The sequence below is a fragment of the Tunturiibacter gelidiferens genome, from assembly GCF_014201335.1.
Lineage (GTDB): Bacteria > Acidobacteriota > Terriglobia > Terriglobales > Acidobacteriaceae > Edaphobacter > Edaphobacter lichenicola_E.
Genome location: NZ_JACHEB010000009.1, coordinates 1 through 115343, shown reverse-complemented (window position 1 = coordinate 115343; position 115343 = coordinate 1). Strand labels below are relative to the sequence as shown.

The 115343-nt window shown below is 56.9% G+C and carries 94 protein-coding genes, 2 tRNA genes and 2 pseudogenes (1 of these 98 running past the window's edge); 41 read left to right on the top strand and 57 right to left on the bottom strand.

Annotation, left to right across the window (positions count from 1 at the left end):
* Positions 1-1233, top strand: the 3' portion of a protein-coding gene (locus tag HDF14_RS17960; RefSeq protein WP_183979356.1) for an ArnT family glycosyltransferase. 339 nt of this gene lie to the left of the window's left edge; only the last 1233 of its 1572 coding nucleotides appear in the window; the start codon falls outside the window, past its left edge; it ends in the stop codon at positions 1231-1233.
* A gap of 66 nt (positions 1234-1299) precedes the next feature.
* Here the strand turns inward: HDF14_RS17960 and HDF14_RS17955 are convergent, their stop codons facing one another.
* Positions 1300-2316, bottom strand: coding sequence for an MBL fold metallo-hydrolase (locus HDF14_RS17955; protein WP_221304757.1), 1017 nt, complete (start codon positions 2314-2316; stop codon positions 1300-1302).
* A 137-nt stretch (positions 2317-2453) separates the two neighbouring features.
* Here HDF14_RS17955 and HDF14_RS17950 point away from each other — a divergent pair, with 137 nt between their 5' ends.
* From HDF14_RS17950 to HDF14_RS17930, 5 genes are all read left to right on the top strand, one after another.
* Positions 2454-2834, top strand: a complete 381-nt coding sequence (locus HDF14_RS17950) for an HPF/RaiA family ribosome-associated protein (RefSeq protein ID WP_183979354.1) — start codon at positions 2454-2456, stop codon at positions 2832-2834.
* A 320-nt stretch (positions 2835-3154) separates the two neighbouring features.
* Entirely contained in the window at positions 3155-4438 is a 1284-nt protein-coding gene (locus HDF14_RS17945; protein WP_183979352.1) for an alginate lyase family protein, read from the top strand.
* Between the two features lie 62 nt (positions 4439-4500).
* The gene (locus HDF14_RS17940; protein ID WP_183979350.1) at positions 4501-4698 is read left to right on the top strand and encodes a DUF1771 domain-containing protein; all 198 of its coding nucleotides are present in this window, start codon (positions 4501-4503) and stop codon (positions 4696-4698) included.
* A 166-nt stretch (positions 4699-4864) separates the two neighbouring features.
* The gene (locus tag HDF14_RS17935; RefSeq protein WP_260698372.1) at positions 4865-6682 is read left to right on the top strand and encodes an ABC transporter ATP-binding protein; all 1818 of its coding nucleotides are present in this window, start codon (positions 4865-4867) and stop codon (positions 6680-6682) included.
* 83 nt (positions 6683-6765) lie between these two features.
* The gene (locus HDF14_RS17930) at positions 6766-11253 is read left to right on the top strand and encodes a glucoamylase family protein (protein WP_183979348.1); all 4488 of its coding nucleotides are present in this window, start codon (positions 6766-6768) and stop codon (positions 11251-11253) included.
* 68 nt (positions 11254-11321) lie between these two features.
* Here HDF14_RS17930 and HDF14_RS17925 read toward each other — a convergent pair whose 3' ends face one another.
* The 3 genes from HDF14_RS17925 to HDF14_RS17915 form a co-directional block, all read right to left on the bottom strand.
* Positions 11322-14105, bottom strand: coding sequence for a TonB-dependent receptor (locus HDF14_RS17925; RefSeq protein ID WP_183979346.1), 2784 nt, complete (start codon positions 14103-14105; stop codon positions 11322-11324).
* Positions 14106-14150: 45 nt separating this feature from the next.
* Positions 14151-14441 (bottom strand): hypothetical protein, encoded by a 291-nt coding sequence (locus tag HDF14_RS17920; protein WP_183979343.1) that lies wholly within the window; start codon positions 14439-14441, stop codon positions 14151-14153.
* A gap of 177 nt (positions 14442-14618) precedes the next feature.
* Entirely contained in the window at positions 14619-16313 is a 1695-nt protein-coding gene (locus tag HDF14_RS17915; RefSeq protein WP_183979341.1) for a 30S ribosomal protein S1, read from the bottom strand.
* A gap of 121 nt (positions 16314-16434) precedes the next feature.
* Between HDF14_RS17915 and HDF14_RS17910 the strand changes: the two genes are divergently transcribed.
* Positions 16435-17337, top strand: a complete 903-nt coding sequence (locus HDF14_RS17910; protein WP_183979339.1) for a M23 family metallopeptidase — start codon at positions 16435-16437, stop codon at positions 17335-17337.
* A 558-nt stretch (positions 17338-17895) separates the two neighbouring features.
* On the opposite strand, the gene HDF14_RS17905 is transcribed toward HDF14_RS17910, so the two are convergent.
* From HDF14_RS17905 to HDF14_RS27630, 7 genes are all read right to left on the bottom strand, one after another.
* A complete protein-coding gene (locus HDF14_RS17905) occupies positions 17896-18525 on the bottom strand; it encodes a DUF4126 domain-containing protein (protein ID WP_183979337.1) in 630 nt (209 codons plus the stop codon).
* Positions 18526-18585: 60 nt separating this feature from the next.
* Positions 18586-19728, bottom strand: a complete 1143-nt coding sequence (gene dgt / locus HDF14_RS17900) for a dGTP triphosphohydrolase (protein ID WP_183979335.1) — start codon at positions 19726-19728, stop codon at positions 18586-18588.
* A gap of 67 nt (positions 19729-19795) precedes the next feature.
* On the bottom strand, positions 19796-21889 hold the full coding sequence (locus tag HDF14_RS17895; RefSeq protein WP_183979333.1) for a tetratricopeptide repeat protein: 2094 nt from the start codon (positions 21887-21889) through the stop codon (positions 19796-19798).
* A gap of 155 nt (positions 21890-22044) precedes the next feature.
* On the bottom strand, positions 22045-23658 hold the full coding sequence (gene purH / locus HDF14_RS17890) for a bifunctional phosphoribosylaminoimidazolecarboxamide formyltransferase/IMP cyclohydrolase (RefSeq protein WP_183979331.1): 1614 nt from the start codon (positions 23656-23658) through the stop codon (positions 22045-22047).
* 39 nt (positions 23659-23697) lie between these two features.
* The gene (locus tag HDF14_RS17885; protein WP_221304768.1) at positions 23698-24603 is read right to left on the bottom strand and encodes a dihydroorotate dehydrogenase; all 906 of its coding nucleotides are present in this window, start codon (positions 24601-24603) and stop codon (positions 23698-23700) included.
* Between the two features lie 559 nt (positions 24604-25162).
* A complete protein-coding gene (locus tag HDF14_RS17880) occupies positions 25163-25480 on the bottom strand; it encodes an alkaline phosphatase family protein (protein WP_183979329.1) in 318 nt (105 codons plus the stop codon).
* A 580-nt stretch (positions 25481-26060) separates the two neighbouring features.
* Positions 26061-26282, bottom strand: a complete 222-nt coding sequence (locus HDF14_RS27630) for an alkaline phosphatase family protein (RefSeq protein WP_183979319.1) — start codon at positions 26280-26282, stop codon at positions 26061-26063.
* Between the two features lie 174 nt (positions 26283-26456).
* Between HDF14_RS27630 and serS the strand changes: the two genes are divergently transcribed.
* The 3 genes from serS to HDF14_RS17860 are packed head-to-tail and all read left to right on the top strand — an operon-like array spanning position 26457 to position 28915.
* On the top strand, positions 26457-27785 hold the full coding sequence (gene serS, locus HDF14_RS17870) for a serine--tRNA ligase (RefSeq protein ID WP_183979310.1): 1329 nt from the start codon (positions 26457-26459) through the stop codon (positions 27783-27785).
* A 3-nt stretch (positions 27786-27788) separates the two neighbouring features.
* The gene (locus HDF14_RS17865; protein WP_183979308.1) at positions 27789-28169 is read left to right on the top strand and encodes a hypothetical protein; all 381 of its coding nucleotides are present in this window, start codon (positions 27789-27791) and stop codon (positions 28167-28169) included.
* A 44-nt stretch (positions 28170-28213) separates the two neighbouring features.
* A complete protein-coding gene (locus HDF14_RS17860; protein WP_183979306.1) occupies positions 28214-28915 on the top strand; it encodes a LolA family protein in 702 nt (233 codons plus the stop codon).
* A gap of 44 nt (positions 28916-28959) precedes the next feature.
* Here HDF14_RS17860 and HDF14_RS17855 read toward each other — a convergent pair whose 3' ends face one another.
* Positions 28960-30018: an aminopeptidase gene (locus HDF14_RS17855; RefSeq protein WP_183979304.1), complete on the bottom strand. Its 1059-nt coding sequence runs from the start codon at positions 30016-30018 to the stop codon at positions 28960-28962.
* 490 nt (positions 30019-30508) lie between these two features.
* Between HDF14_RS17855 and solA the strand changes: the two genes are divergently transcribed.
* Positions 30509-31672 (top strand): N-methyl-L-tryptophan oxidase, encoded by a 1164-nt coding sequence (gene solA / locus HDF14_RS17850; protein WP_313899616.1) that lies wholly within the window; start codon positions 30509-30511, stop codon positions 31670-31672.
* A gap of 4 nt (positions 31673-31676) precedes the next feature.
* Here the strand turns inward: solA and HDF14_RS17845 are convergent, their stop codons facing one another.
* The 3 genes from HDF14_RS17845 to HDF14_RS17835 are packed head-to-tail and all read right to left on the bottom strand — an operon-like array spanning position 31677 to position 34608.
* Positions 31677-32780 (bottom strand): carboxylate-amine ligase, encoded by a 1104-nt coding sequence (locus HDF14_RS17845; protein WP_183979295.1) that lies wholly within the window; start codon positions 32778-32780, stop codon positions 31677-31679.
* Positions 32781-32840: 60 nt separating this feature from the next.
* A complete protein-coding gene (locus tag HDF14_RS17840) occupies positions 32841-33854 on the bottom strand; it encodes an ATP-grasp domain-containing protein (RefSeq protein ID WP_313899615.1) in 1014 nt (337 codons plus the stop codon).
* Between the two features lie 43 nt (positions 33855-33897).
* Positions 33898-34608 carry an esterase family protein gene (locus HDF14_RS17835; RefSeq protein ID WP_183979293.1) on the bottom strand — a complete coding sequence of 237 codons (711 nt, stop codon included), beginning with the start codon at positions 34606-34608 and terminating at the stop codon, positions 33898-33900.
* A gap of 57 nt (positions 34609-34665) precedes the next feature.
* Between HDF14_RS17835 and HDF14_RS17830 the strand changes: the two genes are divergently transcribed.
* The 4 genes from HDF14_RS17830 to rimM all read left to right on the top strand — a co-directional run bounded on the left by HDF14_RS17830 (position 34666) and on the right by rimM (position 37209).
* Positions 34666-35550 carry an alpha/beta hydrolase gene (locus tag HDF14_RS17830; RefSeq protein ID WP_260698370.1) on the top strand — a complete coding sequence of 295 codons (885 nt, stop codon included), beginning with the start codon at positions 34666-34668 and terminating at the stop codon, positions 35548-35550.
* Positions 35551-35700: 150 nt separating this feature from the next.
* Positions 35701-35949 carry a 30S ribosomal protein S16 gene (rpsP, locus tag HDF14_RS17825; RefSeq protein WP_183761839.1) on the top strand — a complete coding sequence of 83 codons (249 nt, stop codon included), beginning with the start codon at positions 35701-35703 and terminating at the stop codon, positions 35947-35949.
* Positions 35950-36246: 297 nt separating this feature from the next.
* On the top strand, positions 36247-36546 hold the full coding sequence (locus HDF14_RS17820; RefSeq protein ID WP_183979291.1) for a KH domain-containing protein: 300 nt from the start codon (positions 36247-36249) through the stop codon (positions 36544-36546).
* Between the two features lie 51 nt (positions 36547-36597).
* On the top strand, positions 36598-37209 hold the full coding sequence (rimM, locus tag HDF14_RS17815; protein WP_183979289.1) for a ribosome maturation factor RimM: 612 nt from the start codon (positions 36598-36600) through the stop codon (positions 37207-37209).
* Here rimM and HDF14_RS17810 read toward each other — a convergent pair.
* Complete coding sequence (locus HDF14_RS17810; protein WP_183979287.1) at positions 37206-38105, bottom strand: hypothetical protein; 900 nt, start codon at positions 38103-38105, stop codon at positions 37206-37208. The two genes, rimM and HDF14_RS17810, sit on opposite strands and share 4 nt — an antisense overlap.
* Before the next feature lie 164 nt (positions 38106-38269).
* Between HDF14_RS17810 and trmD the strand changes: the two genes are divergently transcribed.
* The 5 genes from trmD (at position 38270) to pdxH (ending at position 41796) form a co-directional block, all read left to right on the top strand.
* Positions 38270-39085, top strand: a complete 816-nt coding sequence (gene trmD / locus HDF14_RS17805; protein ID WP_183979286.1) for a tRNA (guanosine(37)-N1)-methyltransferase TrmD — start codon at positions 38270-38272, stop codon at positions 39083-39085.
* A gap of 104 nt (positions 39086-39189) precedes the next feature.
* Positions 39190-39549 carry a 50S ribosomal protein L19 gene (gene rplS, locus HDF14_RS17800; RefSeq protein ID WP_218884516.1) on the top strand — a complete coding sequence of 120 codons (360 nt, stop codon included), beginning with the start codon at positions 39190-39192 and terminating at the stop codon, positions 39547-39549.
* Between the two features lie 87 nt (positions 39550-39636).
* Positions 39637-40413, top strand: a complete 777-nt coding sequence (locus HDF14_RS17795) for a ribonuclease HII (protein WP_183979283.1) — start codon at positions 39637-39639, stop codon at positions 40411-40413.
* Complete coding sequence (locus HDF14_RS17790; protein WP_183979281.1) at positions 40404-41132, top strand: PIG-L deacetylase family protein; 729 nt, start codon at positions 40404-40406, stop codon at positions 41130-41132. The genes HDF14_RS17795 and HDF14_RS17790 overlap by 10 nt, the downstream gene beginning before the upstream one ends.
* A gap of 52 nt (positions 41133-41184) precedes the next feature.
* Positions 41185-41796, top strand: a complete 612-nt coding sequence (pdxH, locus tag HDF14_RS17785; RefSeq protein ID WP_183979279.1) for a pyridoxamine 5'-phosphate oxidase — start codon at positions 41185-41187, stop codon at positions 41794-41796.
* A 15-nt stretch (positions 41797-41811) separates the two neighbouring features.
* On the opposite strand, the gene HDF14_RS17780 is transcribed toward pdxH, so the two are convergent.
* Genes HDF14_RS17780 through HDF14_RS26755 form a run of 3 tightly spaced genes read right to left on the bottom strand, consistent with a single transcriptional unit; the run spans position 41812 to position 44525 of the window.
* Positions 41812-42393, bottom strand: a complete 582-nt coding sequence (locus tag HDF14_RS17780) for a cupin (RefSeq protein ID WP_260698369.1) — start codon at positions 42391-42393, stop codon at positions 41812-41814.
* A 30-nt stretch (positions 42394-42423) separates the two neighbouring features.
* Positions 42424-44415 (bottom strand): DUF1800 domain-containing protein, encoded by a 1992-nt coding sequence (locus HDF14_RS17775; RefSeq protein ID WP_313899625.1) that lies wholly within the window; start codon positions 44413-44415, stop codon positions 42424-42426.
* A complete protein-coding gene (locus HDF14_RS26755; RefSeq protein WP_260698368.1) occupies positions 44319-44525 on the bottom strand; it encodes a hypothetical protein in 207 nt (68 codons plus the stop codon). Before HDF14_RS26755 ends, HDF14_RS17775 begins: the two co-directional genes overlap by 97 nt.
* A 408-nt stretch (positions 44526-44933) precedes the next feature.
* Here HDF14_RS26755 and HDF14_RS17770 point away from each other — a divergent pair, with 408 nt between their 5' ends.
* Positions 44934-45467 (top strand): GNAT family N-acetyltransferase, encoded by a 534-nt coding sequence (locus tag HDF14_RS17770; RefSeq protein ID WP_183979275.1) that lies wholly within the window; start codon positions 44934-44936, stop codon positions 45465-45467.
* A 143-nt stretch (positions 45468-45610) separates the two neighbouring features.
* Here HDF14_RS17770 and lepB read toward each other — a convergent pair whose 3' ends face one another.
* Positions 45611-46408 carry a signal peptidase I gene (gene lepB, locus HDF14_RS17765; protein WP_183979273.1) on the bottom strand — a complete coding sequence of 266 codons (798 nt, stop codon included), beginning with the start codon at positions 46406-46408 and terminating at the stop codon, positions 45611-45613.
* 298 nt (positions 46409-46706) lie between these two features.
* Here lepB and HDF14_RS17760 point away from each other — a divergent pair, with 298 nt between their 5' ends.
* The gene (locus tag HDF14_RS17760) at positions 46707-46982 is read left to right on the top strand and encodes a hypothetical protein (protein ID WP_183979270.1); all 276 of its coding nucleotides are present in this window, start codon (positions 46707-46709) and stop codon (positions 46980-46982) included.
* A 544-nt stretch (positions 46983-47526) separates the two neighbouring features.
* Here the strand turns inward: HDF14_RS17760 and HDF14_RS17755 are convergent.
* Complete coding sequence (locus HDF14_RS17755; protein WP_183979268.1) at positions 47527-48234, bottom strand: sulfite oxidase heme-binding subunit YedZ; 708 nt, start codon at positions 48232-48234, stop codon at positions 47527-47529.
* 119 nt (positions 48235-48353) lie between these two features.
* Here HDF14_RS17755 and HDF14_RS17750 point away from each other — a divergent pair.
* The 4 genes and pseudogenes from HDF14_RS17750 to HDF14_RS17735 all read left to right on the top strand — a co-directional run.
* A pseudogene (locus tag HDF14_RS17750) lies at positions 48354-49085 on the top strand (YoaK family protein); the annotation flags it as partial.
* A 161-nt stretch (positions 49086-49246) separates the two neighbouring features.
* Positions 49247-52081 (top strand): PIG-L family deacetylase, encoded by a 2835-nt coding sequence (locus HDF14_RS17745; protein WP_183979264.1) that lies wholly within the window; start codon positions 49247-49249, stop codon positions 52079-52081.
* A 58-nt stretch (positions 52082-52139) separates the two neighbouring features.
* The gene (locus tag HDF14_RS17740) at positions 52140-52298 is read left to right on the top strand and encodes a hypothetical protein (protein ID WP_183979262.1); all 159 of its coding nucleotides are present in this window, start codon (positions 52140-52142) and stop codon (positions 52296-52298) included.
* A 15-nt stretch (positions 52299-52313) separates the two neighbouring features.
* Positions 52314-53081, top strand: coding sequence for a 2-keto-4-pentenoate hydratase (locus tag HDF14_RS17735; protein ID WP_260698367.1), 768 nt, complete (start codon positions 52314-52316; stop codon positions 53079-53081).
* A gap of 270 nt (positions 53082-53351) precedes the next feature.
* Here HDF14_RS17735 and HDF14_RS17730 read toward each other — a convergent pair whose 3' ends face one another.
* From HDF14_RS17730 to HDF14_RS17705, 6 genes are all read right to left on the bottom strand, one after another.
* Positions 53352-54248: a dimethylarginine dimethylaminohydrolase family protein gene (locus HDF14_RS17730; RefSeq protein ID WP_183979260.1), complete on the bottom strand. Its 897-nt coding sequence runs from the start codon at positions 54246-54248 to the stop codon at positions 53352-53354.
* Between the two features lie 284 nt (positions 54249-54532).
* Complete coding sequence (gene hppD / locus HDF14_RS17725; RefSeq protein ID WP_183979258.1) at positions 54533-55666, bottom strand: 4-hydroxyphenylpyruvate dioxygenase; 1134 nt, start codon at positions 55664-55666, stop codon at positions 54533-54535.
* Positions 55667-55883: 217 nt separating this feature from the next.
* On the bottom strand, positions 55884-57185 hold the full coding sequence (gene fahA, locus HDF14_RS17720; protein ID WP_183979256.1) for a fumarylacetoacetase: 1302 nt from the start codon (positions 57183-57185) through the stop codon (positions 55884-55886).
* 162 nt (positions 57186-57347) lie between these two features.
* Positions 57348-60602: an efflux RND transporter permease subunit gene (locus tag HDF14_RS17715; protein WP_183979255.1), complete on the bottom strand. Its 3255-nt coding sequence runs from the start codon at positions 60600-60602 to the stop codon at positions 57348-57350.
* Positions 60603-60695: 93 nt separating this feature from the next.
* Complete coding sequence (locus tag HDF14_RS17710; protein WP_313899614.1) at positions 60696-61787, bottom strand: efflux RND transporter periplasmic adaptor subunit; 1092 nt, start codon at positions 61785-61787, stop codon at positions 60696-60698.
* Between the two features lie 220 nt (positions 61788-62007).
* Positions 62008-62775 carry a queuosine precursor transporter gene (locus HDF14_RS17705; protein ID WP_183979253.1) on the bottom strand — a complete coding sequence of 256 codons (768 nt, stop codon included), beginning with the start codon at positions 62773-62775 and terminating at the stop codon, positions 62008-62010.
* Positions 62776-62886: 111 nt separating this feature from the next.
* Here HDF14_RS17705 and HDF14_RS17700 point away from each other — a divergent pair.
* The 5 genes from HDF14_RS17700 to HDF14_RS17680 all read left to right on the top strand — a co-directional run bounded on the left by HDF14_RS17700 (position 62887) and on the right by HDF14_RS17680 (position 68553).
* Positions 62887-62964 (top strand) — tRNA-Glu (locus HDF14_RS17700).
* 218 nt (positions 62965-63182) lie between these two features.
* On the top strand, positions 63183-64454 hold the full coding sequence (locus HDF14_RS17695) for a GDSL-type esterase/lipase family protein (protein WP_260698366.1): 1272 nt from the start codon (positions 63183-63185) through the stop codon (positions 64452-64454).
* A gap of 361 nt (positions 64455-64815) precedes the next feature.
* Positions 64816-65376, top strand: a complete 561-nt coding sequence (locus HDF14_RS17690; RefSeq protein ID WP_183979249.1) for a PEP-CTERM sorting domain-containing protein — start codon at positions 64816-64818, stop codon at positions 65374-65376.
* 144 nt (positions 65377-65520) lie between these two features.
* Positions 65521-66681, top strand: coding sequence for a glycosyl hydrolase family 28-related protein (locus HDF14_RS17685; protein ID WP_183979248.1), 1161 nt, complete (start codon positions 65521-65523; stop codon positions 66679-66681).
* A gap of 618 nt (positions 66682-67299) precedes the next feature.
* Positions 67300-68553: a hypothetical protein gene (locus HDF14_RS17680; RefSeq protein ID WP_183979246.1), complete on the top strand. Its 1254-nt coding sequence runs from the start codon at positions 67300-67302 to the stop codon at positions 68551-68553.
* 351 nt (positions 68554-68904) lie between these two features.
* Here HDF14_RS17680 and HDF14_RS17675 read toward each other — a convergent pair whose 3' ends face one another.
* The gene (locus HDF14_RS17675) at positions 68905-69252 is read right to left on the bottom strand and encodes an STAS domain-containing protein (protein WP_183979244.1); all 348 of its coding nucleotides are present in this window, start codon (positions 69250-69252) and stop codon (positions 68905-68907) included.
* Between the two features lie 170 nt (positions 69253-69422).
* Here HDF14_RS17675 and HDF14_RS17670 point away from each other — a divergent pair, with 170 nt between their 5' ends.
* Entirely contained in the window at positions 69423-70136 is a 714-nt protein-coding gene (locus HDF14_RS17670) for an SOS response-associated peptidase (protein WP_183979242.1), read from the top strand.
* Between the two features lie 32 nt (positions 70137-70168).
* Here HDF14_RS17670 and HDF14_RS17665 read toward each other — a convergent pair whose 3' ends face one another.
* The 4 genes from HDF14_RS17665 to HDF14_RS17650 are packed head-to-tail and all read right to left on the bottom strand — an operon-like array spanning position 70169 to position 75725.
* Positions 70169-71215: a UDP-glucose--hexose-1-phosphate uridylyltransferase gene (locus HDF14_RS17665; RefSeq protein ID WP_183979240.1), complete on the bottom strand. Its 1047-nt coding sequence runs from the start codon at positions 71213-71215 to the stop codon at positions 70169-70171.
* Positions 71212-72387, bottom strand: coding sequence for a galactokinase (gene galK / locus HDF14_RS17660; protein WP_183979238.1), 1176 nt, complete (start codon positions 72385-72387; stop codon positions 71212-71214). The genes HDF14_RS17665 and galK overlap by 4 nt, the downstream gene beginning before the upstream one ends.
* 33 nt (positions 72388-72420) lie before the next feature.
* Complete coding sequence (locus HDF14_RS17655) at positions 72421-75003, bottom strand: ABC transporter permease (protein ID WP_183979236.1); 2583 nt, start codon at positions 75001-75003, stop codon at positions 72421-72423.
* The gene (locus tag HDF14_RS17650) at positions 75003-75725 is read right to left on the bottom strand and encodes an ABC transporter ATP-binding protein (RefSeq protein ID WP_183979628.1); all 723 of its coding nucleotides are present in this window, start codon (positions 75723-75725) and stop codon (positions 75003-75005) included. The genes HDF14_RS17655 and HDF14_RS17650 overlap by 1 nt, the downstream gene beginning before the upstream one ends.
* Before the next feature lie 77 nt (positions 75726-75802).
* On the opposite strand from HDF14_RS17650, the gene HDF14_RS17645 reads away from it, so the two are divergent.
* On the top strand, positions 75803-76525 hold the full coding sequence (locus HDF14_RS17645) for an arylesterase (RefSeq protein WP_313899613.1): 723 nt from the start codon (positions 75803-75805) through the stop codon (positions 76523-76525).
* 15 nt (positions 76526-76540) lie between these two features.
* Here HDF14_RS17645 and truB read toward each other — a convergent pair whose 3' ends face one another.
* From truB to HDF14_RS17620, 5 genes are read right to left on the bottom strand one after another with little or no spacing between them, the layout of a single operon-like run.
* Entirely contained in the window at positions 76541-77413 is an 873-nt protein-coding gene (gene truB / locus HDF14_RS17640; RefSeq protein WP_183979232.1) for a tRNA pseudouridine(55) synthase TruB, read from the bottom strand.
* Positions 77414-77432: 19 nt separating this feature from the next.
* Positions 77433-78041 carry a GTP cyclohydrolase I FolE gene (folE, locus tag HDF14_RS17635; RefSeq protein ID WP_183979231.1) on the bottom strand — a complete coding sequence of 203 codons (609 nt, stop codon included), beginning with the start codon at positions 78039-78041 and terminating at the stop codon, positions 77433-77435.
* Positions 78042-78056: 15 nt separating this feature from the next.
* Positions 78057-78485, bottom strand: coding sequence for a 6-carboxytetrahydropterin synthase (locus HDF14_RS17630; RefSeq protein ID WP_183979229.1), 429 nt, complete (start codon positions 78483-78485; stop codon positions 78057-78059).
* Positions 78482-78892, bottom strand: a complete 411-nt coding sequence (locus HDF14_RS17625) for a 6-pyruvoyl trahydropterin synthase family protein (protein WP_183979227.1) — start codon at positions 78890-78892, stop codon at positions 78482-78484. Before HDF14_RS17625 ends, HDF14_RS17630 begins: the two co-directional genes overlap by 4 nt.
* A 56-nt stretch (positions 78893-78948) precedes the next feature.
* On the bottom strand, positions 78949-80040 hold the full coding sequence (locus HDF14_RS17620) for a glycosyltransferase (protein ID WP_183979224.1): 1092 nt from the start codon (positions 80038-80040) through the stop codon (positions 78949-78951).
* 30 nt (positions 80041-80070) lie between these two features.
* On the opposite strand from HDF14_RS17620, the gene HDF14_RS17615 reads away from it, so the two are divergent.
* From HDF14_RS17615 to HDF14_RS17605, 3 genes are all read left to right on the top strand, one after another.
* Positions 80071-80553: a TlpA family protein disulfide reductase gene (locus HDF14_RS17615; RefSeq protein ID WP_313899612.1), complete on the top strand. Its 483-nt coding sequence runs from the start codon at positions 80071-80073 to the stop codon at positions 80551-80553.
* A gap of 55 nt (positions 80554-80608) precedes the next feature.
* Positions 80609-80875: a hypothetical protein gene (locus tag HDF14_RS17610; protein WP_183979222.1), complete on the top strand. Its 267-nt coding sequence runs from the start codon at positions 80609-80611 to the stop codon at positions 80873-80875.
* Between the two features lie 63 nt (positions 80876-80938).
* Positions 80939-81015, top strand: a tRNA-Arg gene (locus HDF14_RS17605).
* Between the two features lie 279 nt (positions 81016-81294).
* Here HDF14_RS17605 and HDF14_RS17600 read toward each other — a convergent pair.
* On the bottom strand, positions 81295-82167 hold the full coding sequence (locus tag HDF14_RS17600) for a tyrosine-type recombinase/integrase (protein WP_183979219.1): 873 nt from the start codon (positions 82165-82167) through the stop codon (positions 81295-81297).
* Here HDF14_RS17600 and HDF14_RS17595 point away from each other — a divergent pair.
* Positions 82151-82990 carry a cation:proton antiporter gene (locus tag HDF14_RS17595; RefSeq protein WP_183979218.1) on the top strand — a complete coding sequence of 280 codons (840 nt, stop codon included), beginning with the start codon at positions 82151-82153 and terminating at the stop codon, positions 82988-82990. The two genes, HDF14_RS17600 and HDF14_RS17595, sit on opposite strands and share 17 nt — an antisense overlap.
* A gap of 73 nt (positions 82991-83063) precedes the next feature.
* Here HDF14_RS17595 and HDF14_RS17590 read toward each other — a convergent pair whose 3' ends face one another.
* From HDF14_RS17590 to HDF14_RS17545, 10 genes are all read right to left on the bottom strand, one after another.
* Positions 83064-83495, bottom strand: coding sequence for a cation:proton antiporter (locus HDF14_RS17590; protein ID WP_183979215.1), 432 nt, complete (start codon positions 83493-83495; stop codon positions 83064-83066).
* On the bottom strand, positions 83492-84001 hold the full coding sequence (locus HDF14_RS17585) for a hypothetical protein (protein WP_260698365.1): 510 nt from the start codon (positions 83999-84001) through the stop codon (positions 83492-83494). Before HDF14_RS17585 ends, HDF14_RS17590 begins: the two co-directional genes overlap by 4 nt.
* A gap of 135 nt (positions 84002-84136) precedes the next feature.
* Positions 84137-85006: an alpha/beta fold hydrolase gene (locus HDF14_RS17580; RefSeq protein ID WP_183979213.1), complete on the bottom strand. Its 870-nt coding sequence runs from the start codon at positions 85004-85006 to the stop codon at positions 84137-84139.
* The gene (locus HDF14_RS17575; RefSeq protein ID WP_183979211.1) at positions 84984-86360 is read right to left on the bottom strand and encodes an NAD(P)/FAD-dependent oxidoreductase; all 1377 of its coding nucleotides are present in this window, start codon (positions 86358-86360) and stop codon (positions 84984-84986) included. The genes HDF14_RS17580 and HDF14_RS17575 overlap by 23 nt, the downstream gene beginning before the upstream one ends.
* 154 nt (positions 86361-86514) lie before the next feature.
* Positions 86515-87585, bottom strand: a complete 1071-nt coding sequence (locus tag HDF14_RS17570; protein ID WP_183979210.1) for a sulfite exporter TauE/SafE family protein — start codon at positions 87583-87585, stop codon at positions 86515-86517.
* 80 nt (positions 87586-87665) lie between these two features.
* Entirely contained in the window at positions 87666-88949 is a 1284-nt protein-coding gene (locus tag HDF14_RS17565) for an MFS transporter (RefSeq protein WP_183979208.1), read from the bottom strand.
* A gap of 59 nt (positions 88950-89008) precedes the next feature.
* Positions 89009-89998, bottom strand: a complete 990-nt coding sequence (locus HDF14_RS27240) for a 4Fe-4S dicluster domain-containing protein (RefSeq protein WP_183979206.1) — start codon at positions 89996-89998, stop codon at positions 89009-89011.
* Between the two features lie 227 nt (positions 89999-90225).
* Complete coding sequence (locus tag HDF14_RS17555; RefSeq protein ID WP_183979204.1) at positions 90226-93543, bottom strand: TonB-dependent receptor; 3318 nt, start codon at positions 93541-93543, stop codon at positions 90226-90228.
* A gap of 648 nt (positions 93544-94191) precedes the next feature.
* Positions 94192-95355, bottom strand: a complete 1164-nt coding sequence (locus tag HDF14_RS17550) for an IS481 family transposase (protein ID WP_183979202.1) — start codon at positions 95353-95355, stop codon at positions 94192-94194.
* A gap of 102 nt (positions 95356-95457) precedes the next feature.
* The gene (locus HDF14_RS17545; protein ID WP_183979201.1) at positions 95458-96024 is read right to left on the bottom strand and encodes a PQQ-binding-like beta-propeller repeat protein; all 567 of its coding nucleotides are present in this window, start codon (positions 96022-96024) and stop codon (positions 95458-95460) included.
* A 169-nt stretch (positions 96025-96193) separates the two neighbouring features.
* Here HDF14_RS17545 and HDF14_RS17540 point away from each other — a divergent pair, with 169 nt between their 5' ends.
* A complete protein-coding gene (locus HDF14_RS17540) occupies positions 96194-98068 on the top strand; it encodes a glycoside hydrolase family 2 protein (RefSeq protein WP_183979199.1) in 1875 nt (624 codons plus the stop codon).
* Positions 98069-98211: 143 nt separating this feature from the next.
* Positions 98212-98577 (top strand): M1 family aminopeptidase, encoded by a 366-nt coding sequence (locus HDF14_RS17535; RefSeq protein ID WP_183979197.1) that lies wholly within the window; start codon positions 98212-98214, stop codon positions 98575-98577.
* 57 nt (positions 98578-98634) lie between these two features.
* On the opposite strand, the gene hsdR is transcribed toward HDF14_RS17535, so the two are convergent.
* The 5 genes and pseudogenes from hsdR to HDF14_RS26745 all read right to left on the bottom strand — a co-directional run bounded on the left by hsdR (position 98635) and on the right by HDF14_RS26745 (position 104454).
* Positions 98635-101049 carry an EcoAI/FtnUII family type I restriction enzme subunit R gene (gene hsdR, locus HDF14_RS17530; RefSeq protein ID WP_183979195.1) on the bottom strand — a complete coding sequence of 805 codons (2415 nt, stop codon included), beginning with the start codon at positions 101047-101049 and terminating at the stop codon, positions 98635-98637.
* Positions 101050-101053: 4 nt separating this feature from the next.
* Complete coding sequence (locus tag HDF14_RS17525) at positions 101054-101962, bottom strand: hypothetical protein (protein ID WP_183979194.1); 909 nt, start codon at positions 101960-101962, stop codon at positions 101054-101056.
* Between the two features lie 8 nt (positions 101963-101970).
* Positions 101971-103206, bottom strand: coding sequence for a restriction endonuclease subunit S (locus tag HDF14_RS17520; RefSeq protein ID WP_183979192.1), 1236 nt, complete (start codon positions 103204-103206; stop codon positions 101971-101973).
* Positions 103203-104155 (bottom strand): annotated as a pseudogene (locus HDF14_RS26115) (HsdM family class I SAM-dependent methyltransferase). The gene HDF14_RS17520 and the pseudogene HDF14_RS26115 overlap by 4 nt, the downstream one beginning before the upstream one ends.
* On the bottom strand, positions 104080-104454 hold the full coding sequence (locus HDF14_RS26745) for a hypothetical protein (protein ID WP_260698363.1): 375 nt from the start codon (positions 104452-104454) through the stop codon (positions 104080-104082). The pseudogene HDF14_RS26115 and the gene HDF14_RS26745 overlap by 76 nt, the downstream one beginning before the upstream one ends.
* 778 nt (positions 104455-105232) lie before the next feature.
* On the opposite strand from HDF14_RS26745, the gene HDF14_RS17510 reads away from it, so the two are divergent.
* Entirely contained in the window at positions 105233-105925 is a 693-nt protein-coding gene (locus HDF14_RS17510; protein ID WP_183979190.1) for a recombinase family protein, read from the top strand.
* A gap of 562 nt (positions 105926-106487) precedes the next feature.
* A complete protein-coding gene (locus tag HDF14_RS17505; RefSeq protein WP_183979188.1) occupies positions 106488-110057 on the top strand; it encodes a two-component regulator propeller domain-containing protein in 3570 nt (1189 codons plus the stop codon).
* 244 nt (positions 110058-110301) lie between these two features.
* Here the strand turns inward: HDF14_RS17505 and HDF14_RS17500 are convergent, their stop codons facing one another.
* From HDF14_RS17500 to HDF14_RS17485, 4 genes are all read right to left on the bottom strand, one after another.
* Complete coding sequence (locus HDF14_RS17500) at positions 110302-111078, bottom strand: DUF3050 domain-containing protein (protein WP_183979181.1); 777 nt, start codon at positions 111076-111078, stop codon at positions 110302-110304.
* A gap of 13 nt (positions 111079-111091) precedes the next feature.
* Positions 111092-112372: a serine/threonine-protein kinase gene (locus tag HDF14_RS17495; protein ID WP_183979179.1), complete on the bottom strand. Its 1281-nt coding sequence runs from the start codon at positions 112370-112372 to the stop codon at positions 111092-111094.
* Between the two features lie 238 nt (positions 112373-112610).
* Entirely contained in the window at positions 112611-114326 is a 1716-nt protein-coding gene (gene dhaL, locus HDF14_RS17490) for a dihydroxyacetone kinase subunit DhaL (RefSeq protein WP_183979177.1), read from the bottom strand.
* 48 nt (positions 114327-114374) lie between these two features.
* The coding region (locus HDF14_RS17485; RefSeq protein ID WP_260698362.1) for a glycosyl hydrolase family 18 protein at positions 114375-115343 on the bottom strand (969 nt) is incomplete at its 5' end.

Here is a 115343-nt window from a genome sequence, read left to right as displayed (position 1 = left end):
GGCCGCCGCTGGGCCATCTTCCTCGCCTCGCTCGCCGCACTGATGGCGCCCGTATCGCTCGCTCTCTCGCACCTCTTCACCATGAACGCCTTCGACCCGCTGCTCTGGGCCGTACTGGCGTGGCTAGTAATCCGCATCGCCAAAACGAACGAGCAACCCCTCTGGCTCGTCTTCGGAGCACTCGCCGGTCTCACCATACTCAACAAATACGCGATCCTCTTCTGGCTCTCAGGTCTCGTCCTCGGCATATGCGTAACGCCTCTCCGCCAAAGCCTTCGTCACCGCTGGTTCTGGTTTGGGTCAGTCCTCGCCGCGGCCATAGCGCTGCCCAACTTCCTCTGGCAGTGGCATCACCAGTTTCCCTTCCTGCAACTCATGCACAACGTTCGCGAGAGTGGCCGCGATATCGCGCTCTCCCCGCTTCCCTACCTTCAGGCGCAGGCGCAGATGCTCGGCTTCGTCGCCGCGCTCCTCGTGCCCTTCGCGCTCCTCTTCTTCTTTTCCAAACAGGGACGCCCGTTTCGCGCTCTAGGCTGGGCCTATCTCATCTTCCTCGCCGAGATGATGTTCCTTCACGGCAAGATGTACTACGTAGCGCCCGTCTATCCCATCATGTTCGCCGCTGGCGCCGTCTGGATCGAAGCCGCAACCCAACGCCGTCTCTGGATCTGGGTCAAGCCCACTCTCGCCGCCGCCATGACAGTGATCGCCGGTATCTATGTCCCCACCATTCTCCCCATCCTCAGCGTCCCGAACTTCCTCACCTACGAGCACAAGCTAGGCATCGAGCAGCAGCAGTTCGAGCACACCAAACCCGGCGTTCTTCCCCAGCTCTACGCCGACATGTTCGGCTGGGAGGAGATCGCGCAACGCGTAGCCGCCTTCTATCACACTCTCCCGCCGGAAGAGCAACGCAAGACCGCCATCTTCGCCAACAACTACGGAGACGCCGGTGCCATCGACTACTTCGGACCGAAGTACGGCATCCCCAAAGCCATCGGAGGCCATCAGAACTATTGGATCTGGGGCCCACGCGACTACACCGGCGAGAGCATGATCGTCCTCGGAGAGGGCAACGAGCGCAACATGCAGACCAAGTGCACCAGCTACTCCACCATCGGCAACACTGAGCATCCCCTCTCGCGTCTCGATTCATGGGGTCCCATCTACTACTGCCGCGGATTCAAATGGAATCTGCGAACGATCTGGCCGGATCTCAAGCGTTGGGGATAATCTCTGCCACCTTTCCGCATAAGCGTCTAACGTCGCAATCTGCCTTTCCACCAACTTCACCGCCACTCAAGCAAACTCCCACCCATAGCTACTTCCCTTCCGCGTAATCCGTCCAGCAGAGCTATCGCTAAAGTGACTGCTGAAATAAGTAGCCCCCGTCTCAGCCGCACGATCCAGCAAGATCAATCGCGAACCACGAGACTCCGTCGGAAACTCACAAAACATCGAAGCCACCTCCGGCTGATAGATCTCAACCGGATGATGCAGCACATCGCCGCCGAACAAAGCCTCTTCCCCCTTCGACCGAAGAACAATCGCAGCATGATCAATACTGTGTCCCGGCGTCGGAACAAACGAGATCCCCTCGAGCACTTCTCTCCCGTCTACCTTAATCAACTCATCCCGTCCAGCCTCGAGAATCGGCACCACGCTGTCGAGATAAGTTCCCCGCGTCGGAGTTCGCACCGGCGTTCCCATATTCACTGCTGATCGCACCGCTTCCGCACGACCGTCTTCATGGTGCAGCCCCGCGCCATATCTCTGCTCCACCGCCGAAAACATATACGTGGCATTTGGAAACGTAGGAACCCACACCCCGTCCTCATCCAATCGCGTGTTCCACCCAACATGATCCGCATGCAGATGCGTCAGCAGCACATAGTCCACCGCCTCTGGTTCCACACCCTCAGCGCCAAGCCGATCGAGAAACGGAGTATCAAGTTGATGGAACATCGACGCCGAACGACGGTTCTTCCCATTGCCAATTCCGGTATCAATCAAGATCGTATGTTCGGGCGTCTTCACAAGCCACGTATGCACGCTCAGAACAATATTCTCCATTCCTGATGACCCCGACCTCGGCGCAATTCCATCCGGACACTCGTTCAACGCGTCAGTGCGAAACCCGGGCAACAGAGTCGCAAGACTGAAGCTCGCAAGCTCCGCCTCCGGAATCTTCGTGACCGTCACATCTCCGATTCGATAGTGCCTCGCCTCGCTGGTCATGCGGTCGACCTCACTTGCTCTCCTCTCAAACGTCCATCCCGGCGACTGCAGAGATGCGAGGATCTTCAAGACCGTCAAGTCTAACGCTCGTTGCCACCAGAGTGCCACTGGAAGGAAATCGCTTCACCGGCGACTAAGCCTGTGCAAAAAAACCGGCCACTTAAAACCGATCTGCTGCGTCTAATCGTGAATGTAAGTGAGAAGGAGTTTAACGAATGCAGATTCAGATCAGCAGCGATAAAAACATCTCCATGCATAGCAAACTCTCCAACCTGATCGATTCCGACCTAAATCGGATCCTCGACCGATTCAAAGATGAAATCACCCGCGTTGAGGTCCATCTCAGCGACGAAAACGGAGACAAATCAGGAGCGCAAGACAAACGCTGCAGCCTCGAAGTTCGTCCTAAACGCCATCAGTCGCTGGCCGTCACCAATGACTCCTCCGACATCCCCACCGCGGTCACCGGCGCCGGCGCCAAAATGGTGCGGCTACTGGTCAGCACCTTCGGTCGCATCGAAGACAAAAACCGCTCCCTTACGACCAGAGCCAGCGGCGAGGGTCAAAATCTGGTTCTCAAACCCGACGCCATCTAAAATCTGTCAAGCCCCAAAACCGCAAATCCCCGCGCCAAACAAGAACATTCGTGTGGCGTATGAGTTCCCTTCCACCAGCTACAATAAAAACAGGAACAACAGAAGGCCCCGGCTCAAACCGGGGCTTTCTGCTGCCGCTAACTCACTGATTCAAAGTATTTTGTGCGCAACCCATTTATTTACAATATTTTGCAGACACACTTACTCTGCAAGCTATTGATAAAAATAAGGTTACGCGCAAGATACCCTCAAGGGCGGGAGGGGGGTACCCCCGACAAAACCAATTCCCCGAGCTTCGTGGTAACCTGCGCCGGAGAGGCTTGAACCCCTTGAATCTGATGCTCGTCTCCCGTCGCACCTTCTGCTCACACGCCGCCACCCTCCTCCTCACCCCTCGTCTCCTCGCCTCCCAAACCCAGCCTCAGACAAAAGCCCCAAGTCAACCCACCGCCCGCCCCGACGTAGCCGCCATCGACCACGACCGCATCCTCGCCCAGGCCAACCGCTACCTGACTCAGCCCCCGGTCCCCCTCACAACCCTTCCCGCTCCCCGCAGCCCCGGCACCCCCCACGATTTCTACTCCGAAGCCGAAGACTACTTCCCCGACCCCGCCAACCCCACCGCGCCCTGGGTCGAACACACCGACACCGCCCCCAACCCCGACGCCTACACCGCCCATCGCGACGCTCTTCTCAACCTCAGCCTCTACGTCCCCGCCCTCGCCGCCGCCTACATCCTCACCAGCGACACACGCTACGCCCAACACGCCGCCGCCCACCTCCGCGCCTGGTTCATCGACCCCGCCACCAGCATGACACCCAGCATCCTCTATGGCCAGACCATCCCCCCTGCAAATAACGGACGCCCCGAAGGCGTCGTCGAGGCCGTCCACCTCGCCGAAGTCGTCCAATCCCTCCCCTTCCTCATCAACTCCGAGGCTCTCACCCCCGAAGAACTCACCACCCTCACCAAGTGGTTCACCGACTACTTCGACTGGCTCAACACCTCACGCCTCGCCGGCCTCGCCCGAGATACCAAGAGCCACCTCGGAACCTCCTGGCTCCTCCAGGCCACCGCCATCGCCCACCTCACCGAGCCCAAAGACGACCGCCCCCTCACCACCCTCCGCCACCAGTACAAAAGCTCCACCCTCCGCGCCCAGATCCTCGCCGACGGCACCTTCCCCCACGAGCTCACTACCCCAAACCCCTACCGCAACACCCTCTTCAACCTGGACATGCTCGCCGCCATCTGCCTCCTCCTGTCCACCCGCTTCGAGAGTGTCTGGGACTACGAACTCCAGGACGGCCCCGGCATGCACACCGTCATCGCCCGCCTCTATCCATACTTCCTCAGCCGCGGCACCTGGCCCTACCGAGCCGACGCCACCTACTTCACCTCACTCCCCATCCGCCCACCCAGCCTCCTCTTCGCCGCCCGCGCCTACGACCGCCCCGAGTACGCGACACTCTGGAAGACCCTCCCCCCCGACCCACCCAACCTCGAACTCCAGCGCACCTTCCCCATCCGCCAGCCCCTGCTCTGGGTCACTCGCCCAAAGCCATGGCTCACGCCCGGCATCCCCACCCCTCCAAAAAACTAAACCCTCAACCGAAAAATCTCCCACAGTTCCCACCTGCATCCAACCAACGAAGGAGCACCACCATGCCACAAAGCCCGCACGACCGCGCCGCCGAATATCACAACAAAGCCGCCCACGCCCACAACGCTGCAGCCACTGCCCACGGTAAAGGCGATCATCTCACCGCTCACGAGCTCTCTCAACAAGCCCACGAGCACTCAAAAAAAGCATTCGAACTGTCGAAGGAGGCATCCTCGCAAGCAGCCTCCAACAAGCACTAGTTCTCTCTTCCGAATCTCCTTCGACGAACTCTCCGCACAAACAGTCGCCACGCAATCACTTACCCACGAAGTATCCAACACCTGATAGCTTTACTGCATCCACTTAACGCAGACATATCTTCTATGTGACTGATACTCACTCTTGCAGTCTCACTCTAGGAGCGATTTGAAAGACCGTGTGAATGCTGCGAATCCATGGCGTGATCGGATCAGTGCCCTCCGAAATATGCCTGCCGTTCTGCGTATCCTCTGGGAATCAGGACGCGCTGTCGTAACCTGGGGGCTATTTCTCCGCGTCATCGTCGCCACTCTGCCCTTCGGCATCGCAAAGATAGCCGCCTACATCTTGAATGACATCGCAGAAGTAATCCGCGGCCACGCGCTCGCGCCCAACTTCTGGAAGCTCGTCATCGCCGAAGTCGCCCTCAACGTCTCCCTCGGTCTCATCACCCGCGCCATCGACTACTCCGACTCGCTCCTCGCCAACCGCTACACCCAATACGTCAGTGTCCGCGTAATGGAGCAGGCCGCGCGTCTCGACCTGACCACCTACGAAGATCCCGTCTTCTACGATCGCCTCGAACGCGCACGCGTCCAGGCCACCGATCGCCTCGCGATGATTCAACAGCTGGGCCGCCTTCTCACGCAGATCATCACCACCCTCGCATTCTCAGCAGCGCTCGCCTTCGCTTCTCCGTGGCTCGTTCTCCTGTTAGCCCTCGGCGTCCTACCCTCATTCCTCGGCGAAACCCACTACGCCTTCCTCGGCTACGCCAAAAACTTCCGCCAGACTCCAGCCAAACGCCAAATGGACTACCTGCGCCAGGTAGCCGGAAGCCGCGAAGGCGCAAAAGAAGTAAAGCTCTTCGGCCTGAACAAGTTCTTTACAGACAGATTTCAAAAACTCGCCAATCAGATCTACCTGGAAGACGTCACCCTTTCACGGTCGAAGCTCATCGTCGGCGGCCTGCTCGGCGTCATTGGCACGTTGGGATACTACGGCGCCTACGTCTACGTCATTTGGCGCACCCTCCATGGCGCCTACAACATCGGCCAGTTCGGATTCCTCACCACAGCCATTCAACAAGCCAGTTCCAACCTGCAGCAGGTCTTCTCCACCGCCTCCGGCATCGCCGATCAGGCGCTCTTCCTTACCGACCTCATTGCCTTCTTCGACATGAAACCAACCGTCCTCTCCAAACCCGACGGCCTTCCCGCTCCAGTTCCAATCCAGCGCGGCTTCGAGTTCCGAAACGTCTCCTTCACCTATCCCGGCACCAACCGAACCGTCCTCAAAAATTTCAACCTCACCCTCTCCCCCGGAGAAAGAATCGCCCTCATCGGCGAAAACGGCCAAGGCAAAACCACCGTCGTCAAACTCATCACCCGCCTCTACGATCCAACCGAAGGCCAGATTCTGCTCGACGGCATCGACCTCCGCGAGTACGTCCTCGAAGACCTCCACCGACATATCGGAGTCATCTTCCAGGACTTCATGCGTTTCGAGATGACCGCACGCGAAAACATCGGTGTCGGCCGTGTCGATCAGCCCTATGAAGACAGCGACATCGAAGTCGCCGCACACAAAAGCCTCGCCGACACCGTCGTAGCGAAGCTAGCCGACGGCTACGATCAGATGCTCGGCCGCCGCTTCGAAGGTGGCGTCGAGCTATCCGGCGGAGAATGGCAAAAAATAGCGCTCGCCCGTGCCTACCTCCGCGATGCCCAGCTCCTCATCCTCGACGAACCCACCGCCGCCCTCGACGCACGCAGCGAACTCGAAGTCTTCGAGCGCTTCGCCGAACTGACTCAGGGAAAGATGGCTCTGCTCATCTCTCACCGCTTCTCCACCGTACGTATGGCCGACCGCATCGTCGTACTCTCCGGCGGTCGACTCATTGAAGAAGGCAATCACCAACAGCTCATAGACAAAAACGGGCTCTATGCGAGCATGTTTGAGATGCAGGCCGCAAGCTACAGGTAGGCTCAACACCGCATCTCAACCAGCATTGAGATATTCGAACAGCAGCACTCGCCTCAGCAGCAGAACGATACGAGAAAGGTTCCATGGCACCATCATCAGAGAATCCGCTCACTGCAGAACACTCATTACCACCCACTGCTCCCGCATTGGAGATGCCGACTGCAGGCCTCCCCGAAAGACCATCGGTCTCAGACGAGGAGCTGAGAGAGCGCGCCAACGCACTGAGTCATCAATGGGAGATGGTTCCGGCCAGCACAAAATCCATCGGACTCGCAACCCGCCTCACCAGACTCAAGCAACGACTCGCCGAGGTCCTGCGCACCTGTCGCAAAACCGCCTCCATCCACGAGCTCACCCCCGAGCTCGAACTCCTCGAGAGCACCCGCATGCTGGAGTCCGCGCTCATCGCCGGAGATAACACCGCCGAAACTTTCTCAACTCTCCCTCATGTCAGAGTCAACCAGGATGAGGACCTGCCACGAGCCATCAACCTTACTGAGGGCTATCTCGTCGCAGCAAAAGGCATCTGGTCCGACGAATCGCTCACCGTCTACGTCCAGCAGGCTCAGCAGCGCGATGCCCTCTTGCTCGAAGAGATCACGGTTCTCCCGCAGGCCCTCAAGCTCGCGCAGCTCGAGTACATCCTCGACCGCGCTGAAGAAGCCTTTGCTGCCGGCCCGCTCCCACCCATTGAGCAGTCTCCCTTCTCTGCCATCCTCCACAGCATGCGCCGCCTCAATCAGTTCGAGTGGCGCAACGTCCTCGAGCCTCTCATCGCCTTCGACTCGATCCTCCGCCAGGATCCAGCAGACGTCTTCGCTCACATGGAAGATGAAACACGCCACAACTACCACATGCGGGTAGCCGAACTCGCACACGACGCCGACGCCAGCGAAGTAGAAACCGCTCAAATTGCCCTCAAACTCGCACGCGAAGCCTTCGCAACCTCCGATCCCGATCCACGCCTCGCTATGCGCACAAGGCACATCGGCTACTACCTCTTCGCCGAAGGCCTCCCCGCGCTAAGCCGTCGCATCGGATACCACCCGCCCTTCATCGAACGCGCCCGCACCTTCATCCGCCGCTTCAACGAAGACTTCTACATCCTCGGTATCTTCACGCTCTCCTGCCTTCTCATCGTCGCCATCATCGCGCCGCTCGTGCCGCATCACGCATTCTGGCCAGTCATTGGGGCCCTCCTGCTCGCTCTCCTTCCCGCAACCCAGGGGGGCGTCGACCTCGTCAATAACACCGTCACCGCATTGATGAGCGCCCAGTCTCTCCCAAAAATCGATCTCTCGAAGGGCGTGCCGGACGATGCCATCACCCTCGTCGTCGTTCCCACACTCCTCCTCAGTGAGATCCAGGTTCGCGAACTCTTCGACGAACTCGAAGCCCGTTACCTCTCCAATCAAGACCCCAACATCCACTTCGGCCTACTTACAGACCTACCCGACACCAAAGCTCGCCCACTCGACGAAGACTCCAACCCGCTCGCTAAATTAGCGGTCGACTGTGTCGAACATCTCAACGCAAAGTATCCCCGCGCAAAAGGAGGAGCCTTTTTTCTCCTCCACCGCTACCGCGTCTTCAACTCCCGCCAGGGCGTCTGGATGGGATGGGAGCGCAAACGCGGCAAGCTCCTCGACCTCAACAAATTCTTGTTGAACGAATTCGACAGCTTCCCCCTCAAAGCCGGCCCACTCGAAGCCCTGCAGCACGTCCGCTACGTCATCACGCTCGACTCCGACACCCAACTCCCCCGCGGCACCGCAGCCCGCATGGTCGGCACCATGGCGCACCCCCTCAATCAGGCGATCGTCAACCCGCGCCTTCGCATCGTCACCCAGGGATACGGTATCCTCCAGCCACGCGTAGGCGTCAGCGTCTCCTCCGCATCACGCTCCCGCCTCGCGTCCCTCTACTCCGGCGAAACCGGCTTCGACATCTACACCCGCGCCGTCTCAGATGTCTATCAAGACCTCTTCGGCGAGGGCAGCTTCGCAGGCAAAGGCATCTACGAGGTCGCGATCCTTCACGAAGTCCTCGACCGCCGCTTCCCCCGCAATGCCCTTCTCTCCCACGATCTCATCGAGGGCTCCTACGCCCGTGCCGGCCTCGTCACCGACATCGAAATCATCGACGACTACCCCTCGCACTACTCCGCACACACCCGCCGCAAACACCGTTGGGTGCGCGGCGACTGGCAGATCGCCCGCTGGCTCTTCGCCAATGTCCCCGACGAATCCGGCAAATCCGTTCCCAATCCCATCAACACCATCTCGCGCTGGAAGATCTTCGACAACCTCCGCCGCAGCCTCGTCGAGCCCGTAACATTCCTTCTCTTCCTCCTCGGCTGGTTCATCCTCCCCGGCGGCGCGCTCTACTGGACCATCGCCGGCGTCGTCCTCCTCCTCCTCCCCGTGCTCGTACAACTAGCCTTTAACCTCGGCCGCGCTCTGGCCAAACTCAGCTTCGTCGGAGCACGCGAAGGCTTCATCACTTTCGGCGCGAACTTCGGCTTCACCATGCTGAATCTCACCTTCCTGCCTCACCACATGTTCCTCGCCCTCGATGCCATCGCGCGTTCTCTCAACCGCACATTGGTATCCGGCAAACACATGCTCGAGTGGGAGACCGCCGCACAAGCCGAATCCGGAAAATCACGAACGCCACTCGACATCTACCTCCAGCTCTCTCCCGTCGCCGCTCTCGTCATCGCCGTCATCCTGGCTTTCACGAACCTCCGGTCTCTCGTCGCTGCCGCGCCTGTCCTCATCCTCTGGGCCATCGCACCTCTCGTCGCCATCTGGCTCAACTCACCGGCTACCCGCGAAGAAGGCCCTCTTACTTCAGAAGACACTCACTTCCTCCAGCGGCAGGCGCTCCACATCTGGCGGTACTTCCACGACTTCGGCGACGAGAAAAATCACTGGCTCATCCCCGACAACGTCGAAGAACAAAACAATCTTCAGATCCGAAAGCTCTCCCCCACAAACCTCGGCATGCTCTTCAACGCCCGTCAAGCCGCCTACGAGTTCGGCTTTCTTACACTACCCGAGTTCGCCCAGGCCACACTGGGCACCCTCGAGACCTACGACCGCCTCGAAAAACAGCGCGGCCACATCTACAACTGGTACGACATCGAAACCCTCCGCCCCATCCCACCGCACATCGTCTCCGCAGTTGACAGCGGAAACCTCGCCGCCTCCCTCTACACGCTGCGCACTGGCGCGCTCGATCTCCTCAAGCGCCCTCTTCTCGACCCCGAGACCTTTGCAACCCTGAAACAAATGCAACACCCCTCCGTCAAAACAACAACGACGCCGACACTCGCGCCCCCGGAACCCGCGGCAACAGCGGTAAGATCTCATCTTCGATCCATCCCGCAAACCTCAACCCACCCCACCGACGACTGGTTCACCAACGAGGTCTCCAACCGTCTCGCCGCGCTATCGGTCTTCGCCGAGCAGTACACCCCTTGGCTGCTTCCCCAGTTCGACGGGCTCTTCACCCCACCCCAACTCGACGGCTCCGAGCACAAAGCAATCCCCACCCTCCTCGACGCAACCGACTACGTCACCGAGTTGGAATCGAAGCTCTCCGGTGCATCACGCGACATCCCCACCGGTTCCACGCTCGCCCCCGCCGCAGCCGAACTTCTCGCCCTGCTCTCGACCGCCAAAAGATGTCTCGCCCAACTAAAAGCCGACCTAACCAAAATCTCAGTCGAGGCAGAGCGCCACGCCGACGCCATGGAGTACGGCTTCCTCCTCGTCGAATCCCGCCAACTCCTCTCCATTGGCTACGACGGCATCACCCACGAGCTCCACTCAGCCTGTTACGACCTCCTCGCCTCCGAGGCTCGCATCGCATCTTTCATCGCGGTCGCAAAGGGCGACATCCCACAGCAGTCCTGGTTCCGCCTCGACCGCTCTCACGTCCTCGTCAACGGGCGCGCCGCTCTCCTCTCCTGGACCGGAACCATGTTCGAATACATGATGCCCTCCCTCTGGATGCGCACTTTCCCCGACACTCTCATCGCGCGCTCTCTCGAATCCGCCGTCCGCATCCAGAAGGACCATGTTCACAACATCCCCTGGGGCATCTCCGAATCAGGCTTCTCCAAAAAAGATCCTCAAGGTCGTTACGGCTACCAGGCATGGGGCATCCCAAAACTCGCACTGAAGTACGGAGCCGAAGACGGCCCTGTCATCTCACCCTACTCCAGCTTCCTCGCGCTACCTCTTCTTCGCAAAGACGCCATCACCAACCTCCGACGCATGGCATCCATGGACTGGACCGGAGCCTATGGCTTCTATGAAGCAGCCGACTACACCCAGGGCAATCAACCCGAACTCGTTCGTTCGTGGATGGCACACCATCAGGGCATGTGTCTTCTCGCCGTGACCAACTTGCTCAAAAACAACATCGTGCAGGAGTGGTTCCACGGCACACCTCGCGTCCGAGCTGCCGAACTCCTCCTGCACGAAAAAGCCTTGAGCAAAGAAACCCTCAAAGATCTTGAGAAGCAATCGAAGTTACAAGCTTCAGAAGAGCAACCCGCGTAAATCCTTCACACCAACAAAAATGGGCAGTGAAATCATCCCACTGCCCATCAAGCTTTTAATAGTTCCCTCTAAAAGTGGAACCCAAGCTCTGCCGTCAAAGCACGCGGTGTTACATAGTGCGTACCGCTGAAGGTTGAGAGGAAGTTGTAAAGGGCGTACTTGTTGGTGATGTTCACACCCGTCAGACGAAGACTCCACTTGTTCTTATCGCCGTTGAACAGATTATCCTGACCAACTGAGGCATCAAACAAACTGCGTTCCTGAATTCTAGGAGGATTCTTGTCGTCGTTTTCGGTTCCAGGTGCGGGAATCGATACCAGCGTCGAAGTGAGCTGCGAAGCCAGGCACTGATTACCAGGTATTCCGACAAACGGAGTAGCCTTCACACCGTTGCAAGTCAGCCCAGCCTGAAACTGCTGATCAGGCGTCAAACCACTCAGATCAATCCCCGGTTGTCCGTTGATCGTGATTGACGGTCCACCGTTCGCCGGATTGCACAAACTGTTCGGATCGGTCACGTTGTAGCAAGGCACAGAACCCGCAGTCAGACCGCTATCAAACCGCCAGTTGAACCCGACCCACGGGCTACGCTTGCCGGGGATCTGATACTGCAGATGCGTCGTCTGGTTATAGCGCTCATCATGGTCGATGCGGAAAGGAAACCCGCTGCCACCAACCGTAGCGCCTGCACCGGCAACCTGCGGCGGAAAGAATCGTGCCGCCACCGAAGACATCACAACAAACGCTGAAAAGTTGTGAAAGTTAGGGACATCTGCTCGCAAAGCAAAGCCCGGGATCTTCGAGTTATGCCAGTCAATCGGGAACGTAATCGGCGTGTTTCCAAGCACACTGAAATCGAAGGCATTGTGTGTGTACTTCCAGATGTAATCCCCGCTGATCACGAGATTCTTGCCGAATGCCTGTTGCAATCCGGCATGGAACTCATTTCGGTAGCCGGGAGCGAGATTGCCGTTTCCACCCTGACAAGCCAGCAGTGGATTAAGTACGTCGTTCAGACATCCTTGACTGGAAAGCACTAGGTTTTCATTGAACGGAGTCTCCAGCGTTCTCGCATACGACAAACGCAGAACCGTATTAGTCGGCTTCACGCTATAAGCTAAGCCCACGCGAGGCTCCGCCTGACGCGCAACCGTCAACCCGTTATAAAGATCGCCGCGAATACCAACATTGAAGAGCCAGTTACCCGCCTTGATCTGGTCCTCAACATACAAAGCGAGTTCCTTCACATCGGTCCGGCCGATGAAGTTGAACTGCCCACCGCCACGAGTCAAATCGAACGGCAGCAGAACCGGATTAAATGCAGGCGTTGAAGATCCCAGCGTCTTGGCCAGCATGCCATTGTTCGGAAACAACCCCGCCGCCGCGCACTGCGACGGATCGCTAAATCCATTCACAGGATTCGCCGCGCCATCCGTACACGGCGAGTTGAACGTATTTGCGACAACACCCAGCGTGTCGCTCTCACGCAGAAAAGTCTGCGAGTAGTTGGCGCCAATCTTGATGTTATTGATCCCCTTCGCATACGAAAAATCGGTATGCACCCCAGCGTTCGTCAGAGAGCGCGTTTGAGCGATCGTCTGGTTCTGCAGATTGGGTGGCCCGAGATCGGCCAGCGGGTTTCCGCTCGGATAGTAGTCATATTGATCCTTACGAATATAAGGACCAAAGTTGAAGACCGAGTTCGCTCCAATCGTGCGCGTATAAGTTGGTGCGATATCAAAGGTCCCGATCTTCGAACGCTGATCTGTATCGCCAACATTCCCGAAGACAGGATTCGCTCCTCCGCCACCACTAATTACATTCTGCACATTCAGATTGTCGAACGCGTTCGGCGTCTGAAACCAAGAGCGACTGTAGTTCAGGTTCAAATGAATCGAGTCAACAGTCGTGAGCTGCCGGTCGATACGATCGAACACGTTCATCTCATTGCCCTTATCGTGAAAGACCGTAAACTCCGGAGGATCGAGGAAGCGCCCAGTATTTAAGCCGTCGACCTCAATAAAATTCCCCCACTTCTCCCCCCCGTAACTCAGATCGACTCCCCCGCTCGCCGACCCAAATGTCCCGTACGACGTCGTTACACTACCGGTCGGCTTCCTAACTCCCATGCCGGACCGCGTCGTTACCTGGATCACAAGACTCGTCTTACCGCCAAACTCCGCCGGCGGCGCGCCTGAAATCACCTCAATCGACTGGATCGAGTTCGAAGGAATCTGATTCGAAAAGACCTTGCTCTGCTGATCCGTGATTGGCTGACCATCGATCGAAAAAGAGTTCGACGCATGGTCGCCAAGCCCATGGAACAGACCATTCGAGTCCGCCGCAACTCCAGGCGACGACAACGTCACCAGAGAACTCAGCGAAGATGACTGGCTCTCCAGCGGCAACTTATCGAACAAGCCACGATCCACGTCCGTATGAAACGTTGAATCGTTCTCAACCAGATCGCTACCCGTCACATTCACTACCGTCGAAGTCGCTCCAATTGTCAACGCGGTCTTCACGGTAATCGGTACAAAAGACCTGACCTGAACATCTTGAGTCGCCGAAGCAAACCCCGTCAGCGAAACCACTAAGTGATAAGGATTCAGTGGCAGATTCGTAAACTGATAATGCCCCGAGCTATCTGTGGTCGTGACCCGGCTGTATCCACTGACCGGATTCTCAATCGAGACAGTCGCCCCCGGCACAATAGCGCCCGTTGCGTCCGTGACTGTTCCAACAACAGTGCCGGCATTTCCAGCAGACTGCGACCACAGGCCCGTACTACCGAAAACAAAGAAAACAATTGCAAATAGTGCGAAGATGACCCGTCGTATTGACGTGTGCATACACAACCCCCTTGAGTTTCAACCTGATTTTTTTTGACAACCGTTCTAAGCGAGAACAGAGTCAACAGGCGGTGGTCGGGTGTAGAGTGCAAACGTAAAAAAAGTCTTCGCCCGCGTCGGCGGATCAAAGACCTCAATAGCAGATACGACGGAGGCGACAGCGAGTGTCACCGGTGGCTGAGCAACCTCAACAGCTACGTGCGCAGTTACGCAAAGCGCGCAGTCCGCATGAGAGATGTCGCCAACTGGATGGGAGTGAACAGCCTGAATCGTCCCAGTCGCCAAAACCAGCAAAACACAAAGCAGCGCGAAGAAGATTCTCCACGAGCTCTGCATATTCGATTTTGGTCCAAGACTGAACACAATAAATCTAATATAGCGCGGAATCCCCACCGTAAAACGCGCCCACAACCACCGCGCCCACCATCTCGCTTCAGCAATCCTATGCAGCCTATTGAAAACGAAGGATTAACCGCACATTACACTACTGCGAATTTATTCTTGATAATCTTTCTAGACCAGCTGCACTTCCACCTTCTTCGCTTCGCGATCCAGGAGCGTAATCCTGAAGCTCCGAATCTGTCCCACCCGAACCGGCTCCGCTTTCGCCTCCGCAGCGCTCGGCCCATTCTTCCATCGCGCTGCCAGCATCGAGCTGAACGAAGACAAATCCGGCGCCCCAGACTTTACCTCTTCCTTCGCAGCCTCCGCCACCAGCCCGGCACGCGCACGAATCCCCTCACCCAGCTCCACCGTCCCATGCTCGCCCGAGACCTCAATCAGCCGCCCCGTCACCAATTCCCCATCGTGATGTTCAGCGATGTACTCATCCAACCCCGTCGGCACCAGCTGCTTCATGCTCAGCTTTATCTGCCGCTTCTCCCTATCTACATCAAGCACCTTCGCCTTCACCACCTGCCCCACGCGCAGAACATCCTGTGGCCGTTCAATCCTCTTCTCCGCAGTGATCTCGCTGACATGAATCATCCCTTCAACGCCCTCAACCAGCTGCACAAACGCGCCGAACTTCGTAAAGCTCGTCACCGGCCCCTCCACCTGCGAGCCCACCGCAAACTTCTCCGCCACATCCACCCACGGATCGCCCAACGTCTGCTTCAGCCCCAGCGACATCCGCCGTTCCGCCACACTCACGCCGAGAATCATCACCTCCACCACATCCCCCGGCTTCACCAAATCCCCCGGCTTCCTCACCTTCTTCACCCACGACATCTCCGAGATATGCACCATCCCCTCAACACCCGGCTCCAACTCCACGAACGCGCCGAAGTCCGTAACCCGAGTCACCGCCCCACGCACCCGCTCCCCCGCAACATACTTCCCCGCCACTGCATCCCACGGATGCGCCAACAGCTGCTTCATCCCCAGCGAAATCCTCTTCCCCGCTGCCTCCACCTTCAACACCTTCGCATCAACCTGCTGACCCACCGTCAACACGTCCGACGGCTTCTCCACCCGCGCCCACGAAATATCGCTGATGTGCAACAACCCATCCACTCCTCCGATATCGACAAACGCGCCATAGTCCGTCACGCTGCGCACCGTTCCCGAAACCAAATCGCCCTCACGAATCTCCGCATACCGCCGTTCCTTCGTCGAGCGGTCATCCTCCTCCGCCACCGCACGCCGGTCAACGACAACATCCTCCTCCGTCGCATCCAGCTTGATAATCCGGCAGCGAATCTCCTGCCCCACGAGCTTCTCCATCTCCGCGGCATCCCGCGCCCCACTCCGCGAGCCAGGCATAAACGCCCTCACGCCCACGTCCACCGTCAGGCCACCCTTCACCACGCCCGTCACCGTCCCGACGATCACTGCCTTATCCGCAAACGCCTTCTCCAGCGCGCTCCAATCCTTCGGCTGCTCCACCCGCATCCGCGACAGCTCGTAGTATCCCTCTTCGTTCCGGCCTTTCACCGAAACCTGCAGCTTGCTCCCCACCTCAACCGTCTCACCCGCGCTCTGAAACAACGCAAGCGGCAACACGCCCTCCGTCTTATACCCAATATCGACGAACACTGAATCAACCGACACCGCGACCACAGTTCCCGTTATCTGCTTTCCACCTTCACCAGACAGTCGCGAATGCGTCTGCTCATACTGCGCAAGAATCGCGTCGAACGATTCGGTAGACTCTGTGTTATCGACGGGTTCGAACGATGTGGACTCTGGTGCACCGGGGTTTGACATGAAAACGAGGCCTCATTCCTACTGATTCTGGCTAGAATATCACTGCGACAACCTCTCCGGCCCGCACGCCCTTAGCAACAATTTGCCTCACCAATCCGTTTCTGCCATACACTCTCATCTCATGCTCCGCACGCTCGATCGAACACTTGCCCTCGCCGCCGCAATGCTCCTCTCCATTGCGCATTCAGCTCACTGCGCCACCAAGCTCGACGACAGCGCTCTCCATATCTCTCCATCTCCTCTGATGAACGGATCGCCCTTCCTCATCACACTCTCAATCCCAAGCGAAGCGCTCTCAGTAACGGGCGATTGGCAAACTCACCACGTCCTCTTCTTCTCCAACTCTGACCACCGCACCTGGTTCGCGCTCGCAGGAATCGACGTTGAACTTGCCCCCGGCAGCTACCCAGTCACCGTCGAAGCCAATCTCAAAGACGGAACCCACCAGACACTCCACCACCAACTAACCATCGAAACCGCACCCTATCTCCAGGTGCCCCTCACCGTCCCTGACAAATTCGTCGAGCCCGCCCCCAAAGCACTCAAACAAATCGCCGCAGACAAGATCGTCAAAGACAAAGCCTTCGCTACCTCAGCCCCCACGCGGCAATGGTCAGCCAGCTTCCTCCCTCCCCTGCCTCTCGCGCCCGAGTCAGACTCCTTCGGCAACCAGCGCCTCTTCAACGGAAAGGTAGCCAGCGTACATCACGGCCTCGACTACCACGCGAAGCTGCACACGCCGGTAGCCGCAATCAACTCAGGCCGCGTCGTCCTCGCCAATCCACTCTACTTCGAAGGCGGCTGCGTCGTCATCGACCACGGCCTCGGCCTCATGAGCGTCTACATGCACCTCTCGAAGATCGAAGTCACCGTCGGCCGCCGCATTCGTCGCGGCCAGATCATCGCACTCAGCGGAGCCTCAGGCCGCGCCACCGGTCCCCACCTTCACCTCGGCGTCCGCTGGCAAGGCACCTACATCGACCCCGCCAAACTCTTCGAACTCCAAATGCCCAACCCCCACTAACCGCGCTCCTCCACGCGCCTACGTTTTGCTGTTGCCTTTGCCTTCGTCTTTGCTGTTGCCTTCGTTCTTTGCTCTTGCCTTTGTTCTTCTGGTTGTCATCCCCGAAGGGGATCTGCTGTTGTCCGTGCCTCTGCTCTTGACGCCCTTTCTCCCCCAACACAAACATCGTCATCTCGACCGAAGCCGTTCACGGTCTCATCGTGAACGGCGCAGTGGAGAGACCCCCGCATTTCGTTTTCCCCCCTTCGCATCCGTCTAACGTAACCTGAACTGTCACAAAGATCTGTCAAGCCCCAAAACCGCATAAATAACTGACAAGAAAACCACTTACGCTTGGCGCATCAGTTATAACCAAACCGCTATACTAGAAACAGACGTAAAAGCCCCGGGACAACCGGGGCTTTTTCACGTCTACAGATCCATCAGCACCGCTAAACCCTTTGATAAGACGAATTTGGACGCAACCCTTTTGCAATGACGAATTTACAGGAGACGACAACGCGCAAACCACTGAAAAAAAATAGCTTACGCGCGGGCAAGGGGAGGGGGGGGTACCCCTCACGGAAGAGGCTTTGCTTGCGCCCCACCCTCTTCAAGATCTGTCCCGAACAACCGGCGCAGCGGCTTCTGTATTGCACGCAGCAGCGCCCTGGCAGCCAGAACCGCAGCAGCCAGACAGAGTAGAGCACCCGAAGCAGCAATCACCGGATGATGCGTCGCAAACCACGTCAGCCCAACTGCCACCACATCCTCCGACGTGCTCAGTGCAATATTCGACACCGGCTCCGGACTCGGCGTAACCGCCGCACGCAGCGCAGTCTTCGACCCATGCGCCGCCAGCGCAACCGCAGCACCAATGGCCGTCGCCAGTATCTGCATCTGCGGCGTAAGTTGTGAACTCGCGTGATACGCCACCAGCGCAGCGATGGGGATTCGCACCACCGTATGCAAGCCGTTCCAGATCATATCGAACGCCGGAATCTTATCGGCCACGAACTCGATGGCAAACATAATCCCGCACACCACCAGCACCCAGGTGTGCCCTAACGAATCAAGACCAGGAGGAAGCGCAACCCACTGTGTCCGCGCCAGCAAGCCAAGAGTCAGCACCGTGGCATAGATATTCAGTCCCGCCGCAAAGCTGGACGCAATCACCAGTGCCGTAATGTTCGCCGGACTGAAGCTCATGTGGCTGAAAGTGTACCCCGTCCCAAAAGAGGGCGCACTTTTATTATTCGCTGCGAAGCTCTATCGACGCACAGCCCGCTTGATCTGCGCATATTGCAACAGAATGAAGCTGTCCGTCATACCAGCGATATAGTCAGCTACCACGCGCGCCAGCCCCTGGTTCTCCACCGACTCGAAGTGGCTCACCGGCAGCTCCTCTGGATCGTTGATCCAGTAGTCAAACAATGCCGTAACCACCTCCTCCGCCTTGTCATGCTCATGTTCGAGCGCCGGACAGGTGTAGAGGGTGTCGTAAAGATACTGCTTCTCCTGGAGACGCTGCGCTTCAACCTCGGGCGAAAACAGAGCAAGCCGGCTGGCATGTTTGCGAATATCAGTCAGCGACTCCGCTCCAATCGCCAGCGTGTTGCGAGCCGTATTTTCGATCAAATCATCGGTAAGAACGTTCTGCATCAACTGCAACGCCTCGTTGAACAGGAACTTCTCATCAACCCCGGCATGCACTCGCTCGACGGTCTTATAGCAGCGCGCGACGATCCCCACATGCTCGCAGATATGGCCAATCTCGAGCAGCCCGGACTCGACGCCGTCATCAAGGTCGGCCGTCAGATAAGCGATCTCGTCGGCAAGATCGATCAACTGAGCCTCGAGCGGTGGCCTCTGATCCAGCAGAAAGCCTTCCAGATCAGGATGCTTCTCCACGCTGTAGTCGCGCGAATGCTTGATGATGCCTTCGCGAACGCCAAGCGTCAGGTTCAGCCCGCGATGCGCTGCATAGCGCAGCTCGAAGTGCTCGACGATCCGCAGAGCATGGATATTATGGTCAAAGCCGCTGCCATGCCTCTTCAAACAACGGTCGAGCGCCCGCTCCCCCGCATGTCCAAAGGGAGGATGTCCGATGTCATGAACCAGAGCCAGAGTCTCGGCCAGATCTTCCTGCAGGCCGAGCGCAGTCGCAACCGCACGAGCAATCTGGGCGACCTCAATGGTATGGGTCAATCGGCTACGAAAGTGATCCGACGCACGACTGGTAAATACCTGCGTCTTCCCCGCGAGCCTTCGAAAGGCGCGGGCCTGCACAATCCGCTCCCGGTCACGTTGAAACGGCGTCCGCGAAGGCCGAAAGGGTGCCGGGTACACGCGAGTAAGCAGCAGGTCGCCCGGATCGGCGACAACCGCGCATCGATGCAGATCGGTTGCCATAGTCAACTCTAGTGTAAACGGCAAAGGCCCCCGAAATGACTCGAGGGGCCCTACGCTTCCCCACTAACTACTTGACCGAAACATTCCCGACCTTCGCCAGCTTCACGCGAGCGTTCTCGAGCTTGTGCTCAACCTTCGCAACATCCGCAGGATCAGCATCCGCCGGCAGAGACCGAGAATACTCAGTCATCGACCGCTCCCACTGTGCCACAGCCCCTTTCAGGTTCCCGGTCTTCTCATAAACCTCGCCGAGATGATCGTGAACGGTGGGGTCGGTGTTGATCCGCTCATTCGCTTTGCGAAGATTTTCTTCCGCCAGCGCGTATTGACCCGACTTGAAATAAACCCAGCCAAGCGAGTCCAGAAACGCACCATTCTGCGGATCGAGTTCAACCGCCTTCCGAATCATCGTCAACGCCTCAGCAAGCCGAACGCCGCGATCAGCGAACATGTAACCAAGATAGTTGAGAACGGTAGCATTCTGCGGATCGATCACAAGCGCCTTACGAAACTCAGCTTCCGCAAGGTCATACTGTTTCTGCCGGTCATAAAGCGCACCGCGCAGAAACGCCACATAGAGCTTCTCATCGGGCTTCGTCGCCAACGCATCAGCGCTGGTCAGCTCAGCAGACGCCTCCTGATACCGTTTGAGACGTGTGTAAATCTGAGCTAAAGCCAGATGCGAATCGCGCTCGTCCGCAGTTCCCTTCGTCGCTGCCAACTGCGCATTTGCCAGCGCGATACCTTGATCTACCGAACCTGTATCAGCGAGCTGCCCCGCATACATCAGTTGAATCCCATGATCATTCGGCATCAGCTTTGCTACCTCAGCAGCAGACGCCGTAGCTTCCTTCCACTGGTGAGCATCGCGATACGCATCGATCTGCCCTTGATAACCACTCTTGACGTAATCACCGCCAAGCCCAGCCATCTGCTTGTAAGCCCCAACAGCCTCCGGAGTCTTGTTCTGCTCACGGTAGATAATCGCCAGTCGATCGAGGAAGATCGAGCGATTGGCCTTCTCTCCATCCGTGTACTTCCCATCCGGATGAGCAGTATCTGCTACTAGCTTAGTCAGCACTCCAGTCGCATCGTCATAGCGACCCAGCGAGTCATAGATAAGCGCCTCATTGTAGGTAAGCTCGAGCGAGTCCGGAGCCAATGGCTTTGCCTTATCGAGTGTCTTGAGCGCCTCATCGTAGTGGCCCTGTCTGCGTTCGATCTCCGAGATGTGGATCTGTGACTGCGCGTCCTGCGGTTCAGCTGAGACGACGACATTTAACACCTTCAACGCCTCGTCCAGTTGACCATCAGCTAGTAGTGCATTCGCAAGACCGCGCTCAGTATCCAGATTGTCTGGCTCAAGATCCAGAGCTCGATGGTAAGCTGCAATCGCGTCCTTATTTTTCTTCAGCTGCTCGTAACTCGCGCCCAAAGCGAACTCGACGCGAGGCGAACGATCGTCAACCGGCACCGCATTAAGCACATCTGCGGCGCGCTTCGGATCACCCTGCTCGCTATAGAGCCGCGCCATATTGAGCGCAACTTCTTCCGAATTTGCGTCGATGCTCTGCGCTGCTTTGAATTCCGTTTCCGCCTTCCCCGAATCATGATTCAGACCGTAGAGCTGGCCCAACAAAAGATGTGTCTCCACATCGCCCGGTTTCAATTGAGCGAGCTTTTCATACTCAGCAATCGCGAGTTGAAGCATTTGGCCTGATTGCGGACTTTGCATGTCACCTAAAGAACGCAGATAAACCTTCCCCAAGAGCGTATGAGCTTCGATGTCGTCAGGATTCTTGCTCACCTGATCCTGCGCAGCCGTCACCGCCTCACGGATGCGACCAATTTTGAAATAGAGATCGGCCAAACCATCTTGTAGAAGACGCGAATTCGGATCGGCATCCAGAGCTAACTTGTACTGCTCCACCGCTTGTGTAGCGTAGTCCGACCGGCCCGCGTTAACCGCCATATCTTCGTAAAGGCGGGCCAGGCTGTAGTGATAGTAGGAAGAAGCCCGATCAGGCTGAGCTGAAGTTGAGACCGTGATCTTCGACCCGCCTGGGGTTTGAGCGAACATGATGTGGGCCACAAAAAAGGCCGCGGCAGCGGGAATCAAACGAAAATCGCGAATAAAAGAGGCACGTAAAAAAGGCGTCATGAGTTAGTTTCCTGTGCCGACGGAATAGAAGTCGAAGCGATGCTGCTAAACACTGGTTAGACGATCCCGCGTCCGGATTGGATGCAGGCGGCGAGACCAGCCAATTGCGGCAACATGGCGGTGATTATATCCGTCATTAGCGGCTACTTGGAAGATTATCCGTGACGGAAGTGTCTGACCCCCGTAAATACCATCGCCACGCCCAGCCGATCTGCAGCCTCGATGACCTCGGCATCCCGCACTGAGCCCCCTGGCTGAATGACAGCTGTGGCACCAGCTCGTGCCACAACTTCGAGACCGTCAGCAAACGGGAAAAAGGCATCGGAAGCGGCAACCGTATCATTTAGCGGCAGTACAGCCTTCATTGCGCCGAATCGGGCTGCATCCACCCGACTCATCTGACCTGCCCCAATACCGACCGTCTGCCCGTGTCCGTCGCTGAATCGGGCATAGACAATCGCATTCGATTTGACATGCTTGCAGACTCGCCAGGCAAAGACCATGGCCCGCAACTCTTCCGCGGTAGGCTTTCTTTTCGAGACGATTTGGAGTTGTCCTTCGCTGATGCTTAGCTGGTCCGCATCCTGCACGAGTAGTCCTCCGGAGACCTGCTTCAACATTCGTGGGGTCTCAGTGGGCAAAATCTCGATAAGCCTGAGATTCTTTTTGGCTCCAAAACGTTCCAGCGCCTCACTGGTGAACGAAGGTGCTGCGATCGCCTCAACAAACAGCTTCGCGATTTGCTCCGCGGCCACAGCATCAACCTCGCGATTGATCCCAATCACTCCACCGAAAGCGGACACCGGATCGGCCCCAAGCGCCCGTAGGTAGGCCTCGGCAACTGTCGCTCCAGTTGAAGCTCCACAGGGATTTGTATGTTTGATGATGACCACCGCGGGTTCATCAAACTCGCTTACTAATTCCCAGCATGCATCCAGATCCACGATATTGTTGTAGCTAAGCTCCTTACCTTGCAATTGCTTCGCGTTTGCGACACCTTTTTCGCTGCCATCTGTATATAGCGCAGCTTTCTGATGCGGATTTTCGCCATACCGAAGCACCTTGAGGAGCTGTTCGTTGACGCGGATTGTTGCCGGTAACCGATCTTGTGAAAATATAGCGCTGCCGTTCGGAGTTTCGATGCTTTCCAGAGTTGTCGCTATGCCTGCATCGTAAGCCGCTGTGATCGCGAAGGCGGTCTTGGCTAGATTCCATCGCGTCGTGCGACTCAAGCTACCAGAGTACGCGACCATCTCATCTGCCAAACGGGCGTAGTCTGCCACGCAGGTCACAATCGCTACATCAGCGAAGTTCTTCGCTGCTGAACGAACCATCGACGGTCCGCCGATGTCGATATTTTCGATTACATCCGCGAACGAAACTCCGGGTCGGTTTGCTGACTTCTCGAACGCATAAAGATTTACCACTACCATATCGATCGGTTCGATCTGGTGTTCAGCGACTGAAGCCCTATGACCCTCGTTATCACGTATATGGAGGATTCCGCCATGAACCTTTGGATGGAGTGTCTTCACTCTACCGTCGAGCATCTCCGGAAATCCGGTCAGGTCGCTAATATCGCGCACCGGAAGGCCAGCTTCTCGTAGCGCACGTGCAGTTCCTCCTGTCGAAACTAGGTCGACCTGGAATGAAAGGAGGACTCGAGCGAAATCAATGAGTCCGGTCTTATCGGTAACAGAGAGTAGAGCGCGACGGATCTTACGAAAATCAGTAGGAGCGGCTAAAGAGTCAATGTCGTGTTCAATCATCACCTAACTATTCTAAGCCAGCACACCGACAACATGTCGTTAGAGCCGGGCCGAGCCGGTTAGTGAGCTTACCTGTGCTACATCATGCGCAATACACCAGCGCTTCAGTCCGTCGGCAATATTCTCGACCGCGCGTGGATCCGCGTAGCTAGCCGTCCCGACTTGTACCGCAGTGGCTCCAGCCATCATGAACTCCACCGCGTCCTCGGCCCGAACAATTCCTCCCATACCTACGATAGGAATCGTCACATTCTTTGAAACCTCGTGCACCATCCGCACGGCAATTGGCTTGATCGCAGGCCCGGAGAGCCCTCCGGTAATGTTGGCAATACGAGGTCGACGCGTCTCAACATCGATAGCCAAAGATACGAAGGTGTTGACGAGCGAAACAGCGTCGGCTCCCCCATCTGCAGCAACACGTGCCATTAATCCAATATCCGTGACATTTGGCGAAAGCTTGACCATCAAAGGCCTGCGAGCGGCCGCCTTACAGCGTGCTACCAGTTCCCAAAGCTGCGGAGGATCGGTCCCAAAGACCATGCCTCCATGGCTGGTATTGGGACAACTCGCATTCAGCTCATACATCGCTATGTCCGCGGCCTCGTTCAGCACCGTAATTACCTCAAGGCAATCTTCGATAGTGAACCCAAAGACATTCGCAACAATGACCGCCCCTTTGATTTTCCTCAACTTGGGTAGCTTTTCTGCGATAAAGGCCCGAACGCCCATATTCTGTAGTCCGATCGCATTCATCATCCCCGCGGCGGTTTCGATGATTCGGGGAGCTGGATTACCCGCCATGGGCTCGCGCGAAAGCCCCTTGGTGACGAAACCTCCTATCCGAGACATTGAGACAATGTCCTCAAATTCGACCCCATACCCAAAGGTTCCGCTCGCCGCAATTACCGGCGAACAAAACTCAATGCCGGCGACCTTCACCCGCATGTCAGGGCCTTTGATTCTTGCAGACGCGCTCACTGTCGTGATTCCGTTCTCATACTTAAACAGTGTAGCCGTACCTTGTCGCCCGTAATCATTGGCTGGTCGCAGTGCTTCAGTGAGAGCCCGACCAACATTAGCGAACGGCGCATTAACTCCCAAAACAGACGCAAATGTAGCTGCAATGTCCACCGGGGCGACTTGCTCCCGATACAACCCAGGCAAAACTCCTCCCAAAAGAAACCTAATGGCACATGTCGGTCATAGCTCCAAGGAGAAAAATGCGTCGTCTGTATTCCGGTCGAATATTCCATCTGGTACGCCATCGGGAAGGTCATCACATACCATCCACCGTGATCGGTGTAACTATGCGAAATGAGGCGCCCAAACTCTGTGTTAGGCACCTTTCCTGCCTCAAGATCAACCCGAGTGCGGCTGAAGTAAATCGAGGGATCGGCATCAACGCGGCTCTCTTGGTACATCCGAGTAGCCTCCGGCGTGAGCAGAGTATTTGGAGGCAATGCCGGAGCGCCTAGCTTCTTGACAGCCGCGGGAATCGCGTCGACTACAGCCTGCTCGGCATCCTTTCCGAAACAGTGCCAAAAGCATGGGGATCGAGCGCAAGATAAGGCAGCTCTTGAGTCGGCATAAAATATTGCACGCCTTTGTTCGGAGAGAACCGGGCATTCAAGCTCTCGTCAATCACCGCCGTGAAAGCATCCAAGTCCAGGCGCGCTGAAGCCGCTCCACGCTTAGCGGACTCCGTTGGAATCGGTGCGACTCCATGATCCGCGGTCAGCGCGACCGTCACATTCTGAAAACCAATCTTCTTGTCGAGGTAGCTGAAGAAACTGTCGGGGTCCTGATCCAGGCGGAGGACCATCTAACGTTGAGTGTCAGAATCCGGCCCAAACTGATGTCCTTGTATGTCGTTAGCTGACAGACTGACCGTGAGGACATCGGTCACGCCGTTCTGGCCTATAGACTCTCCCTCGATAAGCGCCCGGAGGAAATCCAGCTCATAACTGTTCGCAGCAGGAGTATGCCTACGAGTGAGTAGAATTGCGTCGTTCCGTCAGGACCTGCCTCTTTTACTGCCTGGGCTATCCTTGAACCTTTGTTGAACGTTGTCGCCCAGTCTGGCAATTTCTGAATGTAATAGGTTGAAGTAACGAAGCGGCCCGATGAGTTGTCGATCCAGAACGCCCCGTTAGCAGACTGTCCGGCCGGCAGAATCCCGCCCGATCTTTTAGCGACACGCCGTACAGCTTTGCCTGCCCCTGCGTCGCAAGTCGAACTTCATCCCCAATAGTCGTCGCAAGCAGATTTACCGGCGAAGACCCAATTCGAGGATCATTTGGAGCAGGCGCCGGAGGAGCTGGGACTGGTAGATCGTCAAAGTTTGCCCACCAAGCGATACCGCTAGTCTTCGACCGACCAAATCACCCGGTCCGTATTACGGCTTAAGTCCCACCACTCATTGCTGCCGATGCCGTGGCCGTCCGTATATCACCTGTCCCAATCGTTGCGTGTCCCGGAGCCGTTTTTGTGTTGGCGTAATCAAAGTAGCAAGAGTTAAAGTAGGCCCCACGCTTCAGAAAGCGATTAAACCCGTTCGTCGTCTTCAACGCATCTCGGTATCGATCGAGATAGTCGCCTCGAAATTGATCGATAACCAGAATCACAATGAGCTTCGGCCTTGCGCGATAGATCCGGCCGCGCCGAAGATAGAGCAATCAGCGAGAAAAACACGATAAAAGGGCAAGAACAGACTTTCGCATCATACGAGGGTAAACGGAAAGTATTGCGGAAAGATTGCAAGGCCTTATCGCCTCGGGAAGACGCTAAAATGAATGGTGATGATTGACCTTGCATTTGTTCGGGCTAACCTGGCCCTTGTAGAAGAGAAGTTGCGTAACCGGGGAATGGATCCTGCCGTCGTACTCGGTAGCTTCGTCGAAGTCGATCGCGCGAGGCGCGAGGCTATCACCCGAGTGGAGACGTTAAAGGCGCAGCGAAACAAGCTGACCGAAGAGATCGCAAAACTCAGACGTGAGGGCGTAGAAACACCTGCGCAAACCGAGCAGACGCGTGCCATGAAATCTGAGACGGAGTCCCTCGAATCCTCTGCCGCAGTTTTAGACGAGCGTTTGAAAGAGATGCTGCAAGCCCTTCCCAATCTGCCTCAAGACGGCGTTCCCATCGGAAAATCAGCCGACGACAATCGGCAAGAAAAGGTCTGGGGCGAGAAGACGATCTTCGACTTCCCCGCAAAGCCTCATTGGGACCTGGGCGAAGCGTTGGGCATCCTCGACTTTGGCCGCGCCGCCAAAATCTCAGGCTCCCGTTTTGTTATTCAATTCGGACAGGGAGCTCGTCTTGAGCGCGCCCTTGCCAACTATATGATCGACCTTCACACTGGCGAACACTGCTATACCGAAGTTCTGCCGCCTTACATGGTCAACTCCAGGTCCCTCTTCGGCACCGGTCAGCTGCCCAAATTCGCCGAAGATCTATTTCATTGCGACGACAAAGGCAGCTACCAGCCAGGCGTATATCAAGAGAGTGATCACTGGCTTATCCCTACAGCAGAGGTCCCCGTCACAAACATCTTCCGCGACGAGACGCTCGACGAATCGCAGCTTCCAATATCTTTTTGCGCCTACACTCCGTGTTTCCGCTCCGAAGCTGGCTCCTACGGCAAGGATGTCCGCGGCATGATCCGTCAGCACCAGTTCCAGAAGGTCGAGTTGGTTAAGTTTGCACGCCCAGAGGACTCTGACGCGGAACACGAACGCCTAACCCGCCATGCTGAGACGGTCCTCGAACGCCTGGGTCTCCCTTATCGACGAATGCTGCTCTGCACAGGGGATATGGGATTTTCCGCTGCTAAGACGTATGACCTCGAGGTGTGGTTACCTGGTCAGCAGCTCTATCGGGAGATCTCTTCCTGCTCTAATTTCGAGTCCTTCCAGGCCCGCCGGGCAAATATCCGCTATCGTCCCACTGGAGCGAAAAAGACCGAATTTCTTCACACCCTGAATGGAAGCGGCCTCGCTGTAGGTCGCACCTACCTCGCAATTCTGGAGACCTATCAGCAGTCTGACGGCACGATTAGAGTCCCAGACGTGTTAGTACCCTATATGAACGGCGACACGGTTATCGGCAAACAACAAGGCAGGAGTTAATTCATGTTCAAGCTGATTCGCAACTACATTTTCTGGGCCTATGAACGAGGAAGTTTCCATTATGACGTCATGGTGACAGCTATTCTGATCTTTATGTTCGTCTCACCTCACTTGATCGACTTCAAGGACAAACCGGTTGAGACCGTTGCTCTCCACGCGAGCGAGGTACTGGTTAGAGAAGCCGGAACGTCGGGGGGCAGCAGCCGTTTTATCTACCAAGTGCGCGCCGATGATATGAGCGGCGCCCGCACCGATCCTGAACGCCGCGCAGCGATCCTGCGCGTGATCGAACCAATATCAGGCGAAGTATCACTTGAGCGGTACGAGCCCGTTCGTGACATACAGGGCAAAATCATTGCGTACAACGCGTGGGTGCTCCGCTAAATTTCTGACGCTTATCGCATATCATTTTTGGGAGCACCTCACCTATGACCACTATCAGCCGTGTCGTTGCATCACTTCTCTTTTCGATAGTTGCTTTGGGTCCCACACCTTCCGCCGTTGCGCAGCCCAAGGCCGGCCACCTGGACGAAGTTCTTCGACAGATGGATGCGGCGACCCTGAGGTTCCAGTCCGCTGAAGCCAGCTTTCAGTGGGATCTCTACGAGAAGGTCGTGCAACAAACGACCACGCAAAAAGGGACAATCTACTTCAAAAAGGAAAACGGAAAAACTGTGATGGGGGCCAAAATTACTTCGCCCTCCACCAAGATTCTGGAATATCGCAATGGGACGCTAACTCTCTTCGATCCTGGCACCGACCATGAGACGATCATTACTCCGAAAGGAAACCAGGCGCAGATGGAGAGCTTTCTTACTCTTGGGTTTGGTGGGAGTGGCAAGGAGATGGCGAAAGCATGGACCATTTCTGATTTAGGGGACGAGATGTTGAATGGGGTGCAGACGGCCAAGTTGGACCTGGTCCCGAAAGACCCATCGGTCCGCAATAATTGCACGCATATGACAATCTGGGTGGACCCAACTCGCGGTATTACCTTAAAGCAAAGCTTCTATATGCCGTCGGAGGACTATCGAACCGCAGTTTACTCCGATGTCAAATATAACCAAGGCGTCGACACCAAGGCCTATCAATTCAAAGCCGATAGCAAGACCACAGTAGATTCGCACTAAAGATTTTGAATACCGAACGTACCACGGGGCTGGTCTGGGTTTGGCTAAGCGTCGAGGAGAAACTCGCCGTCGCGCATGATCTGCTCTTCGCCTTGGGCGTCACCTAGCCAGATGCTGAACTCGAGACCGACTACATCGATATGAGTGGAGGACTTCCAGGGCGCTCCCGTGTGGGCGCCGTAGGGATCTCCGAAGGCGATGTGAATGCCGGGGAACTTTTCGTCCTGGAGGATGTTGCCAATGACGCGGTCGACGCCGATGTTGGTACCAATAGCAAATTCACCGACTCGATCGGAGTTTTCGTCGGTGTGGGTGTAGGCCCAAAAGTCGCGCTCAAGCGCTTTGTTCTCGCTTGAGACGCGAGTGATGCGGTTGCCTTCGATGTTGATGGTGAGGGGGTGGGCGCGGAGGATGCCGTAGCGGGCGCAGAGAAAGTCGCCGACTACTCCGTCGACGACAAAGACACCGTTGACCTCGCCGGGAGCGGTAAAGCATTCGCCGCCGGGGAGGTTGCCCCACTTTTCAGTGCTGATGATGCCGGAGGTCTTGAACCAGCGGTATTCGGGGTTTAGTTGAGCGTGGATGTCGGTGCCTGCGGGGGTTGTGGCACGGACGTAGGTGGCGGCGCGAACCTTGTCGAGGACGGCCTGGGATAGGCGATCAATGGCGAGGAAGTCGGCGCGCATGCCCTGGGTCATGATCTCTGGGGTGATATTGACCATGTGGGCGTGACGCATGCGACGGCGGTTGACTACGTCGGTCATCTGCATGCGGCTGTGCAATTCGTTCGGCTGAACCTCGACCGCGAAGATGCTGACCTGGGACGATTCCATGTCTTCGAGGATCGCGGCTGGAAGGTCGACGAGGGGGCGCGGAGCCAGGGCTTCGAGTACGAAGGCGTTCCAGGTGCAACCGATGCGATCAAGTTCGGAGACGAGGGAGGCCGCGATGGTGAGGCAGCGCTCGTCCGTGATGAGAGTGACTTTTTCGTTGGGCTGAATACGGAGACAGGTGGTGACGGCGTTGCGGGCGCCGGGGATAAACTCGGCGGGAAATGCGGTAGTGCGGAGGTCTGGTGCTGCCTGCGTTGCTTGATCAACCATGAGTGCTGCCTTCCGGGTAAAACTTCTTTCTAAGATACTTGTTACTGAAACGTTACAGGAGAAAAAGGAGGCGATTGTGATCGCTGCGGTACCCCTCCCCTCGGTCATTTTGTGCTAAAGTCTTCGATCCTTGAGAGTTAGGTCTGGACTTCCCTTTTTCCCACAAGTGTAAAGTCCTAAAACTACAACTACTCTGGCATGGCTCTCGGTAGAGTCTTCCTCTTATTGAGGTTGTTGACCAAACAGAAAACCCCGACACTCACAGGTCGGGGTTTCTCTTGGGCCTGTTTTAATTATATCGGGTTTGGCGGGGTATTGTGCCATGCGAATCTGCTTGTCTGGCGCGGTGATTTGCGGTTTTGGGGCTTGACAGGTTTTGTCCCAAAGGAAACGCGCCTGCAAAAAGGCGGTCGATGAGACAAAAGATCCTTCTGACCAAATATCGTAGAGAAGGAGACCTTGGGTGCCTTAATCCTTAGTCTGTTGCACCGTGGAGGCGAGGCTGGAACGCACATTTGACGCTATCGTTGTCGGCCTCGGCGCTATGGGAAGCGCCACGGCATACCAGCTATCTAAGCGAGGCGCCAAGGTGTTGGGGCTGGAGGCCTTTACTCCGGCTCATGACAAGGGATCGTCACACGGGGAGTCGCGCATTATCCGGCAGGCGTACTTCGAAGACCCTGCCTATGTTCCGCTCGTCTTAAGGGCATATGAGCTTTGGGATCAGTTGCAAGAAGAAAGCAACGAAGACCTCTTGACCATCACTGGCGGCGTTGCTATTGGACCGACGAAAGGAGCGCTGGTGGCAGGCTGCTTGAGAAGCGCGAAACAGTACGGTCTCGGGCACGCCCTAATCGACGCCAAAGAGATGCAACGTCGCTTTCCGCAGTTTGCCCTGACAGAGGACGAAGTAGCTTTCTACGAAGAGAAGGCGGGGTACCTCAAGCCTGAGGAATGTATCCGGCAGCATCTGCGCGGTGCATCCAAGCGTGGTGCAGATCTACGTTTCGAAGAACCAGTGCTTTCGTGGACAGCTTCTCAAGAAGGTGACGGTGTAAGCGTTACAACGGAAAAGGAGACTTACAATGCCAAGTCCCTGGTGATTTCTGTTGGTCCGTGGTTCGCGGAGCTGGTGTCCGACGTTTCGATGCCGGTCGTCGTCTCACGCAGGGTGCTGTTCTGGCTTAAGCCTCTTTACGAATCTTCCAACTTTGATCGTGGAGTGTTCCCGATCTTCCTTTGGGAGCCTGAGGGATCTCCGTTGTTCTATGGCCTTCCACGAATAAGCGAAGATGGGAGTCCAAAGGTGGGGATTCATTCTGGTAACGAGACATGCACTCCATCGACAATCGATCGGCGCATAAATCCGCGTGATGAATCAGCAATCAGATCTGCTATCGGGACTAGAATTCCCTCGCTCAACGGAGAGGTTTCTCATGCAACGACTTGCATGTATACGATGACGCCTGACGAACACTTCATTGTCGATACGCACCCTGATCATCCGCAGGTGATCCTTGCTGCCGGATTCTCCGGTCATGGTTTCAAATTTTCTTCCGTAGTGGGAGAGATTCTTTGCGATCTCGCAATGGCACGAGAGACTTCAACGGATATCCGCATCTTCTCAGGTTCCCGATTTCGCAAGCGTGGATAGGTTCTTAGAGGCCGGCGCGGGTTTCGGCGGCCATGTAGTCGACGACGGATTTTAGGCTACCGGTTTCGCGGAAGACCTTGAGCTGGCGGTCGGCGCCGCTGCCCTGCGCGAGCATGGTGTGGATGTAGTTGATCTCGGTACGGCTGCCTAGTTCGTCGAGAACGTCGTCGATGAAGGCGAGGTACTCAAGGATGAGTTCGCGGACAGGGACCTCGGTTTGTTTGCCGAAGTCGATCATCTTGCCGTCGATGCCGTAGCGGACGGCGCGGAATTTGTTCTCCATCAAAAGGGCGCGGGAGTACTGGCGGTAGTCGACGTTGCGAGAGTGGAGGTGCCAGAGCTTGCAGGCGGTGGCCTGGATGAGCGCGGCGATGGCGATGGACTCCTGCGCGCGGAGGGGGATGTCGCAGATGCGAACTTCGACGGTGTCAAAGAAGGGATGGGGGCGAACGTCCCACCAGATTTTTTTGGCGTTGTCGATGGAGTTCGTCTTGATAAGGAGGTTTACGTAGCTCTCGAACTCGGAGTAGCTCGAGAAACTGTCGGGGAGGTTGGTGCGAGGAAAGTTTTCGAAAACCTTGGCGCGGTAACTTTTGTAGCCAGTCTCCATGCCCAGCCAGAAGGGGGAGTTCGTGGAGAGCGCCAGGATGTGGGGGAGGAAGTAGCGGAGCGAGTTCATGATGCGGATGGCGGCTTCGCGGTCTTCGATGCCGACGTGGACGTGGAGACCGAAGATAAGATTGGCGCGGGCGACGAGTTGAAGGTCTTCGACGACTTGCGCGTAGCGCGGATCAGGGTAGATCTCCTGCACGCGCCAGTCGGCGAAGGGGTGCGTGGCGCCGGCGATGAGGAGTAGGTCGTGCTCTTCGGCGAGGGCGATCATGTTGCGGCGCAGATCGAAGAGGTCTTCCTGGGCGACCTGGATGTTGCTGCAGACGCGCGTGCCGACCTCGATGACGGATTGATGCATCTCGGCTTTGACACGCTCCTCGAGGCGGAGCTTGCCTTTAGCGAGCATCTCGGTGGCGATGTGCGAGCGCAGATCCCGGGTCTCCGGATCGACTGTCTGGTACTCCTCTTCGATGCCTAGCGTGAAGGATGGCCGCATATACTCTCCCCTTACCGTTGTGAGTCAGAAGAGTACCACTGCTTTCAGGCGCGACGAAAACTAGGCTTCTTTTTTGGTCTTCTTTTTTTCGGTTTTTTTCGGTGCGGGCGTTGCTGGTGGTTTCAGCGTCATTTTTTTGGTTGAGGGCGCGAGGAAGGCGGACCAACTCAGCTCATGTTTGATTTTGTTGGAGGATTGCGCCTTCTTTACCGCTAGCTTTGATACTTTGTCGACGATCCACTCGAAGCTTTCCTTGCCTACGGAGTGGAGGTCGGCATCGGGCGCGGGATTCATGAAATCGATGGCGTAGGGGATGCCGTCTTCTACGGCGAACTCTACGGTGTTGAGGTCGTAGCCGAGGGCCTTGCAGAGAGTGAGAGCATCTTTTTCGACGCGCTTGAGGAGTTTCTTGTCGTACTCGGGCGGGTCGAGGACGTAGCGTTGCTCGTGCGGGCGGCGTGGATCGTAGGGCATGATGCGGACGTCCGATTGGCCGACGACGTAGCAGCGGAAGTACTCCTTGAAGTTGACTGCGGCCTGGAGAGTCATGCAGAGGTCGCGGGTCTGGTCGTAGGCGTGGAAGAACTCGTCGCGATTGTGGACGTGGAAGACGTCGCGCCAGCCGCCGCCATCGTGGGGTTTGAGAAAGGCGGGAAAGCCGACGTAGTCGAAGATGCTGTCCCAGTCGAGGGGAAACTGCAGGTTGCGGAGCGAGCGCTCGTTGATTTGCGGCGGAAATTTTTTGTGGGGGAGGAGGACGGTTTTGGGTACGGCTACGCCTAGTTTTGACGCGAGGGCGTAGTTGAAGAACTTGTCGTCGGCTGACCACCAGAAGGGATTGTTGATGATCTGAGTGCCGGTGAGGGCCGCGTTTTTAAGGAAGGCGCGGTAGAAGGGCATGTCGTGCGAGATGCGATCGACGATGACGGCATAGCCGGAGGGTGCGGCCATGTGTACGCCGCCGACGCAGACGAACTCAGCCTGAATGCCTTCGATCTCCATCGCGTTGATGCGATCAACGAGCGCGCCGGGAAAGGTATTTTCCATTCCGAACAGAACACCAATCTTCTTCACTGAATCCTCCATGCAGGGGTTTGGGAGAGGTTTGCCCGGTGACCTAGAGATAGGTTTGCAGCATTCTCTGCCACCAGGGCCAGTCGTGGCCTGTGTTGTCGCCCCATACATCGAGACGGCAAGGGATGCTTTTGTTGCGGAAGATCTGCGCCATGCGTTCGTTGTCGTTCCAACACTGGTCGTGAACGCCGGTGGCGAGGATGTAGTTGTTACGGCGGTAACGATCGAGATACCACGAGTCGCTGATGTTGGGGAGGTAATGCATGGGGATGTTGAAGTAACAATCGTCGTCGTAGTAACCGCGGAGAAAGTTGGAGGGGTCGAAGGATCCGCTCATGGAGAGCATCGCAGTGAAGATATCGGGATGCCGGAGCGCAGCGTTCAGGGCATGGTAGCCGCCAAAGCTAGTGCCGATGGCACCAAGGCCGGAGTATTGATTTTGCTGACGAACGAGAGGGACGACCTCGTTCATGATGTATTGCTCGTACTGCACCTGGCGGGCGATGCGCCAGCGGGGCGGCACGTCGCGGTTATACCAGCTTTCGCTGTCGACTGAGTCGACGCAATAGAACTGGAGGTGGCCGTGTTCGAGCTTGTCCTGAACGGTGCTGACCATATGACGGTCTTCAAATTCGTAGAAGCGGCCGCAGGAGGTGGGGAAGACGACGGCTGGATAGCCTGCGTGCCCGAAGATCAGCAGTTCCATGTCGCGACCGAGGGACGGTGAGAACCATTTGTGGTATTCGCGTTTCATCGGGCTCCCTCTGCTAGTCTGATGCAATCGTAGTTTATTGGAGCGAGTTCTTTCGCATTGAAACAATCATCGCAATCTCATTTCATTCCTGCGCTTACGACCGTTGAGCGCGAGCCTGTAGCCGCCTTCTTGCCCGAAGAGGCGATGACCGAGCATATCGCAGACGATCTGGATTCTAATCCGAGATATAGCGTACGTAAGTTTCATTCGGAGATTTTGCCGGATGATCGAGTCGTTTCGGTCTATCTGCCGCCGCAATACTTGGAGCAGGAGGACCGGCGCTTCCCTGTCTTCTATTTACATGATGGGCAGAATCTGTTCGACGGACGTACCTCGTACATTGCCGGACGAACTTGGAACGCGCATACGACGGCGGACGAGCTGAGTCTCAACGGCGAGATGGAACCAGTGATCCTCGTCGGCGTTGCAAATACGGGACTTCGCCGGACGGCGGAATATACGCCGACGCGGGACCTCAAGGTGGGCGGGGGCGAAGGGCGAAGCTATGGTCGGCTGCTGGTGGAGGAGTTGAAGCCGCTGATTGACCGCACTTATCGCACGATGAGCGATGCGAGGAACACAGGGTTGGGAGGGTCTTCACTTGGAGGGTTGGTCTCGCTGTATCTGGGATTTATCTATCCGGAGGTGTTTGGCAAACTGGCGGTGATGTCGCCTTCGCTCTGGTGGGATCAGCGCAGCGTCTTCAACGTGGTTGATCAGACACGGCCGAGGCCTATGCTGCGCATCTGGCTGGACATCGGCACGGCGGAGGGGGTGCGACATGTGCGGGATGCGGACCATTTGGAACGGCAGTTGATCAAGCGGGGTTGGCAGTCGGGTGTCGACCTTGCTTATATGAAGGCGGACGGGGCGGTTCACGATGAAAACGCGTGGTCGGAGCGATTTGGGGACGTTTTGCGATTTCTTTTCCCACCAGATTGAGGAAGTTTGCGCTTCTTCGTTGCGAAAAGGCGCGTTTTCGGCCATACTTAGATGTTGGGTAATGTATCTAAAGTCCCTGTCCAAAATAAGATCGACAGCGTGGCTATATCACCCAAACCAAAAATGTTCTGAAAGGCATTGCCCGTGTTGATGATTCGTTTGGCGCGCGTTGGAGCGCGTAAGCAGCCACATTACCGCATCGTTGTTATTGAGAAGGACCGCGCCCGTAATGGCCGTTCGGTCGAAGTGGTAGGTACCTATAATCCGCGCACCAACCCTGCAACGGTTGATTTGAAGCGCGACCGCATCGACTACTGGACCGGGAATGGAGCACAGTTGTCGGAACGCGTGGGCAAGTTGATGGCACAGAAGCCGGCAGAGGCAGTCGCTGCAGCGTAAGAGTTACCTGGTCGATGCTATCTTTGGGAATGCGGTAACGGTTCCCAAAGATAGCTGGCACAATAGGTTCCTAGGAGCGCGTCGCGAGCACCTTTCACGTAGACTCCTTGGTATTGCACAGTCGAAATGCAGTGGCCTTGCAAAGCAGCGGGCCCGGGGGATTATAACCCCGGACCTCTTGCGACCGGTGTATCGTTCGTTGCAGCATCTCCTGGAAGATCTCGCAGTAGCAGTAGACGAGACAAAGGGAAAGTGCTAGAACGCTACTTCGTGACTCCCAGACCCAGAAGGTGTGCGATGACCCAGGCAACTCAGTTTCCTGCAGGGAACAACCCTGTAAAAAACATGACCGACCTTGTAGCGGAGATAGCCCGTGCCTTGGTGGACGACCCAGACAGCGTATCGGTCGAGGCCGTAGAAGATGGTGAGTGCACCGCGATTCGCTTGCGGGTCGCTGCCAGCGATGTTGGTAAAGTAATCGGAAAACAAGGTCGAACAGCACGTTCCATGCGAACAATTCTCAGCGCAGCCAGCATGAAGGTGAAGCACCGATTCTCGCTCGACATCGTGGAAGAGGATTCACCCTCTGCCCCCTAGGGCTCAGTACAGCTTGCGGCGTCTGGGCTATCGCAACTCCGATTTTGCCCTATGACGCAAACCACTCCAACTTGGATTGTGTTGGCACATCTGCTTCGACCCCAGGGTCGTAAGGGTGAGGTGCTCGCGGAGTTGTTTACCGATTTCCCGGAACGCTTCGAGAAGCAGACGAGAGTCTTTCTTGCCCCTTCGGGCTTCTCGGGAGAGGAGTCGGCTGCACGTGCCGCGGAAGTTGTGGGCTTCTGGCTGCCCGTTGGCAAAAACGAGGGGCGAGTCGTACTGCAGTTGGCGGGCATCGAAACGATCTCGGACGCGGAGACGGTGGCCGGGTTGGATGTGCTTGTGCCACGCGAGGAGCGGCTTCCACTTGACGATGACTCGGTTTACATCAGCGAGTTGATTGGCTGTACGGTGTACGACGGAACAACGGCAGTGGGTGTGGTCGGAGATGTTCAGTTTGCTACGACCGCGGACGGGGCGCGCCGGCTCACCGACGCTGCGCCGCTGCTGGAGGTAGAGTCTGCTGCGGGGGATGAGATTCTTATTCCGTTTGTGAAGGCTTTCCTGGTCGCTGTGAATACAGAGTCGAAACGAATCGAGATGAAGCTGCCTGAAGGATTGGTGGAGATTAACCGAACAGCGACTGGCCACAGTAAGGACTAAAAGTGATAGGCGACACCTAACGAGAGGATCGGATAGACAGGGATTCTCTTCAGGTCTTCGTTTAAGGTATGGACCTCCTGCTTTAAACTTGCCTGAGATTCGCGGTCGTTGGCGAAGTTGCCGCAGCCTTGAGAATTACACGCCGTACCGGCGAGTCCGACGTTGATGGTCGCGGGGCCCGTGTATGCAACGCCAAATTCGACCGGCACCGAGAAGTGGCGACTATCGCGAGGCAAGACGTTACCGAATCCCAGCATCAGAAGAGGGCAAAGGTTGTGGGGATAGGCGTAGGACATTGAGCCACTGACCGGGTCGTTCACGCTGTTGACGTAAGTTTGGTCGCCCAGGCTGAAGCTTTGGCCCGCGGAAACCGACAGCAAAGCGGACGCAGTGTTTCTCATGTAAAGAATACCGGGGCTTACGTGGAAACTGCCGCCAGTTGGGAACCAGTCGAGTGTGGTCTGCGAGGACTTGAGGTGGAGGTGGGTATCATAGCTCACGCCGTCGACATTGAAAGGGTCTCCGAATGTCAGAAAGTTGACGCCGGAACGAAGATTGAACCTCTGGGCGAGGGGTGTTGCAAATTCGGCGCCCACTCCTAGGGTATTGGCCTTGATACCAAATGCAACGGTGCGAAAGGGTTTTTGGGACGGCGGTTGCCTAATGACTTTGGGAGCAGGGACTATACGGATGTATCCTTCCATGCTGGAAGATTCACCGGTTAGGTTTACAGATTCTGCGGAGAGAAAGCGGTTGCTGTCTGGAGGGGAAGAGAAATCGTTCTGTAAAGAAACTGTTTTGGCTGAGTCCCACGGGTGCTGCCTTTGGGCTTTCGCTATTAGGTTAAAAGATGTTGGCAGCAGGATCAGTACAACCGCTAATTTTCGGTTCAGCATTGTCGAGGCTCTTTCTGCTCAGCTTGAGGCCTGACGAACGGGATGAAAGATAATCATCCACACCATGAGTTTCGCCTAGAATTGCCGCGCGACTGTACAACTTCGAAGTGATATCGTGCAATCAAGAGAGTCAGACACAAGGAGTCACACCGCACTTATCGTCTATGCGCTTCGACATCATCACGATCTTTCCCGATTTTTTTGCCGGCCCGTTTGACTACGGAATTCTGAAGCGCGCTCGCACGACCGGCCTGGTGCAGACTGAGACACATGACCTGCGCAGCTTCACGCACGATCGCCATCGGACGGTGGACGATCGGCCGTTTGGTGGCGGTGAAGGAATGGTGTTGAAAGCGCAGCCGATCTATGAGGCGATGCAGTCGTTGAAGATCTCTCCAAAGATGGACCGGGACAGAAGCAAAGAGACGGTGATTCTGCTTTCGGCGCAGGGGCAGCCGTTCACCCAGTCGCTGGCTCACGAGCTTTCGGGGACGGAACGAGTCGTCATTTTGTGTGGGCGATATGAGGGTGTCGATGAGCGAGTGAACGAGTTGTTCTGCGACCGCGAGATTTCGATTGGGGATTACGTTCTGTCGGGCGGGGAGTTGGCGGCGGCGGTCATTGTCGACGCTGTGGTGCGGCTATTGCCGGGGGCGCTGGGAAATCCTGACTCGTCGCGATTTGAGAGCTTTGGGGCAGACGAGGTCGTGGATTCTGCCGACTCTACGGATGGACCGCCGCGGTCGACCTACGGTGCGGGAGGGTTGCTGGACTATCCGCACTACACTCGGCCGGCGGAGTTTATGGGGGTGAGCATCCCGGAGGCGCTGTCGGGGGGCAATCATGAGGCGATTCGGCGCTGGCGGCGAAGAATGGCGCTGAAGAAGACTCTGGAGAACCGCCCAGACTTGCTGGAGAGGATCGAGATCACTGATGAGGATCGCGAAATTCTGGCTGAACTGCGAGCATACAAAGAATGAGGCGCATACGGCGGTTGTGACCGCGTTTCTTGAGCAGTTTTCGACCCGGAAATTGTAGATTTCGTGTACACTAAAGGTCGAGTCCAACATAGGAAAGTTGTGTCATGTCCATTCATCCGATTATGCAGAAGCTGGCCGCCAAGTTCGAGCGGACCGATTTACCCGCGTTCGCCCCTGGCGATACAGTTCGAGTTCAAGTAAAGATTCGCGAAGGCGAAAAAGAGCGTCTGCAGGCGTTTGAGGGCATGGTGATTGCCTGCCGTAAGGGCGCACAGGGATCGTTCACGGTTCGCAAGATGAGCTTCGGCCAGGGCGTCGAGCGCATCTTCCCGTACAACTCGAAGGTCGTCGACAAGGTCGAGAAGGTTCGCTCCTACGAAGTTCGCCGTTCGAAGCTGTTCTACCTGCGCGGTCTGCGCGGCAAGGCTGCTCGTCTGCGCGAGGTTGAGCGCGCCGCCAAGTAAGTATTCAGTTCCCTGTTTTCCACTGAGCCACGACTTCGGTCGTGGCTTCGTCGTGCGTGATGAATATACACTCGAATCTTGAAGAGCATGGCTTCGAAACCCACCACACGTGTGTCGAAAACAGTGACGGCGGCTACTGCAAAACAGCGATTGCTGAAGCAACTGATTTGCAGCGATGCACCGGAACAGGCTCTGCGATACTACGGCTTTCAACGGATTGCCGGGGTGGATGAGGTGGGGCGTGGGGCGCTGTTTGGTCCGGTGGTAGCGGCAGCGGTGATCCTGCCGGAGAGCCTGGATGAGTTGGCGAACGCGGGGCTAAAAGATTCTAAACAGCTGACACGGGAAGAGCGCGAGTCGCTCGATCAGCAGATACGTGGGATGGCGCTGGCGGTCTGCGTGGCAGAGGTCGATGCAGAGACGATCGATCGGGTGAATATCTATCAGGCGACACGGATGGCGATGCTGGCCGCAGTGCAGGGATTGGCGCTGGTTCCAGATCATCTGCTGATCGATGCTATGCGCGTGGATCATCCGTGCCGGCAGACGAAGCTGATCTATGGAGATGCGCTGAGCCTCTCGATTGCGGCGGCTTCGGTGATCGCAAAGGTGCATCGGGATGCGTTGATGCGGGAGCTGGATGCTGTGCATCCGGGATACGGGCTGGCTTCGCATAAAGGATACGGGACGCCAGAGCATAGGCGGGCGTTGGCTGAGATTGGGCCTTGCGCGTTGCACAGGAGGAGCTTCGCGCCAGTACGCGGAGTTGATCCTGATGCTGCGCTCGAAGAAGAGGCGTCGGTAGAGCTTCTGTTTGAAGATGCTGATCTCGATGAAGGCCTGGGGGAAGCTGAGTGGGCTTGAGGCTGATGTGCGTGGTGGCGCATCCGGACGATGAGTGCTACGCCTTTGGTGGAGCGTTGGCATTGGCTGCGGATCGAGGGGTTGAGACTTACGTGATTTGCCTGACGGATGGTCAGGCAGCGACGAATCGAGGCGATGCTGCGAGTGGGGAAGCTCTCGGAAAGGTGCGGCGAAAGGAGTTTCGTGCTTCGTGCGATGTGCTGGGTGTGACGCGGCATGAGCTGATGGATTATCAGGACGGGCACTTGGAGTTTGTTCAGTTCTCACAAGCAGCCGAGAGGCTGGTAGAACGAATGCGGCGGTTCAAGCCGGACGTTGTGACTACCTTCGGTGGTGACGGAGGACAGAATACTCACGCAGATCACATGATGACTTCGATGCTTACGACGGCGGCGTTTCACTGGTCGGGGCAGCCGAAACGGTATCCGAATGCTGGAGAGGCGCATAAGGCAGCTAGGCTGTATTACGTGACTGCGAATTTTCTGATGCCTGACCGACAGCCCGCCATGGTGATGCCCTGGACGGTGACGCTGGATATCCGCTCGGTACGGGAACGGAAGACCGAGGCATTTCGGAAACACTTATCGCAGGCTCCGCTGATGGAAAAGACAAAGGGTATCTTTGAGCGATATGGAGCTGAGGAGTTCTATGCCCTGGCAGCGACCGCTGAGCCGCAGGCAGCTCGGTTAGGAACAGACTTGTTCGACGGGTTGAGCTAAGATTTGCATTTTACTTTGCTAGTGGAAGCGGGCAGGATCAGATTACCGGGTCATGGGTGAGGTTGTGATGGAGGCAAACGGACTCGAATCGGCGCGTGATCCGATTGCGTTGTTCCAACGGTGGCTGAAGGACGCTGAGGGTGGGGAGCTTAATGATCCGAGTGCGGTGGCTTTGGCTACTTCTACGCTCGATGGCATCCCCAGCGTGCGAATGGTGTTGATGAAGGGAGCGGACAACGACGGATTCCGCTTCTACACGAACGTTGACAGCCAAAAGGGAACGGAGTTGGGCGAGAATCCGCGGGCGGCGATGTGCTTTCACTGGAAGTCGCTAAGGCGGCAGGTACGAGTGTCAGGGACGGTGACGGAGTTGCCCGCTGGGGATGTGGATGAGTACTTTCATAGCCGTTCGCGCTTGAGTCAGCTAGGGGCAGCGGCTTCGCAGCAGAGTCGAGTGTTGGCTTCGCGAGAGGTACTGGAGTCTCGCGTGACGGAGTTGGAAGTGAAGTTTCCGGGCGAAATTCCACGGCCGGAGTATTGGCGAGGATATTTGTTGCGGCCCGAGCGAGTTGAGTTTTGGAAAGATGGCGCTGGGCGGTTGCACGACCGTTTTCTGTTTTCGCGCAATGGCGACGCGTGGCGTAAGGAGCGGCTGTTTCCTTAGGCTAAGCGATGAGGATCAGATCCAGAGTTTGGGAAGCGGGCCGGTGGGACCGGTGAGCGGATCGGATTGCGGGAAGCGAACTCTGCGCATGCTGGCAAGGGTCTCGGGACTTGCTGCACTGCGGCAAATGTCCCAGTGCTCGTTCTCTGGATAGGCGCCGATTACGAGGAAGTCGGCGGCGGCTGAGATGCGACAGTGGCCGGTGCCGGTAGGCAGGACGAGGACGTCGCCTGCGTGAACTGTGACGGTTTCTCCGTTCTCACCGCCCAACATCAGGTCTGCGTGGCCAGCAGCGAAGCCAAGAACCTCGTGCGCTGTGGAGTGGTAGTGGTGGAAGGAGTAGACGCCGTTGCGCCACTGTGGCGGCCATCTGTTGGTGGTAAAGATACGCTCCATTTCGGCGGCGAGATCGGCGATTGGTGGCAGAGCGCTTCGATACAGAAGGACGGGCAGAGGACTGTTCGGCATCCAGCCGTTGGGTTTGAGGTGAAGCTGTTGTGGAGTAGATGGAGAGTTGTTCTCGGGCTTCGAGGCAAGGGCTTGGCTGCTGCCCAGACTTGCCGCTACGAGTGAGGCAGCGAATTTTCTGCGATCCATTCGACTCATATTTATTTGATGACTCTTCTCTCAGCGAAGTTGGAATTCGGGGCTGCCCATAACCAGTGCGGTGAGCAGGTTTAGGGTGTCGGTGGAGTTGGTCGTGAAAAGCTGATCGATCTGTTTCCCGATAAGCTGATTGGTTTGTGCGGATACGTTGGCTCCGATGAGGGTCGACTCGAGAACGCGAAGGGCGCTGCTCTGGCCGGCTGAACCGGGGGGCGCTTGATCGGGCTGATTAGCCGTCGGCTCGGAGGTAAGGAGGGCCTCGGAGAAGTTCGCACGGTTGGATTTTTCTTTCGCAGATAATTCTGGGGTTTGCGAGGAGGGTGGTTGAGAGAGGAGGCCCAGTGCGAGAACGTGCGCGGCGTCGAACTTCTGGTTGGCTAGCTTGCCTTCGATGAGTGAGTAAGAAAAGTTTAGGCGGATGACCAGGGCGGAGGAGTTCATCCAGTGATCGGCGGTGATGTAGTAGCCGGTGGGTGGGAGGGCGTAGTAGAGGGGCATGCCCATCGCCTTGAGGGTTTCGACCAGCGCGCCCGGGTTGACGGGATTGGTGTCGGTGGTGCGGAAGGCTGAGGCTACGAACTCCATCGGGGTTTTGAGTTTGTTGCGGAAGTATTTTTTCGAGTTGAACTCGGGCGACTGGACGAGGGTGCGGAGGATGGCTTTGATGTCACAGTCGGTGGAGAGGTAGGTGGCGGCCATGCGATCTACAAGTTCGGTTGGCGGTTCGTCGGCCACGAATCGCTGGGCTAATTTGTAACTGATGAAGTGCGCGGTGCGCGGGTCGGCGGCGAGGATCGTCAGGGCTTGGATTCCCTCTTTCAAGCCTGCCTGCGTGTTGGCGGGAGAGCCTGGTTGCGCTGTTGTTTCAGAGGAGATGGTGTGGCCTCGCCATTGCTTGGGGCCGGGTTCGTGTTTTTTGTAGTCGTAGAGGAAGGCGCCGGCCTGGTTGGGGCGCTCGACGGTCCAGCCGGTGAGGATGGCGGCGAGGGTGGTGACGTCGGCCTGGGTGTAGCCGCCGTTGACGCCCAGGGTGTGGAGTTCCATGACTTCCCTGCCGTAGTTCTCGTTGAGGCCTTTGTTGCCCCTGTTGGATTTGGGATTGGCGGGATTGACGCCGTTGGCCAGGGAGTCGGGGCCTATGGATAGCCAGTTGTCGAGGTAGATCATCATGGCCGGGCTGGAGGAGGTCGCGAGGAGCAGGTCGCGGAACTTGCCGAGAGCGTGTTTGCGGATGGCGTCGCGCTCATAGCTGGTGGTGTACCAAGTATCGGAGTCTTTGCCGATGTAGATGTTGAAGTGATTGAACCAGAAGTCGGCCATGACCTCCTGGAGCTGGCGCTCGCTGAGGATGGCGCGGAGGACCTTGGCTTCGGAGAGCTCATTGATGATGTTTTTTGGGGTGCCGATGTTCGCGGCCATGCCGGTGAAGATCTCGCGTTCGCGAGGGCTGAAGTCGGCGAGGAGGAGATTTTTCTGGTCGCCTGCAACGTAGGTGGTGAAGGCGACGCGGTCGGGGACCGGTAGCTTGATGAGGGTGGACATTCGCTGATTTTTGGGGAGGGCGAAGAGTTCCCCGGCGATGCGGGAGGCGGTTTCCTGGTCGGTTTTCTTTTGGGCGGCGGCTTCGGCGTCGGTGGGTGGGGGGAGGTTAGGCTTGCCGTCTGCGTTGAGTTTGTGGAGGTCCTGATCTTTGTAGAATTTGGCGACCTGGACTTCGAACATGGAGATGAGGAGGGGGTCGTTGGGATAGGGGCGGCGGCCCTCGGCGATCTGTTCGATGGTGAAGCGGTCGGGGAAGAGTTGGAGGGCTTGCTCGGGCTGGAGGTTGAGGGTGGTGTAGTCGGCGAGGCGGTGGTCGAGTGCTGTGTCGGGGATGCTGGCGGGGTTGAGTTGCTGCTCGAACCACTTGTCAGGGCCTAGGGCGAGGACTTTTTCGAGGTCGCCGGGGCGGGGCCGAAGGTGAAGCGGTTGAGGAGTTGCTGGGCTCGTTCCTGCTGGGTGAGTAGGGCGGATTTTGCGGGGATTTGGGACTTGAGTTTTGCGGGCTTGGTGGTGGTTCTGGTCTGGGGATGCGCTGGGGCGGCGATCGATAGAGCCACGAGGATGGGCAAGAACCTTCGCATGAACGCCTCTGGCGGGTTAGACCTGTCCTGCGGTTTGAAGTTGCGTTTTGACCTGTGGAGGGTACCCCCCTCCCCCTCAAGGGCATTTTGGGCGTAAGGTGTTCTATTTCATTGGCTTACAGGCATAGGGCCCCTGTAAAATATTGGGAATAAATGGGTTACGCACAAAATACTTGTTATCAGTGGGTTAGCTTCTGCCTCTTGGTGGAGACCTATTGGGGCCTTTAGCACCTGTATTAAGTATAGCTAGCGAAGGGTAACTCATACGCCACGCGAATGTGCTGGATTGGCGCGGGTTTCGTGGGTTGGGGGCTTGACAGCTTTTTCGGCGCAAGGGAGACGTGATGGGAGTGCTGCTCTTTGAGCAAATCGGTTGATCGTCTGGTGGGTGGAGGTTATTGTGAGCGCATGAGTGAGATTCGAGTGGCGACGGTGCAGGATGCGGGCGCGATTGCGCGTGTGCATGTGGAGAGCTGGCAGACGACATATGCGGGCATCGTGCCTGAGGATTATCTGGCCAATCTGGATGTCGTGCAGCGCGAGGCTTCGTGGCGGGAGTGGCTGACTTTTGATGTGGATGTGTTCGTTGCGGAGGTGGATGGTGAGGTGGTGGGGTTTGTCGGCGGCGGGGCTATCCGTGAGCCTGTGGAGGGGTTCGATGCGGAGTTGTTTGCGATCTACCTGCTGCGCGAGGCGCAGCGGCGTGGGATTGGGATGGCTTTGTTGAAGAGGCTGGCTGGGTCGTTGGGGGAGAGAGGGTTCGGGAGCATGGTGGCCTGGGTGCTTGAAGACAACTCTTCTGGTGGATTTTACTCGCGGTCGGGTGGTGTACGGGTGGCCTCTAAGGAGATGGAGGTGGGTGGGGTGATGCTTCCGGTGGTGGCTTATGGATGGACAGATCTCGGGATGATAGGGGCGGGTGTTGCTCGTGGGTCAGTTTGAACTCCAGGGAAAACCAAAGTTTCTCATAACCCGTTTTTCGTGCACTGGGATTAGGCGTTGGTCATTCGAGCGCCTTGATCAGACCGATCTTGTGGCCGCGTCCCGGACTGTTACAACGATCGCATCCCCGAGTGAAAGGCAGTCTAGTTCACCCGGTGGAAGGTCCGGCTCCAGCGGGTCTCGTCAAAGAAGTGGAGCGCGGTGTGGAGTGTGGAACTGGCTCTTTCTGACGGGGAAGTTTTGTACAAATCGTCCTCGGGTGTTTCGAAAGACCAGTAGACGAAAAGTGGACGGCCGATCAGGTTGGCTCGGGGGACCAGACCCCAGTAGCGGCCATCGTAGCTATTGCTACGGTTGTCGCCCATGACGAAGTACATGCCGGATGGAACAACGAGGTCTTCACCCTGGATGTGGTCGAGGAGGTCAAGCGACCACTCGGCGGTGACTGCGCGTCCTTTTGCTGGTGAGATAGCGGGGAATTCGTCGTTGTAGGGATCGTAATTGGCCGGGGTGGGCTTGGATGCGTACGGCTCGTCCAGGGAGACGCCGTTGCGGTAAACGATGCCGCCGCGAAGGTGGATGCGATCGCCAGGGATACCAATGACGCGCTTAACCAGAATATCGTGCTGCCCCTTGGGATTAGGTGCCGGGCGGAAGAAAACGACGGGTTCGTCACGCCGCAGTTCGCGGTACGGGATGAGGTTCGTCCAAGAGGTAGCGGGCGCCAGGGTTGCGCGCTCTACGATTACGTGGTCGCCAACGAGTAGGGTGCTGGCCATGGAAGAGGACGGAATGACGAAGTTTTGAAGTACGAAGCCCATGACAAAGGACCAGATGATGAGCATGCTTGTGATGGAAGCCAGCCCTTCAAGATGAGTCTCTTCGCGAGGCTGGCGCTTATTGCCCTGTCGGGCGCTGGGTTGTTTCTTCTGTATCACCATGACGCTTTATTGTAGCCGTGAACTGGTTGTCCATTCACGATAGCGCCGAGAAACTGCGTTTCGCAGCTTAGGGACGTGCCTATGGGGTAGTGAGCGAAATGCCGAGGCGCGTGCAGAGTTTCGATACAGTCGGCGGACGGCTCTCCTTGATCGACACAGCTTTGGGTTTACCAAAAGACAAAGCATTGGTAGCCAAAGGGTCGCATCGCAGCCACGCCTACACCAATTGAGATTACTGATCGTTGCGTATTCTCCTCTCGGTTCCGACGCATCATAATGACAATAATCAGGAGGATTTATGCATACATTCTCTCTCCATTTGCGTCACGAATCTCCAGACGGTCCATGGATCGCCTCATGCCCCGTTCAAGCCGATCTGGAGGGCTTTAGCGGACTGACACGTAGCTTCGCCAGCGAAGGAGCAATGGCAATCGCTCTCGAGGCTGCCGGCGTAAAAATTGATCGGTCGAGAGAGGCTTTGGACGAAGTCCATAACGGCCAGGCTTCGTCCCTAGAAATTAGCCAGAATGAGGCACAGAAGCTCGGCATTCTTCACACCGATTCGCCGGAGTAGCCCGACCTCGTGGCTCTCTGTAGGATCACTTTTCCGTCTGAGCAGCAACCCCTATCGCCAAGGATAGTCAAGGTAGGAGACTGTTCATAAGAGACGAAGTGCCTCGAAAGTCGGGTTATCGGCAAATTCAGCCATTCACTGCAAACTGACCCACTACGCGCGTGTTTGATGGCAGGCTTCGTGGTGATTTGTGGTGAGTTGGTGGTTCTTTGCGGTCATGTGCGAGGTTTGGTCGAAGGCCAAACAGCAGTGACAAGGACAACAGCAGATGCCCTGCGGGGATGACAACCAGAAAGGCAACTGCAAAAGCAAAGGCGAATGCGGGGTCTCTGCGCTGCTCTGCTCACGGTGAGACTGTGAACAGCTTCGGTCGAGATGACTATTTCTTGTGTAGGACAAAGTACAACGGCACTGTGGAGACAAGGGCAACAGCAGTTGCGGCAACAGCAGGCCCGACAACAGCAGGCCCGACAACAGCAGATCTTCTTCGGGGATGACAACAAGAAAGACAAATGCAATTGCAAAAACAAACTCACGTCCGAGGCTAGACGGAGGTGGGGCGGGCGGGGATGGGGGTGGTTTTTTTGAGGCGCTTCATTGCGGTGTAGGCTACGCGGGCGAGAAGGAGGATGGTGAGGACGACGGTGACCCTCCACGGGGTGTTGCCTGCTTTGACTTGCCACCAGAAGTGGATGATGCCCGCGACGGCGGCGACATAGACGAGGCGGTGGAGGCGCTGCCAGTTTTTGCCGCCCATGGCTCGCATGATGAAGGCGGGTGAGGTGCAGGCGAGGGCGAGCAGGAGGAGCCATGCGAAGAGGCCTACCTGGATGAAGCGGCGCTTGAGGACATCTTCAACCATGCCGGGCCAGATGAGCTTCCATTGGGTGACAAGGACGCTGGGGTGGCCTGCGCGGATGCCGTCAAGAGCTGTGGTGAGGTCGTAGCCGGAGAAGAGGAAGATGTAGGTCGCGAGATGGAGCGTGGCGTAGAAGAACGAATAGAGGCCGATGAGGCGGCGGAAACGGACGAGGAAGCCGAGGCGGGTGGCGAAGCGGCGGATGGGAGTGATGGCCAGGGAGGCGAAGAGGATGTAGAGGGTCCAGTCGCCGGTGAAGTGGGTGATGAAGTTTACTGGGTCTGCGTTGAGGGCGAGCGCGCCTGAGGTGTAGAAGTGCCAGAGCCATGCGAGTGGGGCGAGGCAGAGGAGGTGGATCAGGACTTTGAGGAGGATGAGGGCGCGCTTCAACATTGTTGGGGTTAGTTTAGCTGGGGTTGTCGGATGGGATGCGCGTCGGAGATTTGAGTTAGAGCGATGGCGCTGAGTTTGTGGGTGAGGGAAACTTTGCGATGATAGAGGCGGATGGTGCAATGCCAGTTCTTTATCTTCGCAGATTGACGGGGAGTCAACGGAGCCAGAAGGCGAATCGTCAGCTGGCGCACTTTCTGGCGTTTATCGCGGGTGCGGCGAACGCTGGAGGATATGTCGCGGTGAAGCAGTACACGTCGCACATGTCCGGGATCGTGTCGGCGATGGCGGATGCGACGGCAACACAGGATGTGGGATGGCTGGCGGCGGGGATGAGTGCTCTGCTGGCGTTTCTGGCGGGCGCGGCGACCACGGCGATTCTGGTGAACTGGGGACGAAGACGGGATTTGAATAGCGAGTATGCGCTGCCGATGATGGTGGAGGCGGGACTGCTGTTGTGTTTTGGATTGATGGGCAGCCACCTGGCTCGGCATGAGTGGTTTGTGGTGCCGATGACGGTGGCGCTGCTGTGCTTCACGATGGGAGTTCAGAATGCGATTATCACGAAGATCTCTCAGGCTGAGATACGGACGACGCATGTGACGGGGATGGTGACCGATATTGGGATTGAGCTGGGGAAGGCGCTCTACTGGAATCGGCGGAGCGACGATGCGGAGAGCGCGGTGCGGGCAGACCTGAACAAGCTTTGGCTGTTGACTTCTCTGGTTGGGCTTTTCTTTGTCGGCGGGGTGGTGGGGGCGGTTGGATTTCGGCTGGCTGGATTCGTTGCGACGCTGCCGTTAGCCGTGGTGTTGATGATGCTCGCGATTGTTCCGGTGATTGATGATCTTAGGGATCTGCGATTGGGTGATGCTTAACCGCTGGTTACAGGTACGAGTGGGACGGGGGCAACAGCAGATCCCCTTCGGGGATGACAACAGAAAGACAAAGGCAAGTGCAAAGGCAGACTTTCGTGAGTGATTTGAGGCGGTTGGGTGTGAGAGATTAGAAAGTAATGACTTCTCAACGGGTTTTCGCGGGTCTGGCTGCGGTATCGGTGATGGGGCTGGTGGTGGCGGGTGGGGTTTTGTGCTGCCAGGAGTTGCGCGATGCAGCGCGGATGGATAAAGCGAATCTGGCCGCGGAGCAGGTGAAGGCGGCGGTTGGGGTTCGGGGGATCGCTGCGAATGACGGGTCGGCTGCGCTGTGGCAGAGCCTGGTAAAGCTGCGGACGCGGGCGAGCTTGATGATGATTGTGGCGCATCCGGATGATGAGGATGGCGGGATGCTGACGTATGAGGCGCGTGGGAAGGGTGCGCATGTGGCGATGCTGACGCTGACTCGGGGTGAGGGCGGCCAGAATTTGATGTCTGCGGATTTTGATGACGCGCTGGGGTTGGTGCGGACGCAGGAGCTGCTGGCGGCGGGCCGGTATATGGGGATCGACCAGATGTGGGGGACGGAGGTGGACTTCGGGTTTTCGAAGACGAAGGAAGAGGCGCTGGAGAACTGGGGGCATGATCGCGTGCTGTATGACGCGGTGAGGGCGGTGAGGCTGTATCGGCCGCTGGTGGTGACGGCGGTGTTTGTTGGCGGGATCACGGATGGACATGGGCAGCACCAGGTGTCGGGCGAGATGGCGCAGGAGGTCTTTGATGCGGCGGGTGATCCGAAGATGTTTCCGGATCAGATTGCGGCGGGGTTGATGCCTTGGAGTCCGCTGAAGGTTTATGCGCGGGAGCCGTTTTTTTCTGTGACGTCTAAGGGGATGTACGACTATGCAACGGGAAAGTATGCTCCGGCGCGGTTTTACAACTATGTGACGAAGGTGTGGACGACGGAGACTCCGAAGGCAAATGTGACGGTGCCGGAGGGCGAGTATAGCCCGGTGCTGGGGATGACTTATTTGCAGTTTGCGCGGATGGGGCTGGGGCTGCAGAAGTCTCAAAACGGCGGGATGGGGATACCGGCGGCGGGGAGATTCGATGTCGCGTATCACCGTTATGCTTCGCGGGTGACGACGGGCGAGGAGGAGAAGAGTTTTTTTGATGGTGTGGATGTTTCGCTTGTGGGGATGAGTTCGTTGGCTCCGGGTGAGACGACTTTTTTGAAGCAGGATCTGGCGAAGATTGATGGGTTGGTGGAGCAGGCGGCGGGAGTTTATAAAATTGCTGCGCCGGAGAAGACTGCGCCGTTTTTGCGGGATGGATTGAAGGCTACCGATGAGCTGATTGCGAAGGTGGAGGCGAGCGGGCTGACGGATCGGGAGAAGTACGATCTGCTGCATGAGTTGCGGGTGAAGCGGGTGCAGTTCAATGATGCGATTGTGCAGGCACTGGGGCTGAGTCTGCGGGCGCAGGTTGCGGGGAAGGCGGACGGTGGGCCGTTTACGCGATTTGGAGATGGCTCAGATACGTTTGTGACGGCGGTACCGGGGCAGAGTTTTGGCGTGCAGATACGCGTGGCTAATGGGAGCAAGGTGCCGGTGACGTTGAAGGATGCGGGGCTGGCTTCGAATGCGGGGGCGACGTTTGAGGACGCGGGGGCGAAAGCGGCGGGGAAGGCGGTGGTGAGTGGGGAGGCCTATGACGATTCGTTTCAGGTGAAGCTGCCGGAGGATGCGAAGGTGACGCGGCCTCCGTTTACGCGGCCGGGGATTGAGCAGTCTTACTACGACGTGGCTGATCCGGCGTTGCGGAATGCTTCGCTTCCCTTGCCTGCTCTAACGGCGTGGGTGACGTTGGACTACGACGGCGTAGAGGTGAAGCTGGGGCAGGAGGTACAGACGCTGCATCGGGTGACGGGGCAAGGGACGGTGTATGAGCCGCTGGTGGTGGCTCCGGCGATCTCGGTGGCGATGTCGCCTTCGGCGGGGGTGGTGCCGTTGACGGAGAAGACATTGATGGTATCGGCGAAGGTGAAGAGCAATGTGAAGGGCGCGGCGACGGGGGCGGTAAAGCTGGAGTTGCCGAAGGGGTGGACTGCGTCGCCGGAGAAGGCAGAGTTTTCGCTGGCGAAGGATGGGGATTCGATGGATGTGCCGTTTGTTGTGACGCCGGGGAAGATGGCCGAGAAGGCTTATACGATGACCGCGGTGGCGAGTTTCGGCGGGAAGGATTATCGCGAGGGGTATAAGACGGTTGGGTACGCGGGGTTGTTGCCGGCGAGTTTGTATCGTCCTGCGACGTATCGGGCGCGGGGGACGGATGTGAAGGTGGCTCCGGGGTTGACGGTGGGGTATCTGCCGGGGACTGGCGATGAGGTGCAGGCTTCGCTTGAGAATCTTGGGGTGCATGCGACGACTTTGACGATGAATGATGTTGCTGCTGGGAAGTTGAGTGGGTATGACGTTGTGGTGTTGGGGGTGAGGGCTTATGCGGCGCATCCTGGGCTGGCGGCGGCGAATGGGCAGTTGCTGCAGTACGCGAAGAATGGCGGCGTCGTGATTGTGCAGTACAACCTGGGGAACTTCGACTATGGGCCGTACTCGTATTCGCTGGGAGAAGCGGAGAAGGTGGTGGATGAGAAGGCGCCGGTGAAGTTGGTGGTGCCTGACAGCCCCGTGTTGAGCTGGCCGAACAAAATTACTGAGCGGGACTTTGATGGGTGGGTGGAGGAGCGTGGGCACGGGTTTATGGGGACGTGGGATGCGCAGTATGTGGCTCCGCTGGAGACGCATGATCCGGGGCAGGATCCGCAGAAAGGTGGGTTGCTGGTGGCTAAGACGGGTAAGGGTGCTTATGTCTACGTGGCGCTGGCGCTGTATCGGGAACTGCCGGAGGGAGTGCCGGGGGCTTATCGGTTGTTTGCGAATCTGTTGAGTTTGGGAAAGAACGGCGCCGCGAACTAGGTTCGTGGGTAGAGCGACGACAAAGGAAGAACAAGGACAACAGCAGATCCCTTCGGGGATGACAACAAGAAAAGCAAATGCAACTGCAAAGGCAAAGGGCGGAAGTCTTGGATACGCTGTCAACAAGAAAGGCAAAATGCAAATGAAGAAGCCAAATGCAGCTGCAAAAGGAAGTCAGATACAACTGCAAGAGACGAGACAGATGCGGGTTGGTTGAGAGACACTGGACGACATGATGACTGGCGAGAGAGAGAAACAATTGATGGAGGCTGCGGATCTGTTGCTTGATGCGCGGCGGACCGGGGCGCCGATTGAGGATCTTCCGGAGGCTTTGCAGCCGAAAGATCTGGATGAGGCTTATGCGCTGCAGGATCGTATTGCGGAAGCGTATGGAGAGATCGGCGGGTGGAAGATCGGGGCTGCGACTGCGGAGGCTACGCCGGTGTTTGCGCCGATGCCGTTGGCCTGGATGGCGGCGGATGGAGCAGTCGTTGGAGGGGTGAGGAGGTATCGCGGCCTGGAGTCGGAGATCGCGTTTTTGCTGGGCAAGAATTTGCCTTCGAAGACTACGCCCTACGCTTCAGAAGAGGTCGTCAGTGCGATTGCGAGCTGTCATCCAGTGATTGAGGTGATCGAGAGTGGGCTGCTCGATCCGTTGAAGGCGGCGCGACTGTCGATGATCGGCGATCTGCAGATGCATGGCGGGTTTGTATATGGTCCTGCGGTTGTGGATTGGCAGAAGATCGATTTCAAAACCGAACATGTGTCTATCGCTGTCGATGGGATGGTGCGGGTGGAGCGGACGGGATCGAACACTTCGGGCGACCTGATGCGTTTGCTGCCCTGGCTGGCAAATGAAGGCTCTAAGCGGACAGGTGGGTTGAAGGCTGGGCAGTGGGTGACGACGGGAAGCTGGACGGGCGTGACGTCCGGTGATCCGGGGTCTGCGGCGGATGTGAAGTTTTCCGCTGCGGGTGAGGTTCATCTGCGGTTTGAGTAGGGGTCTGGCTTTTAGGGGGAGATACGGGAAGGTTTAGTTCCCTACTCTCGCGGATTCGAGAGTCAAGCGCTAAGACGAAATGCGGGGGTCAATCCACTGCGCTGCTCACGGTGAGACTGTGAACAGCTGCGGTCGAGATGACGATGCTTGTGTACGGAATAAGGTGCGACGGCACTGCAAAGGAAAGGCAAGGCAACAGCAGATCCCCTTCGGGGATGACAACCAGAAAGGCAAAGGCAACTACTGTTTTATGAGACGCGGTTGGCTGTTTTATGAGACGGAGTTGGCTGCTTCCCTCTCGGGTCGGCTGAGCTTCATGACGAGGCATTTGGCGGCGCCGCCGGCTTTGAGGAACTCGGTGAGGGTGACTTCGATGATGTTGAAGCCGCGTGATTCGAGTTGGTGGCGGAGGTCGCTGCTGATGTTGTTGAGGATGATGGTGCGGTCGACGTTGATGGCGTTGCAGGCGAAACAGATGGCGTCAGACTCGCTGACGATGATTCGCTTTTCGGCTGGATAGAAGGCTTCGATCTTTGCGCGGGAGGCTTTGTCGAAGGCCTCGGGAAAATACATGACGTAGCCGTCTGCGAGTGGGGCGAAGCAGGTGTCCAGGTGGTAGAAGCGTGGGTCGATGAGGTGGAGAGAGGTCACCTCGATGCCCCAGATCTTGCGCAGGGGGTTGTGGCTTGAGGGGTCGGTGCGGGGGCCGTAGCCAACCCAGAGGCGTGTGCCGTCGGTGGAGAAGAGTGCGTCACCTTCTCCTTCGAATGGCGTGGTGCGAGGCGTGTCGACAACGGTGTAGCCGGCGAGTTGGAACCAGCGGCGGAAATGAGGCTCTTCGCCTTGGCGCTCGGGATGGAAGAAGCTGCTGATTGCGACTGTACCGTTGCGCTCTAGGCCTGCGTTGGCGGTGAAAACCATGTCGGGTGAGCCGGGCTGGGGCTCGACGAGCTGGACGTTGGCGATGGTGGTGACGGCTTCGTAGAGACGCTGCCACTGCTCGGCGGCGCGAGTGCGCGAGGAGGCGTGGACGTTGCCGGCCATCCAGGGATTGATGACGTAGTTGACGTCGTAGAGCTTGGGAGGACACATGAGGAAGGCGGCGGGTGTGGATGCGATGTTGGCGAGAATCGCCGGGGTGGTGATCTCGATGGGTTGCGTGCTCATGTCTGAATGTGTCTCCATGATGAGCATGGATGATCGCAAAAGCCGCGTCAACACTAATGATTATGCATGGTGGACGCATAAAGATACATTTTGGGTAACAAATTAAGTTCGCCCTGCGCGGGCGGCGCCCACTTCGTGGGGGGTATACCGGCTTCGCCTTGGGGCCTCCCGATGGTCCGCTGAAGATTTGTATACGCCACCGCCTGCTTGCGGTGAGGCTGGCGCGAGGCGGCCTGGCTAGAGGCTGCCTCGTCGCTTTTCTTGTTGTTTAGAGATTTTTTTGTTTACAGATTTCCGCGAAGTTCCTGTTCGCGTTCGATGGCTTCGAAGAGGGCTTTGAAGTTTCCTTTGCCGAAGCTGCGGCTTCCCTTGCGTTGGATGATCTCGTAGAAGACGGTGGGGCGGTCTTCGACTGGCTTGGTGAAGATTTGCAGCATGTAGCCTTCGTTGTCGCGGTCGACGAGGATGCCGAGTTTTTCGAGCTCCTCGATGGGCTCGTCGATCTTGCCGATGCGGGTTTGCAGCTCGGTGTAGTAGGAATGGGGGACGGTGAGGAAGTCGACACCCTGCTGCTTCATGGCGGCTACGGTGGCGAGGATGTCGTTGGTGGCGAGGGCCATGTGCTGGACGCCGGGACCCTGGTAGAAGTCGAGGTACTCCTCGATCTGCGACTTGCGACGGCCTTCGGCGGGCTCGTTGATGGGGAATTTTACGTAGCCGTTGCCGTTGGCCATGACCTTAGACATGAGGGCGGAGTACTCGGTGGAGATGTCGTTGTCGTCGAAGTGCTGGTAGAGGGAGAAGCCCATGACCTTGGCGTAAAAGTCGACCCACTCGTTCATGGAGTTCCAGCCGACGTTGCCGACGATGTGGTCGATGTGGAGGAGTCCGACGGGGCGGGCGATGTGGTCGTGCTTGACGGCGTGGTAGCCGGGGAGGAAGGCGCCGGTATAGTGGGTGCGCTCGACGAAGGTGTGGACGGTGTCGCCGTAGGCAGCGATGCTGGCGGTGGTGACGCTGCCGTGGTCGTCTTTGGCTTCTGTGGGGGCCTGGATGCTGCGGGCGCCGCGGCTGGTGGTCTCGAGCCAGGACTGGCGGGCGTCGTCGACCCAGAGGGCGATGGAATGGACGCCGTCGCCGTGCTTGTCGACGTGGCGGGCGATGTCGGAGTCGGTGCGGAGGGCGGTGGTGAGGACGAAACGGACCTTTCCCTGCTGGAGGACGTAACTGGCGCGGTCGCGCTGGCCGGTTTCGGGGCCAGCGTAGGCGACAAGGGACATGCCGAAGGCGGCGCGGTAGAAATAGGCAGCCTGGCGGGCGTTGCCGACGTAGAACTCGACGTGGTCTGTGCCTTTGAGGGGGAGAAAGTCGGTGGTGGCTGATTCTTGCTGGGGCTGGGTTGGGGCGTGTGTTGCCATAGGGAATCTCCAGGGCGGCGCAGGTCTGGTGGGCTGCGTGCAGGATGAGGATAGTTCAAGGGGGTTGGGGTTGGCTAGGGCTCGGGGTGGTGGCGGGACGGTAACAGCAGAGACAAGGACAGCAGCAGATCCCCTTCGGGGATGACAACAAGAAAGGCAACCGCAACTGCAAAAGCGAGAAAGGCAAATGCAACTGCAAAAAACAAGATGCGGGTGGTCAGGTGAGAGAGGGAAGGATGGTGGCGCGGCACTCGCCTAGGCCGATGCGGGGATGGCCGGGGGATTCGCAGGAGCCGCGGAGGATGATCTCGTCGCCGTCTTCCAGGAAGGTGCGGGTTTCGGCTGTGGGGAGGAGGATGGGTTGGGCGCCGTTGCGGGTGAGTTCGAGGAGGCAACCGGCGGAGGTTTCGGTGGGGCCGGAGATGGTTCCGGTGGCGAGAATGTCACCTACCTGGAGATTGCAGCCGTTGCTGGTGTGATGGGTGATCAGTTGGGCGGGGGTCCAGTAGAGGTCTTGGGCGTTGGACTGGCTGAGCAGGAATGGCTCCAGCTTATTGGCTTTCATGGTTTTGGTTAAGAGTAATACCTCAAGTTTTGCATTCAGGTTTCCCTGTCCCTGGTCTTCGGCGGAATGGAGGTATGGGAGGGGCTTCGGGTCGGTAGTCGGGCGAGGAGATGCGGGGGCGCGGAAGGGATCGAGGGCAGCGATGGGGGTGACCCAAGGGGAGACGGTGGTAGAGAAGTTTTTGGCGAGGAAGGGACCGAGGGGCTGGTACTCCCAGGATTGGATGTCTCGGGCGGACCAGTCGTTGAGGAGGCTGATGCCGAAGATGTGATTGGCGGCGTTAGAGATGGGGATAGGAATGCCTAGTGCGCTAGGCTCGCCTATGTAAAGTGCGAGTTCAAGTTCGTAGTCTAATTTGCTGGAAGGAAGGAAGTTGGGTTGAGCTTCCTCCTGTGGTGGGCGGGATTGTCCGACGGGCCGAACTATGGGTTCGCCGCTGACGATGATGGAGGAGGCTCGGCCGTGATAGCCGATGGGGATGTGTTTGTAGTTTGGCAGAAGAGGCTGGTCGGGCCGGAAGAGTTGACCTACGCGGTTGGCGTGGTGGATTGAGGCGTAGAAGTCTGTGTAGTTGGGGACGTAGACGGGTTTTTTGAGCGTCGATCCGGCGATGGAGTGGAGGGCAGCTTCGGCCTTTTCTTTGTGCTCGGGCTTTGCGTCGGCGTGGAGGAGGGCGGTGAGGGTCTTGCGGAGGAGAGCCCAGGCTTGATGGCCCTGGGACATGAGCGGGTTGAGGGTTGGGGCCTGGCATGACTCGGTCAGTGTTGGAGGGAGAAGGCCTGAGGTTGCGCAGGCGTGTAGGTCGAGGAGGTGGGTGCCTATGGCGACGCAGAGATGCTGCTGGTCTTCGGCGGTGAAGGCTCCGTAGGGGAGATGGGTGAGGGGGAAGTCGGTGGTGGGGTGGTTGGCGTTTGGGAGCCAGCTTCGGGTGGCTGCGATGCTTTGTTTTGCCATAGAGCATGATAGCCCGACTGCGTTTCGTTTTAGGGTGTGTCCTGCCGGACGGGCGCCCTACGCGGGCGGCGGTCACTTCGTGACTCTTGTACCCCTTTGGTTGGCGCTCCCGTTGGTCGCGAGGAATGGCTCGTGCGATCAACGGGAGGAGCTACGAGGTTATTAGTGGCTGGGTAGTTCTCTGCTTGGGGCTGCTTTTTTACCAGAGAATTTGCCAAGGATCGTCTTCAGGATCACGTAGAGGACCGGGATGAAGAAGAGGTTGAGGATAGTGGAAAGCACCATGCCTCCGACGATGGCTGTACCGACCGAGTGACGGCCGTAGGCTCCGGCACCGGTGGCGAAGTAGAGAGGACCGACGCCGAGGATGAAGGCGATGGAGGTCATCAGGATAGGGCGGAGACGGAGTTCGGCGGCTTCGATCGCGGCTTCGGTGATGGTGCGACCCTGAGCTAGGAGCTGCTCGGCGAACTCGACGATGAGGATCGAGTTTTTGGCCGAGAGACCGATGAGCATGACGAGACCGATCTGGACGTAGACGTCGTCGACCAGACCGCGAAGGGAGACGAGCGAGAGCGCGCCGAGGATGGCCATTGGGACGGCGAGAAGGATAATGAATGGCAGAGCGAAGGACTCGTACTGGGCCGAGAGGGTGAGGTAAACGACCAGCAGACCGAGGCCGAAGATGATGATGGCCTTGCCTTCGGACTCTACTTCTTCGAGTGCAAGACCGGTCCATGAGTAGGTCATACCCTGGAGTTTAGCCTTCTCGAAGAGTTTGACCATGGTTTGGTTGCCCTGACCGGAGCTAAGCCCCGGGGCGGGCGAACCATCGATCTCGGCAGAGCGGAAGAGGTTGTAGTGGTTGATGACCTGAGGGCCGGAGATCTGCTGGACGGAGACGAGGTTGTCGAGCGGAATCATCTGGCCGGTGTTTGAACGGACGTAGTACTGGCGCAGGTCCTGCGCGTTGCGACGGTACTGCTCGTCAGCCTGAACGTAGACGCGGTAGGAGCGGTTGTTGAAGTTGAAGTCGTTGACGTAGCTGGAGCCCATAAAGGTTCCGAGGGCAGCGGTGATCTGGGTGAAGGGAACGCCTACAGTTTCGGCCTTTTGTCTGTCAGCGGTGACCTGAAGCTGCGGGTCGTTCGAGGTGAACTGGGTGTTCATGGCGATGAGCCCGGAGCCGGGAGCATTGCCTTGCGCGACGAGGGTGTGGGCGACGCGAGAGATGTCGTCGAAGCTGTTGCGACCGCCGTCCTGCAGGATGAATTGGAAGCCGCCGACGGTGCCGAGACCGGCAACGGCGGGGGGCTCTGCAGCGAAGGCGATGCCGCCGGGGACGCCGAAGAGCTTGGGTCCTACGTCGCGGACGATGTTTCTTGCGGTGAACTTGTCACCCATCTTGGTGCGGTCGTTGATGGGTTTGAGCGGGGCGAAGATGAGGCCGGAGTTGGGCGAGCTGCCGCCGGCGAGTGAGAAGCCCATGACCGAGAAGGTGCCGAAGACACCGTCGTTCTTGCGAACAACGTCAGAGACACGGTCGGCGAACTCGGTGGTGTAGCTGAGAGACGCACCGGGGGGCGTCTGCACGATGATGAGGAAGTAGGACTGGTCTTCCTGCGGGATGAAAGCGGTGGGTACGTAGTTGTACATGAACGCCGTGGCCGCGAGAGCGCCGACGAAGAAGATCAACATGACGTAACGGATGCGGACGACGAAGGTGACGACGCGCGCGTAGGTTCGGATGACCCACTGGATGACGGCTTCGATGGGATTGAGAAGCAGGCCCATAATGCCTGTCTTCTTCTCTTCGGGGCGCAGCAGGATAGCGGCTAGCGCGGGGGAGAGAGTGAGTGCGTTGAAGGCTGAGATCGCGATGGAGAAGGCGATGGTGAGCGAGAACTGCTTGTAGAGAATGCCGGTCGTTCCCGGGAAGAAGCTGACCGGGATGAAGACCGAGATGAGCACGAGTGAGGTCGCGATGACGGCGCTGGTGACCTCGGCCATGGCGATGCTGGTGGCTTTGTGCGGATCGGAGGAGGTCTGCTCCATGCCGGCGCCGGTCTTCTCTGAAGCGATAGTGTCGGGGGCGTAGGGGTCGGGTTCGCTGAGTTCGTGACGCTCGGGGATGACGGAGTGTCCGGAGAGGTGGCGCTGCACGTTCTCGATGACGACGATGGCGTCGTCCACGACTAGACCTGTGGCGAGGGTGATGCCGAAGAGGGTGAGCGAGTTGATGCTGAAGCCGAAGATCTTGATGAAGGCGAAGGTGCCGACGAGCGAGACAGGGATGGTGACGGCGGGGATGATGGTGGCGCGCCAGTCCTGTAGGAAGAGGAAGATGACGATGACGACGATGATGATGGCTTCGCCGATGGTGGTGACGACTTCATGGACGGACTCGCCGATGACGAGGGTAGTGTCGACGGCGATGATGCCTTGCATGCCGGGCGGGAAGTTTTTCTGGAGCTCTGCGAGGACGGCGCGGCACTTTTTATCGACGTCGAGGGCGTTGGCATTGGAGAGCTGTTGGACGCCGACGCCGATGGCACTTCCGCCAGAGTATTTCAGGTCGGTGCTGTAGGTTTCGGCGCCTAACTCTGCTCGTCCCACATCTTTGAAGAGGACGACTCCGCCAGCAGTCGGATTATTTTTGATGACGATGTTGTCGAACTGCTTGGGGTCGTCGAATCGGCCGATGGCGCGGATCGCCATTTGGAATTGCTGCTTGGGGTCGGAGGGCGGCTGACCAAGCTGGCCGGCGGGTACTTCGACGTTCTGTTCGGCAAGTGCGTTGGTGACGTCGAGTGCGGTGAGACCGCGGGCTGCGAGGCGGTTGGGATCGATCCACAGGCGCATGGCGTATTTGCGCTCGCCGAAGATGACGACCGCGCCGACGCCAGGTACGCGCTTGAGCGCGTCGCTGACGTAGACGTCGAGGTAGTTTGAGATGAAGGATGGGGACAGGGAGTGGTCGGGCGAGATGAATCCAGCGGCGAAGACGAAGTTGGAGTTCGCCTTCGTGATGCTGATACCTGTGTTGTTGACTGTGGCAGGAAGACGGCCCTGAACGGTGGCGACGCGATTTTGTACGTCAACGGCGGCGATGTCGAGGTCGTACCCGGTCTGGAAGGTGATAGTGATGGCCGAGGTGCCGTCGTTGGAGCTGGTGGAGCTCATGTAACGCATGCCCTCGACGCCGTTGATGGCCTGCTCGAGGATGATGGTGACGGCGGACTCGACGTCCTTGGAGTTTGCGCCGATGTAGTTGCTGCTGACGATGACCTGGGGTGGCGCGAGATCAGGATAGAGCGAGATCGGGAGGGACGGTATGCAGACCGCACCTGCGAGCACGATGAGAAGCGCACAGACCGTGGCGAAGATCGGACGACGAATAAAGAAATCTACGAACAAGGCTGACCTCTAACCGGAGCGGCTGGCCCGGGGTGGAGCTTGAGACTGTGCGGAGTCCAGAGGGACTCAGCAGGAATGAATGAATCCAGCTGCTTAACCGAGGGGCTTGACCGGTGCACCTTCCTGCAGGAACTGCAGGCCAGAGGTGATCACTTTTTCTCCCGTTTTAAGACCGGCGAGAACGGGATAGGTGTTGCCGACGGTTTCGCCAACTGTGACCGGCACCTGGTGAGCGACGTAGCCGTCACCTTTGGGCGTAGCGACGTAGACAAAGGTCTGGCCGCCTACGAGGCTGACAGCAAGGACAGGGACCGTGGGAGCCGGGGATGTGCTCCAGGTGACGCGGGCCTTGACCAGCTGCTGGTTACGAAGGAGCTGTGCCGTGCGCGGAATATCTGCCTTGGCGAGGATGCTCTGCAGACCGTTATCAACTTGAGGCGAGAGAAAGTTGATGGTCGATTTAGCGAGAACATTGCCTGCTGTGTCGACGATCGCGACGGGAAGTCCCTTGCGAATTTGCGAGGCTCGCTCGGTGGGGATGTAGATGTAAGCTTCGAGGTCGGCGTTCTCATCCACCGTGGTGAGCAGGGTGGTGGGAGAGACGTAGTCGCCGAGGTGGACAGGGATGTCGCCAACGGTGCCGTTGAAGGGAGCGCGGATATCGTAGTAGGCGAGCTGCTGCTTCTGGGTGTCGGTGAGGGCGGCGTTGGACTCGTAGTCGGCCTTGGAGTTTTCGAAAGCCTGATTGGCCTGGTCGTACGTGTCGCGCGAGACGACTCCGGCTTCGAAGAGTTTGCGCTGCCGATCGACTTCGATCTTGTTGTAGTCGTAGAGGGCCTTCTTCTGGGCCTGAGTTCCCTGCTGCGACTGAACCGAGGCCATCTGCTTCAAGGGATCGATGCGCATGAGCACCTGGCCGGCCTTGACCGCGTCGCCTGACTTCACGAAGATCTTGACGATGTTTCCGTCGACCTGTGGCTGCATGGTGGCGGAGCGGCGGCTCTTAATGGTGGCGACGTAGGTGTCGGAGTTAGGCACAGGCGACAGCGATACGGGCGCTACCTGGACGGGCATCGCCTGCATTGGGGGAGGCGGAGCGGCGGCGGGCTTGCAGCCTGAGATAAGGCATGCGGCCGCGCAGATAAGGACAGGAAGGGCGCGGGGTGTGTTCACAATCAGAGGCACAGAACTACTCCTTCACAAGCGACAACTTCGACGACAAGCCACCAAGAGAGTTGCAAAAGCGGTGGACAGAAAGATTTTGCAGGCGCAAGATTCTGCGGATCAACGTTTTACTGGCTACAGCTCGGGATTTCAATTTTAGATGACCATCTCCTCACGAAAGGTTCGGAATATGTATCTAAAGACTTTTTGAACCGAGCCAGGGTGGTTCGAGGGCCGTATTTCAGGCGTCCAATGTGCTCTTTTCAGCAAATGAAAAGGGATTGAAGCTTTGGTGACGATCAAACGCGTCGGAGTGCTCAGCGCGTTTCAGCCAGTTTATGACAAGATACGTGATCGGAGTGGCGATTACCTCGTAACCGACCTTCAGGGTGTAGCCGGTGAGGATGATGTTGACCAGGGTGCGGGCGGGATAAATTCCGCCGAAGGTGAGTGTGATCACGAGAATCGTGTCGACCGCCTGGCCGACGACCGTGGAACCGATGGTCCTGGTCCACAGCCTGCGTCCGTTTGTGAACAGTTTGAGCCGGGCCATGGTGTAGGAGTTTGCGAATTCCCCGGCACAGAAGGCGATGAGGCTGGCGGCCAGGATGCGCGGGATGAAGCCGAAGACGGTGGAGAAGGCCTCCTGGTTATGCCAGCCTGGGGCCGATGGGAGCGCGATGACGATGGCTCCGATGAGATACAGGAGGGCGGTGCCAAAGAAGCCCAGCCAGATGGCGCGTCGTGAGGCCGCGAAGCCGTAGACCTCGGTGAAGACGTCTCCGAAGATGTAGGTGATGGGGAACAGGATGACCGCACCGCTGATAGCGAATGGACCGATGGACCATGTGCCGATTGAGAATGGACCGAAGAGGCAGACTTTTTGTGCGATGAGGTTCGATACGAGCAGGATGACGACGAAGGCGGTCGTAAGAGCGTCGAGATACCTGAAACTGCGACGAGTCGATGGTGTGGCGCTCGGTTGGACTGTGTGGAGTTGCGCGGGCATCCCTACCAGTATGCCGTGCGGGGTTGCCGCACGCCAGTTTTTGACAGAGACTGAGCGCCTTGTTAGCGTTGGGAGTGGCGCGTGTGCTTGCCGACGCCATCAACTTGGAACGTCCCCGTCGTCTAGCCCGGCCCAGGACACCGCCCTTTCACGGCGATAACATGGGTTCGAATCCCATCGGGGACACCAAAGCTGCATTCGGTTCTGAGAAACCTTTCTAGCAGGCTGAATTACGCTTCAACGCTCTTCACAATTCGGGATCACTCTCACGATAACGTTTACGCGTAAACTTTTTTTCGCTCTGACGCGTCTTCCAAATGGTGAAGGCTTTTCCCTGGTTGTCGGTCGTAGCGCTAGCCATACTGACGTCCATGTTGGGCTGTTCCGGCACGCAGGCTCCCGTGCCTATGGCGTCAGCACCCGCGGATTCGCAGTGGGTAGTAGCCTGGGGTGCGTCTCCGCAGAATGCTCTTTCAAGCTCGGAAGACCCGGGTGGGCATGAGCAGAGCTTCCGCTTCATGATCCTCCCGACCATTGGGGCTACGGAAGAGCGGGTGCACTTTTCAAACTACTTCGGCACGACACCCATCACGATAGGGTCTGCGCGGCTTGCCGTGGCCCTTACAGCAGCGTCTACGCCAGCAATCGATGCAACGCACGATGCACCCCTCACGTTTAACGGCAGCACTTCTGTTACGTTGCAGCCCAATCAGGAGATCGACTCCGATCCGGTGAAGGTTACGTACACTTTCGGTCAGTGGCTCGCTGTATCTATGTATCTGAAAGGGACTTTCCCACCGCTTACAGAACATGATTCTCAAGTATCAAACAACTTCGAAACGCCTGATGGAGCTGGCGATACGACGACCGACTCGGCCGGGACCTCTTTCACCGAAAACCCTCCAGAGTGGTTCCTGATGACTAGCGTCGAGGCATACGGTCCTTATGCCGGCACAGTGGCCTTCTTTGGCAGTTCTTCGGTGGACGGCCACAATTCGGATTATGGGAGCGGCAACTCCTATCCGATTTCAAACGTGTTCGTGCCGACGCAGAATAACGACCGGCCGACCGATTGGTTGGCGCGTTCGCTCAATACTGCCGGTTACAGTCTGGGCGTACTCAACGCGGGCCTGTTGGGCAATCCTGCAGGAGAAGATGCAATGACCTCCGGCGGTTCATCTATTGCAGGAATAGATCGCTTCAAGCATGACGTACTAGAGCAGCCCGGTATCAAATCCGTCATCGTATATACCGGCGGCGTGGATCTTCGAATTGACTGCGTTTCGGCCTCGGCCGTGGAGGCATCGCTTACGAACATCGTGGCGCAGGCATCGGCAGCAGGGGTGCGAGTAATCCTGGCTACAATTCCGCCTGCCGAATACTGCACGACAGATGCGCTGGTGCCGACTGCGGCCGATCCATATAACGGAGATATCAATCCAGGCCCAGAGAATCCAGGATCCACGCAACGCCGGGCGGTGAATGCTTGGATTCGCACGACAGGGTCACAACTTCCCGGGGTTGTCGCCATAGCTGATTTTGATCAGGCCATGGCCTACCCTGCCCACCCGGACTTCTTGATGCCAACGTTTTACACTACCGATAATTTCCATCCGAACGGGATGGGGTATGGCGTTCAAAACAGCGCAATTCCTCTTCCGAGTTTGCTCCCGCAATAGACATTCAATTTTACGGGTCGCTAAAAACGCGTTTTCAACTCGCACTGTCATGCGGTTGGAGCGATTGAGGGTGTAATCGGCTGATTACCGGTGGCGATGACCGACCTGGCCTAACCGCGAAAACAAGGCAAATGGATGACATTCTGATGACATCCCTGGAGCCATATCTTCAGATTTATGAGACTGTAACCAGGTTGGAGGTTTGGTGGGTGACAGTAGGAAAAGTTCTGCGTACACAATCGGACAGACGAAGTAGATAGCTCAAAATACCGAGTAACGAGTGGGGTTTTGGAAAAGATACGGTGGGCCTTGAAATGCATGACGAAGGTGCATCACAAACCCTAGTGTTAACAGGAGATTTATGTCCCGGCTATCCCTCGCACTCTGCGGCCTTGTTCTAGCTGCACTCCCCTCCACCTCTGCTCTGGCCGACACTGTCACATTCGACTTCAGCTTCACCAGCGGCGACGGAATCTCCGGCAACGGAAGCTTTACAGCAACTTCCGATGGGTCGGATCAATATCTGATCCAAAGCATTATGGGCAAAACGAGCACGAACGGTAAAAACGACCTCTCAATCGGTTCCCTGTTGGCGCCTAATAGCTTTCCTCCCGCCAATTTCGGCACCCCAAACGACAATCTGCTTCTGTTTTCGCCAAAGACCGACACGTATTCGTTTGACGGGGGCGGACTGGCGTACAGCCTGTCGAACGGCGCGATTGTCGACCTTTTCTCCGTTGGCGAGAACGACGGCGTGCTCCTGCGGAGGGCGGGCGCAAAGAACGACAACAATGACCCGGACGGGCTAGCGAACTTTACTATTGCGCCCGAAGCATCGCCGGTTCCCGAACCTACGTCGCTGATGCTGCTGGGTACGGGTGTTGTGGGAATGGCCGGAATCCTCCGACGCAAACTTGCCTAAGAGTTTTGTTAAGTGATGAAAGAGGCGGCCTGTCTAAGGCGGCTTCTTTCATTTAGGCAACGTTTCAAGGGATGACATTCTGATGACATCCCTGGAGCTATGCTCCCCTTAGACTGGTTTCGTGGCCATCATCAGAGGCATACGATGAAGCATGTTTTGAGTTGTCTGTCGGTAGTTGTGTTGAGTATTTTACTGGTCCCCTCCTCCATTCGTGGTCAGACAGCGGAGCCGACGACAGGCAACAGGGAACACGGTGTCTCCACGACCGTCCCTGCTGTCGGGGTATCTGCGATCAGCGTTGCTGATTACGGGGCCAAAGGTGATGGTAGTTCCGACGATACGGCGGCCATCAACTCCGCGATGTCGGCGTGCGTCTCACGCGCGCTTCCGCACAACGGATGTGTCCTGTACTTTCCGGCGGGGGTTTATATCACCACAGGGCTCACACTTCGGTCCTATGTGAATATGAAGGGCGATGGATGGGGGGCGTCTGTCCTGTTGCTCAAGCCGCATACCGCGGCAAATGTTCTGACCGTGCCTGTCGGCGCGTTCAACTTCAGCGTCACCGGCCTAACGCTTGATGGAAACTCTGAAAAGGGAGGGAGTGGCAATTGCTTTTTCGTTGCTCCTACGTCGGGCGGCCCGGCAGAGTGGAACACCGCCAATAAGGAGACGGCTCCCGTCAATGCTCAAAAATGGGGCCATGTCGAGGAGGTCATGTTTTCCCATTGCTCTGTGGATGGGATTCATATCAATGCCTTTAATTACATGCTGTTTTTCGACAACTTCTATGTGTTCGATAACGGCGTCTATGGCGTATACACAGAAGGCACGAACAGTGGGTTCACGAATTTTCAGATCGAACGGAACGGCACAGCCGGGATACATCTTGCAGGTTCGAATGACCGGTTCACCTCTGGTGAGGTGATCTGGAATGGACTAGCCGTTGCGACGGAGGCCGCGGTGTACGTCTCGGGATCACGGAACATCATAACGGCCGTAGAAACGGAAGATAGTTATACCAACGGTTTCTTCGACAAGGGCAACGACAATGTGTTTATGGGGTGCGTCTCTGATTCCAATGGTTATGTTCAAAAGAACGTAGATGCATCCTCAAGGGTCGCGAGCGGCTTTGTCATCGCCGGGTCAGGCGGCGTCTACATCGGTGACAAGGTGACAAGCTATCGTCGCCGGCTGCCGGATGGGAACTTCACTACGGAGTGGCCCTATAGCCTTGAAAACCGCGACAACGGGAAGATCGACATCACCTATGACAGTACCAATAAACCGCCTCGCACACGTTAGGCCAAGCTAACGCGAGAGAGCTCCCTCGCAATCTCCAACTCACGATGGTTGATCGCGGGGACTCTGTTGCTTTGATTCGCTGATTTATCTCGTCATCGCGTGCTGATACGACGGCTTCTGAAAGCGGAAGAAGCGTTGGTCGCAACGATTACATCGGAACGGATAGAGAAAGATCAGGCTCAGGATCTTATCGAGTGGATGACGATGGGACCGTCGGACTTCACCTTGGCTTATACATTCTGGGCATTTCGGCATCATGATTTTGCTCCGGGGAGGCGCAAAAAATAATCCCATACCAGCCTGGGGAGTGGAGTAGCACCTTTGGGGGATTTACTCACCGCTGAAAGGCTCACGCCGGTTCGTCGTCTATATCCAGCCAACCTGGAATTCCCGAAAGAAGAGGACATGAGTAGTGTCTGGCGCGACAGCAGCCTGGGATAGACTCGGGGTAAAGCGACGGCTAATGACAAACAGGAGTCATCATGTCGATTCACAAATTCATTCGATATGTAGGATTTCTCGCCATCGTGGGAGAAATGGCGTATGCCCAAACCCAGCCAAACAGCGGTCCGGTCGATGCAACACAGTTCGCAGGAGCCGAACTTGGGGACAAGGTCAATGCCGCGATTGCCTCATTTGGGAGCGGGGTTGTGGAGCTATTGTGGTGCCCCACGGGACCTATCCCCTTCCAAGAAGATCGTGAAGCCGCGCTGCATCATGCTCGACTTCGAAAACTCGACGGTCACCTTGACGATTACAAACGGCCCGATCATTGTGACTGGAAGCTTTTTGGACACATCGGCAGGTCATTATCTGTGGGGCGGCATAAGGAATCTTAAGCTTGTGGGGCCGGGTGGCTCGGATTCCTACGGCCTGTGGCTTGGCGGGGATACGACGAACGCTTTCGCGCCCGCCGGCTACAACGATTTCGGATCGTCGTATTACAACATCAACATTCGCGGATTTACCTATGGCGTGGCTAAGGGTGTGACGTACCAGATCAGCTTCAGTTCGAGCACACTGGAGGGCAACACGTACGGTTGGTATGAGCCGGGGCAGTTTGGCGGTGAGAACATCAGTATGTTCGGAATGCAGTTCGTCAATAACAGCAAGTATGGCGTTTACGCTCCGAACCAATCGGCGAACGAAATCAACTGTTCCTTTTGTTCGTTCGACTATAACGGAGATGCCAACATGTACGTCATGAACGGCTCCGTGACACTGATGGGCGGTCATATGGAGCGATGCTCCGGCTATGACATTGACGGGCCGGTGACGGCCTCAGCGGCGATGATTTTAAACATCTTCGGTATGACATTCGTAAACATCGGTGGTTCGGTGTATGCGCCGGGAGGTTGTCCCGCGTTCAGCGGAGTCGACCCTGCTTACATCCACGTTACCGGGAACAATTCGAATGTCACTCTGGGGGGAGGGGTTGAGCTTATTCGAAATCATAAGATGACGAGCGTCATTAACTGGGCGGCTACGGGATTCTCTAACGCGCTTACTGTTGAGCCGTACATTGATCCAGCTTCAGACACCGCAATAGGCCTACAGATTCTCGTTCCCGGACAGGCTAGTAATATCCAGTCTCTGAGTATCCCGTTGTATAACCAATACGTCTCCAACAACCGCTACTTCAACGGAATTACGGTTGGGCAGGCCCAGGGGGGAGTCTTCCCCGGAGCGGGATCGATCTACGCGACCGGACCGATGGGCACGTCTGTGAATCAGGGTGGCAGCGTGCCCTCGGTTGGCGCGTTTCCTTACGGCGGAAGCTATCTGGGCTGGAATGCTCAGAATCTGGGCGACGTCGATCTGCTCAGTCCAGTTCCAGTGACGACTCCGAACGCGCCCTCTTATAACTTTTAGGTAAATACGACAGGCAGATTTCAGAAGGTATTCAGCATTCTGCACAATGGCGGATTCACGATTGGACCAAAGGGTTCTTACGGGATTGATGGATCAGGCGACGCGACAGTCAACTCGATCACCCTGCCCAACTCGGGCGGGATTTCTAATGCGACGACTCACTTCTCGAGCACGTCTATCACTGTTGGCCCGAAGAGGGGAACCAGCACATGGTTCACGGGCGGAGCAGCTCTTTCTGGAGCCTGCACGACTGGAGATCTCTGGAGTAACCGCAGCGGCGTTCCGAATGCTTTCTATGTTTGTCAGGGCGGCGCGTGGATTGGAAGATGATCTACGCGCCGAATGTGACAATCAGGCGATGTTGATGCCGTGGTCTTCCGCCTGGCCAAAGACGGAAAGAAGGTTTGTCATCTTCAACACGTTGCGAAGCTGCTTACCAAGGTGAAGCAGTTTGAACTCGCATCCGGTTTGCTTGGCAGTTGAGTACAGTCGGACCAACGCGCCAAGTCCCATGCTGTCTACGTAGATCAAGTCTTGCAAGTCAATCGTTACCAGTTTTAACTGAGGCAGAAGATGCTTTACCTCCTGGTAGAGCTCTTCGGTGGTGCCTGCTACGAATCGGCCGTGACATTTCACAACGGCTGAATCCCCGTCACGTTCGATTTCAAAGGTTAGAATTTTTACGATTTCTTCGGGCATATCGGTTGCTCCTGGCAAGGTACGAGCATTGGGGTGCAGTGTTGACCTGAGAATTCTCGCATATAGAACTGAATGCAGGAACAGACTCGTGAAGATTTGCGGAGAATTATGAGGGACAGGACGGAACGCTGAATTGTGCCGCGCTTTGGTATCGGACTTACAATCCCTGTATGTGCGGACGATATGGGCTCAAATCAGACAAACAAAAGATGGCTGACGAGTTCCATGCAAAGAAGGTAAGACCGAAGGTCGTGCTCGCCCCCAACTACAACGTCGCTCCGAGCCTTCACCTACCAGTGGTGAGACTGGATGAAGAAGGCGACCGCGAACTGACGCTTATGCGATGGGGGTTGATTCCCTTTTACTCCAAGGACGACAAAGCAGCCAACAAGATGACCAACGCACGGGCCGAGACCGTGGCGACGTTGCCAGCCTATCGCGAGGCGTTCAGGAAACGGCGCTGCATCGTCCCCGCGGACTGGTTCTATGAATGGCAGGGCCTGGATCCCCAGAGGAAGAAGACGCAGTCGTGGGCGATTGCGAGGAAGGATAGGCGGCTTTTGGGGATGGCTGGCCTTTGGGAGAGCTGGAATGACCCTGCGACTCGCCAACCCCTGGAGACGTACACAATCCTAACCACAGATCCCAACGAGGTGATGGAGCCCATCCACATGAGAATGCCTGTCATTCTGCGTCCAGAGGAGTATCAGAGGTGGCTTGAGCCACTCGATTCTGCCAGACCTCCAACGGACCTCCTGAGACCTTCTCTAGTAGCCCTGGAGGCATGGAAGGTCGATCCCAAGGTTGGGAATGTCAGGAATACGGGCCCTGAGCTTTGTGAGCCTTGGGCTGACGATCTCCCGACGCCTTCCCTTTTTGGATGAATCATTCGTTTGGTGGGAGGAGATACATCCTGTTAGATCCTGGGGATTCGCAGGCTCGCCTGACGAAGTGTTTCCGCCGCGGATTCGGGGGTGATGTCCCGTTGCGGCGATCCTAGCAGTTCGTAACCGACCATGAACTTTCGAATGGTGGCTGAACGGAGCAGGGGTGGGAAAAAATGCGCGTGGAACTGCCATTCGGGGTGCTCGTACCCGTCGCACGGCGCAGGGTGCAGGCCCATGGAGTATGGGAATGGAGTGTCGAAGACCTGATCGTAGGTGGCTGTGACCGAATGAAGGATGGAGGCGAAGTCTGAGCGCTCGGTGTCAGTGAAGGCTTGCAGGTCGGTGACGTGGCGTCGGGGCAGGATCATCACTTCGAAGGGCCATACTGCCCAGAACGGCACCACTGCGAGAAAGTTCGCGTTTTGCGCTACGACGCGTTCGCCGAGCGATTCTTCTAGCTTTTGGTATTCGTACAGGAGAACGGCGTGGTTCTTTGCGAGGTATTCTCGTTGTCCAGATAGCTCCGCAACGACTTCATCAGGAATCGAGCGACTGGCCCAGACCTGGCCGTGGGGGTGGGGATTGCTGGCTCCCATCATGGCTCCGCGATTCTCGAAGATTTGTACGTATTGAATATCTTCGCGAGCGCCGAGCTCTGCGTATTGCTCGCTCCACACATCGACTACTGCGCGAATTTCAGCAACCGACATCTTCGCCAACGTGAGGTCATGACGCGGGGAGAAGCAGATGACGCGGCATATTCCGCTTTCGCCTTCCGCCAGCAGGAGTCCTTTGTTGCCTTCGTCGCTTGAGAATTGCGGAGCGTCTGGCTTCAATGCGGCGAAGTCGTTTTCGAAGACGTATGTGCTGGTGTATTTGTCTGTTTGGATACCGCCAGCGCGCGTGTTTCCTGGACAAAGATAGCAGGTGGGATCGTAGGCAAGCGCGACTTCTGTTGACTTCGACTCTGTCTGGCCTTGCCAGGGGCGCTGCGTTCGATGGGGAGAGACGAGCACCCATTCGCGCTTGAGTGGATTGAACCGGCGGTGAGGATTTTGCTGGGCCTGAGAGATCATCGGGCGCCTCCGTCAACCGCCAGGGCGAGCGCACCGTCGGAGGGAGCGGTGACGAAACATTGCGCCGTGATTCCGGTTTTCGTCGCGTACTGTTCTTGTAGAGTTGCGACGAATTGTTCGGCGGCCTCAGCACGTACGATGTTTACCGTGCACCCGCCGAACCCACCGCCGGTAATGCGGGAACCGAAGCATTCTGGCTGCTGCATGGCGATCTCGACCAGCATGTCGATCTCTGCGCAGCTTGCTTGAAAGTCATCTCGCATGCTCGTGTGAGCCTCAATCATCAGCGCTCCAAATCGGGTCATATCTTCGTGCAACAGTGCCTCGCGTGCATCCAACACTCGTTGATTTTCTGTGATGATGTGACGGCATCGCGCGAAGCTGGATGCCGACATCTTATTTTTGCAGGCTTGAAGATCTTCGAGGGTGGCGTCGCGAAGAAGATTTACACCTGGTCGCTCGCGTTGAAGAACGGCTTGGCCGGCCTCGACTTCATCGCGGCGGTCTCCATATTCGCCGGTAGCGACGGCGTGTTTCACCATCGAGTTACAGATGACGACACGTATGTGTTCGGGCAAGGGCAGAAGGTCGAACGTGAGGGAGCGACAGTCGAGGAGCATCGCGCGATGTGCAACTGCGCCAGCGACGACGAACTGATCCATGATGCCGCACTTCGCACCGACGTAGTCGTTTTCGGCTCGACGGCAGAGGGTTGCGACCTTTTCGAGTGGAAGCTTCACTCCGGCGTGGTGTTGAAGAGCCATCGCTGTGGCTACTTCGACCGAGGCTGAGGAGCTTAGACCAGCGCCAAGCGGGACGTCTCCGGCGAGCGTCATGCTGAAGCCATCGAGAGAGATGTTTTCCTGCTGGAGGGCCCATAGGACGCCGGCGGGATAGTCTGACCAGTGGCCGCGGGGGGTGGGCTCTAGAGAAGCTACATCGAAGGAGGCTTCCTCTCTATAGTTTGCCGAGTAAAAGATGGCGCGTCCGTCTTGCCTGGGGCTGATGACGGCGATGGTGTGGAAACCTATCGCCATGGGCATGACCAGGCCGCCGGTGTAGTCGGTGTGTTCGCCGATGAGATTGACGCGGGCTGGCGCTGCGAATGCGTGCCCCTGTTGACCAAACTGCTGCTGATGAACCTGGAGCGCGTGCTCCTCTTCCACTTTCATTTACTGATCCCTTACTCCTGAATCATCATACGATTATTCTTCGCGAAGGACTTCGAGTGGCTTGCGGCCAAGAATTCGGTGGCTTGCCACCCAGCCGGTTGCAACGGTGAGGGCTGCTGTTCCCAGGAGGGCGCCGAGAGTCCACAGCCACTGGAAGTGGTAGGCGACGGTGAGTTTTGTTAGTAGCACGCGCGCGATGATATTTGCGAAGAGGATACCGACTAATCCTGCGACGAGGCCCAGTACCGCGAACTCGATCGAAAACACTGTCGCGATGCGTGCGCGTGTGGCGCCGAGAGTTTTGAGGACTACGACCTCGCGGATGCGGCGGTAGCGGGTTCCGGCGATCGAGCTGGCGAGAATGACTATCCCGGCGAAGATGGAAAAGGCGGCGAGAAACTGAATGACGTAGGTGATCTGCATGACCACGGCTCTTACGGTTTCGAGCGCCTGGGCGACGTTGATTACCGTGACGGTGGGGAAGGAGCGGTAGAGTGCGCGCTGGAGGTCGCCGACGTGGTTGGGGTCGGCATGGACGCCACCGTACCAAACGACCGGGAGGCCCGCGAGTGCGGGTTGCGGCAGGATGAACTCCGCGCGGGAGTAGGCGTGCTGGCCGTCGGACTTTGTGAGTGCGACGACGGTGGCGACAAACTGCGTGTCCTGGGCGGCGAAGGTGATGTGCGAGCCCACGTGCACGCCGAGCCGGTCGGCCTGACGTTTTTCGATGGCGACGACTGGACGTTTTTCATCGGTGCGCCACCAGTTCCCTTCCACTGTTTTGGTTCCAGGAGGTGAGGTGGCGGACCACGTGAGACTGATGGAGCGGAGCATTCGCTTGGGGAAGTTTTTCAGTTTTGCCTGGTTTGCCGGGACGCCATCGATTTCGACGATGCGGGATGAGACTACGGGAAGGAGCTCCGGCGGCGCGGTCACGCTGGGTTGTGATTTGAGCAGGGTGCGAATGCCTGCGACTTCGTCATTGGTGATGTCGATGAGGAAGACGTTAGGCAGGTTGGGAGCGGCGGAGACGTGGAGCTCTGAGACTACCGCTTGTTGGACGAGATAGACGGTCATGATCTGCATGACCCCGAGGCCTAGTGCCGCGAGGAGGGCGGCAGAGGGATTGCCGGGGCGGTAGAGATTGGCGAGACCGTGGCGAAGTGAAGATGGCAGATGAAGGCGGGTCTTTGAGAGGAAGAAGCGGAGGCCCGCGAGAACCCCTACCGAGGCGAGCAAGAGCACGGCGAGAACGGCGACGAGGCCGAATGAAAAAACTTCGCCCACTACTAGTGAGTCGCTAAGCGTGGTTGCGATGGCTGCTAGTCCTGCAAGGATGAGGATTGCAGCGACGACTTGCGCTAGATTTTTTGTGATCTTGCGCCAGGCGGCTGTTACGAAGGGATCGTCGTTGTCTTCGACGGCTCGGCGGAGGATAAGGATGGGACGTACTCCTCGGATATCGAGAAGTGGAGGGAGGGTGAAGAGAAGCGTTGTGAGAAGACCGGCGGCCAAGCCAGTAATGACCGTGCGGGGTTGGAGGTTGAACTCGGTGTCGACGTGGATGAGCCGGGCCAGCAGGTGGGGGAAACTGAGCTGCACGGCGACACCGAGAGCTACGCCTAGTAGACCACCGGCGAGGCCAAGCAGAAGCGTCTGAAGGAGGTAGATTTTGATGATCTGGCCGGAGCGTGCGCCGAGAGACTTCATGATGGCGATGGTGTCGAGGCGCTGTTGCAGGTGCGCTCGCATGGCCATGGCAACGCCGATTGCTCCGAGAACGAGGGCGACGAGGCTCATGAGGGAGAGCAGGCTTGTGGCGCGATCGAGCCCTTGCGTGAGCGCTGGATTGGTCTCGCGGTAGTCGATGACCTGTGCTTCTGGCAGGAGTTTTTCGAGGCTCAGCTTGAGGTCGGCTACTGCTTTGTCGGAGATGGGTGCGCCGTTGCTGGGCTTCGGGACTTTGAAGAGATACCGCTGGCCGGCGTGGCTTCCGGGGGCGAGGAGGCCGCTGGCCTCGAGGCCTTCGCGTGAGATGAGAACGCGCGGACCAGCTGCGAAGCTTCCTGACAGGCGGTCCGGTTCGTTGACTACGACTGAGGCGATTCGAAAGAACTGCGTGCCGATCTTGAGTTGGTCGCCTACTTTGAGGTTGAGGCGCACGAGGAGATCGTCAGCAACGGCGACGGTGTCTGAAGTTAGTACGTTTTTTAACTGGGCGGAGGGAGCGAGTTCCACTTGTCCGTAGAAGGGGTACATCGTCGGGTCGACGGCCTTGAGCGAGACCAGCAGCGGGTCGAGGGTCTTTGCGGAAGACGCCATCGAGAGGAGTTCGGTGACAGGGGTGATCTCGACGCCGGTGGAGGCGATTTCGTCGAGCGCCTTCTGCTGGTCGGGCGTTGGCTGCTGAAACATTCTTGCGGAGAGGTCGGCAGCCATGATGGCGCGGGCACGATTGAGCAGAGTGCTTCGGAAAGAAGAGGAGAAGCCGCGAACTCCGGTAAGCGCGGCGACACCGATTGCAACCGAGAGGATGACGAAGAAAAACTTTCCGCGGGAGGAGTGCATCTCGCGAGCAGCGATCTTTGCGGCGGAACGATAGGAGAGAGTGGCCATTAGCCTTCGGTGAGGGCGGCTTCGCGGGAAGAGTCGGCCGGAGTGGGATTGATTTCGTCGGCGATGATGAGCCCATCGCGCAGTGTGATTCGCCGGTTGGCGTAGGAGGCTAATACGGGATCGTGGGTGACGAGGACGAGCGTCGTGCCTTCTGTGCGATTCAGGTTGAGAAGAAGCTCTAAAACGTGGGCGCCGTTGGTGGTGTCGAGATTTCCTGTGGGTTCGTCGGCGAGGACGATGGGAGGGCGGAGGATGAAGGCTCGTGCTAGCGCTACTCTCTGTTGCTCGCCGCCGGATAGCTGGACCGGATAGTGATCCATGCGATCAGCAAGGCCGACGCTTGCGAGCAGGTCGCGTGCGCGGGTGAGGCCGTTTTCTTTTGTATCGGCGTTCAACTCGTGCGGGAGGAGAACGTTTTCGAGGGCAGTGAGAGTGGGGATGAGTTGATAGGACTGGAAGACGAATCCGATGGTTTTTCCGCGGACCTGGGCGAGCTTGTCCTCCGGAAGATAGCTTATCTCGGTGCCGTTGAGTCGAACGCTGCCCGCGCTTGGAGTATCGAGGCCTGCCAGCAGACCGAGAAGAGTGGATTTTCCGCTACCGCTCGAGCCCATGATTGCGGCGAACTGACCTTTAGGAACTGTAAAGTCGAGTCCTTTTAGAATGTCGACGGTTCGGGGGCCGTTGCGGATCGACTTGCGGAGGTCTTTCACGGCGATCATGGGAGTTTGGTAGGTCAACTTCGGGGACTCTCCTTCTTCGACAACGGTTTTGTTACTTTGTAGAGATGCGGAGAACAGTGTCTGGAGTCATTTTATCGGTCTTGTCTCTTCTGGTGACGGCGCTTTCGCTGAGTGGCTGCCGGTCCGAGAGGGCAACGAAGCCGGTTGAGACTGTGGACTCGAGCCAAGCTGTCTCTGAAAACGAGGCTCCTGTCGCGCCGCCGCCCTCACAAAGCGCGGCGATGGATAAGAGGCCGGTGATAGTTTGCTTCGGCGACAGCCTGACGGCGGGGTACGGGACTGACCTCGGGCAGAGCTATCCCGACTATCTTCAGACGGATCTGAATGCGGAAGGATATAACTACCGGGTCGTCAACGAGGGCATCAGCGGGAATACGACGAAGGATGGTGTTGATCGCCTGGATCGAGTGCTCGCGTTGAAGCCGGTGGTGGTGGTGGTGGAGTTCGGTGGGAATGATGGGCTGCGCGGTTTGCGTATTGAAGATTCGCGCACAAATCTGGATAAGATTGTTGGCACGCTCAAGGCGAGTGGAACTAAGGTGGTGCTCGCTGGAATTACTCTTCCCCCGGACTATGGTCCTGATTACATCAAGCAGTTCACCGATACGTACGCTATGCTTGCGGCGAAGTATCATGTGCCTCTGCTGCCGTTTCTGCTGAAGGGCGTCTTCGGCGTGGATGGAATGATGCAGGCGGATAGGACGCATGCAACGAACGCGGGAAATCAGGTTGTGGCGAAGAATGTTCTTCCGCTGGTGACGCCGCTGCTGAAGAAGTGATTTCCGCTTGTGGCTTCAGCCTAGAACGACGATGGGTTGCATCAGGGTGCCGGCGACGCGGCGAGTGATTGCGAGAAGATCGGTGGGTGAGGTAAATACTTTGACCCGTGGGGCCTGGGAGAAGTCGGGCAGGTTGACCTGCATTCCGTTTCGCAGCCGTCCTGCCATTTGATCGTCCACAGTGACAGAAGGCATCTCGGGGAGCAGCGTGCGGGGGTGAGGTAAGAGGGCTTCGAGTTCGGCCACGGTGGCGCTTTTTAGCTGGTCGATTGTGATGGCGTGGTTGAGAGCGAATGCGCCGGCGCGGGTTCGGCGCAGGCTGGAGAGATGAGCTCCGCAGTTGGCGAGTTGGCCGAGTTCGTGCGCCACGGAACGCACATAGCCGCCGGCAGAGACAGACATGACGAAGGATGCGGTGTCGGCTTCGAGAGAAGTCAGCTCAAAGTTGTGGATGGTGATGCGGGCGGGTTTTACGGCGACTTCAACTCCGGCTCGTGCGAGCTTGTGTGCGGCGACTCCCCCGATCTTTTTTGCGGAAAAGATGGGGGGGACCTGATCCAAGTCGCCGTGAAACTTGCGGCTCAGAGTTTGAAGCTGTTCGAGGGTGTGGTTCAACGGAAGGGGTTCGGATGCTGGGAGTCCGTCCGCGTCGAAGCTGTCGGTGGCGAAGCCGAAGCGGATCTGGCCGGTGTAGTGTTTGTCTGCCTGTCCGAAGAACTGAGCGAGGCGCGTGTAGCGGCCTAGAAGCAGCGGCAGGACGCCGGTAGCCATGGGGTCGAGAGTGCCGAGGTGGCCGATGGATTTTTCGCCCGTGGCTCGGCGAACGATGGCGACGACGTCATGCGAGGTGATGCCGGTGGGTTTATCGAGTACGAGGAGACCATTCATGCAGTCTCCAGTTTAGCTGCTAGAAGCCACTTCCCTGCCTACGCACGAGCGAAAGGAACTCGTTGCGCGTCTGGAGTTGTGTCTTGAAGACGCCGAGCATCGCGGAGGTGACCGTTGAGGAGTGTTGCTTTTCGACGCCGCGCATCATCATGCAGAGATGCTGGGCTTCGAGGATGACAGCGACTCCCTGGGGGTGAATAGCGTCGGTGATGGCTTCGCCGATCTGGCGAGTGAGGCGCTCCTGGACCTGGAGTCGCCGTGCAAAGACATCGACGAGGCGGGGGATTTTGCTGAGCCCGATGACCTTTCCGTTGGGGACGTAGGCGATGTGAGCTTTTCCGAAGAAGGGCAGGAGGTGATGCTCGCACTGCGAGAAGAACTCGATGTCTTTCACGATGACCATTTCGTCGTAGTCGACGTCGAAGAGAGCTTCGTGTAGAACCTCGGTCACGTTCATCGTGTAACCACGGGTTAGGAATGCCATGGACTTTTCCATGCGCTCGGGTGTGCGGAGGAGACCGTCGCGCGTGGGATCCTCTCCGATGCGGAGAAGTAGTTCGCGATAGAGGTCCTGCGTTGAAACAGTGTCGAGTGATGGTGCGTCGATGGTCGCCGGGGTAAGTGGCATAGGTTGGGCCTTTCTTTAGATCGTGCCTGGCGTTGGTGTTGCGTCGCCGGCGTAGTCGAACGAGTTGTTGCTGGTCTCCTCAACGTGAACCCGCTCAAGATGAGCCGCGGGAAAGCTTTGGAAGATGCGATAGATTTCGATGCTTAGATTTTCCGTCGTGGAGACGGTGTTGGCAAAGCAGTCGAGAGTGTTGAGGTTCGTATGGTCGAATCGTGCAAGGAGGTTTGTTTGTGCGAAGGCGTCGAGGTCGGCGAGATTGCAGACCATTCCGGTGGCAGGATCTACCTGGCCGCTTAGCGTAACCTGCACGGTGTAGTTGTGGCCGTGGCCGTGGGGGTTGTTGCATTTGCCGAAGACAGACTGGTTCTTCGCCGTGTCGTACGCTTCGGTGTGGAGGCGATGCGACGCGCTGAAGTGGTAACGGCGATTGAGATGCGCTTTCATGGCTCACCATAATAGTCCGCGAAGAGATCGGGCATCTCGTAGACGCGGACCCGGTGCAGTTTTGCGTGAGGAATTTTATTGTCGAGCCGCTGCCAGATCGCGATTGCGATGTTCTCTGTCGTCGGGATCTTGTTTTTGAATTCGGGGACTTCGAGATTCAGATGCCGGTGATCGTAGATGCTGATTACTTCGCGCTCGAGGATGTCTTTCAACTCTTTGAGATCGACAACGAAGCCGGTGGTGGCGTCTACCGCGCCTGCAACTGTGACCTCTAGCGTGTAATTGTGCCCGTGGCCGTTGCGATTTGCACACTTGCCGAAGACACGCTGGTTCTCCTCGGGCGACCACGCTTCGTTCCAATAGAAGTGGGCGGCGGAGAACTCGGCTTTGCGGGTAAGAAAGATCATCGTTATTCCTGTGTTTAGACGTGTTTGAAAGAGGCGTGGATGCAAACCGAAGGTAACTAGGGGGCCGCGTTGTAGTTACGTCCCTTCCAGGTAACAGATTTTCCGAAGCGATGGTGATTGACGCTGCGAAGAAGAATGTAGATGAAAAAAGGTACGCCGAGTATAGAGATTGCTACGTCAATGGCCGGGAAGTTCGAGCGTGCGACGCGGGAGTAAAAGCGCCAGAGGGTTCGAACCCAGATGAGAAGGATAACGCTTCTCTGCCATGGTTGCAGCCAGTAGAGGCCAAAGGCAGCGATGGGCAAGCCGAAGAAGAGGATGACATCAAGAACTCGCCAGAGCGCCAGGGCGACGGGCTTGGGGAGGAGGAGCGCGAGATTTTTGGTCCAGCCTTCGACCATCTCCGAGGTGCTTCGATACATGCGTGTAGAGACCGCTTCCGGAGCGTAGCGGAAGCGGATGGTGCGGGGTGGTCGTTTGATGTTTTCGGCGAGGGCAACGTCCTCGAGGATGCGGTTACCGACCGCGCGATGTCCGCCGATGGAAAAGTAGGCTTCACGTTCGACGAGGAGGAACTGGCCGTTGGCGGCGGCGAGGCGGCGGGCGGGATCGTTGACCTGGTTGGAGGGGTAGACGGAGGCAAGTTCCGAGAAGATCAGCGGCATGACGGCGTGCTGCCAGAAGCCGGTGACGATTTGACGAGGCGAGTAGGAGAGCAAAGCGACTTTGTGGCGATCGGCTTCGCGGAGGGAGCGGGATATGTCGTTTGTCTCGTGGATGGTGTCTGCGTCGGTGAAGAGGAGGTATTTGCCACGTGCGGCTTGGGCGCCGGCCCAGCAGGCGTTGGTCTTGCCGGTGAATCCGGCGTTCGGGCCCAGGTCCAGCTTCGGCGCGTCGAGGACGATGACGCCTGAGTGACTCGCGGCGGCTTCGGTGGCAATGCTGCGGGTGTCGTCGGTTGAGTCATCGTTGACGATGATCAACTCCCACTGTTGGCCGAGGAGGAAGCCGGGCTCGGACTGGCTCAGGATCGAGGCGAGGCAGGCGGGCAGCGAGAGCTGCTCGTTGCGGGCTGGAATGATGACGGAGAGTTCCAGGTCGGGTGATACGTCAGAGTTCGGGAGATGCTCGGGGGACGGGTCGCTCACGACTTCGTATTATAGGAAGTGGAGCGACTTGTGAGTAGATTGTTGATGAGTGCGGTGTTGGGAACGCTATTGGTGGCGGGATGCGACCGGGGAAGCCGCCCGGGAAATATTGATAAACCCGCGCCGCAGTTTGTAATGGGGGACGGCACCAGAACTGTCGATTTGAGCAAGCTGCGTGGACGGGTGGTGGTGTTGAACCTGTGGGCGACCTGGTGTGCTCCTTGCATCGAAGAGCTACCTAGCCTGCTGGCGCTGCAGAAACAGATGCCAGAGCTGGCGATTGTTGCAGTGAGTATGGACCAGGATCCGGATGTCTATAAGCGCTTTCTGGTGGAGCATCATGTCGATGTGCTGACGGTACGGGACGAGGATCAGAAGGTGAATGCGCTGTATGGGACGGTGCAGATTCCCGAGACCTACATCGTCGATAAGCAAGGTGTGTTGCGACGGAAGTTCATCGGCGCGCAGGTGTGGACCAGCCCTGAGATTACTAGCTATCTCTCGAAGATGTGAGAGCAGTCGGAGTTTGTCGATTCAGCAGAGATGACTCGCTGATATGATCTAAGCCATGACACAGCTTGACGTTCTTTATCGCTATGGAGTTCCTCCGACTGAAGCCTCGGTCGTGGCGATGGCTAAAATGCGCGAGGTGTATGGGGTTCGGCACTTAGCGCTGGACGAGGCGAAGAAGACGGTAAGGGTTGAATTTGACGCTACCCGTTTAACCGAACCGGTGATTTATGAGCTGCTGCGTCGCGCGGGACTCGACGTCGTTGAGACGATGCCGATGTTCGCGGCTCCTCCTCCGCCGCCGGAACCAGTTGTCGCGGGCTAGTTGCCGTATACGATTTTCTTCGGTATTTTTAGGGTGTTCTTGTAGTGCAGTTCCCTGTTTTGCGCGCCCGTAGCTCAGCTGGATAGAGCATTTGGCTTCGAACCAAAGGGTCGGGAGTTCGAATCTCTCCGGGCGCACCAGAATCAACGACTTACGGGAGGGCTAGGATATGAGGGCAAAATAAGGGCAAGATAATTTCCCTCGCTGCAAATTTCGCTTCCGCTCTAGATCACAAGTTTCTCTCCCCATCCTCTGTTCTTCAGACCCACCCTACAAACCGTAGGAATGTAGCCGAGCCTTCATGCTCTGTTCTTAAGCATCTCTACAACCTTCTTGTTCGATGGACGCCCTACCTCTGCCGGCGTCTTTCCTCCATAGCTTAACGTCGTCTTGATATCCGAGTGCCGCATCAGAGTCCGCTACATCTCGAGCGGGATTTCTAGCTCCCTCATCATTGCCCGGTACGTGTGGCGAAACGCATGCCATCCGAGATGAGGAATTCCGTGCCTATTACCCAAGGGAACAAGGTGATTCTTCTGAAGCTGGCCGCGCCAGAAGGGCCGCCCGGTCTGGATATTGCCAAACAGCCAGCCGTTAACAGGCTCCTGCTCAGTCCGCCACATCTCCAGAACGAGCCGCAGGTCATCATGGATAGGGAGTTCCTGCTCCGAATCTGGAGTTTTGGTATCGTCCACATCCTTGTCGACATACGATCGACGAACCCTCAGAACCCACCTTTCTAAATTGTCGAGGTCAATGTCCTCCCAGCGCAGGCCAAGCAGCTCACTCGCGCGAAGTCCCAGAAGCATGGCGACGGTAATCATGACTTTCACATGCGGTGCCAGCTTAGGGTCAGTTATGATCTTGTTCCACTGGTCGACGGTGATGAGGATGAGCTTACGCACCCGCGTCGCCTTGCCCTTGATCTCAACGAGGCCGACAGGATTTCTTTGCAGGGTCAGGTATCCCCACTTGATCGCGAGTTCAAATAGGCGATGCACAAACATCTTCATCAACTGCTTCGTTTTTTTGCTAGCCGGTCGCGCCGGTCTTCCTCGGATGATGACGCCCTTTACCGTTCGGTCGGGAGTTGCAAGCGTCTGGTAGCCGTTGAGCCACTGCTCGATCCCCATAATGTCTGTGGCCATCTCATCGAGCCTGTGGTCACCCCACTCCTCACGGAAACGCTTTAGGTAGGAGCGGTATGGGCCCGACGTCGATTCCCTCTCCGGCATCCCGTCCCTGGCATAGCGATCGCACAGTCCCGAGACCTTGATGCAGATGAGTATCACCGCCTTTCCTGTTCTTGCCCGCATCCTCGAAGAACGGCAGATGCAGTCCACTCCTTTGGGGACGACTGCTTTGATGTGTGCAGCGGTGGATGATGTGAGCGCATGGATTCTTCTCGCAATCGCCCTCACGCTAGTCCCTCACACCTCTCAATCGATGGGTCTGCCATACCGACTTCTGTGGCTTGGCATCTATCTCGCAGTGATGGTCGGAAGTGTTCGCCCGCTCGGGAAATGGTTGATCGAGCGTCGGAAGACGGCCGCTCTCTCCTATGAAGTCATGGGAATTATCTTAGCAGTAGTCCTGGCGTCGTCAGCGGCAACAGAAGCGATAGGAGTACACCCGCTGTTTGGTGCCTTTCTCGCTGGCGTATGCTTTCCTCGCATCCCGCTATGGCAAAGCACACTTCGAACACGTTTTGATACGGTAGTTTCGGTGCTTCTCCTGCCATTCTTCTTCACCTTGACAGGAATGAGAACACGCTTAGATCTCCTGCACGGTGTCCGCATATGGTGCTGGACAGCTGTGATCCTTGCAATTGCAATCGCTGGAAAGATGGGAGGCGCGGTGCTCGCGGCCCGCTGGACGGGACAGGACTGGAAGGATGCCTGGGCTTTGGGGGCGCTACTCAATACGCGGGGCCTGGTCGAGTTGATCGTGTTGAACATTGCGTATAACGCCCACGTATTCTCGCCCGCTCTCTTCACGATGTTGGTCGTCATGGCCCTGATCACGACGGCGATGACCACTCCCATTCCTAACTTCCTCGGGGTGCGAAACTCGGGCGATCATCGTCGAGACTCTGCAGCCGGTGAGGCGGCCTAGAACACGCGGCAATGGCTGCAGGGCTCGTGGAGCCATTCGCTAAGGTGTTTGTTAACAAGCCGGGGCGGTGAGGTCAGTTGGCCATCATCGATACGCCGAGGAATAAGGCGAAGGGGACGCTCCCGATTTCACTCGGAGCAAAACGAGTGCGAAGCGAAGGAGCCACAGCCATCGCGAAGAGGAATGGAAGGAGGATGCTCAAAGCGCTTGTGAGCGTCGCTGTTGTCTTGTGCTGTCGGAGATGTTCGTATTCGAGTTGAGTTCCTATAAGAAACAAAAACAAGATAAGGCCCACGGTACTGAGGACGTCAAAAGGCCCGAGCGAGCTTTGGGGAAACAAGCGGGCCGAGGCATGAGGAGCGATGCGGCCAAACGCAGAAGGGCCAAGAAAGATACCGCCAACAATTTCGCCGATGACTCTGGCCTGACCGCATTTGCGAGCAATCCAACCAAAGACAAGAGCGGTCAACAGTACGGTCGTCATTTGCAGAAGCAGGAGTGTCATACGGACTTCCGCACCTCATCGTGGATATGCTTCCGCTTGGCATGGAGCATCAGGGCTAGTTCTGTTACGAGCAGGATAAGGCCCGGAATAAGCATGCGTGCGCCGATGGTTGCGGGCCATGTGAGCTTGAAGTCCGAGCTCCAGTCCACGATGACCAATGCGAGTCCGCCGAAAAATAGCAGCGATCCGAACCATCTGCGGAAACGTGGTGAGATTTCACTCTCCCCTTTGTATCGCGGTCCGCAGACTTCGAGGATGGGAGCACCAACGAATCCTCGATCGTCGTAGATTCTGCAGCGCAGTTCGGGATTGAGCGTGACCTGTGCTTTGGCATATTCTTCGGCGTCTTCCAAGCTTCCGAGAATCGTGCAGCTTGGGCCGATTCCGCGAGCGACTTTATCGAAACTTGAGTAATGAACTGCATACTCGCCAGGCGACATGCGCTCATTCCATGAGGCGGGTTGCGCGCCGGGATCGAAGAGCGGCACCGTCCGGAGGTGAATCATTTTTAAAGTATAGCCATCACTATTGGTCCAATGAATCGGCGTAGGTGAAGGTCGAAAGGGTCTATCGCGTTGTACGCTCGATGAAGCCTGTTTTTTGAAAACGGAAGCAGCCTCTGCTCGGCAGATTGGCTGCGGCTATAAAACGACTGGCAAGGGCAACGGTTCGGCAGGCACGGTGTGAGAGCTCCACGCACTGCGATTGGTCGCTCGGATGGCAGTATCGTTCGTACCGCTGTTCTCCGCAAAGAAGCTTTGAAGGCAGACTGCGACATCCTTTGGCTTATCGAGAGGAATGAAGTGTCCTGTGTCGAGCGTAACGACTGTTGAGTGCGGGATGAGCGAAGCTGCTCGCTCGACGAAAGATGCGGGCAAAACATCGCGTGATCCCTGGAAGAGCAGAGTGGGCATCAGTAATGCCGCGAGCTTGGCCGGGATTTCACCCAACATATCTTGAGGTTTGCCCCAACGAACGAGTCGCATGAGTTGCCAGGAGCCAGTGAAGCCGGAGAAAGGTTTATAAAACGCGCGGAGCGGGGTTTCGTTCGATTCGCCGGCAAGGGCTCGACGCATCGCGATCCGCCAGAAGATCAGATGCAGCACTGGAGCCAGCACTTCTCCCACGAGCGGTTTGCGAAGGGCGTTCAAAAGATAAAACGGTTTGAGATCGGGAAAGATTGCCGGAGACATGAGCGCAAGACACGACACACGGGGTGAAAAGCGGGCCGCGTACTGCACAGCGACGGCAGAGCCTGCGTCGTGTCCCACAACATGCCACTTCTCTATGCCATGCTGTATGCGAAGCTGTTCGATCTGCTCAGCCTGGCGATCGAGATATCCAAGCCTATATGGAACGAATGGCGTCTCTCCCATGCCGGGCAGGTCGACAGCAAAGCATCGGTGATCGCTGGAGAGTTCCTGGATGAGGGGGCCCCACAGCATGCGGTTGGTAGGCATGCCGTGGATGAAGAGAATGGCATCGCCCTTACCTTGATATATGCAATGCACGGCGTTGCCCCCTTCTGCCATCGACAGTTTGGAGCGAGTCGCTGGACCGCGTGACGAACAAGCGGCTAAGTTGAAACAAGGCCCATGCAGTTGCCCTGATGGCGACCAGAGCAGAACAAAAGATTAAGGTCCCTAAGATGCGTCTCGGGCGCATGCGAGAATACACAAGATTGGTAAGCCAAGCGGGAACTGTGTATGTCCGTGCTGTGCCGAACAGACCTAGTCGAGTGCGGATGGGCGATTCGTAAAACAACTTCTCGATCAGGCTGTTGAAGTAGCGGCCAACTCCGCTGACGCGCAGGTTATATGGAGTTCTTGCGAGGACCGGAATGCTTTGCCGGTGGCGATATTTGCAGATAAGGGCGCTTGCTTCCTCAGCGTGTCGAAGGGCGGCCGTAACTCCGTTACCTGTAATCGGGTCAGACTGCGAGGCGGCCTCTCCGATGATTATCCAGTTTGGCCCGCAGACACCCATGTAAGTACGGCAGAGGAACGACGTGACTGCGATTCGCTCGGGTGGAGCGTCACTGGCGAGAGCGCTTAGGCGAGCGAACTTCTGCATCTGCTGTGCAAGCAGATCGAGATTCTTCAAGCCATGGGCGCGTTGCACCTTAATCTTCGATCCGGGTGCGATATATCCAATGCTGCTGACGCCGGGACGAATTGGGATCTCCCAGATCCACTCCATATATTCACCGGCTGGGCTGAGCATGTAGAGAGTAGTTCCTTCGACCCAGTCTTCTGTAGGAAAGTGCGCCCAGAGCGCGACCTTGTGGGGGCCGTATGCCGTAAACGGCAGGTTGAATTCTCTTCCGAGTACGCTGGCTGCAGAACCAGACGCGTCAATGATCCAGGAGGCCCGAATGCAATGTCCCCCCGATGTCTCAACGGTAGAGATGCGCCGATCCTGAATCTCAAATCCAATGGCGCGCTCGTGAAGAGTAACGGCTCCGTGAGCACACGACGACTGCTGCAACAGGTTGTGCACCTGCCGGCGATCCAGGTGCAATGTGCGTATCTCTACATTCCATGGACGTTTAGTAAGCCAGGCACCGGGTAGGTATTCCTGCTGTGAGCCATCGGGTGCTGTGACGGTGATATGCCGTTTAAAGGTGGCGGCGCCTGATGCCACCAGATCTTCCATGGTCAGGCCGAGTTGCGCAAACAGCTGCGGGGCCGACCAGTCGAGAGATTCGCCAACTATATTGTTGAATGACTCACGCGGTTCGAGACATATTACCCGCAAGCCGCCGCGAGCGAGGTGGATAGCAGCCGCCTGTCCGGCAAGGCCGCCACCGATGACAACCGCATCGGTTTGGAGTTCCGTTTTGTCGTCCTGCTTCCTGTCTTCCATAAGGCAATTGAACGACTTATACGGCGCGCGGAAGGCACAGACCACCGCACGGGCAACCTTACAATAGCGAGGCCGAGAGGCGTATCCATCAAAAGGTTGAGACTGACGGGAAACTTTGAAAGGCATTTCTGGCTGGAGCGGCGAAGAACGAGATCTACACTCCGGTTTCACGTTTATGGACTGGGGATTGGAAGGTTCCAGGGCGATATCGTCTAGCTTGGCTCATCGCCCAATCGATACCCCCGCACACAGCAAGTGTTGCGAGAGATGCCGAGAGCACAGGCCGGGACATCGGCACGAGGAGCAGAGTGCTGCAAAGCTCCAGGGCGATGAGGAAGAGCAGTAGGAGCACGATGGAGTGCCTGTTCATGTGAGAACAGATCCATGCACCCAGCGGCGCTCCGACAGCAACAACAGGAACGGCCGCCAACCAATAACCCATTACGATTGGCGTGAAGTCCTTCAGTACGAAGACATGCAACAGGAAGCCCGGAATGGTCGCCATGGTCATGAGAATGACTGTTGTAGGTGTGACGATCTTCTCGCTGATGCGGAACAGAAGCACCATAACCATGAAGACAATGGAGTTTTCACCAGTTCCAACTAGAGCACTAACGACTCCACCGAGAAATCCGGCAGTGATGAGGATGCTTCTCTCGCGTGCCGTGAAGATCGGAATCCGCTCATTGCGCAACACTGTCTTTTCGCGATTAATGAGCAGTAAGGCCACACCCATGCTGCTCACCAGCACAGTAAACGACGTCCGCACGAAGACTGGTGGAATGAACGGCGCGACGAAGTACGCACCGAAAACTACTCCAAAAACGCCCGGAATTCCAGCGAAGAGGAGTGCGCGCCTCTCGATTGGAATGCGCAGGTACAGGATGCTTAGGGAGGCTGCTCCCATGCCTACGCTTTGGATTGCGACGGAAAAGTTGCGGGCATCACGCGGAGCAATGTGTAGCAGTTTCGTGAAGATTGGGAATGCGATCGCGCCTCCGCCTTCACTGGTGCCGCCTCCCACCAGGGAGCCGAAGACCATGGTGAGCGCGACCTTCCAATCCACAAACAGGTGATAGATCGCGCCTCTGCCGCCGAAGACCAACCATAGCGCCCACACAAATAACGCGATGGTGAGGTTGAAGCGGAGTGCGCTTCTCTTCGGCCTTTTCTGGTCCAAAATGACTCCGTGTTTCACGGAGGCTTTGGGTATAGCACTCGACATGCGCGACTAATCTCCGAGTTTTTCGCGAATAAGGAATTCGGAGAAGCCTAAGCTTCTCCGGAGAATCAGTCGATACCTACTTAGTCTTCAAGGGAGATCGGGACTACCGGAGTCATGACGCCCTTATCATGTGAGGTCTGTTCCCTGTCGCGCCGCAAGAACAGGCTGATCATCACGGCCGCAAAGGCCACGCAGGCCAGATACACAATAAAGCGAGGTTGATAGGAACCTGCGCGATCGTACCAGCGCCCGATCGCCATGGGACCTGTTGCGCCGCCGATGGCATATGCGGTCCAAGTCAAGCCGTATAGTACCGAAAAATGCCGACGGCCAAAGTAGTGCGCGAGCAGATACGGCGCGACGTCGGCTTCGCTGCCCAGACCCACGCCTAAAATCGCGGCTCCTACTAGCGCGACGGCCGATGTACCCGCGTAAGCAAGGATGAGAGCCCCCGTTGCCGAAAGCAGAAGGACAAATGTTTGAATACGCTGCGGCGAGAAGCGGTCGATGAGAAATCCGATACATAGGCGGCCAATGATGCCAGCGCCGCCGCGCACAGATAGCGCAAGCGCAGCGCTCTGCGCTGTGATCCTGTGCTCTGTGAGAATCGCTGCTAGATTCGTCACCAGCCCATTTTCGCTGAACGCCGAGAGCATGATGATGCAGGCCAATATCCAAAAGGATCCAGTACGAAGTACTGCGGCGACAGTCATGCCGTCAGCAGTTGAGTGGTCTTCATGCGTTACGCCCGTATCGGGCCGGTTGCGCACCAGTAATGCGGTTAGAGGCAAGCCCAGCAGAGCGATGCCGCCCAGCAGCACATAAGCGCTTCGCCACCCATGATTCGCGATCATCCACTGGGTAACTGGTGGGATGATGATCGAGCCAACTCCACTGCCTGTAAGAACCATCGCAAGGGCGAATCCTCTGTGCTTGTGAAACCACGAGAGCACAGTGCGCGCATACGCAAATTGCGCGGTTCCGTTTGCCACCAGTCCTAGCACAAAAAATGTGAAATAGAACTGCCTGATGTCTGGTCCGACTCTGCTGAGCGAGGCGAGCGCCAACGCAAAGATCAGGATCGACGGCAGGATGATGCGTCGAGGTGGGAAGCGATCAAGCAGAAGTCCAATGCCGGGAGAAACGAGAGCGACGGTGATCGCCGCCAGAGCGAATGTGCCACCGATGGATTCACGCTTCCAGCCGAACGAAGCGTGGAGCGGATTCAGGAAGAGGCTGAAGGTGTACGGGACGATGGGAGCGAAGCTCACCATCACCCCTGTAAATGCGGCAGCCACCACGCTCCAGCCAATGTAGTGACGAGAACTCTCGTTCACTGTTTGCGGAGTGATTGTCTCATTCATCGTTCGGCCGTATCCTCCGGCTAGCTGACCTTATTTATCGTCTTGCTCAAAACTGAGATTTACTGATCCAATCGGCGTGTCATCGTAGCAAGCAGCTTCGGGCGCACATCCGGCCGCGTCCATGGGCATTCCGCGATGCAGATTCCGCAGGAGGCCGCCTCCGTGAAATAGGGAATGCACTTATCGAAGTCAACATACCATCGCTCAACTCCGCGTACCATTTGCTTTTGCGGTCCAATCGCGACGGGCGGACACGCGGCGGTGCAGATCTGGCACGTAGCGCAGAATTCATCCGCTCCGAAGCGATCGGGACCGGTGGCGATGAGTGGCATGTCAGTTGTGATTCCGGCGAGACGGACACCGGATCCGAAGTGTCGATTAATCAGCGATCCGTGCTTGCCCAGTTCTCCGAGCCCCGCAGCGATTGCCGGAGGAATGAGCGCTAGAGCGTTGGCAGAGGGGCCAGGATATGGTTTGGCGTTATAACCCTGCGAGCGAATCCAGATCACTAACGCATATGAAGAGCGGGTTCCTTTTGCGTACTGGTCGCCAACATCGCAGACACCCACGCCATTTGTCTCGTCGGAAGGGACTTCCTTGAGCCGCTCGTAGTTGTGAGCGAGGGCGAGCACGACAACCCACGGCTCGTTGATCGCATATCCTTCGAAGACATAAAGAGGATCCATGGCTGTGACACCTATGCCATCCGCCTCGTGGGCAAGCGCAAAACTGGTTAGCTCTGCAGTGAGTTGCTCGGCTGTAGCTTCGTTGCGAGTGTCGGCGACAGGAACCAACTCCGGATAGGTGTAGGCCGCCTGAAATGCCTCGGCTGAACCAGGACATTTACGGGAGTTTTCGTGCGCTACCATCTGCAATCCCCCCCAAGGGTGCTGATCCGGCGGATGCCAGAAGAACGGGGAGGGTCTGCGAGGCGTGAACTCGCCCACGCCGTTGATTGGGTTGCCCGAAGTCTTAAGCAGCGCCAGGGTCTCCGGCTTGGGTCTGTAGCTGCCACGTTTTGGTCGCCTTGGATTGGCTTGATTGTTCACTCGGCTCCTCTTGAGAAAAGTGTATAAGACCGATGGTTGCTGAACGGTATCGATCAAAAGATGGAGAGAGGGCCCGACGTGCCGGGCAATGTCAGCATAGACACTTTCCTAAGCGTTGGTTTCGAGTAGGTGGATAGCGCGGGAAGCAGGTCACTACGCCCTTTGCGATCTCTTCCACCACAGCCCTGTTCTCTGCTGGCATCTCTACCTCTAATCGTTCGGCCCTGCTAGTACATTAACTTCAACGCGAACTGCACTTGGCGCGGAGTACCCGCCGCAAGGATATAGTTGAAGGTCGGCGAACTGATATCGCTGTCGGGCAACCGGAAGTTCGTGCGGTTCAGGATGTTAAACAGCTCCGCGCGGAACTGTATATGCGTTGATTCTGTCACCTTGAAATTCTTAAGCGCACCGAAATCCCAATCGGCAAAAGCCGGGCCGACATTCACGTTGCGACCTTCTGTGCCAAACTGGCCCGCGTTGGCTGTGGGATCGAGTCGCTGGAAAGCACTGGAATTAAGCCATGAATTAACCGTGCGCGGCCCGTTATTGGGATTGCCGACGAGATTGGGTCGCTGCGCGGAAAATCCGGTGATCTCCGGCGCGGTACCTTGCGCTGCGACGTCGTTCGAGTCGAACACAGTGAACGGCGTGCCGCTCATCAATGTTCCTATGCCATCCAACTGCCAACGGCCTAATCCCCACTGGTACCAGTTCTGCGGATGGTTCCAGAACGGAAGCGCCCATACATAGCTTCCAACGAATCGGTTGCGCACGTCGAACAGTGAGAGCCCACGCTCTGCTGCGAGATTGAACGGATCCTGAGCTAGATCATTTTCGCCCGCGACTGGCTTCGCCGCCGATCCAGTTATGTTGAACGACGACACATCGTCGATCGTCTTCGACCACGTGTACGACACGAGAAATGACAGCCCATGGCTGAACCGCTTGCGCATCGACGCTTGCAACGCGTTGTACAACGAATTGGCAATGCTCGTGATCTCACCGGTCGATGAAAACTTGCAACTGCTCGGCGACTCCGCGAGTGTGCAGCCTGAATAGAGCCGCCGTTGATCGGCATTGCTGGAATTCGAGATCGGCTGGCCGTTTACGGTTCCGGGGACGAACACCGCCGGGTTCGCTTCTATAAAGCGTGGCAGGCGCGTTCCCTTTGTGCCCACATATCCGATCTCGAACAGCAAATCGGACCCGAACGACTGCTGCAGGTTTAGGTCCCAATCCTGCGCGTAAGGGAGTGTCAACGTCGGCGATAGAGTCAGGTTCGTGAGTGCTGCGGAAAACGTTCCTACGGCAGGAGGATGGCCGTTGAATGGATCCGCAAAGTCCGGCAGGCTCACCTGTGGTGTTCCGAGGAACGGAGGTGCACTGATCGGCGCCTGCAAAGGGCCGCCCTGTCCGGTGTAATAAGGCTCATAGAAAATACCGTATGTCGAAGTGATCAGCAACTTGCCATTACCGTTCGGGTCCCACGCGACTCCAAACCGCGGCGCGAATGCCTTCAGATCGGTTTGGATCAGGCCCGCGGGCACACCGGGATCGCCTGGGTATAACAGTCCCACCGGCGCATTCGGCATGACCTGAGATTGCTTCCCCGGCTCAAACAACGATACCCGGTTATGAATTTCGGTATACGGGACGGGCAACTCGTAACGCAGTCCGGCATTGATCGTTACTCGCGGCGCGACCTTGTACGTATCCTGCACGTACAGGTTCGCATTGTTGCCGCGAATACCGCGCGAGAAATCGCCGATGCCTTGCAGGAAGACGACCGCCTGCCCGGTGAGGAAGCTGGCGAACGCGTCCGTAACCGGGAACGGTGCGAATACGAAGAAGCCGTTGGTCGCAATTCCTTGCAGCACGTTGATTTGCTGATGCTGATATCCTCCGCCGAATTTCATTGTGTGCTTGCCGCGCACCCAGCTCACCGATCCAGAGTAATCAAAGACGTTTTCGTAGGTGTTGCGTGGGCCCGTGATCGGATCACCAATCGCGGAATAGCCATTCACTTGGATGAATGGAGGTCCAGTGGCGATAGCGAGACTCGGTTCGTATTGGAATCCGAAGTCTGAGGGCGGCTGATGATCTTCGTGCTCGCCGTAAAGGAACTTGTTGCGGAGAAACGAGAATCGCGCTACAGCGATGAGGTTCGGCGAAAAGGTGTGCGTCTCTTGTGCGACAAAGATCTGCGCCCGCTGGTTTTCGCCTATTGGGAAGCCCGGCACGCTGGCGCCGCCCGGCGATAGCGGATCTACCTGGGAGAGCTGGTTGAACATGTAATTGAAGTTCAGCATGTCCTTTTGAGTCAGGTAGTCATCAACTTTGATTCCGAACTGATCGGTATTGTTGGTTAAAACTTGGGTGGTGGAGAACAGATTGGTGCCGTTGTTCGGAAGCGGGAAGAACTGCAGCAGGTTTTTTGAAATCGGGTTGAACTGGTCTTGCGGCACCTGGTTATTCAGGTAGGGTGCATTGGCGAAGACGTTGAAAAGCTGGTTCTCAGGGTTATTGCAGAAGCCGTGCGAGAAGCCCTCCGGGCAGAGTTGGGAGAAGTCACCTGTACGCTGCTGCAGCGACGGCACTGGGGTAAGTCCTGTTTCGCCTTGACGATTGCGGAAGCCTTCATAAAAGCCGAAAACGAAGGCTTTATCCTTTTTTATCGGCCCTCCGATCGTCGCGCCAAACTGGTTTTGTTTCAGCGGCTCCTTAGACGGCCCCGAGTAAAAGTAATTGTTGGCGTCGACTGCGTCGTTGCGCAGGAACTCCCACAACGCCCCGTGGATTTGGTTCGTGCCCGACCGCGTGATGATGTTTGTCGTCGATCCTAGCGTATTTCCGAACTCTGCATTCGCGCTATGCGTAATGATGCGGAACTCGCTGATCGCGTCCACCGGAGGCTTGAGGACGAATCCGCCGTCGACCCCGTTGAAGTTGTTCGCGCCGTCGATGAGAAAGTTGTTCGATTCAGGCCGCTGGCCATTGACCGCATATGCCTGTCCGTTGCGCAGCGATCCGCCAGCTTCGGCTATCCCGGGCGTCAAGGGAACGACTCCGGGCTGCAACAGGCCAAGTTGCGAAAAGTTGCGACCATTCAGCGGTAGATCTTCCAATTCGCGCTGTTGGACTACCTTACCCATGCTGGTGACGGTTGGCTCAATCAAGTCGGCATCGGCGCTCACCAGCACCTGCGCCTTTTCCGATCCGACCGCGAGACGTGGCGAGACTGATGCCGTCTCGTTCACGTTGAGCGTGATGCCGTCCTGCACATATTGCTGGAAACCTTTCGCTGCGACCTGCAGGCGGTAATGTCCGACCGGGAGTTCCAGAAGAACGTAATTACCGTTGCGATCGGTGGTCGTGCTGCGCGAAAGGCCCGTTTCCACCTGCCATGCTGTGACCGCGGAGCCCTGAATGACAGCGCCGCTTGGATCTGAAACCGTTCCGCGAATGTTTCCCGTGATTTGCTGAGCAGACAAACTGAGACAAGCAAGGACTACAAATGCCAGTACGTTGCAAACGATTTTCATGTTGCTCTCGAGCCTCCCAGCAGACTGGAACTACAAACAGAGTGACGCCGGTGCTTCGCGTGAAACCCGTTACATGAATCGTCGTTTCACTGTGCGCCAAGAACATATCGCATAGCGAAAAGTTCCGTAAGTTAGAGAGCCGTGGCGGAAATACCAGTGGCAGGGTCACCTATGTTCAAGGGAAAGAAATTGCTTGGCGGACTACACGGATGAACGTACTGGATAAGTCGTTGTGTTGTCTTCCTCTAGACGATGGATATTTTTCTCAACCCTTGGGTGGGCCCTTCACTATAATCGGCCAATGCATTTGGTAAGACTGCGCGACTCGCCCGAGCGAGAGATACAGCATTGCCTCCGGCTCCGGATAAAAGAGCAAAGTGCGCCATCATCGTGCAGATTTCAGATAGCCATGCTCGTCCAGATCCTGACCCATTTGCGCGTACATGCCGGCATCGCGGGGCTGCCAGGTATCAAGGCCGTCCACATAATCCAGTGATGGACTACCCGTGCCGGGCTACCTCCAAGTTGGAGTGAGTCAATGCTCGCAGAACGCTGGCAAGTGCAGAGAGACTACTCCCGCATGCCTGTTTCTGTTTAGTAATCCTGAATTCAATTGTTGCATTCAGGCCAATGCGCTCATCGGCAAGCTCAAACCACTCGCCGCGCGGCTCTAAAACGAAGTTCTTCCGCATTCAGTTCTCCGATCTCCATGTCTCGAAAGAAGACTTTGTAGAAATCTGGTGTGACCAACTCAAAAGCCAGCTCTTCAAAGCGAAATACTTCGCTAATGAATATCCGAGTTTGGTGCCAGCTGATGTCGCCGCTGTTGTTCACCCTTCGGAGAAGAACACCCTTCGGGTACTTGTACTCCGGCAGCTTGCGGGGCATTCTAACGGAGCTGGGAATGTAAACACTTGCTGGAACCCGGTTGTTCAAACCCTCATGCGGGCGCTCGTTATTGAAGACGTAGCGAAAGTTATCGAAGCGGCTCTGCTGTGCACGAAGCGATGCCGCAGGCGGTTTTGTCGTGTCCTCCTTCAGCGTGCGATGCATCCGCTCATGGCGACCATTTTGTTGTGGCCGACCTGCTTGAATGCGCCCATGCACGATCCCGAGCTTCATCCAGCCTAGCGAGAGCTTCGATAGCCCCATTAACCCTGTGCCCGCAAAGGGTGCGCCGTTGTCTGTTCTGATCCGTGCCGGCACGCCGTACTCCCGCATCGCCGTCTCGCAGATTGCTCGGACCTGGCTCAGGTCTATACGCGAGACGATCTGGCAACGAATCAAAAAACGGCTATGCGCGTCCGTGATGGTGAACGGGTCACATCGCTTTCCGTCGCCTGTGGCGAAGTAGCCCTTGAAATCCATGCACCACAACTGATTCGGGCCAGTGACCAGAGAGAACGGTTCCGAGCATGGCGTGGTGCGCTTCCTCTTTCTCTGCGGACTGGTCAAACCCGCGCGGCTCAAGATGTTGCCGAATGTGCTAGCCGCGGGCCACACGAGGTCCGGCTGTAGCATTTCCAGCCTTGCCTTCAGTTTGCGTGCGCCCCAAGAGGGATGCTTGGCACGAAGCACGAGAATAGCGTTCTCCATCGGCTCAAGCGTCGCGTGCGAACAGGTATGCGGGCGGCGGCTGCGGTCCACGAGTCCTTCTGGTCCCGTCTCGTTGTAACGGTTGATCCAGCGGTAGGCTGTTGGACGCGAGATTCCATACGCGCGACACAGGTCCGCTACTGACATCTCTTCCTTCTGATAACTCGATAAGAACTGCAAACGTTGATCCCTGATTCGACTCTCTTTCCAGGGCATACAACATCGTCGTGCGTTGCCCAATGCGTAGGTAAAGTCGCCGTCGCGCTTCGCTGTAAACCATGTCTCCGGTCTGTTTTGTAACGGAAGTGCTAAGTACGCTCACCCCGTCGCCAGATCCAGCGCATGAAGTTTTTGCAGGAATCCGGTCCGCGGACCATTCGCCGCACCCGCCCGCGTCAGCGCAACCACGTACAACACTCCGCGCGCTTTGTCGATCACGGGCGTGCCAATGATGCCCATCTGTCCATTGATGTCCAGGCAACCGAAATTTTCACTGTGCAGGTTTGCCGGCGTTCCGAAGTTCACATGCCATACCGGCGCCGGGGCTGCCGCATCGTTGGCGTCGAAGGCATAGACGCTGTTGTTCACCGTGGTCACATACACAAGATCGCGCGTGCCTCCGTCGACCGCCACTCCAGTCACCACCGGCGGCTGCGTATAGATCTGGTCGTCCACGACCTGCTTGAATAGCATCCCAAACTGGGCCTGATTTACATTTGCCGGGGTCAGCATCGGCTCTCGCAGATTTGCACCCGTCCGCAAATTGTCATTGTGCTGCGTCAGAACATCGACTTGTGCATGGACGCAGGCGCTAACCGCAAATAAAGACAGGCAGGGCAAAACGAAGTTCGAAATATGCTTCAGGGTACCGCCGGACAATCGCATTCTTCAAACTCCGAGCCGTCCATTCTCAGGCCACTGTGATAATTAGGAACTATGAGGGCAAGACTCTACGATCCAGAGAGCAACTCACGTCAGCTGATGTCACCATATTAATTAGTATTCGCGTGGCTCACCCAGAAACCTATATGCTCGCTTTCGAGGAATGATTGGAATGATTCAGTTGTCGAAACGCTCCGCCGCATTGTGCCTAATCCCCCGTAACATTGCGACCCTGCTGCTCTGCTTGGGACCGATGCTGCCCGCTCTGGGGCAACAACCACTCAAAACGCTTCTCGTAGGCATCGACCACAGGACCGTCACCAGTCTAAACGGAGACTGGCACTACCTCGTCGACCAGGCCCCGGGACGCGCCTTGTACACCGGAAGTGGCGAGCTCAATGACAGGTCCTACGCCCTGAATGAGCATCCCAACATCGTTGGCAAGCACAACGAGGAATACGACTTCGCTACCGCACCCACCATCAAAGTTCCGGGCGATTGGAACACCCAGGTCCCCCAACTTTTCAACTACGAGGGTGTGCTCTGGTATCAGCGAGACTTCGACGCCTACCCGAAGCCAGGCACGCGCACTTTCCTCCATATTGGGGCCGCCAACTACCGCTCTCACGTCTGGGTCAATCAGAAGCGGGTCTGCGATCACGAGGGTGGGTTCACGCAGTTCGACTGCGAGGTCACCTCCGTTCTCCACGCCGGATCCAACTTTGTCGTCATCGCTGTCGATGCCACGCGGCTCGTCGATGGCATCCCTTCCGTCGGTTATGACTGGTTCAACTATGGGGGCCTCACGCGCGATGTTTCACTTGTGACCGTGCCCGCGATCTTCATCGACGACTACGACGTCCACCTCGCACACAAAGCCCAATTCGAGCCTGGCAACACCGAACTTACCGGATATGTTCACGTGCTCGACGCGCCCGCGGGAACATCGGTAACAATCGACATTCCTGAAGCAGGCGCGAAGACTATCGCCAAGACGGATGCCGACGGGAACGCCGCCTTCACCGTTAAGGCCGCAAAGCTCACCCTCTGGTCGCCCGAAACGCCAAAGCTCTACAAGGTAAACCTTGCCTCAGGCGATGACAGGCTTAGCGACGACATTGGCTTCCGCGAGATCCGAGTCGATGGCACTCGCATCCTTCTCAACGGGAAGGCTATCTTCCTCCAAGGCGTTAACGTACATGCTGAAGCGCCCATTCGCGGAGGCCGCGTCAACACCGACCTGGACGTCGCGATGCTCTTCAGCTACCTCAAAGACCTCAACGCCAACTTCGCTCGCTTAGCACACTATCCGCACGACGAACGTATGGAACGTGCCGCCGATCGCAACGGCATCATGATCTGGTCTGAAATTCCAAACTGGCAGCACATCTCCTTCGACAAACCAGAAGTCTATGCCAAAGACGTCACAATGCTCAGAGAAATGATCCGCCGTGACCGCAACAAGGCATCCGTCATCCTCTGGTCCGTCTCCAATGAGACACCTAACAATCCTATTCGGACGAAGTTCCTCACCGACCTCGCCAATGAAGCGCGCAAGCTTGACCCGACCCGCCCGATCACTTCAGCAGTGCTCGGACCGAAGCCCAACGGCAATGAGAGAGTTGTTAATGATCCACTCTGCGATGCGCTCGACGTCATTGGCCAGAATGAATATATCGGTTGGTATGAACTTACTCCCGAAGACGCCGACAAAATTCAGTGGATCTTTCCACAAAAACCAGTTGTCATGAGCGAGTTCGGCGCCGAAGCGAAGTTCGGTAACCACGGTGCCATCAACCAGCGCTGGACCGAAGAACAACAAGTCGATGTTTTCAAGCATCAACTCGTCATGCTCAACCAAATTCCTCAACTCCGCGGCATAACTCCATGGGTGCTTATGGACTTTCGTTCAACCACCCGGAATATCCCAAAACTTCAAGATGGCTTCAATCGCAAAGGTCTTGTCTCGGAGGCCGGCGAAAAAAAACTGGCGTTCGTTTACTTTAAAAAAATATACGAAGAGCGTTCGATAGGAAAGGCTGAGTAGCGTACACGATGGTAGAAGGACACTAGTCCGCTATGACGATCATAGTACTCATGAACCGTGTGTCACAGCAGCCCAATTAATCCACAAAAGCATCGCAAGGTTTATGACTGCAAGGCAATAGGTCCGTATGCCTACCAAGATGGTTGAGACGAAATCCAGTAATTCCATCGAACAGTTGGATCCGAACCCATGGCCAGAGCTGGCCGACGCTCGTCCACCCGCCAATTTGCTACTTCTGGGATTCAACCATTCAGAACCAGATCGGCGTTCTCGGCAGCGATCCGACGTACTGGAAGGTGGTTACGGCACACGAGGTGGCACACCAGTGGTGGGGCCAGACGATCGGATTTGAAAGCTATCGTGATCTGTGGATGAGTGAAGGTTTTGCGAACTTCTCGGCCGCGATTTTCCTCATACGGACTAATAAGGACATGAAGGAGTACCGGGACTTCTACTCGCTACTGCGAAAGCGGCTGCTGCAGAGGAACGAGTCGGGCTGCGACCGATAGATGTGGGTTCGGTGGTGACGGGAACCTTCAGCAGAATCGCGTCGCAGTTTCGATTCGTCAGACGACAGCCTGATGCTGGTAGAGGTACTGCTGGAAGCCAGTGAAGACCTGCCCAATATCCTCCGCTGTTCCCAAGTCGGCCAAGGCATCGGAGATGGAGTTGTGGTACTTGAGCCGCAACAAGGGTGTGAGCTTCTCCAGATCCAACTCTTCGACCCCGACACTTACGTAGTGAGCAAGCACGAAGTCCAGAAAGACCTGCTGCTTGCTATTGAAGTGGGTGCTGATAACGACCTTAGCCCTTGCGGCTCGTTCCTCGCGGTTTAGCGGCGGGAGAGCGTAGGCAACGTATGCGAGCACGTCGAAGAGATCGCTCTTCTCGGCATCGATGATCTTCTGCATCTCGCCCAGTTGCTCAGGGCCGAAGCCCTTCTCTGCGAGGCCCACCAACAGCATCTTTCGGGTAAGAGGGTTGCTCCACAATGTCCGCAACTCAGCCTCGTCTTTGAAGAACTCCGGCAATTTACCAAACAGCAACTCCAGGAACTGCTGGGCCGACATGGGTGTGCCGTCGGGATGCCAGAACGTCGTGCAGATCATATGCTGAATGGTTAGCTCTTTGCCGTTGGCAAGCTTCACCGTCGCTTTGGTCTTGTTTTTGCATTCGCATGGGTTCTGGCCGCAAACTGAGCAGGGCTCCTTTGGACACTCGCAGGGGCTGTGCCCGCAGATCGGACAAGGTTGCTTCGGTTCCTTCACGCATTGGCAGGGGTGGTACCCACACTTCGCACACGGCTCTGGCTCCCGCGGCTCGCCATCCCACTCCGGATCTCTGAAGTGAAGGTAAGCTTTTACGAAGTCGTAGATGGTGAAGTAGTCCTTGCCGTCGAAAAGCCGTGTGCCGCGCCCGATGATCTGCTTGAACTCGATCATGCTCTTGATCGGGCGCATAAGAACGATGTTGCGTATGTTGCGGGCGTCCACACCGGTCGAGAGCTTTTGCGAAGTCGTCAAAATCGTTGGAATGGTCTTGTCGTTGTCCTGGAAGTCCCGGAGATGTTGGTTGCCTAACTCGCCATCTTTGGCGGTGACTCGTTGGCAATAGTTCGGGTCGGAGCTGGTCTTCGTCTGGTTGATCAGGTCGCGGACAGCCAGTGCATGATTCTGCGTGGCACAGAAGACAAGCGTCTTTTCCTTCTGGTTAATTTGGTCCGTGAACAGCTTGACCCGGTGGGCTTCGCGTTCTTTGATCTCGATGATCTTGTTGAAGTCGTCTTCCTCGAAGTGATCGCCGACTTCGATCTCACCCTCAATCAACTTGTCATCGGCGGTGTAGGTGTACTCGTCCAGCGACGTTGTGATCTGCTTAACCCGGAACGGGGTAAGGAAGCCGTCATTGATGCCGTCCTTGAGCGAGTAGATGTACACCGGCTCGCCGAAGTAGGCGTAGGTATCGGCATTCTCCTGGCGCTTTGGTGTCGCCGTGAGGCCGAGTTGAACCACAGGAGAGAAGTATTCGAGGATGTCGCGCCAGGTGCTCTCGTCATTCGCTCCGCCGCGATGGCACTCATCGATGATGATGAAATCGAAGAAATCCGGCGGGTACTCGCCAAAGTACGGCGATGGCTTGCCGTCCTTGGGCGGGCCGCTCATGAAAGTCTGGAAGATGGTGAAGAAGATGCTGCCGTTCTTTGGCACCTTGCCCTTCTTGCGGATATCGTCCGGTTTGATTCGAACTAGAGCATCGTCCGGGAATGCGGTGAAGTATGTTAAGTCGTTGAAAGCCTGGTCAGCGAGGTTGTTGCGATCCGCAAGGAAAAGGATACGCGGACGACGTGTAGGCGGCGCTCCGCTCTTCCAGTCGGTCAAATTCCAGCGGGCATTGAAGAGCTTCCACGCGACCTGGAAGGCGATCGATGTCTTTCCTGTACCGGTCGCCAGCGTCAGGAGCACACGGTCCTTGCCGTCTTCAATCGCCTCCAATACGCGATTGACGGAGATCTCCTGGTAAAAGCGAAGTGACCATGTTCCGCTCTTGTCCGGGTAGGGTATGGCGGCGAACCGGTCGCGCCAAGCGACCGACTTGGGGAACGTCATGTTCCAGAGGTCGTCCGGCGCGGGATAGGTAAGAGTCTCGCCCTCCTTCCCAGTTTCCGTGTCGATGCCGTAAATGCCCTGGCCATTGGAAGCATAGGTGTAGCGAATCGCCATCTTTCCGGCGTAGTTCTTGGCCTGAGCGACGCCCTCGGTCAGCTCCTGGTCCCACGCTTTAGCCTCAATGATGGCCAGCTTGGTGTTGCGATACTCCAACACGTAATCGGCGGTCAGAGATTTGCCGCGCCGTCCCTGACCTTCAATGCGGCCAGGCATAATCACATACTCGCGCCGTATGCGGCTGCCCTCGACGTCCCCCCAGCCCGCCGCCTTTAATGCGGGATCAATATGCTCGGCTCTCGTCTCGGCTTCGTTCATGGATTCACGCCAGAATCTCTTTCAGGTTTTCCAGCAAGTGTGCGGTATCCTCTTTGTTCAAGAACGGAGCTTTCATCGTTTTCGCCCACCAGAAATTGCGCCCAGTCACCTGTTTGATCTGAGAAACGGTCATGAAATTGAAAGCTTTGCCTTTTGCTGGTTTCGGCGTCAGCCACTTCAGCTCGCGATACATTGCGTCGGCAGCCGCGTCCTCTCTCACTTCGCTTTTTACCTGTCCCGCTGCGATGATGCCGTACCCTTTGTGATAGAGGAAGACGATGTCGCCTTTACTGAATGAATGCACAATTCCCTGGATGCTGCCGAAGGCAGCGACGCGGTCGCCATCGCACATATACCAGATGCTTTCCTCGTTGTAACTGAGGTTAGTATCAAAAATCACTCCCTTAGCTAGGCCAGGATTCGAGTGCTGGTCGTAGGGCAGCGAGAAAAACTCGAAATAGTGTTCGTCAGCGATTTGATAGACCCTGTATGGAATGAAGCTGAGACAGAGACCTTTCAACTTCCAATAGTCCACGTTACGAATCAGTTCGTCATCGCCAGCGCTCCCAACAATTACGAGATGCTGCTTCCTGTTGAAGGCCGACCGGTCCAGCGGATGTTCCAGGTCAAAGCCAATTTGATGTTCTTGCTGGAGATTAGCAGGCCTGCCCTTTCGGTATGCCCGAAGCATCTCTTCCAGCTTCTCGTAGCCAAATCGACCAGCCTTCTCGCAATATCGGAGCGCCTGGTGCACTGCGCCGCCATCAGCATGAGCGCGCTTCAATTCGAAGATAACCAGATAGCCCTGCTCGTTGAGGGCATAGATGTCTGCCTCCGGTTGCCACGAGCGCTCTTGATGAATTGGCATCAATTGGCTACCTTCGAAGAGAACATCCCAAAGGTTCTGCGCCAACAGATCTTCTAGTTCCTTCTCCAAAGGAAGCCCCGAAAATGGAAGCGGATCGATGGCGTCGAATTTGTTAGCGGACTTGCCAAGCTTGTAGAGCATGACTCAGAGACCTCCACTGAAGGCCTGGTCCAAAAGTGACTTCTCAATGCTTCCAGCGCGGCGAGCTTCTGCTGGTAAATGTTCTGCATGTGTTGGGTTTCACGCGAAAGAGCATCTAGTTTGGCCACCGCTATCTGTTGTTGTTGAGACCTAACCTTTGGCACTTCGAAACTACGCAGCAATTTCAAGGAAACTGTCTTTTGTGCGGCACCCGTCGCACCCTCGCTTGCTTGTTTGAATATTTGTGGAGACAAAAGTAGATAGTAAAGCCATGCGCTGTTCACCTCAGCCTTTGGGCGAACTAAGCCGATGTGCCGCTGGAAACAGAATTCAGTACTTTCGCCGACGATGACCGGAATCCCGAACGATCCCGTAACCGTGTAAAGAACATCCCTTTTCTTCGGTTTTTTGTTTGGTTTCAGCGTATTGAAGTAGGTATACGGCACCATAAATGTGTCGGCAAAGTCGATCTTGCGGGTTTGTTTCACGATGTTTCCGATGGTGATGAACGGGACGCCCGTCAAAGATTTCGGAGGCGGCAAATGGTCGCCATCTGTGATGTCGGTTGCCAAGTCCGAGAGCCTCACGAGTTCGCATCTTCGCCACGCATCCGCAAAGACAGTTTGGAGGTGGCTTTCGAAGAGGGCGCGGGCGTTTTGGAGGTTCCTTTCGGCGTTGGCTTTGGCGGTGGCGATACCCTCAAACGCTTCGTCGAGAATGCCAACGATGTGGTGCTGTTTGTGGAGCGAAGGAACAGGAATTGGAATCGAGTTCAGCGCCTTTTGGTTGAGCTTTGGCTGCGCCGCTCCGGTAATGTAGTCGTCGAGCGGAATACTCTCCAAATACAACTCAACAAATCGTTGAGTTGTCATGTTCTCGAAATTGAGGATGTGGGCATGATTGTTTACCCAATATTTTCCATAGGCCGGGAACGCAATGGGCGTAGAGCGCGCCAGCAGATTTGCACCATCTTCGGAAATGAGCAGCGTATCGCCTTCAAAGATGTAGTCTGCGACATAGTCCACAATGCCAGACGCTCCATAGTAGGGATACTCACCACTATTGGGGACACCCTTCGTAATAGGCACGCGCCTGCTATCCAGATTTGTTGCAATCTGGTCGAGCGTCATGACCTGCCAGCCCTTCATAGCAGCGCACCAATGTTCTTCAGCACCTTCGCGCTCTCGGCATCCAGACCAGCAATCTCCCGCATGATCTCCTGCGGGCTACGGTGCGCCACTTCCTCGCCGCCATTCGGGTTCTTCGCCGAAAGATCGAACGTCGCCTTATCGATGGCTTTGGCGTCCACGCTCCAGCTCTTCGGCGAATCTACAAAGCTTTTTTGCGACTTCACGAACTCGGCGAGGTCATCGTCATTGAGCGGGTTCGTCTTGCCAAGATTGCGGCCGGGATCGAGCTGGTAGTACCAGGTTTTCCGCGTGGGCGCACCCTTCTCAAAGAACAGCACCACCGTCTTGACTCCCGCACCCTGGAAGGTGCCCCCGGGGCAGTCGAGCACGGTGTGCAGGTTGCAACTCTCTAGCAACTGCTTGCGCAGACTAACCGACGCCTTATCCGTGTTCGAGAGAAACGTGTTTTTGATGATTACACCACCACGCCCGCCGGCCTTCAGAATCTTGACGAAGTGCTGAAGGAACAGAAATTCCGTCTCCCCGGTCCGGATGGGGAAGTTCTGCTGCACCTCCTTGCGTTCATTGGCACCGAAAGGTGGATTGGCCATCACCACCTCGTAGCGATCCTTCTCCTGGATGTCGGCGAGGTTCTCCGTGAGCGTGTTGGTGTGGATGATGTTGGGCGTCTCGATGCCATGCAGAATCATACTCATGATCGCGATGACGTAGCGAGCGACTTTTTCTCTTTGCCGTAGAAGGTGCGCTCCTGAAGCGTCTTCACTTCCTTCGTCGTCAGACCCGGCTTCGCACTCATGTAGTCATATGACTCACAAAGGAATCCCGCGGAGCCGACGGCGCCATCGTAGACGCGCTCTCCAATCTGCGGCTTCAGCACCTTGACGATGGCGCGGATGAGCGGACGTGGCGTGTAGTACTCTCCGCCATTGCGCCCCGCGTTGCCCATGTTCCGATCTTGGCTTCGTAGAGGTGCGACAGCTCGTGCTTTTCGGCCTGGGAGCGAAAGCGCAACTCATCGATGTAATCGATGATCTCGCGCAGGTTATAGCCACTCCGAATCTTGTTTTTGATCTCGCCGAAGATCTGGCCAATCTTGTATTCGAGAGTATTTGGACCGCTAGCCTTTGCCGTAAAGCCGTGCAGATATGGAAAGAGCTTCCCGCTCACAAAGTCGTGCAGGTCATCCCCTGTCATCGCTTTATTGTGGTCTAGCTTGCCACCCTTGTGTCCCTGGGCGCTGCCCACGTACCCCACCGGTAGCGGCCGTCAAGGATGCGAGTGTACTTCCTACCTTCCAGCGCAGCCTCGCTGCTCTTGTCTTGCTCAAGATCGTCGGTACTTCAGGAATAGGAGCCACGAGGTCTGCTCGGTGTAATCAAGTTCGGTCGTACAACCGGCTTCTTTGCGAAGGACGTCATCAATATTTCGGAATGCTTGTTCGAACACGGGCACCTAATCTCTACGGAGTGGAGGCGTCGAAGGGTGTCCCCTCTTAGGCCGGACAAACTGCTTAGATAGCCACAACAGACCGCTAATTCCCCTAAATAAATCGCTTGTAGAGTGAATATTGTAGCAATGTGCAGTCGGAACCAGTAGGGCCCGATGGCGGTCCCCACCTTGGGGCAGAAGAGAATTATGGCCCGACATTACGCACCCAGAGACTTCTTCAGGCAAGTCTCGAATCAATACCCTAGGTGAGGGCTGTTACGGATCGGTTGCCAAAACCTGGCCGAGGAATCAGGATACCTCGCCGTCCAAATGTCCAAATCGATATGGCGACTGATCGGCGATTCGATGAACGAACTTGCACGCATCCCAGATGGGCCTCTGATCCGAACCGCCGCATCGAGGCCGAACACAACTACAAGTGCTCCAGAAAAGTTGGCCGCTCCAGGCTTCCCGGCCAAGGCCGCCAGTGCCATTCAGACGGTGCGTTCGCGAGAGATCGTACTGGCAAGCTCCCAAAACTGGTGTACATTTACCTCAGCGAACGTTGAAGTAAATGTCCTTAAAGCGAGGATCTATGGCAAAAGGCAAATTTGTGAGTTATCTAAGGGTGTCAACGGCGCGGCAGGGCATCAGCGGACTCGGGCTCGAAGCACAACGCGAGTCGGTTGCCAGCTACCTCAACGGTGGAAAGTGGAGCCTAGTGAAAGAAGTGGTGGAGGTGGAGAGCGGCAAGCGCAACGATCGGCCAGCCATCGCCGAAGCCCTTCGACTTTGCCGGCTGCATCGCGCGACCCTCGTCATCGCCAAGTTGGACCGCCTCGCCCGCAATGTCCACTTCATCTCCTCGTTGATGGAGTCTGGTGTCGAGTTCGTCGCCGTCGACTTTCCACAAGCTAACCGGCTAACCGTTCACATTCTCGCCGCAGTCGCTGAACACGAAGCTTCCATGATCTCGTCCCGTACCAAAGCCGCCCTCGCCGCCGCGAAAGCCCGAGGGGTGAAGTTGGGGGGACAGCGCGGAAGTCTGGACCGTATGGGGAGCATGGCGCAGAAGGGAAACGCCGCTAGCACCACCGTCCGCCGCGCCGCCGTCGCCAAGCGCAATGAAGATCTCATTCCGGTTGTGGAGAACATTCGCGCCGACGGCTTCACGACCCCTCAGCAGATCGCTGACGGACTCAACGAGCGCGGGATCACAGCAGCTCGAGGAGGCGTATGGTCAGCCGTACAGGTCCGGCGCATTCTTAATATGTCAGCGCTGGGATGAGGTTCGATCTGAGCCCTGAGAAACTAGGAATCGGATACTGGCCTCGATCCTGCAGAGGCAAGGACAGGGGACGTTTCGGTCAAGTCTGCTGAGCGCTTACGACGGCCGCAATCACGTGTCCGAGATGCCGGTTTTACAGCCACTTGGGCTTAGGCAAAACAGCTCAATAAGTGAATTTCCCTGTACGCACAATTGACATCCACCAGGGGCAGGAGCTAGCTGGAGGTCGAATGATCGTCTCTGCTGTCAAGCTGATCAGAATTGGATCTGACGCGCCAACCATATCGAGCCCGGTCTGCCGATACGATAGACCGGTTGAAACCTCTGCTTGAACAGTCCAATGGCTGTTCCGGCTGAAATTGCCCAGCCGCTGCTCCCGAAAAGATAGGATAAAGCAGGAGTAGATGCCACCAGACCCGGGGATTGACCTCACTTTTTTCAGAAATCGGAGATGCAAGCGTGCGATCGGCTTTTCTTAGAGAACGATTTCGGAGGGGCTATTCATGCGTGCGGACGGAAGCAACGTTACAGACCAAGTCGTACTTGTCCCGACCGAAAGACTATGAGACAGTGTGCAACATTCCGTTTCCAAGACTCCGGCTATCGCAGCGCCCCCGCCATGCCTTACGAAACCCCGGTCAGCCGGCAGCTTTCGTATAGCTACCTACGACGTGACACGAATGGTCACCGCCGCTCGACGGGAAAAAAGGGGTGTTGGGTAGCTATCCTGATCGTTGCTGCGGCGGTAAGCCTACTGCTGCCTTCCAGGTCGCGTGCACTAACACCAGATCGTGACGTCGCACAGTATGCGCATCGTTCATGGAAGATTGACGATGGGTACTTTAGCTCGAATCCCTATTCTTTGGCGCAAGACAGCGACGGTTATCTTTGGATCGGAACCGATCACGGTCTGTACCGTTACGATGGAGATCAATTCTCGCGCTGGAATCCTCCTGCCGGTACGCATCTGCCTGGTTCCACCATCATCTCTTTGCTGGCCGATCGTGATGGGAGTCTTTGGATTGGGACTCAGGCTGGCCTAGCGCATCTCAGTGGAGGCCACCTCACAACCTATTTTGAAAATGAAGGACAGATAGCAGGATTCAATCAAGCACCGGATGGTGCCGTTTGGTTCCACTCCGCTAGCGGAAACGCCTTCAGGAAACTCTGCAGCATCAGGCGTTCAACAATCAACTGCTACGGGTCGGGAGACGGACTGAAACAGCAGATTGAAGGAACAACGCTCGCTCGTGACAGTGCGGGCTACCTCTGGATAGGGACTTCAACCTCTGTAGTGCGGTGGCAGCCTTCGTTTCCTTCTGTGACGTTCTCGCCCAAGGCGCTGCAGTCCAATAGTGGGCAGGTTGGAGCCAATGCAATCGCATTTGATGAGGACGGATCGCTGCTAGTAGGAATTATGAAGAGCGGTTCTGGCCTGGGCTTACAAAGAATTCGTGGCGATAAATGGAGTACCGTCACCGCTCCTAATTTTGACGGAAGTAAGCTGGCGGTCAATGCGCTTTTCAAGGATACTCACGGTGCACTATGGATTGGAACGGAAAGTTATGGACTATACCGGCTCTATCAAGGGAAAGCCGAGCACTTTAGCAGTAGCGATGGTCTCTCGGGAGACACGGTCTGGACGATCGTAGAAGATCGCGAAGGCACACTCTGGGTTGGGACAGACAAAGGGCTGGACAGCTTTCACGATCTGCCTATTCTGGCGCTATCAAAGACCGAGTTCGGGATCTCGGAACTCGAAAATATAGTCTCGACACGAGACGGAACACTTTGGATCGGCGGAGAGGGAGGACTTTTCACACTGAACAAGGGAGTGTCCGGCCTTACACCCCAAGGCGGCAATCTCGGTGACAAGATGGTCACAGTCATCTTTGAAGATCGTCGTGGCCGAATGTGGATTGGTCTGGACGATTCATTGAACCTCCTCACAAGTAATAGCTTTCATCCGGTTCATGCTCCGGCTGGCAAGCTGGGTATGATCGTGTCGATCGCCGAAGACAAAGACGGGAAATTGTGGGCAGTGAGCCTCGGGCCGCCGCGCCACATCGTCCGCATCGATCCGGACACACTGCAGGCGACGCCTATTTCGGATATGCCCCAGGTCAGCAAGATTGCGAGTGACCCCCAGGGCGGATTTTGGCTGGGGCTCAACAATGGAGACCTCGATCAATTTAACAAAGGAAAACTCGTAACTTACCCGCTGCATCATGGACCGAATACACGGATTCAACAGTTGATGGTGACGGCAGGGGGCGATGTTATAGCTGCTGCACCATTCGGCCTCATCTTGATACGCGATGGCAAGGTCAGCCTCCTCGATGGCCAGAGAGGGCTACCCTGTAGCGATATCAGCAACTTCGTCTTCGACCTTGAAGGCAATCTCTGGCTCTATTCTGAATGTGGATTGGTTCAGTTGCGAAAGAGTGAGTTCCAGGCGTGGCAGCAACATCCCGATCTGAAAGTTCGAACCAGGCTTTTCGATTGGATGGACGGCGTTCGCGTCACGTTTCCGCCCTTCGAGGGGGCTGCCCGATCAGGAGACGGAAGGCTCTGGTTCAACAATCAATCTGCACTACAGGTGGTGAACCCAACCCACATCACTACAAATCTGATTAGGCCTCCTGTGCATATCGAAGCGGTCGTAGCGGACCGAGTTAGCTACTCACCGCTTGACGGCCTGCGCATTCCAAAGTTGACCCGTGATCTTGAGATCGATTACACGGGCTTAAGCTTCGTGGCTCCCCAGAAGGTCATGTTCCGATACATGCTCACCGGCGTCGATCAGGCCTGGCAAAATGTGGGTACGCGCCGCCAGGCCTTTTATAACAATCTGAAGCCGGGCAGGTATTCGTTTCGGGTTATCGCCTGCAATAACGATGGAGTCTGGAATGAGGAGGGAGCGCATCTGGACTTCGTCATCCCGCCCGCCTGGTACCAGACGACTTGGTTCCGATTGTTGTACGTGGCTGCGTTTCTGGCATTCCTTTGGGGGCTGTATCACCTCCGAGTGCAACAATTGCGGCGGGAGGAAAGAAAACTTCGCGAAGCCGTTGAGACCATTCCGGCGATGTCGTGGACCTCTGGACCCGGCGGGGCCCTTCAATTTTTGAATCGACGTTGGGTTGAGTATACCGGCCTGTCGCAGTTGGAAGCGGAGGAAGTCAGGAAAGTTGCGGTTCATCCCGACGATCTGGATCGAATTGAGCGACGAATGGACGCGAGCTTTGCCAGTGGTGAGCCGTTCGAGGAGGAGATGCGCATCCGCCGGACCGACGGGGAGTATCGGTGGTTTTTGAGCCGCGCCGTGCCGCTGCGGGACAGGCGAGGAAAGATCGTGAAGTGGTACGGTGCGGCGACCGACATTCAAGATCGCAAGCGTGCGGAAGAGCTGCAGGCAGACCTTGCACACACCAATCGGGTCAGCACGATGGGAGAACTGGTCGCCTCCATCTCGCACGAACTCGCACAGCCCCTTACGGTCACAACCGCTAATGCCAAGGCATCTTTGCGATGGCTTCAGCGCGACCCGCCCGAAGTGACTGAAGCTCGCAAGGGAACGGAAAAAATCATCGAAGCCGGAGCCCTTGCGTCGGAAATCATCAACCGTCTGCGATCGTTGTACAAGAAGACCCCTTCCAAACGGGAGTTGGTCGCGATAAATGAGGTCATCGGCGAAATGGTCCTGCTGTTGCGGAGCGAAGCGAACGAGTATGCCGTTTCGATTCGCACGAACCTTGCCGCGGATCTTCCCAAAATCACAGCAGACCGAGTGCAACTGCAGCAGGTACTGATGAACCTCATGCTCAATGGCATGGAGGCGATGAAGGAGAACGGCGGAGTGCTCACCGTCAATACGGGACGAGGCGAGTGCGGTCAAGTGCTGATCTCAGTCAGCGACACCGGAGTAGGATTGCCGGCCGGAAGAGCGGACGAGATCTTCAATGCCTTCTTCACTACTAAACCTCAAGGCACCGGCATGGGGCTGGCGATCAGCCGTTCCATCGTAGAATCGCATGGTGGCCGGTTGTGGGCTACATCCCACGACAGACCAGGCGCGACGTTTCATTTCTCTCTGCCAACCGCAGTCGTGAAAGTGTCTGCGGCAATATAATTCCGAGTTCTTACGCGTGCGGAGACTTGTTTGTCAACGTCGATTTGCGATAAGGAAGCCTGCGATTGAGAACGGTATGAGGATACTTAGTTGAGGCTAAATCGCCAACTCACTCTCACCAAACAGTGCGGACAGGAGACTTTCCAGATTTCTGGGTTCTGAGCGGATGACGGGCAATCCGGAAGGAATCCTATTCGCTGTGGCTATTCTGCTTCAAAGCGCGCAGTTTCCTACCTTGATGCGACTAGCTCGCTTCTATCTGCGTCAGCACACCATCCCACAGCCTCAGCCGCGCACGAAGCGCCTCCTCGGCAGCTTGGGAGGCCTCCTCCCAAAGTGCCGGGTCGTCATCACATAGGTCGGCAACCATCTTCAGCGACTGCGGTCCATGGTCGTCACCGTCAACCTCGATATGCCTTTCCAGATACCAGACAAACTGGTAGAGCTCGCCACTCATCTCCTGGTTTAACTGACGAACTAGCGATCGAAACATGTCCGGAATCGCATCCTCGCGGCCAAACGCGAAGGCCGCGGCCTGGGCAGCCGACGAGCCCCTGTGAATGACTCCGAAGGTAGTCTCGACAAACTCTTTGGCCGCTACCGGAACTCCTTCGAAACTCAGCCTGTCAACGCCCAGCGGAGCGCAGCTTACTACATGGCGAATCGCACGTGTATCTGCCGTCACCTGCTCCATCGCTTCGAGATAAATCTCGAAATGACTGATCGGACGCCCCTGATATTCGTCGCTTTCCTCGCCCAGGACAATCTCGTTGATGAAGCGCCGGCTCACAGGTAAGGGGGTCGGCACCCAAGGTAGATCCACACACGTCAGCGTCCGCTGTAGTACTTTAAGCAGACTCATAAAGTCCCATACCGCGAAGACATGCGACTCCATGAAAAGGCGGACGTGACCGAGCGTGCGAATCCGTGGATACAGGGGATGCGCAGCCAACTGCTTGCGCAACGGCGTGAGGCGCAATTCTATGGCTTCAATTGAATTGACTACTCCGATAAAGGTCACTTTCTTATTATCGCTACCGGATAGCGGTTTCCATGGTCGGCGAAGTCAGGGGCTTCCTCGATCCCGACTCAAAGTCGAAACTCTCGACTTTGCCTCCAATGACGAGGACAGCAAATCTGCCACTTGGAGAACACGCCGCCGAATTAGGAAGTGGCGCCCTACCGTTCGCCAGGACCTGCTCGTCACCCCCGTCTGCGCTCGCACTGAGGAACTTGTACGTGCCCGCTGTAGAATCTTCGCGATAAAAACACACCCTCTGACCTCCGTCGAAGAAGGTGACAGGATAGTCCACGCTCTCAAGAACGCGAGTCGGCTGACCTCCGAGAACTGGTATCCGGTATACATCCATTCGATCTGGATTTACGACGCTCACTATCCGGAAATAGATATAGCTGCCATCCGGCGAAAAGATGACGTCCTGATAGATATAGGACGCATCCTGCACAATCGTCCGTTCGCTATTGGTGGGCATGTGATGGACCAATAAGCTCCGACCCTTCGGATCCCTCACGACAGCCGCCAGATAATTACCATCAGGCGAGATCGCGGTCATCGTTACGTGTTCACTGTCTATCAAACTCTGGATGGAATAGTGCTCAAACGGCACCTCCTTGTGCCTTATCATCAGGCGGTATGTGACGGCCACCGTCGCAAGGATTGCCACCATACCGACCGACCAGGCCAGCACTTTGCCCAACCGGCCCGGACCCGCTGCTCCGATGACCGCCGCTGAGGAGATGCCCGATTCCGACAAGGCTTCCAGCGCAAACCCCAGATCCGATGCAGACTGGAAGCGCTGCTCGGCGTTCTTCTCCAGGCAGCGATGAACGATTCGCTGCAAGCCCAAAGGAGTGGTCCGCACAATCTGCGAGATACCCGGTGGATCTTCGTTCAGGATGGCCGACATCGTGTCTGCCGATGTCGGCCGCTGGAACGCCCGCTGGCCTGCCAACATCTCGTACAGGATCGCGCCGAAGGCGAAGATATCGGCGCGATGGTCGACCGCTTTGCCGCGAACCTGCTCCGGAGACATATAACCGACTGTGCCCACCACCATACCGGGATCAGTTCCGCGCGTCTGAGTTGGTGCAACGCCGTCAGGGTCTGGTTGAGACTGGATCAATTTCGCAAGACCGAAGTCCAGAATTTTGATCCGCCCGTTCTTGGTAACAAACAGGTTCTCCGGCTTGAGGTCCCGGTGAACGATGCCTTTGTCGTGCGCTGCCGCTAGTCCATGCGCGATCTGAACGCCGTAGTCCGCCTGAACCCAACAGGCCGAGAACTTCGTAGCCATCAAGTTTCGTGCCAGGGACCAACGGCATGGTGAGGGGGATTATAGCTTGCACAACAAGTCATGACGAAGTCTTGATCCGCGGAAGCGACCATTCCGACGCTTTAGCAATTACCCAATGACGTGCTACCACGGAGCAATCGTGAAACTCCCTGAAAGTCAGGTTTTCGGCAACTTCGAACCGCTCGCTGCCCAGCGTACGGTCGATCGAAGAATTTCTGCCAAGATTAGATTTGAGGGTTTAGCGTGCGAAGAGCGTGTCGGAGGCTGCACGCAACCAGACGACGACCGCCTTCGCACCTGGATCAGGATAACCGAGCACGCGATCTCCAAGATAACTCGACCGCCCCAGACGGGGTTTCATTCGGGCCGTCGCTTCGGCGCCGCGTTCCGCCGCTTCAACCGCGGCCAGGATTGCCTCCCCCGACGCCTTCGCACCGACTCCGTTCCACAAAGTCTTCACGAACGGATCGAGCGCATCCAGCATGGTCCGATCGCCAGGCTTCGCGCCACCCAATTCACTGATGGCGCGGCAGCCCTGATCCAGCGCTTCGGCCCATTGCGCCAATCCCATTGCGGCCGATTTCTCCAGAACGCCGCCGCAACGCAGAAAAAGTACCCCATAGAGCGGTCCTGATGATCCACCCAACTCGCGCCGTAGGGTATGACCGATTGCTCTAATCGTAGCTGGAACATCGTCCAAAGGATACGAACCTACCGCACCTTGCACGGCCTTGGCCGCACGCTCCATGCTGGTACCCAAGTCGCCGTCACCTGTAACGCGATCCATCTCAGTAAGCTCACCTTCTGCGGCTATCAGCGCCTTGCACGCGGCCTCGATGGCCTGCTTCGTTTTTCTGCCTACCTCCGATTGCGCGCCCTTGCCGGTCGGCGAACTCACTTTCGTGCTGACCTCCGTCACGATCTGCGCTTCCGGTTTGCCAGGGCGCTGTTTCAGCGCGTTGGGCCATGCGGGAGCGGTAGTAACGGCGTCGAGCCAGCGCAGCCACTCGTCGTTGACACCCAGAACGCTGATTGAGATCCCCGCCATATCCAGTGATGAGAGAAATGTTCCGGAGTATATTCGCTCCACCGTAATTCCCTTGCTTTCGAGAAAGCGCATCGCATGGCGGGCCACGATCGCGAGCTCCATCTCAGTGGTTGCCCCCAGATTATTCACCATCACTACCACACGTTTTTCGTCACCAAACCTTCCGTGCTTTAGAACTTCGGCCAGTAACGTCTCGGTCAGCTCGTCCGCAGTCTGCAAACGTATCCGCTTCACGCCGGGTTCCCCGTGAATGCCGAGGCCAAGCTCCATCTCATCCTCGCCGATCTCAAAACTTGGTTTTCCAACTGCTGGCGAAGTTCCGGCCGTAAACGAAACGCCCATAGTCGCTAGAGAATCAACCGCCGCTCTTCCCATTGCCGCCACATCGGCCAGACTCCTTCCCTCAGCCGCGGCAGCCCCCACCAGTTTGTGAATGAAAATAGTGCCGGCGAGGCCACGCGCACCTGTAGTCTGCCCCGTGCCCTTCAGTGCAACGTCATCATCCACGATGACCATTTCGACCGAAATACCTTCAGCAAGCGCCATCTCCGCCGCCAGACCGAAGTTCAGCCTGTCGCCGGTGTAGTTCTTGACCACCAGAACTGCACCTGGCTCTCCCGAGACCGCCTTGATAGCAGCGAAGACGGAGTCACTGCTTGGCGACGTGAAGACTTCTCCGATCACAGCAGCGCTTAGCATGCCCACACCAATGTACCCCGCGTGTGCTGGTTCGTGCCCGCTGCCTCCGCCAGAGATTACTGCAACCTGTTGGTCACGCGTTTGCTTTGCATCTGCGCGGGCAATCACTTTGTGTCCCAGCAGACGCGCTGAGCTTGGGTGAAGCACGGCCAGCCCTTGCATCATTTCTTCCACGACATCTTTGGGGCGGTTAATGAACTTTTTCATGACAAAGCCAATGTACAGCGTCGAATCGCATGCCCACTGTACCGAAGGCTACTTGGCTGCGGCGTAGCTGTGAAGTTGCGGGCCGACTACGTTTGAGTAGTTGTAGTCGCCACGGCGATCGGCGTCGATAGTCCAAAACATGGCGCCGATCATGCCGGGGTAGCCGGTGGGTTGGCGCAGCCTATACAAGGTTCCAGCGGGCGCTTTGCCGGAGATGATGTAGTCCATTGCCTGACTGACGATGGTCGGCGACGTGTATCCGGCGAGGAAGCCGACGGCAACTTTATTTGCCGGCAAGGGCGGGAAGAACTGCTTCGGATCTTCTCCAACGTTGAAACCATGCAGCAGAAGCTCAGTCATGGCGGCGTGATAATCGATTGAGCTTGACTGGTAGATCTCGCCATCGAGACCTTCGAGGGGTGGCGTGTTGTAGTCCTGCGCGTCGATAAAGGACAAGATATCGCGGATGGCGTAGGTGATGGGCAGGTAGGAGCCGAATTGGCCGCCGTAGCTTGGGTAGCCTGCGGGCCCCTGAGACCCTTCGGGCACGAGGCTGATCATGAAGCCGGAGCCGAAGTGATCGTGCAACTGACGGAGACCCGAGATGATGTTCACGATCGATGGCGTGGTGGGATTCTTGAAGTCCGTGTCTCCGGGGTCGATGTTGAGTGAGGGGGTCTCGAAGTCCAGATCAATTCCATCGAAGCCAAATTCGGTGACGATTTGTGTCACTGATGAGACAAATGTCGGAATACTCGCAGGATCGTTAAGAGTGAAATATCTGCCACCACCGCCAAGGGAGATCATGACCTTCTTGCCCTGGCTCTTCAAATAGGCAATGTCGGATTTGAACTGTTCGGGATCGAGTCCAGCTCGCAGGTGAAATTGCAGGGTCCCTTCGGGTGCGTTCCCGGCTGGTTCCGCGAAGGCGACAAGGATAAAGTCCCACTGCGGCGAGACCTCGCGGAGCGGGAACGTGCCGGTCCAGTAGCCGATAAGTTGATGTCCGTTGGTAGA

What these genes read in the sequence shown, in the direction of transcription:
- HDF14_RS17770 (WP_183979275.1), top strand. Translation starts at nt 44,934, where the DNA reads ATGAGTGAGATTCGAGTGGCGACGGTGCAGGATGCGGGCGCGATTGCG.
- HDF14_RS17820 (WP_183979291.1), top strand. Translation starts at nt 36,247, where the DNA reads ATGACCCAGGCAACTCAGTTTCCTGCAGGGAACAACCCTGTAAAAAAC.
- HDF14_RS17860 (WP_183979306.1), top strand. Translation starts at nt 28,214, where the DNA reads ATGACCACTATCAGCCGTGTCGTTGCATCACTTCTCTTTTCGATAGTT.
- serS (WP_183979310.1), top strand. Translation starts at nt 26,457, where the DNA reads ATGATTGACCTTGCATTTGTTCGGGCTAACCTGGCCCTTGTAGAAGAG.
- HDF14_RS17855 (WP_183979304.1), bottom strand. Translation starts at nt 30,018, where the DNA reads ATGGTTGATCAAGCAACGCAGGCAGCACCAGACCTCCGCACTACCGCA.
- rplS (WP_218884516.1), top strand. Translation starts at nt 39,190, where the DNA reads ATGTCCATTCATCCGATTATGCAGAAGCTGGCCGCCAAGTTCGAGCGG.
- HDF14_RS17745 (WP_183979264.1), top strand. Translation starts at nt 49,247, where the DNA reads ATGACTTCTCAACGGGTTTTCGCGGGTCTGGCTGCGGTATCGGTGATG.
- HDF14_RS17570 (WP_183979210.1), bottom strand. Translation starts at nt 87,585, where the DNA reads ATGTCGAGTGCTATACCCAAAGCCTCCGTGAAACACGGAGTCATTTTG.
- HDF14_RS17940 (WP_183979350.1), top strand. Translation starts at nt 4,501, where the DNA reads ATGCCACAAAGCCCGCACGACCGCGCCGCCGAATATCACAACAAAGCC.
- HDF14_RS17760 (WP_183979270.1), top strand. Translation starts at nt 46,707, where the DNA reads ATGCATACATTCTCTCTCCATTTGCGTCACGAATCTCCAGACGGTCCA.
- HDF14_RS17665 (WP_183979240.1), bottom strand. Translation starts at nt 71,215, where the DNA reads ATGATCTCTCAGGCCCAGCAAAATCCTCACCGCCGGTTCAATCCACTC.
- folE (WP_183979231.1), bottom strand. Translation starts at nt 78,041, where the DNA reads ATGCCACTTACCCCGGCGACCATCGACGCACCATCACTCGACACTGTT.
- HDF14_RS17915 (WP_183979341.1), bottom strand. Translation starts at nt 16,313, where the DNA reads ATGTCAAACCCCGGTGCACCAGAGTCCACATCGTTCGAACCCGTCGAT.
- HDF14_RS17630 (WP_183979229.1), bottom strand. Translation starts at nt 78,485, where the DNA reads ATGAAAGCGCATCTCAATCGCCGTTACCACTTCAGCGCGTCGCATCGC.
- HDF14_RS17895 (WP_183979333.1), bottom strand. Translation starts at nt 21,889, where the DNA reads ATGACGCCTTTTTTACGTGCCTCTTTTATTCGCGATTTTCGTTTGATT.
- HDF14_RS17590 (WP_183979215.1), bottom strand. Translation starts at nt 83,495, where the DNA reads ATGACACTCCTGCTTCTGCAAATGACGACCGTACTGTTGACCGCTCTT.
- HDF14_RS17795 (WP_183979283.1), top strand. Translation starts at nt 39,637, where the DNA reads ATGGCTTCGAAACCCACCACACGTGTGTCGAAAACAGTGACGGCGGCT.
- HDF14_RS17755 (WP_183979268.1), bottom strand. Translation starts at nt 48,234, where the DNA reads ATGTTGAAGCGCGCCCTCATCCTCCTCAAAGTCCTGATCCACCTCCTC.
- HDF14_RS17565 (WP_183979208.1), bottom strand. Translation starts at nt 88,949, where the DNA reads ATGAATGAGACAATCACTCCGCAAACAGTGAACGAGAGTTCTCGTCAC.
- HDF14_RS17780 (WP_260698369.1), bottom strand. Translation starts at nt 42,393, where the DNA reads ATGGATCGCAGAAAATTCGCTGCCTCACTCGTAGCGGCAAGTCTGGGC.
- HDF14_RS17905 (WP_183979337.1), bottom strand. Translation starts at nt 18,525, where the DNA reads ATGAGCTTCAGTCCGGCGAACATTACGGCACTGGTGATTGCGTCCAGC.
- HDF14_RS17610 (WP_183979222.1), top strand. Translation starts at nt 80,609, where the DNA reads ATGACACAGCTTGACGTTCTTTATCGCTATGGAGTTCCTCCGACTGAA.
- HDF14_RS17865 (WP_183979308.1), top strand. Translation starts at nt 27,789, where the DNA reads ATGTTCAAGCTGATTCGCAACTACATTTTCTGGGCCTATGAACGAGGA.
- HDF14_RS17910 (WP_183979339.1), top strand. Translation starts at nt 16,435, where the DNA reads ATGCTCCGCACGCTCGATCGAACACTTGCCCTCGCCGCCGCAATGCTC.
- HDF14_RS17845 (WP_183979295.1), bottom strand. Translation starts at nt 32,780, where the DNA reads ATGCGGCCATCCTTCACGCTAGGCATCGAAGAGGAGTACCAGACAGTC.
- trmD (WP_183979286.1), top strand. Translation starts at nt 38,270, where the DNA reads ATGCGCTTCGACATCATCACGATCTTTCCCGATTTTTTTGCCGGCCCG.
- fahA (WP_183979256.1), bottom strand. Translation starts at nt 57,185, where the DNA reads ATGGCAAAACAAAGCATCGCAGCCACCCGAAGCTGGCTCCCAAACGCC.
- HDF14_RS17520 (WP_183979192.1), bottom strand. Translation starts at nt 103,206, where the DNA reads ATGAAGGGCTGGCAGGTCATGACGCTCGACCAGATTGCAACAAATCTG.
- HDF14_RS26755 (WP_260698368.1), bottom strand. Translation starts at nt 44,525, where the DNA reads ATGCGAAGGTTCTTGCCCATCCTCGTGGCTCTATCGATCGCCGCCCCA.
- HDF14_RS17550 (WP_183979202.1), bottom strand. Translation starts at nt 95,355, where the DNA reads ATGCCCTGGAAAGAGAGTCGAATCAGGGATCAACGTTTGCAGTTCTTA.
- HDF14_RS17595 (WP_183979218.1), top strand. Translation starts at nt 82,151, where the DNA reads ATGCAGATGAGTATCACCGCCTTTCCTGTTCTTGCCCGCATCCTCGAA.
- rimM (WP_183979289.1), top strand. Translation starts at nt 36,598, where the DNA reads ATGACGCAAACCACTCCAACTTGGATTGTGTTGGCACATCTGCTTCGA.
- HDF14_RS17545 (WP_183979201.1), bottom strand. Translation starts at nt 96,024, where the DNA reads ATGCGATTGTCCGGCGGTACCCTGAAGCATATTTCGAACTTCGTTTTG.
- HDF14_RS17510 (WP_183979190.1), top strand. Translation starts at nt 105,233, where the DNA reads ATGGCAAAAGGCAAATTTGTGAGTTATCTAAGGGTGTCAACGGCGCGG.
- HDF14_RS17740 (WP_183979262.1), top strand. Translation starts at nt 52,140, where the DNA reads ATGACAACAAGAAAAGCAAATGCAACTGCAAAGGCAAAGGGCGGAAGT.
- HDF14_RS17885 (WP_221304768.1), bottom strand. Translation starts at nt 24,603, where the DNA reads ATGCGGGTGAAGGTCGCCGGCATTGAGTTTTGTTCGCCGGTAATTGCG.
- HDF14_RS17585 (WP_260698365.1), bottom strand. Translation starts at nt 84,001, where the DNA reads ATGATTCACCTCCGGACGGTGCCGCTCTTCGATCCCGGCGCGCAACCC.
- HDF14_RS17925 (WP_183979346.1), bottom strand. Translation starts at nt 14,105, where the DNA reads ATGCACACGTCAATACGACGGGTCATCTTCGCACTATTTGCAATTGTT.
- HDF14_RS17670 (WP_183979242.1), top strand. Translation starts at nt 69,423, where the DNA reads ATGTGCGGACGATATGGGCTCAAATCAGACAAACAAAAGATGGCTGAC.
- HDF14_RS17675 (WP_183979244.1), bottom strand. Translation starts at nt 69,252, where the DNA reads ATGCCCGAAGAAATCGTAAAAATTCTAACCTTTGAAATCGAACGTGAC.
- HDF14_RS17735 (WP_260698367.1), top strand. Translation starts at nt 52,314, where the DNA reads ATGATGACTGGCGAGAGAGAGAAACAATTGATGGAGGCTGCGGATCTG.
- HDF14_RS17950 (WP_183979354.1), top strand. Translation starts at nt 2,454, where the DNA reads ATGCAGATTCAGATCAGCAGCGATAAAAACATCTCCATGCATAGCAAA.
- HDF14_RS17730 (WP_183979260.1), bottom strand. Translation starts at nt 54,248, where the DNA reads ATGAGCACGCAACCCATCGAGATCACCACCCCGGCGATTCTCGCCAAC.
- lepB (WP_183979273.1), bottom strand. Translation starts at nt 46,408, where the DNA reads ATGGTGATACAGAAGAAACAACCCAGCGCCCGACAGGGCAATAAGCGC.
- HDF14_RS17575 (WP_183979211.1), bottom strand. Translation starts at nt 86,360, where the DNA reads ATGGAAGACAGGAAGCAGGACGACAAAACGGAACTCCAAACCGATGCG.
- dgt (WP_183979335.1), bottom strand. Translation starts at nt 19,728, where the DNA reads ATGGCAACCGATCTGCATCGATGCGCGGTTGTCGCCGATCCGGGCGAC.
- purH (WP_183979331.1), bottom strand. Translation starts at nt 23,658, where the DNA reads ATGATTGAACACGACATTGACTCTTTAGCCGCTCCTACTGATTTTCGT.
- HDF14_RS17655 (WP_183979236.1), bottom strand. Translation starts at nt 75,003, where the DNA reads ATGGCCACTCTCTCCTATCGTTCCGCCGCAAAGATCGCTGCTCGCGAG.
- HDF14_RS17540 (WP_183979199.1), top strand. Translation starts at nt 96,194, where the DNA reads ATGATTCAGTTGTCGAAACGCTCCGCCGCATTGTGCCTAATCCCCCGT.
- hppD (WP_183979258.1), bottom strand. Translation starts at nt 55,666, where the DNA reads ATGGCAACACACGCCCCAACCCAGCCCCAGCAAGAATCAGCCACCACC.
- truB (WP_183979232.1), bottom strand. Translation starts at nt 77,413, where the DNA reads ATGAATGGTCTCCTCGTACTCGATAAACCCACCGGCATCACCTCGCAT.
- HDF14_RS17880 (WP_183979329.1), bottom strand. Translation starts at nt 25,480, where the DNA reads ATGGTCCTCCGCCTGGATCAGGACCCCGACAGTTTCTTCAGCTACCTC.
- HDF14_RS17690 (WP_183979249.1), top strand. Translation starts at nt 64,816, where the DNA reads ATGTCCCGGCTATCCCTCGCACTCTGCGGCCTTGTTCTAGCTGCACTC.
- galK (WP_183979238.1), bottom strand. Translation starts at nt 72,387, where the DNA reads ATGAAAGTGGAAGAGGAGCACGCGCTCCAGGTTCATCAGCAGCAGTTT.
- HDF14_RS17505 (WP_183979188.1), top strand. Translation starts at nt 106,488, where the DNA reads ATGAGACAGTGTGCAACATTCCGTTTCCAAGACTCCGGCTATCGCAGC.
- HDF14_RS17695 (WP_260698366.1), top strand. Translation starts at nt 63,183, where the DNA reads ATGGCGTCAGCACCCGCGGATTCGCAGTGGGTAGTAGCCTGGGGTGCG.
- HDF14_RS17555 (WP_183979204.1), bottom strand. Translation starts at nt 93,543, where the DNA reads ATGAAAATCGTTTGCAACGTACTGGCATTTGTAGTCCTTGCTTGTCTC.
- HDF14_RS17810 (WP_183979287.1), bottom strand. Translation starts at nt 38,105, where the DNA reads ATGCTGAACCGAAAATTAGCGGTTGTACTGATCCTGCTGCCAACATCT.
- HDF14_RS17650 (WP_183979628.1), bottom strand. Translation starts at nt 75,725, where the DNA reads ATGATCGCCGTGAAAGACCTCCGCAAGTCGATCCGCAACGGCCCCCGA.
- HDF14_RS17680 (WP_183979246.1), top strand. Translation starts at nt 67,300, where the DNA reads ATGCCGCGATTGCCTCATTTGGGAGCGGGGTTGTGGAGCTATTGTGGT.
- pdxH (WP_183979279.1), top strand. Translation starts at nt 41,185, where the DNA reads ATGGGTGAGGTTGTGATGGAGGCAAACGGACTCGAATCGGCGCGTGAT.
- HDF14_RS17625 (WP_183979227.1), bottom strand. Translation starts at nt 78,892, where the DNA reads ATGATCTTTCTTACCCGCAAAGCCGAGTTCTCCGCCGCCCACTTCTAT.
- HDF14_RS17705 (WP_183979253.1), bottom strand. Translation starts at nt 62,775, where the DNA reads ATGCCCGCGCAACTCCACACAGTCCAACCGAGCGCCACACCATCGACT.
- HDF14_RS17495 (WP_183979179.1), bottom strand. Translation starts at nt 112,372, where the DNA reads ATGGCTACGAAGTTCTCGGCCTGTTGGGTTCAGGCGGACTACGGCGTT.
- HDF14_RS17930 (WP_183979348.1), top strand. Translation starts at nt 6,766, where the DNA reads ATGGCACCATCATCAGAGAATCCGCTCACTGCAGAACACTCATTACCA.
- hsdR (WP_183979195.1), bottom strand. Translation starts at nt 101,049, where the DNA reads ATGAACGAAGCCGAGACGAGAGCCGAGCATATTGATCCCGCATTAAAG.
- dhaL (WP_183979177.1), bottom strand. Translation starts at nt 114,326, where the DNA reads ATGAAAAAGTTCATTAACCGCCCCAAAGATGTCGTGGAAGAAATGATG.
- HDF14_RS17920 (WP_183979343.1), bottom strand. Translation starts at nt 14,441, where the DNA reads ATGCAGAGCTCGTGGAGAATCTTCTTCGCGCTGCTTTGTGTTTTGCTG.
- rpsP (WP_183761839.1), top strand. Translation starts at nt 35,701, where the DNA reads ATGATTCGTTTGGCGCGCGTTGGAGCGCGTAAGCAGCCACATTACCGC.
- HDF14_RS17685 (WP_183979248.1), top strand. Translation starts at nt 65,521, where the DNA reads ATGAAGCATGTTTTGAGTTGTCTGTCGGTAGTTGTGTTGAGTATTTTA.
- HDF14_RS17835 (WP_183979293.1), bottom strand. Translation starts at nt 34,608, where the DNA reads ATGAAACGCGAATACCACAAATGGTTCTCACCGTCCCTCGGTCGCGAC.